The 114155-nt window shown below is 70.2% G+C and carries 99 protein-coding genes and 1 pseudogene (2 of these 100 cut by a window edge); 45 read left to right on the forward strand and 55 right to left on the reverse strand.

The window, feature by feature from the left end; all coding sequences use genetic code 11:
• The 7 genes from ACFX43_RS13180 to sigJ all read right to left on the reverse strand — a co-directional run.
• Positions 1 to 2682 carry the 5' portion of a S8 family serine peptidase gene (locus tag ACFX43_RS13180; RefSeq protein WP_378822076.1) on the reverse strand. Its footprint begins 1686 nt before the window's first position, so only the first 2682 of its 4368 coding nucleotides appear in the window; its start codon is at positions 2680 to 2682; its stop codon lies beyond the left edge, outside the window.
• A 165-nt stretch (positions 2683 to 2847) separates the two neighbouring features.
• Complete coding sequence (locus ACFX43_RS13185) at positions 2848 to 3852, reverse strand: LuxR C-terminal-related transcriptional regulator (RefSeq protein ID WP_378822077.1); 1005 nt, start codon at positions 3850 to 3852, stop codon at positions 2848 to 2850.
• A gap of 278 nt (positions 3853 to 4130) precedes the next feature.
• Positions 4131 to 4895 (reverse strand): D-Ala-D-Ala carboxypeptidase family metallohydrolase, encoded by a 765-nt coding sequence (locus ACFX43_RS13190; RefSeq protein WP_378822078.1) that lies wholly within the window; start codon positions 4893 to 4895, stop codon positions 4131 to 4133.
• A gap of 66 nt (positions 4896 to 4961) precedes the next feature.
• Entirely contained in the window at positions 4962 to 5552 is a 591-nt protein-coding gene (locus tag ACFX43_RS13195; protein ID WP_378822079.1) for a class I SAM-dependent methyltransferase, read from the reverse strand.
• Between the two features lie 119 nt (positions 5553 to 5671).
• Complete coding sequence (locus tag ACFX43_RS13200) at positions 5672 to 6328, reverse strand: VOC family protein (RefSeq protein ID WP_160026421.1); 657 nt, start codon at positions 6326 to 6328, stop codon at positions 5672 to 5674.
• Positions 6329 to 6416: 88 nt separating this feature from the next.
• Entirely contained in the window at positions 6417 to 7178 is a 762-nt protein-coding gene (locus ACFX43_RS13205; protein ID WP_378822080.1) for a hypothetical protein, read from the reverse strand.
• A gap of 36 nt (positions 7179 to 7214) precedes the next feature.
• Positions 7215 to 8105, reverse strand: a complete 891-nt coding sequence (sigJ, locus tag ACFX43_RS13210; RefSeq protein ID WP_378822081.1) for an RNA polymerase sigma factor SigJ — start codon at positions 8103 to 8105, stop codon at positions 7215 to 7217.
• A gap of 134 nt (positions 8106 to 8239) precedes the next feature.
• Here sigJ and ACFX43_RS13215 point away from each other — a divergent pair, with 134 nt between their 5' ends.
• The 5 genes from ACFX43_RS13215 to ACFX43_RS13235 all read left to right on the forward strand — a co-directional run bounded on the left by ACFX43_RS13215 (position 8240) and on the right by ACFX43_RS13235 (position 12481).
• Entirely contained in the window at positions 8240 to 8830 is a 591-nt protein-coding gene (locus tag ACFX43_RS13215) for an NADPH-dependent FMN reductase (RefSeq protein ID WP_378822082.1), read from the forward strand.
• Positions 8827 to 9258 carry a YybH family protein gene (locus ACFX43_RS13220; protein WP_378822083.1) on the forward strand — a complete coding sequence of 144 codons (432 nt, stop codon included), beginning with the start codon at positions 8827 to 8829 and terminating at the stop codon, positions 9256 to 9258. Before ACFX43_RS13215 ends, ACFX43_RS13220 begins: the two co-directional genes overlap by 4 nt.
• Positions 9259 to 9420: 162 nt before the next feature.
• Positions 9421 to 10683: an MFS transporter gene (locus tag ACFX43_RS13225; protein WP_378822084.1), complete on the forward strand. Its 1263-nt coding sequence runs from the start codon at positions 9421 to 9423 to the stop codon at positions 10681 to 10683.
• Positions 10684 to 10742: 59 nt separating this feature from the next.
• Positions 10743 to 11699, forward strand: coding sequence for a Ppx/GppA family phosphatase (locus ACFX43_RS13230; RefSeq protein ID WP_378822085.1), 957 nt, complete (start codon positions 10743 to 10745; stop codon positions 11697 to 11699).
• 11 nt (positions 11700 to 11710) lie between these two features.
• A complete protein-coding gene (locus tag ACFX43_RS13235) occupies positions 11711 to 12481 on the forward strand; it encodes a sugar phosphate isomerase/epimerase family protein (RefSeq protein ID WP_378822086.1) in 771 nt (256 codons plus the stop codon).
• Between the two features lie 20 nt (positions 12482 to 12501).
• Here the strand turns inward: ACFX43_RS13235 and ACFX43_RS13240 are convergent, their stop codons facing one another.
• Positions 12502 to 13707 carry an MFS transporter gene (locus ACFX43_RS13240; protein ID WP_378822087.1) on the reverse strand — a complete coding sequence of 402 codons (1206 nt, stop codon included), beginning with the start codon at positions 13705 to 13707 and terminating at the stop codon, positions 12502 to 12504.
• 74 nt (positions 13708 to 13781) lie between these two features.
• On the opposite strand from ACFX43_RS13240, the gene ACFX43_RS13245 reads away from it, so the two are divergent.
• The 10 genes from ACFX43_RS13245 (at position 13782) to ACFX43_RS13290 (ending at position 25582) form a co-directional block, all read left to right on the forward strand.
• Entirely contained in the window at positions 13782 to 14984 is a 1203-nt protein-coding gene (locus ACFX43_RS13245; RefSeq protein ID WP_378822088.1) for a heparan-alpha-glucosaminide N-acetyltransferase domain-containing protein, read from the forward strand.
• Positions 14985 to 14993: 9 nt separating this feature from the next.
• The gene (locus tag ACFX43_RS13250) at positions 14994 to 15590 is read left to right on the forward strand and encodes a TetR family transcriptional regulator (RefSeq protein ID WP_378822089.1); all 597 of its coding nucleotides are present in this window, start codon (positions 14994 to 14996) and stop codon (positions 15588 to 15590) included.
• Between the two features lie 44 nt (positions 15591 to 15634).
• Entirely contained in the window at positions 15635 to 16348 is a 714-nt protein-coding gene (ccmA, locus tag ACFX43_RS13255) for a heme ABC exporter ATP-binding protein CcmA (RefSeq protein WP_378822090.1), read from the forward strand.
• Positions 16345 to 17082 (forward strand): ABC transporter permease, encoded by a 738-nt coding sequence (locus ACFX43_RS13260; protein WP_378822091.1) that lies wholly within the window; start codon positions 16345 to 16347, stop codon positions 17080 to 17082. The genes ccmA and ACFX43_RS13260 overlap by 4 nt, the downstream gene beginning before the upstream one ends.
• A gap of 213 nt (positions 17083 to 17295) precedes the next feature.
• Positions 17296 to 19335, forward strand: coding sequence for a molybdopterin oxidoreductase family protein (locus ACFX43_RS13265; RefSeq protein WP_378822092.1), 2040 nt, complete (start codon positions 17296 to 17298; stop codon positions 19333 to 19335).
• Positions 19332 to 20777, forward strand: coding sequence for an FAD-dependent oxidoreductase (locus tag ACFX43_RS13270; RefSeq protein ID WP_378822093.1), 1446 nt, complete (start codon positions 19332 to 19334; stop codon positions 20775 to 20777). Before ACFX43_RS13265 ends, ACFX43_RS13270 begins: the two co-directional genes overlap by 4 nt.
• A complete protein-coding gene (gene nirB / locus ACFX43_RS13275; RefSeq protein WP_378822094.1) occupies positions 20774 to 23401 on the forward strand; it encodes a nitrite reductase large subunit NirB in 2628 nt (875 codons plus the stop codon). The genes ACFX43_RS13270 and nirB overlap by 4 nt, the downstream gene beginning before the upstream one ends.
• Entirely contained in the window at positions 23398 to 23754 is a 357-nt protein-coding gene (gene nirD, locus ACFX43_RS13280; RefSeq protein ID WP_378822095.1) for a nitrite reductase small subunit NirD, read from the forward strand. Before nirB ends, nirD begins: the two co-directional genes overlap by 4 nt.
• Before the next feature lie 41 nt (positions 23755 to 23795).
• Entirely contained in the window at positions 23796 to 24911 is a 1116-nt protein-coding gene (locus ACFX43_RS13285) for a uroporphyrinogen-III synthase (RefSeq protein ID WP_378822096.1), read from the forward strand.
• A complete protein-coding gene (locus ACFX43_RS13290; RefSeq protein WP_378822097.1) occupies positions 24908 to 25582 on the forward strand; it encodes a sirohydrochlorin chelatase in 675 nt (224 codons plus the stop codon). The genes ACFX43_RS13285 and ACFX43_RS13290 overlap by 4 nt, the downstream gene beginning before the upstream one ends.
• Positions 25583 to 25600: 18 nt before the next feature.
• Here the strand turns inward: ACFX43_RS13290 and argJ are convergent, their stop codons facing one another.
• Both argJ and ACFX43_RS13300 read right to left on the reverse strand, forming a co-directional pair.
• Positions 25601 to 26749, reverse strand: coding sequence for a bifunctional glutamate N-acetyltransferase/amino-acid acetyltransferase ArgJ (argJ, locus tag ACFX43_RS13295; RefSeq protein ID WP_378822098.1), 1149 nt, complete (start codon positions 26747 to 26749; stop codon positions 25601 to 25603).
• 25 nt (positions 26750 to 26774) lie between these two features.
• Positions 26775 to 27236 carry a hypothetical protein gene (locus ACFX43_RS13300; protein WP_378822099.1) on the reverse strand — a complete coding sequence of 154 codons (462 nt, stop codon included), beginning with the start codon at positions 27234 to 27236 and terminating at the stop codon, positions 26775 to 26777.
• A gap of 332 nt (positions 27237 to 27568) precedes the next feature.
• Here ACFX43_RS13300 and ACFX43_RS13305 point away from each other — a divergent pair, with 332 nt between their 5' ends.
• Positions 27569 to 29410 carry a phosphoenolpyruvate carboxykinase (GTP) gene (locus ACFX43_RS13305; RefSeq protein WP_378822100.1) on the forward strand — a complete coding sequence of 614 codons (1842 nt, stop codon included), beginning with the start codon at positions 27569 to 27571 and terminating at the stop codon, positions 29408 to 29410.
• 69 nt (positions 29411 to 29479) lie between these two features.
• On the opposite strand, the pseudogene eno reads toward ACFX43_RS13305, so the two are convergent.
• Positions 29480 to 30718 (reverse strand): annotated as a pseudogene (eno, locus tag ACFX43_RS13310) (phosphopyruvate hydratase); the annotation flags it as partial.
• A gap of 224 nt (positions 30719 to 30942) precedes the next feature.
• Between eno and ACFX43_RS13315 the strand changes: the two are divergent.
• Positions 30943 to 33288, forward strand: coding sequence for an esterase-like activity of phytase family protein (locus tag ACFX43_RS13315; protein WP_378822101.1), 2346 nt, complete (start codon positions 30943 to 30945; stop codon positions 33286 to 33288).
• 64 nt (positions 33289 to 33352) lie between these two features.
• On the opposite strand, the gene ACFX43_RS13320 is transcribed toward ACFX43_RS13315, so the two are convergent.
• Positions 33353 to 33706, reverse strand: coding sequence for a winged helix-turn-helix transcriptional regulator (locus ACFX43_RS13320; protein WP_378822102.1), 354 nt, complete (start codon positions 33704 to 33706; stop codon positions 33353 to 33355).
• Between the two features lie 93 nt (positions 33707 to 33799).
• Here ACFX43_RS13320 and ACFX43_RS13325 point away from each other — a divergent pair, with 93 nt between their 5' ends.
• Both ACFX43_RS13325 and ACFX43_RS13330 read left to right on the forward strand, forming a co-directional pair.
• Positions 33800 to 34423, forward strand: a complete 624-nt coding sequence (locus ACFX43_RS13325) for a malonic semialdehyde reductase (protein WP_378822103.1) — start codon at positions 33800 to 33802, stop codon at positions 34421 to 34423.
• Between the two features lie 100 nt (positions 34424 to 34523).
• Positions 34524 to 35993 (forward strand): MFS transporter, encoded by a 1470-nt coding sequence (locus tag ACFX43_RS13330; protein ID WP_378822104.1) that lies wholly within the window; start codon positions 34524 to 34526, stop codon positions 35991 to 35993.
• A 46-nt stretch (positions 35994 to 36039) separates the two neighbouring features.
• Here the strand turns inward: ACFX43_RS13330 and ACFX43_RS13335 are convergent, their stop codons facing one another.
• The 4 genes from ACFX43_RS13335 to ACFX43_RS13350 form a co-directional block, all read right to left on the reverse strand.
• Positions 36040 to 36468: a MazG nucleotide pyrophosphohydrolase domain-containing protein gene (locus tag ACFX43_RS13335; protein ID WP_378822105.1), complete on the reverse strand. Its 429-nt coding sequence runs from the start codon at positions 36466 to 36468 to the stop codon at positions 36040 to 36042.
• Positions 36465 to 37046: an NUDIX hydrolase family protein gene (locus tag ACFX43_RS13340; protein WP_378822106.1), complete on the reverse strand. Its 582-nt coding sequence runs from the start codon at positions 37044 to 37046 to the stop codon at positions 36465 to 36467. Before ACFX43_RS13340 ends, ACFX43_RS13335 begins: the two co-directional genes overlap by 4 nt.
• Before the next feature lie 60 nt (positions 37047 to 37106).
• On the reverse strand, positions 37107 to 37502 hold the full coding sequence (locus ACFX43_RS13345) for a hypothetical protein (protein ID WP_378822107.1): 396 nt from the start codon (positions 37500 to 37502) through the stop codon (positions 37107 to 37109).
• A gap of 88 nt (positions 37503 to 37590) precedes the next feature.
• Positions 37591 to 38634: an alpha/beta fold hydrolase gene (locus ACFX43_RS13350; protein ID WP_378822108.1), complete on the reverse strand. Its 1044-nt coding sequence runs from the start codon at positions 38632 to 38634 to the stop codon at positions 37591 to 37593.
• 43 nt (positions 38635 to 38677) lie between these two features.
• Between ACFX43_RS13350 and ACFX43_RS13355 the strand changes: the two genes are divergently transcribed.
• Positions 38678 to 39055: a hypothetical protein gene (locus tag ACFX43_RS13355; RefSeq protein WP_378822109.1), complete on the forward strand. Its 378-nt coding sequence runs from the start codon at positions 38678 to 38680 to the stop codon at positions 39053 to 39055.
• Positions 39056 to 39065: 10 nt separating this feature from the next.
• Here ACFX43_RS13355 and ACFX43_RS13360 read toward each other — a convergent pair whose 3' ends face one another.
• Genes ACFX43_RS13360 through mfd form a run of 3 tightly spaced genes read right to left on the reverse strand, consistent with a single transcriptional unit; the run spans position 39066 to position 43648 of the window.
• A complete protein-coding gene (locus ACFX43_RS13360; RefSeq protein WP_378822110.1) occupies positions 39066 to 39518 on the reverse strand; it encodes a hypothetical protein in 453 nt (150 codons plus the stop codon).
• Positions 39478 to 40095, reverse strand: a complete 618-nt coding sequence (locus ACFX43_RS13365) for a MarR family transcriptional regulator (protein ID WP_378822111.1) — start codon at positions 40093 to 40095, stop codon at positions 39478 to 39480. Before ACFX43_RS13365 ends, ACFX43_RS13360 begins: the two co-directional genes overlap by 41 nt.
• Positions 40096 to 40135: 40 nt before the next feature.
• Positions 40136 to 43648 carry a transcription-repair coupling factor gene (gene mfd / locus ACFX43_RS13370; RefSeq protein ID WP_378840870.1) on the reverse strand — a complete coding sequence of 1171 codons (3513 nt, stop codon included), beginning with the start codon at positions 43646 to 43648 and terminating at the stop codon, positions 40136 to 40138.
• A gap of 187 nt (positions 43649 to 43835) precedes the next feature.
• Here mfd and ACFX43_RS13375 point away from each other — a divergent pair, with 187 nt between their 5' ends.
• Positions 43836 to 44846, forward strand: coding sequence for an aldo/keto reductase (locus tag ACFX43_RS13375; protein ID WP_378822119.1), 1011 nt, complete (start codon positions 43836 to 43838; stop codon positions 44844 to 44846).
• Here the strand turns inward: ACFX43_RS13375 and ACFX43_RS13380 are convergent.
• Both ACFX43_RS13380 and ACFX43_RS13385 read right to left on the reverse strand, forming a co-directional pair.
• Complete coding sequence (locus ACFX43_RS13380; RefSeq protein WP_378822149.1) at positions 44803 to 45246, reverse strand: MerR family transcriptional regulator; 444 nt, start codon at positions 45244 to 45246, stop codon at positions 44803 to 44805. The genes ACFX43_RS13375 and ACFX43_RS13380 overlap by 44 nt on opposite strands.
• Before the next feature lie 42 nt (positions 45247 to 45288).
• On the reverse strand, positions 45289 to 46044 hold the full coding sequence (locus ACFX43_RS13385; protein WP_378822212.1) for an SDR family NAD(P)-dependent oxidoreductase: 756 nt from the start codon (positions 46042 to 46044) through the stop codon (positions 45289 to 45291).
• Positions 46045 to 46111: 67 nt separating this feature from the next.
• Here ACFX43_RS13385 and ACFX43_RS13390 point away from each other — a divergent pair, with 67 nt between their 5' ends.
• Both ACFX43_RS13390 and ACFX43_RS13395 read left to right on the forward strand, forming a co-directional pair.
• Entirely contained in the window at positions 46112 to 46699 is a 588-nt protein-coding gene (locus tag ACFX43_RS13390) for a TetR/AcrR family transcriptional regulator (protein WP_378822224.1), read from the forward strand.
• A complete protein-coding gene (locus ACFX43_RS13395) occupies positions 46696 to 47595 on the forward strand; it encodes a M15 family metallopeptidase (RefSeq protein WP_378840876.1) in 900 nt (299 codons plus the stop codon). The genes ACFX43_RS13390 and ACFX43_RS13395 overlap by 4 nt, the downstream gene beginning before the upstream one ends.
• Positions 47596 to 47669: 74 nt before the next feature.
• Here ACFX43_RS13395 and ACFX43_RS13400 read toward each other — a convergent pair whose 3' ends face one another.
• Together ACFX43_RS13400 and ACFX43_RS13405 are read right to left on the reverse strand one after the other, a co-directional pair.
• Positions 47670 to 48452, reverse strand: coding sequence for a siderophore-interacting protein (locus ACFX43_RS13400; RefSeq protein ID WP_378822227.1), 783 nt, complete (start codon positions 48450 to 48452; stop codon positions 47670 to 47672).
• Positions 48453 to 48488: 36 nt separating this feature from the next.
• Complete coding sequence (locus ACFX43_RS13405) at positions 48489 to 49193, reverse strand: hypothetical protein (protein ID WP_378822230.1); 705 nt, start codon at positions 49191 to 49193, stop codon at positions 48489 to 48491.
• 308 nt (positions 49194 to 49501) lie between these two features.
• On the opposite strand from ACFX43_RS13405, the gene ACFX43_RS13410 reads away from it, so the two are divergent.
• Genes ACFX43_RS13410 through ACFX43_RS13420 form a run of 3 tightly spaced genes read left to right on the forward strand, consistent with a single transcriptional unit; the run spans position 49502 to position 53347 of the window.
• On the forward strand, positions 49502 to 50923 hold the full coding sequence (locus ACFX43_RS13410) for a polysaccharide biosynthesis tyrosine autokinase (protein WP_378822236.1): 1422 nt from the start codon (positions 49502 to 49504) through the stop codon (positions 50921 to 50923).
• 2 nt (positions 50924 to 50925) lie between these two features.
• A complete protein-coding gene (locus ACFX43_RS13415; protein ID WP_378822245.1) occupies positions 50926 to 52311 on the forward strand; it encodes an O-antigen ligase family protein in 1386 nt (461 codons plus the stop codon).
• A complete protein-coding gene (locus ACFX43_RS13420; protein ID WP_378822257.1) occupies positions 52304 to 53347 on the forward strand; it encodes an acyltransferase family protein in 1044 nt (347 codons plus the stop codon). Before ACFX43_RS13415 ends, ACFX43_RS13420 begins: the two co-directional genes overlap by 8 nt.
• Here the strand turns inward: ACFX43_RS13420 and ACFX43_RS13425 are convergent.
• The 5 genes from ACFX43_RS13425 to ACFX43_RS13445 all read right to left on the reverse strand — a co-directional run bounded on the left by ACFX43_RS13425 (position 53323) and on the right by ACFX43_RS13445 (position 59615).
• On the reverse strand, positions 53323 to 54234 hold the full coding sequence (locus tag ACFX43_RS13425) for a glycosyltransferase family 2 protein (RefSeq protein ID WP_378822263.1): 912 nt from the start codon (positions 54232 to 54234) through the stop codon (positions 53323 to 53325). The two genes, ACFX43_RS13420 and ACFX43_RS13425, sit on opposite strands and share 25 nt — an antisense overlap.
• A 22-nt stretch (positions 54235 to 54256) precedes the next feature.
• Positions 54257 to 55900 (reverse strand): hypothetical protein, encoded by a 1644-nt coding sequence (locus ACFX43_RS13430; RefSeq protein ID WP_378822265.1) that lies wholly within the window; start codon positions 55898 to 55900, stop codon positions 54257 to 54259.
• Between the two features lie 12 nt (positions 55901 to 55912).
• Entirely contained in the window at positions 55913 to 56533 is a 621-nt protein-coding gene (locus tag ACFX43_RS13435) for a hypothetical protein (protein ID WP_378822266.1), read from the reverse strand.
• A 119-nt stretch (positions 56534 to 56652) separates the two neighbouring features.
• On the reverse strand, positions 56653 to 58950 hold the full coding sequence (locus ACFX43_RS13440; RefSeq protein WP_378822269.1) for a hypothetical protein: 2298 nt from the start codon (positions 58948 to 58950) through the stop codon (positions 56653 to 56655).
• Between the two features lie 299 nt (positions 58951 to 59249).
• Positions 59250 to 59615, reverse strand: a complete 366-nt coding sequence (locus tag ACFX43_RS13445; protein ID WP_378822272.1) for an Imm53 family immunity protein — start codon at positions 59613 to 59615, stop codon at positions 59250 to 59252.
• A gap of 405 nt (positions 59616 to 60020) precedes the next feature.
• On the opposite strand from ACFX43_RS13445, the gene ACFX43_RS13450 reads away from it, so the two are divergent.
• Positions 60021 to 61178 carry a right-handed parallel beta-helix repeat-containing protein gene (locus tag ACFX43_RS13450; protein WP_378822275.1) on the forward strand — a complete coding sequence of 386 codons (1158 nt, stop codon included), beginning with the start codon at positions 60021 to 60023 and terminating at the stop codon, positions 61176 to 61178.
• Here ACFX43_RS13450 and ACFX43_RS13455 read toward each other — a convergent pair.
• Together ACFX43_RS13455 and ACFX43_RS13460 are read right to left on the reverse strand one after the other, a co-directional pair.
• Positions 61165 to 62649 carry a lipopolysaccharide biosynthesis protein gene (locus tag ACFX43_RS13455; RefSeq protein ID WP_378822280.1) on the reverse strand — a complete coding sequence of 495 codons (1485 nt, stop codon included), beginning with the start codon at positions 62647 to 62649 and terminating at the stop codon, positions 61165 to 61167. The two genes, ACFX43_RS13450 and ACFX43_RS13455, sit on opposite strands and share 14 nt — an antisense overlap.
• Before the next feature lie 79 nt (positions 62650 to 62728).
• Positions 62729 to 63850 (reverse strand): glycosyltransferase family 4 protein, encoded by a 1122-nt coding sequence (locus ACFX43_RS13460; RefSeq protein ID WP_378822292.1) that lies wholly within the window; start codon positions 63848 to 63850, stop codon positions 62729 to 62731.
• A gap of 158 nt (positions 63851 to 64008) precedes the next feature.
• On the opposite strand from ACFX43_RS13460, the gene ACFX43_RS13465 reads away from it, so the two are divergent.
• The 3 genes from ACFX43_RS13465 to ACFX43_RS13475 all read left to right on the forward strand — a co-directional run bounded on the left by ACFX43_RS13465 (position 64009) and on the right by ACFX43_RS13475 (position 68042).
• Positions 64009 to 64764, forward strand: a complete 756-nt coding sequence (locus ACFX43_RS13465; protein WP_378822298.1) for a CDP-alcohol phosphatidyltransferase family protein — start codon at positions 64009 to 64011, stop codon at positions 64762 to 64764.
• The gene (locus ACFX43_RS13470) at positions 64761 to 66671 is read left to right on the forward strand and encodes a glycosyltransferase (RefSeq protein ID WP_378822305.1); all 1911 of its coding nucleotides are present in this window, start codon (positions 64761 to 64763) and stop codon (positions 66669 to 66671) included. Before ACFX43_RS13465 ends, ACFX43_RS13470 begins: the two co-directional genes overlap by 4 nt.
• Positions 66672 to 66863: 192 nt before the next feature.
• Entirely contained in the window at positions 66864 to 68042 is a 1179-nt protein-coding gene (locus ACFX43_RS13475; protein ID WP_378822309.1) for a Cmx/CmrA family chloramphenicol efflux MFS transporter, read from the forward strand.
• A gap of 105 nt (positions 68043 to 68147) precedes the next feature.
• Here ACFX43_RS13475 and ACFX43_RS13480 read toward each other — a convergent pair whose 3' ends face one another.
• Complete coding sequence (locus ACFX43_RS13480; RefSeq protein ID WP_378822317.1) at positions 68148 to 69422, reverse strand: DUF222 domain-containing protein; 1275 nt, start codon at positions 69420 to 69422, stop codon at positions 68148 to 68150.
• A 412-nt stretch (positions 69423 to 69834) separates the two neighbouring features.
• On the opposite strand from ACFX43_RS13480, the gene ACFX43_RS13485 reads away from it, so the two are divergent.
• Entirely contained in the window at positions 69835 to 71031 is a 1197-nt protein-coding gene (locus tag ACFX43_RS13485; RefSeq protein ID WP_378822323.1) for an MFS transporter, read from the forward strand.
• Positions 71032 to 71037: 6 nt separating this feature from the next.
• Here ACFX43_RS13485 and ACFX43_RS13490 read toward each other — a convergent pair whose 3' ends face one another.
• Both ACFX43_RS13490 and ACFX43_RS13495 read right to left on the reverse strand, forming a co-directional pair.
• Positions 71038 to 72153 (reverse strand): DUF1972 domain-containing protein, encoded by a 1116-nt coding sequence (locus tag ACFX43_RS13490; RefSeq protein ID WP_378822330.1) that lies wholly within the window; start codon positions 72151 to 72153, stop codon positions 71038 to 71040.
• 116 nt (positions 72154 to 72269) lie between these two features.
• Entirely contained in the window at positions 72270 to 73568 is a 1299-nt protein-coding gene (locus tag ACFX43_RS13495) for a glycosyltransferase family 4 protein (RefSeq protein ID WP_378822336.1), read from the reverse strand.
• Between the two features lie 152 nt (positions 73569 to 73720).
• Between ACFX43_RS13495 and ACFX43_RS13500 the strand changes: the two genes are divergently transcribed.
• Positions 73721 to 75115 carry an AMP-binding protein gene (locus ACFX43_RS13500; RefSeq protein WP_378822345.1) on the forward strand — a complete coding sequence of 465 codons (1395 nt, stop codon included), beginning with the start codon at positions 73721 to 73723 and terminating at the stop codon, positions 75113 to 75115.
• A 50-nt stretch (positions 75116 to 75165) separates the two neighbouring features.
• On the opposite strand, the gene ACFX43_RS13505 is transcribed toward ACFX43_RS13500, so the two are convergent.
• The 4 genes from ACFX43_RS13505 to ACFX43_RS13520 are packed head-to-tail and all read right to left on the reverse strand — an operon-like array spanning position 75166 to position 78471.
• Complete coding sequence (locus ACFX43_RS13505; RefSeq protein ID WP_378822350.1) at positions 75166 to 75432, reverse strand: acyl carrier protein; 267 nt, start codon at positions 75430 to 75432, stop codon at positions 75166 to 75168.
• 33 nt (positions 75433 to 75465) lie between these two features.
• Complete coding sequence (locus ACFX43_RS13510) at positions 75466 to 76668, reverse strand: pyridoxal-dependent decarboxylase, exosortase A system-associated (protein ID WP_378822361.1); 1203 nt, start codon at positions 76666 to 76668, stop codon at positions 75466 to 75468.
• Position 76669: 1 nt separating this feature from the next.
• Positions 76670 to 77536: a hypothetical protein gene (locus ACFX43_RS13515; protein WP_378822367.1), complete on the reverse strand. Its 867-nt coding sequence runs from the start codon at positions 77534 to 77536 to the stop codon at positions 76670 to 76672.
• On the reverse strand, positions 77533 to 78471 hold the full coding sequence (locus ACFX43_RS13520; RefSeq protein ID WP_378822372.1) for a glycosyltransferase: 939 nt from the start codon (positions 78469 to 78471) through the stop codon (positions 77533 to 77535). The genes ACFX43_RS13515 and ACFX43_RS13520 overlap by 4 nt, the downstream gene beginning before the upstream one ends.
• Positions 78472 to 78594: 123 nt before the next feature.
• Here ACFX43_RS13520 and ACFX43_RS13525 point away from each other — a divergent pair, with 123 nt between their 5' ends.
• The 3 genes from ACFX43_RS13525 (at position 78595) to ACFX43_RS13535 (ending at position 82182) form a co-directional block, all read left to right on the forward strand.
• Positions 78595 to 79260, forward strand: coding sequence for a polysaccharide deacetylase family protein (locus ACFX43_RS13525; RefSeq protein WP_378822378.1), 666 nt, complete (start codon positions 78595 to 78597; stop codon positions 79258 to 79260).
• A gap of 124 nt (positions 79261 to 79384) precedes the next feature.
• Positions 79385 to 80446: a hypothetical protein gene (locus tag ACFX43_RS13530; protein ID WP_378822385.1), complete on the forward strand. Its 1062-nt coding sequence runs from the start codon at positions 79385 to 79387 to the stop codon at positions 80444 to 80446.
• Positions 80447 to 80574: 128 nt separating this feature from the next.
• Positions 80575 to 82182 carry a DUF4082 domain-containing protein gene (locus ACFX43_RS13535; protein WP_378822393.1) on the forward strand — a complete coding sequence of 536 codons (1608 nt, stop codon included), beginning with the start codon at positions 80575 to 80577 and terminating at the stop codon, positions 82180 to 82182.
• Between the two features lie 28 nt (positions 82183 to 82210).
• Here ACFX43_RS13535 and ACFX43_RS13540 read toward each other — a convergent pair whose 3' ends face one another.
• Positions 82211 to 83539 carry an O-antigen ligase family protein gene (locus tag ACFX43_RS13540; RefSeq protein WP_378822399.1) on the reverse strand — a complete coding sequence of 443 codons (1329 nt, stop codon included), beginning with the start codon at positions 83537 to 83539 and terminating at the stop codon, positions 82211 to 82213.
• An 11-nt stretch (positions 83540 to 83550) separates the two neighbouring features.
• Positions 83551 to 84288, reverse strand: coding sequence for a hypothetical protein (locus ACFX43_RS13545; RefSeq protein WP_378822406.1), 738 nt, complete (start codon positions 84286 to 84288; stop codon positions 83551 to 83553).
• 121 nt (positions 84289 to 84409) lie between these two features.
• On the opposite strand from ACFX43_RS13545, the gene ACFX43_RS13550 reads away from it, so the two are divergent.
• The 3 genes from ACFX43_RS13550 to ACFX43_RS13560 are packed head-to-tail and all read left to right on the forward strand — an operon-like array spanning position 84410 to position 88101.
• Entirely contained in the window at positions 84410 to 85084 is a 675-nt protein-coding gene (locus tag ACFX43_RS13550) for a hypothetical protein (protein WP_378822410.1), read from the forward strand.
• Complete coding sequence (locus ACFX43_RS13555) at positions 85077 to 86546, forward strand: oligosaccharide flippase family protein (protein ID WP_378822415.1); 1470 nt, start codon at positions 85077 to 85079, stop codon at positions 86544 to 86546. Before ACFX43_RS13550 ends, ACFX43_RS13555 begins: the two co-directional genes overlap by 8 nt.
• Positions 86539 to 88101: a hypothetical protein gene (locus ACFX43_RS13560; protein ID WP_378822423.1), complete on the forward strand. Its 1563-nt coding sequence runs from the start codon at positions 86539 to 86541 to the stop codon at positions 88099 to 88101. The genes ACFX43_RS13555 and ACFX43_RS13560 overlap by 8 nt, the downstream gene beginning before the upstream one ends.
• 121 nt (positions 88102 to 88222) lie before the next feature.
• Here the strand turns inward: ACFX43_RS13560 and ACFX43_RS13565 are convergent, their stop codons facing one another.
• The 11 genes from ACFX43_RS13565 to ACFX43_RS13615 all read right to left on the reverse strand — a co-directional run bounded on the left by ACFX43_RS13565 (position 88223) and on the right by ACFX43_RS13615 (position 102089).
• A complete protein-coding gene (locus ACFX43_RS13565; RefSeq protein ID WP_378822429.1) occupies positions 88223 to 88747 on the reverse strand; it encodes a hypothetical protein in 525 nt (174 codons plus the stop codon).
• A 612-nt stretch (positions 88748 to 89359) separates the two neighbouring features.
• Positions 89360 to 90547: a glycosyltransferase gene (locus tag ACFX43_RS13570; protein ID WP_378822439.1), complete on the reverse strand. Its 1188-nt coding sequence runs from the start codon at positions 90545 to 90547 to the stop codon at positions 89360 to 89362.
• On the reverse strand, positions 90540 to 91649 hold the full coding sequence (locus ACFX43_RS13575) for a DegT/DnrJ/EryC1/StrS family aminotransferase (protein WP_378822442.1): 1110 nt from the start codon (positions 91647 to 91649) through the stop codon (positions 90540 to 90542). The genes ACFX43_RS13570 and ACFX43_RS13575 overlap by 8 nt, the downstream gene beginning before the upstream one ends.
• Positions 91646 to 92299, reverse strand: a complete 654-nt coding sequence (locus ACFX43_RS13580; RefSeq protein ID WP_378822448.1) for an acetyltransferase — start codon at positions 92297 to 92299, stop codon at positions 91646 to 91648. The genes ACFX43_RS13575 and ACFX43_RS13580 overlap by 4 nt, the downstream gene beginning before the upstream one ends.
• Positions 92296 to 93429, reverse strand: coding sequence for a DegT/DnrJ/EryC1/StrS family aminotransferase (locus ACFX43_RS13585; RefSeq protein ID WP_378822452.1), 1134 nt, complete (start codon positions 93427 to 93429; stop codon positions 92296 to 92298). Before ACFX43_RS13585 ends, ACFX43_RS13580 begins: the two co-directional genes overlap by 4 nt.
• The gene (locus ACFX43_RS13590) at positions 93426 to 94442 is read right to left on the reverse strand and encodes an NAD-dependent epimerase/dehydratase family protein (protein ID WP_378822458.1); all 1017 of its coding nucleotides are present in this window, start codon (positions 94440 to 94442) and stop codon (positions 93426 to 93428) included. The genes ACFX43_RS13585 and ACFX43_RS13590 overlap by 4 nt, the downstream gene beginning before the upstream one ends.
• Positions 94439 to 95509 (reverse strand): Gfo/Idh/MocA family protein, encoded by a 1071-nt coding sequence (locus ACFX43_RS13595; RefSeq protein ID WP_378822467.1) that lies wholly within the window; start codon positions 95507 to 95509, stop codon positions 94439 to 94441. Before ACFX43_RS13595 ends, ACFX43_RS13590 begins: the two co-directional genes overlap by 4 nt.
• Positions 95510 to 95590: 81 nt before the next feature.
• A complete protein-coding gene (locus tag ACFX43_RS13600) occupies positions 95591 to 100345 on the reverse strand; it encodes a DUF4082 domain-containing protein (protein ID WP_378822474.1) in 4755 nt (1584 codons plus the stop codon).
• A 19-nt stretch (positions 100346 to 100364) separates the two neighbouring features.
• The gene (locus ACFX43_RS13605; protein WP_378822485.1) at positions 100365 to 101198 is read right to left on the reverse strand and encodes a glycosyltransferase; all 834 of its coding nucleotides are present in this window, start codon (positions 101196 to 101198) and stop codon (positions 100365 to 100367) included.
• On the reverse strand, positions 101195 to 101803 hold the full coding sequence (locus tag ACFX43_RS13610; RefSeq protein ID WP_378822496.1) for a serine O-acetyltransferase: 609 nt from the start codon (positions 101801 to 101803) through the stop codon (positions 101195 to 101197). Before ACFX43_RS13610 ends, ACFX43_RS13605 begins: the two co-directional genes overlap by 4 nt.
• 10 nt (positions 101804 to 101813) lie before the next feature.
• Positions 101814 to 102089, reverse strand: a complete 276-nt coding sequence (locus tag ACFX43_RS13615; RefSeq protein ID WP_378822504.1) for an acyl carrier protein — start codon at positions 102087 to 102089, stop codon at positions 101814 to 101816.
• A 182-nt stretch (positions 102090 to 102271) separates the two neighbouring features.
• On the opposite strand from ACFX43_RS13615, the gene asnB reads away from it, so the two are divergent.
• From asnB to ACFX43_RS13635, 4 genes are read left to right on the forward strand one after another with little or no spacing between them, the layout of a single operon-like run.
• Positions 102272 to 104290, forward strand: coding sequence for an asparagine synthase (glutamine-hydrolyzing) (asnB, locus tag ACFX43_RS13620; RefSeq protein ID WP_378822518.1), 2019 nt, complete (start codon positions 102272 to 102274; stop codon positions 104288 to 104290).
• Positions 104287 to 105306: an NAD(+) synthase gene (gene nadE / locus ACFX43_RS13625; RefSeq protein WP_378822528.1), complete on the forward strand. Its 1020-nt coding sequence runs from the start codon at positions 104287 to 104289 to the stop codon at positions 105304 to 105306. Before asnB ends, nadE begins: the two co-directional genes overlap by 4 nt.
• A 16-nt stretch (positions 105307 to 105322) precedes the next feature.
• Positions 105323 to 105964: an SRPBCC family protein gene (locus ACFX43_RS13630; protein ID WP_378822539.1), complete on the forward strand. Its 642-nt coding sequence runs from the start codon at positions 105323 to 105325 to the stop codon at positions 105962 to 105964.
• A 4-nt stretch (positions 105965 to 105968) separates the two neighbouring features.
• Complete coding sequence (locus ACFX43_RS13635; RefSeq protein ID WP_378822550.1) at positions 105969 to 106304, forward strand: ArsR/SmtB family transcription factor; 336 nt, start codon at positions 105969 to 105971, stop codon at positions 106302 to 106304.
• Positions 106305 to 106633: 329 nt separating this feature from the next.
• Here the strand turns inward: ACFX43_RS13635 and ACFX43_RS13640 are convergent, their stop codons facing one another.
• The 5 genes from ACFX43_RS13640 to ACFX43_RS13660 all read right to left on the reverse strand — a co-directional run bounded on the left by ACFX43_RS13640 (position 106634) and on the right by ACFX43_RS13660 (position 111585).
• On the reverse strand, positions 106634 to 107908 hold the full coding sequence (locus ACFX43_RS13640; protein ID WP_378822557.1) for a DUF222 domain-containing protein: 1275 nt from the start codon (positions 107906 to 107908) through the stop codon (positions 106634 to 106636).
• 397 nt (positions 107909 to 108305) lie between these two features.
• Positions 108306 to 108707: a VOC family protein gene (locus tag ACFX43_RS13645; protein WP_378822565.1), complete on the reverse strand. Its 402-nt coding sequence runs from the start codon at positions 108705 to 108707 to the stop codon at positions 108306 to 108308.
• Complete coding sequence (locus ACFX43_RS13650; protein WP_378822573.1) at positions 108700 to 109107, reverse strand: holo-ACP synthase; 408 nt, start codon at positions 109105 to 109107, stop codon at positions 108700 to 108702. The genes ACFX43_RS13645 and ACFX43_RS13650 overlap by 8 nt, the downstream gene beginning before the upstream one ends.
• A 28-nt stretch (positions 109108 to 109135) precedes the next feature.
• A complete protein-coding gene (locus ACFX43_RS13655) occupies positions 109136 to 110011 on the reverse strand; it encodes an SGNH/GDSL hydrolase family protein (protein WP_378822590.1) in 876 nt (291 codons plus the stop codon).
• Between the two features lie 2 nt (positions 110012 to 110013).
• Complete coding sequence (locus ACFX43_RS13660; protein WP_378822598.1) at positions 110014 to 111585, reverse strand: class I adenylate-forming enzyme family protein; 1572 nt, start codon at positions 111583 to 111585, stop codon at positions 110014 to 110016.
• A gap of 164 nt (positions 111586 to 111749) precedes the next feature.
• Here ACFX43_RS13660 and ACFX43_RS13665 point away from each other — a divergent pair, with 164 nt between their 5' ends.
• The 3 genes in view from ACFX43_RS13665 to ACFX43_RS13675 are tightly spaced (at most 4 nt apart) and all read left to right on the forward strand, a layout consistent with a single transcriptional unit that may run on beyond the window.
• Entirely contained in the window at positions 111750 to 112412 is a 663-nt protein-coding gene (locus tag ACFX43_RS13665) for a hypothetical protein (RefSeq protein ID WP_378822602.1), read from the forward strand.
• A 4-nt stretch (positions 112413 to 112416) separates the two neighbouring features.
• Positions 112417 to 113658: an MFS transporter gene (locus ACFX43_RS13670; RefSeq protein ID WP_378822606.1), complete on the forward strand. Its 1242-nt coding sequence runs from the start codon at positions 112417 to 112419 to the stop codon at positions 113656 to 113658.
• Positions 113655 to 114155, forward strand: partial view of a hypothetical protein gene (locus ACFX43_RS13675; RefSeq protein WP_378822610.1) — the beginning only. The gene runs 531 nt beyond the window's last position; the window shows 501 of its 1032 coding nt (coding positions 1-501); the start codon lies at positions 113655 to 113657; its stop codon lies off the right edge, out of view. Before ACFX43_RS13670 ends, ACFX43_RS13675 begins: the two co-directional genes overlap by 4 nt.

Below are 114155 nucleotides of genomic sequence, written 5' to 3' on the forward strand. Positions count from 1 at the left end.
CCAGAACCCGCCGGGCACGGCCGGGTCTGCCGCCGGAAGGCCCACGCCCGCCGCGACGGGCATCGAGCGCACCCGCGTCCAGGTCTCGCCGCCGTCGCTCGTCCAGAACGGGCTGATGCCGTCCTGGACGACGTGGATCGCCGTGCCGGCACGATCCGGCGAGGTCACCGTGAGCCCGCCGGTGAAGATCGGGCCCACCTGCTCCCAGTCGCCACGCTTGTCGGTCCCGAGCGACACGAGCGACCCGGTCCCGCCGAGTCGCCGTCCCTCGGCCGTGGTGCCGGTCGCGTCGATCCGGTGGACGCCTGCCTCCCGCACCTCGAGGTCGGCGGCGTACCAACCGGGCCGGCCGGCCTGCGGCGACAGCGTCACGGTCGTGCGCCGGCCAGAGGGAGCCACGACGTCAGCGACCGGACGGTCCAGTGCCGCGGGGGCCCGCACGACGACGCGCGTGGCGTTGTCGGCGACATCCGGTGTCGCTCGTACGACGAGCGGGCGCACCAGCAGGGCGTACGGCACGCGTACGCTCGCGGCACCCTTACCGGTACCGGTGGCGACGAGCTCGCCCGACACCTCGCCGGACTGGTTGCGGTGTTCGGGCATGAGGGTGAGCTTCACCTCGGCCCGGGCGCCCGGCTTGAGAGTGAGCGACCTGGCCGACAGGTCGATGCGGCCGTCGCTGGCCTCGGACGACTCGGCGCGCAGCTTCAGCCTCTGCGTCGTCCTGCCCGAGTTGGTCAGGGTGACGGTGGCCGTGCGCGAGCGGACGTCGCCCACCGTGTCGGCAAGGCCCAGCGAGAGCGCGTCGGGCGAAGCGGTGACGTCCTGCTCCACCGCCCGGTCGACCGCGAGCGCTCCGGCGCCCTGTGTGAACGGGCTGACGTCGGCGTCGGTGCTGTCGAGCTCCCGTGCCGACCCGATCAGGCGGGCGCGGATCTGCAGGGCCGACTCGTCGGGGTGCGCCTGGCGTACCAGTGCCGCGGCACCCGCGACGTGCGGTGCCGCCATCGACGTGCCGGACAGCCGGTACGCGTTGCCCTCGATGCCCTGCCAGGCGGGGATGTCCGAGCGGATCTCGACGCCGGGGGCGACGATCTCGGGCTTGACGGTCGTGCCGGCCGGGCCGCGCGAGCTGAACGAGGCGATCAGGTCGGTGGCGTCCTTGCCTGTGATCGTCGCGGTGACCTCACCGTCGAGCACCGCCTGGCGGATGGTGCCGTAGTCGCCGCTGTAGAGCGACATCATCACGAGCGTCGTGCGGCGCTGGTCCCAGCCGGCCTGTGCCGCGAGATCGCCGCCGCTGCTGGCGTCGGTCTCGAAACCGCCCATCGGGGTGTCGATCGGTCCGTCGCCGGCGCCGGCCTCGGCGCCGGCCTCGGCGTTGGTGGGCTGGTAGACGAGCGCGCCGACGGCGCCGTGCTGCTCGGCGAGCTCGGAGAGGTACATGTCGTAGCCCGTGACGGCCTGCGCCGTCGGGCTCTGATAGACGACGACCGCGCCGGTCACGTCGCCGACGCGCTCGTAGTCCTCAGGAGTGCCGGAGCCCACGTCGATCACGCGCGCGGTGACGGGCTTCGGGCCGGGATTCGCGGACAGCGGGTAACGGTGCATCGATCCGGCCGGCACCGTGGCACCGCGGAGGGCGATCGACGGCGTACGGATGCCGGTGGTCGAGGCGCCGACCGCGATCACGTGGGGAGCGATCGCGGGCGAGCCGACGGTCTCCTCGTACGGGCCGGAGTTGCCCGCGGCGGCGACCACCACGGTGCCCGCCTCGACCGCGGCCGTCGCGGCGCGGGCGAGCGGGTCGTCGTCCTCCACCGGGCCGCCCAGGCTCATGTTGACGACGTCGGCGGGGTGCGCGCCGGTCGGGTCGACCGCGGCCTCGAAGCCGGCGAGGACGTCGGACATCATGCCCGAGCCGTTGGCGTCGAGCACTCGCCAGGCGGTGATCGACGCGTCGGGTGCCATACCAGTCGTCGTCTCGGCTCCCGTTCCGGCGACGATGCCGGCGACATGGGTGCCGTGGTAGTGCTCGTCCATCGGGTCGTCGTCATCGGAGACGAAGTCGTAGCCACCGACGACCTTGTGCCCCTCGCCGAAACCGCCGCCCAGGTCGGCGATCCCGTAGTCGACGCCCGTATCGATGACGGCCACGGTCATGCCCTCGCCGCGTAGCGCGGTGCCGTCGGCGTCCTTCTCCTCCCAGGCCGCGGGGGCGCCGGTGGACGGGACGGAGTCGACGGTCAGCGCATGCATCTGCACATCGCGGGTGACGTGCGCGACGCCGTCCGCGGCGGAGAGCTCGTCGAGGCTGCGCTCGGGCACCTCCGCGACGATCGCGTTAATCAGCCCCGTGACGCTCCGGCTCTCGCCGACCGGGATGCCGTCCGCCCGGAGACGGTCGACGGTCGCCTCTTGCTCGGTGGCGATGTCGCTCGCGGCCGCGCTGTAGGTGGCCGACAGTGCGTGCTGGGCGCCGATGTCGCCGGTCGCGGATCGCGACTCGGCGATCCGGTCGGCGCCGATGCGCTCTACGGCACCGGGACTGTCGAACTCGATGATGACGGCGATGGGCTCGCCGGTCTCGGCCGATGCGCTCAGGGGCACGAGGACCGAGCCGGCGAGCACCGCGGGCACCGCCAGTGCGACGGCGATGCCGCGACGGGGAGTGGGGGACATGGGTGACCTTCCGATGAACGTTCTGAGATCCGCGCATGACGGTTCAGCGCCCATGAAAGCGGCCCGGTGTTTCGTCCGCACGCGTGCGCGAGTCCGGCAGTGGCCAACTGGCCGCAGGCGGCCATCACGCACGTCGCGGGCCGTCAGGTCGACCCTCGGCGGCGGTCAGACCCAGCCTCGCCGGGATGCCTGTACCCCGGCCTGGAACCGGTTCGCGGCTCCGAGCCGCCGCAGGAGCAGCTGGCTGCGCCGGCGCACCGTCCGGGTCGAGACGTGCAGCTCGCGGGCGATCACCTCGTCCTTCGCTCCGGAAGCGAAGAACGCGAGCAGCGCTCGCTCCTCCGCCGTCGGGCCCCGCCGCTCGACCGGAACCGGGCCGCGCTGCACGGGCTCGTCGCGCGGCACGTCGGCGGCCTGCTCCCAATGCGCCTCGAACACCTCGCACAACAGCGCGACGAGCGGTTGGGAATCGGTGAGGATCGCCTCGGGCCGCAGGCCGTCGAGGCGCGTCGACACCAGCGCCGCTCGCCGGTCGGCGATCGCGAGCTTGACCGGCAGCTCGCTCGTGAGTCGCGCCTGCTCGCCTGCCTCGACGGCGCGGCGCACCTCGTCCCACGCGCCTGGCCGATCCAGCGCAGCCGAGGCGTAGACGGCCCGCCAGCGTACGCCGCGCGCGATGACCACGGGCTCGAGCGGGTTGAGCGGCGCGAGCACGTACGGCGGCCGGTCGAACGCCATGAACTCTTCGACCGCTTGGTGCTCCAGCCTGTTGTACGCCGCGCCCACGGCGTCGGCCCCCACCAGCACGCCGACGCTCGAGCCTGGGCGCTCCACCCCTCCACGATTCTCGTAGACCTCGGCCAGCAGCGGGATCGCGGCGCGGAGCCGGGTGAGGCCGTCCTCCGCGCGCTCCGCGACCGCGCGCAACGAGACCCGCGGGTCGACGGCGGCGAACCGACCGTCACCCGCCGACCGGTTGATGAGCCCGGCGGCGCGGAGCTCGCCCAGAGTGCGCGTGGCCTCGTCCAGGCTGATTCCCAGGGTGTGTGCGACCTGGTCGCCCTCGACGGCTCCGGCGGCGAGGACCACGCCATAGACCGCCTCGGCCTCCGCGTCCAGGCCGGCGATCGCGAGCCCTCCCTCGGCGGAGAGGCGAGGATGCGCGCTCACCGCCCCACCCGGATCGCGGGGCGGGCACGGCTGCCACGGAAGGGCGCGCCTGGCCGCGGCGCGGAGATGCGGAGTTCGAGCTGCACAGCTCAACGATGCCACGCCGCGCGATCGGAAGGGCGGTGCCCAGAATCGCCTGCTCTCCACGGCGCCGGCCTCGACACGGTGACGACCGACCTCGCCCTGACGAAGCTGAACCACAACCCACACGCCGAGTCGGCTCGTCATAACGAGCCGACTCGGCGGGGGTTTCGCTCAGCTTGAGCCGACTCGACGGGTCAGAAGCACTGCGAGGCGCTGTGGAAGACGCTCGACTGGATGCCGAGGTGGATGTGGTCGCTGTGGTCGGGGTAGCCCGGCCCGAGCACCTGCGGGAACGACTGGCGTGAGGCACGCGCGATGCCGCACATGGTCGTCGCGCTGCTGCCGGGCACGAGATCCATGGCCCGGCCGTAGAGGTGGTTGCTGTTGGAGGCGCCGCCGACGGCGTCGTTGCACGCCTTCGAGCGGTAGGCCGAGGTGACCCGCAGCGGGTTGTCGCCGAGCCGGTGCCGGATCGCCTCGGCGCGCCACATCGCCTGCATCAGGTTGGCCTTGACCTGCGTGATCGTCACTCCGGAGATCGGCGTCGGCCAGCCTCCGTAGCAGACGTCGTCGACCTCGCTCCAGGAGAAGTGGACCGGGGTGCAGTCGTCGTCTTGGAGTGCGTAGATCTTGTTGAACGTGTTGGACCCGGCGACGCCGTCGGCGGAGAGCCCGTAGGCGGCCTGGAAGTTGCGGACCGCGGTCGTCGTCGCCGGGCCGTAGGACCCGTCGATGGAGAAGATCGTGCCGGAGGCCGCCCATCCGGCGACCCGGATCTGCAGCTGGGTGACCGCGTTGCCGGACGACCCCTGCTGCAGGGTGCCGCTCCAGGTGTAGCAGGCGTCGGCGTGAGCCGGCGTGGCCGTGACGCTGACCGCGGCGAGGGAGGCCGCGACCGTGAGAAGGAGGGTGCCGATGACCGTGCCGAGCCGACGCCCGAGACGTGGGAATTGGTGCATGGTGAAACTCCTTTCCTTGGGGGGAGTCTCAATGGTCACGCTTTTTCCACGGCCGCGTGCGGTGATTCAGAAACGCTTCCACCAGAGGTTCACCGCGTAGTCGACATACGTCCCCTGGTGTTCTTCCAGGATCGCGGCCGCGGTGGCGGCGTCGAACTCGATGCGTACGACCGCCTCCAGGTCCGCGCGCGAGCCGAAGGACCAGTCCATGTCGACGGGGAGGCGCGTCCAGCCGTGCATGGACCAGAACCGCTCCTGCTCCTCGGGCGGCGGAACCTTCGGGTAGCCGCGGCGGAACCACGCGCCGAAGCTCGACCGGGAGCCGTCGTTGTCGATCACCATCGCCACGCCACCGCGGCGCATCACCCGGTCGAGCTCGCCGAGCCCCGGCTCCGAGCCCGGGCCGAAGAAGTAGGACCAGCGGGCGTGCATGACGTCGACCGACGCCGGCGGCAGCGGGAGCCGCTGGGCGATGCCGTTGTGGACGCTTACGTTCGCGAGTCGTTTCGTACGCCGCCGGGCCAACGTCACGAGGTCCGGATGGGGCTCGATGCCGGTGACGGTGCGGGCGGCCTCGGCGAACTTCGGCAGGTAGAACCCAGTGCCGCAGCCCAGGTCGAGGACGTCGCGTCCGGCCCACGGCGCGGTCTCGGCCATCGCGGCCCAGAGCCGGCCGTGCGGGTCGAGCGCACGGTTCTCGATCTCGTACGTCGCGGTGTGGTTCCAGATGTTGGGGGACGGGATCGCTCCCGTCGCCCCCGGCAGGTCGAGCCTGCTCAGATCCGGACCTCGCCGCGGGGCGTGACGAACTGCGCGGCCAGGAGACCGGGGGTGCCGTGCTCGGCGACCCAGTCGATGTGGACGTTCTCGGCGGGCTTGCCGGTCCAGGGATCGACACGTTCCTTCAGCTCGTCGCCGAGATAGTCCTTGACCCGCTCGGGGTCGCCGGAGATCTCCAGGCACGTGAGGGTGATGTCGGAACCGGCGTTGCCGGGGTGGAGGTCGGGGGTCTCCCACTTGATGAAGTAAGGCAGCTGCGGGTCGGCGATCAGGCCGTTGATGCCGATCTGCTGCCAGTGGAGCTCACGGCCGTCGGGGAGGTGACGGTTGCCGGGAACCGCCTTGCGGCCGAGCCGCTCCTCGATCGGGGTCATGTCGTCGACGCCGATCACGAAGCCGATCCAACCGCCACCGAGAGCGGAGCGGGCCTTGACGGCCTGCCCGAACGGGGCCTTGTCGCTGGCCGGGTGCTCGAGTGCCTCGACGACCTCGAGGTAGAGGCCGCCGCGCATCGGGAGGATGTAGTTGCGGGTGCCGAAGCGGGGGTGGACGCCGCCGTCGACGAACTCCTGGCCGAGCAGCTCACCGAGCTGCTTGGCGGTCTGTACCAAGCCATCGGGTCCTGCAGCGTACGAAACATGGTCCAGGCGCATGTAACGATTCTGAACTCTCGCTGAGAGAGAGACCAATCCAGGGTCACTATCTCTTGATGTCGAGATACACCCGGGGGTTCAGCACCGCTCAGCGCGGGCTGGCGGGATGGAGCGCCAGCGCGGACCTCGACCGGACGTGCGCCTCGCAGTGACGGACGAGCTCGGCGTACGCCGCCTTGCCCATCAGCTCGGTCAGCTCGGCCTGGTTGGTGAGGTAGACGGGCTCGACGGCGACGTGTGCCTCGGTGTTGCCGGAGCAGTACCAGTCCAGGTCGTGGCCGCCCGGACCCCAGCCGCGCCGGTCGTACTCGGTGATCGTCACCTCGGTGTAGGTCGTCCCGTCGGTCAGCTCGACATCGCGGAACGTACGCCGGATCGGCAGCTGCCAGCACACGTCCGGCTTCGTCTCGAAGTGCTCCCGGCCCTCGGCCGCGGCCAGGATGTGAAGCGCGCACCCCGATCCGCCGGCGAAGTCCGGCCGGTTGGCCAGGACGCACGACTCCTGCCCACGAAAATCCGTTACGCGGGTCTTTCGCTCACCTTCGTCGTCGAGCTCGACCCAGTCGTCGCTCTTCACCTCGCGCCCCGGGTGCTGCTCCCACAGATCCGGGGTCAACTTCCGGACGAACTCAGCCGTCCGGGACTCGTCGTCCTCGTCCGCGAAGTGCGCCCCCAGCGTGCAGCACCCCACGTCCGGCGAGCTCTTGAACATCCCCGGGCAGCCGTTGCCGAAGATGCAGGAGTACGCCGACGTCAACCAGGTCAGGTCGCAGCGCATCCGCTCGTCCGGGTCGTCGGGGTTCACGAACTCCACCCACGCACGCGGGAAATCCAGGGGTACCTCAGGCACCTGCCAAGCCTACGCGGTCGATCGACGTCCGACGGTTCACCGAGCGCTCCACGGACGCAGCTTCTCGGGGTTCCGGACGGCCCAGATGCGGGTGATGCGGCCGTCGGCGACGTCGAAGGCGTAGACGGAGACGGTGGCGCCGTCCAGCTCTCCGACCAGGCCGGGCTGGCCGTTGACCGTGCACTCGCGCAGAGTCACGGCCGGGCCGCGGGCGGCGATCTCCATCCAGGCGCCGGCGATCTGCTCGGCGCCGCTGATCGGTTCGAGGAAGGCCAGGGCCAGGCCGCCGCCGTCGGCGGTGGCGACCGCCTCGGGGTCGAGGAGCCCGACGAGGGCCTCGATGTCGCGCGTCTCCCAGGCCTGCTTGAAGCCCTGGACCAGGTCGGCGCGCTCGGTGGTGGACGGGTCCCGTGAGGTGTCGATGCGGCGGCGTGCGCTGGAGGCGAGCTGGCGGCATGCCGCCGGGGTGCGGCCGACGACGTCGGCGATCTCGGCGAACGTGTAGCGGAAGATGTCGTGCAGGACGAACGAGACCCGCTCGGCGGGGGTCATCGAGTCCAGCACCACCAGGAAGGCCATGCTGATCGACTCGTCGAGGGTGACCCGGTCGGCGGGGTCGGCCGGCGCAGATCCGGTGCCGTCGAGCCAGCCACCGGGCACCGGCTCCGGGATCCAGTCGCCCACATAGCGCTCCCGCCGGGCCCGCGCGGAGCCGAGCAGATCCAGGCAGATCCGGCTGGCGACCGTCGTCATCCAGGCGCCGGGCGAGGCGATCGCCTCCCGTTGCTGCTCGGACAGGGCGTACCAGCGGGTGTAGGTCTCCTGCGCCACGTCCTCGGCCTCGGCGAGCGAGCCGAGCAGGCGGTAGGCGAGGTTGATCAGCTGGCGGCGCTCGCTGATCACCTCGGCGAGTTGCGGGTCGGTCATGGCGGCTCCTTCGTCTGCAGGTCTACAACCGATCCGACGAAACAGCGACCCGATCTGTGAGACCGCCTGACATTCCGTACGTCTCCTTCGTCGGAGGGGCAGCACAGCCACCACGAAACACAAGGAGTCCGGAAATGATCAGCGTCGGCATCATCCTCGGCAGCACCCGCCCCAACCGCAACGGCCCACAGGTCGCCCGGTGGGTCCATGACCTGGCGTCGCGCCGCGAGGACGCGACCTTCGAGCTGATCGATCTGCTCGATCACCCGCTCCCGCATCTGGAGGAGCCCGTGCCGCCGATGTTCGGGCCGTCGGCCAACCAGCACACCCGCGACTGGGCCGCGCGGATCGCACCGTTCGACGGATTCGTGATCGTGACGCCGGAGTACAACGGCGGTATGCCCGGGGTCTTGAAGAACGCCATCGACCACGCCTGTGCGGAGTGGACGGACAAGGCGGTCGGCTTCGTCTCCTACGGAGTCAGCGGCGGCGCTCGGGCGGTCGCACAGCTGCGTACGGTCTGTGGGGCGCTGGGCATGGCCGACGTGAGCCGGCCGGTGGAGCTCTCGTTGTTCACCGACTTCGAGAACCACACCACCTTCGTGCCCGGGGAGCGGCACGCGGCCGCGCTGGCCACCATGCTGGATCAGGTCGTCTCGTGGAGCACCGCGCTCGCGCCGCTGCGCGAGGGCAGCCTGGTCGGGGCCGAGGCAGGTCGGTCATGAGTGCGCACGAGGAGGCCGCGATCCGGCTGCAGATCGAGAAGGTCGTCGAAGGCCTGCGGGCCAAGGACCTCGACACCCTGCGAGAGCCGTACGCAGCCGATGTCGTCTCCTTCGACGTCGAACCGCCGCTCCAGCACGTCGGGATCGAGGCGAAGCTCGCCAACTGGACGCGGGTCTTCGAGGTCTTCGAGACCGTTGACTACGAGCTGCGGGACCTGACGCTCAGCATCGGCGGCGACGTCGCGTTCGGGTACGCCTTCGGTCGGCTCAGCGGGACGATGAAGACCGGGGTCGCCACGGCCGGCATGTGGGTGCGGGTCACCTACGGTCTACGCAAGATCGACGGCACCTGGAGGATCGCCCACGACCAGGTGTCGGTGCCGTTGGACATCCTCAGCGGCACCGGGATGGTCGATCTCGAGCCCTGACCGGCGCCCACCTCGGCGATTCCGGGTGGCCGGGGTGGGCGGCGTATTCTTGTGGGTACGGAGCCACCGCTCCGTATCCATTGTGTGTATCACCTCGCGCTGGCCCCGCCGGCGGACCAAGGCGGCACAGAGCCGCGGTTCGCAGCGGGAGGTTCGAAAGAGATGTCAGTGCAGGGCGAGCAGAGTCTGGTGCGCGCCGTCGGAGGGACGTACTTCCCACTCGCGCTGGTCGCGCGGATGCCGTACGCGATGATGGTCGTCGGTGTGCTGACGCTGGTCGTCGCCGGCCGCGACTCGCTGGCGCTCGGTGGTCTGAACTCCGCGATGGTGGGGATCGGAGCCGCGACGTGCGGCCCGCTCCTCGGCGCCGCGGTCGACCGGTTCGGCCAGCGGCGCGTGCTGCTGGTGGTCGGCGCCGCGAGCAGCGCGATGCTGGCCGCGATGGCCTGGGTCGTCTACAGCCCGCTGCCCGACGCGGCCGTGCTGGCGGTGGCCTTCCTGGTTGGTGCGACCGCACCGCAGATCGCACCGCTGTCGCGGTCGCGGCTGATGGCGATCATCTCCGCGTGCATCGTCCCGGGACGTCGCGTGCGGGTGATCAACTCGACCATGGCCTACGAGTCGGCGGCCGACGAGATCGTCTTCATCGTCGGTCCCGTCGTCGCGGGCGTGCTCGCCGTGACGATCGACCCCTGGGCGCCGGTCGTCGCCGCCGCGGTGCTCACCCTGATCTTCGTCTCCGCCTTCGCCCTTCACCCGAGCGCCGCGACCGCACAGGCCTCTTCCGGCCGTACGCCGGCTGCCGGCTCCGTGCGTGAGCTCGCTCGTCCGCGCCTGGTCGTCATCGTGGTCGGCATCCTCGGTGTCGGGCTCTTCTTCGGCTCGATGCTCACCTCGCTGACCGCGTTCATGGCCGACCACGGGCGCCCGGAGGAGGCCGGCCTGGTCTACGCCGCGATGGGCGTCGGCTCGGCCGCGCTGGCGCTGGGTGTCGCCGTCTTCCCGGTCGGCTTCACCTCGGCCGCGCGCTGGCTGGTCTTCGGCGGGCTGATGCTGGCCGGCGCCCTCGCGCTGCCCGGGGTGTCCTCGGTGACCGGGATGGTCGTCGCGCTGCTCGTCATCGGTCTCGGGATCGGGCCGACGCTGGTCACCCAGTACGGACTCGGTGCCCGCCGCAGCCCGGTCGGCCGGTCGGCCACCGTGATGACCATGCTCGGCTCCGCGGTGATCCTCGGCCAGTCCCTCGCCTCCGCCGTCACCGGCGGCGTCGCCGAACGCTGGGGCACCGAGGCGGCCCTGGCGCTGCCGGCCGCCGCCGCTCTCGTGGTTGTGCTCGCCGGGCTGGTCAACGCCCGGATCGGGGAGCAGGCTGTGCCCGCTGCGGCTCCGAGCCGTGAGCGTGCGGCGGCCACCGCCGACCGCTGATTTCGGTCGGAGAGCAACCTTTGGAACACCGCCTGTGCGCGGCGAAGTAGCGTAGACCCATGCGTCTGGGCGTACTCGACATCGGATCGAACACGGGACACCTGCTCGTGGTCGACGCCCACGGCGGGGCGGCCCCGCTACCGGCGTACTCGTTCAAGCAACCCTTGCGGCTGGCTGAGCACCTCGACGAGGCCGGCGATGTGACCGAGGCTGGGATCGAGGCGCTGACCGCCTTCACCCGTGAGTCGGTGGCGGTGGGGGAGGAGAAGGGCGTCTCGGAGATGCTGGCGTTCGCGACCTCGGCGGTGCGCGATGCCGGCAACTCGCAGCAGGTGCTCGACCGCGTACATGCCGAGACCGGGGTCGAGATCGAGGTCCTTCCCGGCGACGACGAGGCGCGGCTGACCTTCTTGGCCGTACGCCGCTGGTTCGGCTGGTCCGCCGGACGCCTCGCCGTCTTCGACATCGGCGGTGGTTCGCTGGAGATCGCGGCCGGGCTGGACGAGCAGCCGTACGTCGCCTGGTCGCTGCCGCTGGGTGCCGGCCGGCTCGCGCGCAGCTATTTCGGTGACCGCCCGACGGAGGAGGAGACACGGGAGCTGCGCCGGACGATCCGCGCCTCGATCGCCGAGGACGCGGGCAAGATACTGCGCGACGGCCGGCCGGACATGGCGGTGGCGACCTCGAAGACGTTCCGCTCGCTGGCACGCATCTGCGGTGCGGCGCCGAGCGGTGAGGGGCTGCGCGTGCGCCGCCAGCTGCCGTTGGCCGAGTTGCGCGACTGGATCCCGAAGCTGCTGGAGATGTCGCTCGAGGAGCTCTCCGAGCTGCCCGGGGTCAGCCCGTCACGGGCCCATCAGATCGTGCCCGGTGCGCTGGTCGCCGAGGCGTGCCTCGACATCTTCGACCTGCCTGCTTTCGAGATCTGCCCCTGGGCGCTGCGCGAGGGCCTGATCCTCGACCGCCTCGACCACCTGTCCTTCATCGGCAGCTCCAACCTTGGAACGTCCGAGTAGGAGGCCCCGCGATGATCTCGCTGTCGACGTCCTCTACCTATCCCGAGTCGACCGCCCACGGCTTCGCCTATGCGGCCGAGGTGGGATACGACGGGGTCGAGGTGATGGTCGGCATCGACGCGCTGTCGCAGCAGACCCATGCGGTCAAGCAGCTCGCCGAGCACCACGGCCTACCCATCGTCGCGATCCACGCGCCGACCCTGCTGTTCACCCAGCAGGTCTGGGGCTTCGAGCCCTGGGGCAAGCTCGAGCGGTCGGCCGAGATGGCCGTCGAGGTCGGTGCGGGAGTGGTGGTCGTACATCCGCCGTTCCGCTGGCAGCGCGAGTACGCGGCCGGGTTCGTGGACGGGATCGCCACGCTGGAGCGCTCGACCGGGCTGCGGTTCGCGGTGGAGAACATGTACCCGTGGCGGGCGGCCAAGCGCGCCACGCAGATGTACCTGCCCCACTGGGACCCCTCGACCGAGGATTACGCCAACACCACCATCGATCTCTCCCACGCCGCGATCGCCGGCGACGACGTGATCGAGATGGCGAAGCGGCTCGGGTCGCGGCTGCGGCACATCCACCTCACCGACGGCACCGGCTCGGCGAAGGACGAGCATCTCGTGCCCGGGCGGGGCCACATGGGCGCCGACCGCTTCCTGCGCCATCTGGCTGCCACGGGGTTCGACGGCGAGATCGTCCTCGAGATCAGCACCCGACGCGCCCACTCCCGCGCCGAGCGCGTCTCCGCCCTCCGCGAGTCGCTCGAGTTCGCGCGCAAGCACTTCGAGGCCTGACCTCGCCGGTCAGCCACCCGTCAGTCGTGGGCGGCGAGCCAGGACCAAGTGAGCGAGGTCAGGGCGAGGAGGAGGACGGCGGTGGCGACGCCCCACCAGCCGACGACGTACGCATAGCCGAGCAGCCAGCCGAAGAGGCTGGAGCCGCCGTAGTAGAAGAGGTTGTAGAGGGCGCTGGCCTGGGCCTTTCCGACCTGCGCGCGGGCGCCGACCCAGCCCGAAGCGACGCCGTGGGCGCCGAAGAAGCCGGTGGTGAGGACGAACAGGCCGGTCAGGACCATCGCGAGGTTGTCGGGGAAGGTCATCACGACGCCGACGATCGTGATGACGACGCAGGTCAACATGACCTTTCGCCGCCCGTGGGTGGCGGCCATCCGGCCCGCGACCGACGAGGAGACGGTGCCGCCGAGATAGGCGAAGAAGATCTGGCTCGAGATCGCCACCGGCAGCCCGAAGGGCTCGCGCTCGAGACGGAAACCCAGATAGTTGTACGTCGCCACGAACCCGCCCATCAGCAGTGCTGCCTGCCCGTAGAGGACGAGCATGCCCGGGTCGCGGAGGTTGGCGAGCACCCCCTCGCGTACGGACGTGGTCGGCCTGCCGACCGGGCGGACCCAGCCCTGGGCACGCGGGATCAGGGTGATGGCGACGATCGCGGCGATCGCCGAGAGGACGCCGCCGGCGGTGACGCCCAGGCGCCAGCCGCCGAGGTCGGCGAACGGCCCGGTGATCACCCGGCCGAGGAGGCCGCCGACCGTGGTGCCGGAGATGTAGATGGCCGCCGCGAGGCTGACGTGGCGTACGTGGATCTCCTCGGCCAGGTAGGCGACCGCGAGGGCGGGTACGCCGCCGAGGGCGAGGCCTTCGAGGCTGCGCAGGACGAGGAGCGTGGTGAAGCCGGGGGCGAGCGGGGTGAGCAGGCCGAGGACGAGCGAGATCGAGAGCGCGATCTTCATCGCCGGCGCCCGGCCGATGCGGTCGGCGACCCACGACCAGCCGAGGACGCTGACCGCGAGGCCGAGGGTCGCGGTGGAGACGGTGAGCGCGGCCGAGGCCTCGTTGACCTCGAGCGCGTGCGCGACGGTGGGGAGGATGCCCTGGGTGGAGTACATCTGCCCGAAGGTCGCGATCCCGGCGGCGAAGAGGCCGATCAGGATCCGGCGGTAGCCGCTGCTGCCGGCATCGTGCCCGACCCACGGGCGGGTCAGGGAGGCATCGACGGACATCGTTCTCACGGTAAAGCAGGTGCAGTGGGTGGGTGAAGCCGCGGCCTACGTGAGATATCTCTACTCTGGGGGCGATGTCAGTGCTGACGGATCGGCTCTCCGATCGACTCTCGACGCGTCTCGTCGGTGTCGACGTGGCGCGGTGCCTGGCGTTGCTGGGGATGATGGCGACGCACGTTCTCGACCCGGTCGACGCCTCCGGGGAGCTGACCAGGATCCAGGCTGTCGCCGGTGGCCGGTCCGCGGCGCTCTTCGCGGTGCTCGCCGGGGTCAGCCTGGCGCTGATGACCGGACGTCAGGAGCCGGTGCGGGGTCAGGTGCTCGCGTCCCGGTCGCTGGGGCTGGTCGCGCGGGCCGTGCTGATCGCCGCGCTCGGGCTGGTGCTCGGGTCGCTCGGCACCAACATCGCGATCATCCTGACCTACTACGGGGTGCTGTTCCTGCTCGCCATCCCGTTCCTCGGGCTGCGGGCGCGGTGGCTGTGGCTGCTCGGTGTGCTCTGGGTCGTCATCGGTCCGCTGTTGTCGCAGGTCATCCGGCCGATGTTGCCTCCGCGGGAGTTCTCCAGCCCGGAGCCGTCCCAGCTGCTGGAGCCGGGCCGGCTGCTCGCCGAGCTGCTCTTCACCGGCTACTACCCGGCCGTCCCGTGGCTGGCCTACGTGCTGATCGGGATGGCGATCGGCCGCATCGACCTGCGCAACCGGCTCGTGGTCTCGATGCTCTGGACCGGCGGCGTGATCATCTCCGTCTCGGCCACCTGGCTGTCGGGGAGGTTGACCCGGCTGCCGTCGGTGGCCGAGGTGCTGCTGCGTACCTATCCGGAGCTGGACATCGACGGGGCGCTGACCGCGATGAGCCACGGCCTCTACGGGCAGACGCCGGTCGACGGTGGCTGGCAGTGGCTGCTGGTCGTCGCGCCCCACTCGTCCACGCCGTTCGATCTGGCGCAGACGATCGGCACCTCGATGTTCGTCATCGGCGCCTGCCAGATGATCGCGCTGCGGGTGCCGGACCGGTGGCGCGCCGCGATGGCGGTGCTGTTCGGCGCCGGCACGATGACCCTCACCCTCTACACGCTGCACGTGGTGATGAAGACCGATGCCGTCTGGCCGCCGGAGACGCCCGACACGTACGTCTTCCATGTGCTCGTCGTGATGACGATCGGCGCGCTCGTCACCGCGTGGGGCCGTCCGGGTCCGCTCGAATGGCTCGTCGGCCGTCCCGCGGCCTGGTTGCGCCGAACAGAGCCTCGCCCCGAGCTGCCGTCGTCGGGTTAGCGTGCTTCCATGAGCACGAAGGCACCGCGGCGAGGGCGCAGGCCCGGCTCGCCGGACACACGGGCGGCGATCCTGACGGCGGCTCGGCAGCGCTTCGCGCAGCAGGGGTACGCCGCGACCTCCGTCCGCGGGATCGCGACCGCCGCCGGGGTCGACTCTGCGTTGGTGCACCACTACTTCGGCACCAAGGAGGACCTCTTCGTCGCCTCGTTGGAGCTGCGGGTCGATCCACGAGATGTCGTGCCCGTGGTCGCCGCCGGGGGCCGCGACGGTGTGGGGGAGCGGCTCGTACGTCTCCTCCTGAGCATCTGGGACGACGAGGAGTCCCGGCTCCCGCTGATGGCGTTGATGCGCAGCGCTTTCGAGCCGGAAGGAAAGGCTCTGGTGCCTGATGCCTTCGGCCGGCTGATCCTGGCTCCGGTCAGTGAGGCACTCGAGCTCGATGAACCCGAGCGGCGGATCACGTTGGTGGCCTCGCAGCTGGTCGGGCTCGTCGCGCTGCGCTACATCGCCCGGATCGAGCCGCTCGCCTCGGCTCCGGTGGACACGCTGGTCGCGACGTACGCGCCGGTGGTCCAGGGCTATCTGACCGGGCCTTTGCCGTAGTCCTCTTGCGTGCGGCGCCCCGTCGTGCCACATTTCATCATGTGATGAATAACGTGGTGGAGGCATCCGGTCTCCGAGTCGTGCGCGGGAAGCTTGAGGTCATCCATGGCCTCGACTTCTCCATCCGGTCAGGTGAGGTCACCGGGCTGCTCGGGCCGTCCGGGTGCGGCAAGACGACGCTGATGCGGGCCCTGGTCGGTGTGCAGGCGAAGGTCACCGGGACCCTCACCGTCCTCGGTCGTCCGGCTGGATCGGCCGCGCTGCGCCCGCGGATCGGGTACGTCACCCAGGCGGACAGCGTCTACGCCGACCTGACGGTGACTGAGAACCTGAGGTTCTTCACCCGGGTGCTCGGTGCGCCGATGTCGTCGGTCTCCGAAGCCATCGAGACGGTCGACCTCGTCGACTACAAGGACCAGGTCGTACGCGATCTCTCCGGTGGTCAGCGCTCGCGGGTCGGGCTCGCCGCGGCGCTGCTCGGTTCGCCGGACCTGCTGGTGCTCGACGAGCCGACGGTCGGGCTCGACCCGGTGCTCCGCGAGCAGCTCTGGGGCACCTTCCGGGACCTGGCCGCCGCAGGTGCGGCGGTCATCGTCTCCAGCCACGTGATGGACGAGGCCGATCGCTGCGACCGGCTGCTGCTGATGCGCGACGGTGCCTTCCTCGCCGACGGCAGCCCTGCCGAGATCAAGCAGAAGGCGAGCGCCGACGACATCGAGCACGCCTTCCTGACCCTGGTGAAGGCGGCAGCACGATGAGTCTTCGACGAACCCTGGCTGTGACCGGGCGGGTCCTCGCCCAGATCCGGCGCGACCACCGCACCCTGGTGATGCTGGTGGTCCTCCCGACGCTGCTGATGACCCTGCTGTGGTGGATGTACGAGGAGACGCCCGCGCCGATCTTCGACCGGATCGGTCCGGCCCTGCTGGCGATCTTTCCGTTCATCGTGATGTTCCTGGTCACCTCGGTGACCACGTTGCGCGAACGCTCTTCGGGAACGCTCGAGAGGCTGCTGGCGATGCCGCTGGGCAAGGGCGACTTCCTGCTCGGCTATGCGCTGGCGTTCGGGCTGCTCGCCGCGGTCCAGTCGGGCGTGGCCGTCGGAGTCAGCGTGGGTCTGCTCGGGCTGGAGATCAGTGGCTCGGTCGCCCTGCTCGTGGTCGTCGCGATCGTCGACGCCGTCCTGGGCACCGCGCTCGGGCTGCTCGTCTCGGCCTTCGCCACCACCGAGTTCCAGGCCGTGCAGTTCATGCCGGCGATCGTCGTCCCGCAGATCCTGCTCTGCGGCCTGCTCGTACCGCGCGAGTCGCTGCCCCCGGTCCTGGAGGCCATCTCCGACGTCCTGCCGCTCTCGTACGCCGTCGACGCGATGACCCACCTGGTCATCTCCACCGACACCGGCGAGGTCTGGACCGATCTCGCCGTCGTCGCCGGGTTCGTCGTGGCCGGCCTCGCCCTCGGCTCGGCGACCCTGCGGCGGCGTACCCCCTGACCGCCGAGACGTCACTTCTGCAGGCCGAGACGTCACTTCCGTCGGTCGAGTCGGCACCGAGATGCCAGCTCGGGCGACGCGGGTGACGCCTCGGCGGTCTGTGAGGTGGTGAGCGGAAGTTGACGGAAGGGGTACGGAGGGCGGATCGGCGCGAAACCTTGACACCGGAGAGTAGAGGTCGCCAGTCCCCGACCCGAAACGGTGTGAGTACGCGTGACCGACACCCACTGTCCTTACTGCAGCTTGCAGTGCGGGATGACCCTTTCACGCAAAGGGCCCCGTCTGGAGGTCAGTGAGAGAGCGTTCCCGGTGAACGAGGGTGCGCTGTGCCGCAAGGGGTGGACGGCGACGGGGCTGCGCGGGAGCCGTGAGCGGCTCACGACCCCGATGGTGCGCGACCGGGCGACGGGGGAGTGGAGCGCGGCGACCTGGGACGAGGCCCTCGACCTGGTCGCCTCGAAGCTCGCCGATCTGCGGGAGACCCACGGCGCCGACGCCAACGCAGTCTTCGGCGGCGGCGGGCTGACCAACGAGAAGGCGTACCAGCTCGGGAAGTTCGCCCGGGTCGCCCTCGGCACCTCCCAGATCGACTACAACGGCCGCTGGTGCATGTCCTCGGCGGCCTCGGCCGGCAACCAGGCCTTCGGCGTCGACCGCGGACTCCCGTTCCCGCTGGCCGACATCGAGAAGACCGACGTCTGTGTGCTCGTCGGCTCCAACCTCGCCGAGACGATGCCGCCGGCGGCCCGCCACCTCGACCGGCTCCGCGAGAACGGCGGCAAGGTCGTCGTCATCGACCCGCGGCTGACCCCCACCGGCGAACGCGCCGACCTCTTCCTCCAGCCGGTCCCCGGCACCGACCTGCCCCTCGCGCTCGGCGTCCTTCACCTGCTCGACGCGGCCGGCGCGGTCGACGAGGACTACATCGCGGAGCGGACCACGGGCTTCGAGGACGTACGCCGCTCCGTGGCCGCCTGGTGGCCGGAGATGGTCGAGCGGGTCAGTGGGGTCGAGGCCGCGCAGCTGCGCGAGCTCGCCGACCTGCTCGCCGGCGCGGGGAAGGTGATGGTCCTGACCGCGCGCGGCGCCGAGCAGCACGCCCAGGGCACCGCCACCGTCCTGGCCTGGCTCAACGTCGCGCTGGCCCTCGGCATGCCCGGGAAGGCGTACGCCGGCTACGGCTGCCTGACCGGACAGGGCAACGGCCAGGGTGGCCGCGAGCACGGCCAGAAGGCCGACCAGCTTCCCGGCTACCGGATGATCGACGACCCCGCCGCCCGGGCCCACGTCGCCGCGGTCTGGGGCATCGACCCCGAGACCATCCCCGGCAAGGGCCGCTCCGCCTACGAGCTCCTCGACGCGCTCGGCACCCCCGAGGGTCCGAAGAGCCTCATCGTCTTCGGCTCCAACATCGTCGTCTCCGCCCCCAACGCCACCCACATCACGTCGCGACTGGCAGACCTGGACCTGCTGGTCGTCGCCGACATGGTGATGAGCGAGACCGCCGCGCTGGCTGACGTGGTCCTGCCGGTGACCCAGTGGGCCGAGGAGACCGGCACCATGACCAACCTCGAGGGCCGGGTGATCCTGCGCAACCAGGCGATCAGCGCCCCCGACGGGGTCAAGAACGACCTCGACATCATCACCGGACTCGCCACCCGTCTCGGTGCCGCCTCGACCTGGTCGACCGATCCCGAGGAGATCTTCACCGAGCTCCGCGCGGCCTCGAAGGGCGGCAAGGCCGACTACAGCGGCATCACCTACGACCGCATCCGCGAGGAGGACGGCGTCTTCTGGCCGTGCCCGGAGAAGAGCGAAGGCACCCCGCGCCTCTTCGCCGACTCCTTCTTCCACGCCGACGGCCGCGCCCGCTTCATCGACGTCGCCCACCGTGGCCCGGCCGAGCAGCCGACCGCCGACTACCCGCTCCACCTGACCACCGGCCGGGTGCTCGCGCAGTACCAGTCCGGTGCCCAGACCCGGCGGATCAAGGACCTTCCCGACGAGGGCGCATTCGTCGAGCTCCACCCGCTGCTGGCCGACCGGGTCGGTGCCCACGACGGCGACCCGGTCGTCGTACGCACCCCGCGCGGCGAGATGAAGGCGCCTGCGCGGATCGTCACCACCATCCGCCCGGACACGGTCTTCGTACCGTTCCACTGGGTCGGCGCCAACAAGCTCACCAACGACGCCCTCGACCCGTCGAGCCGGATGCCGGAGTTCAAGGTCTGCGCCGCGGCGGTGAGCGCATGAGCGAGCCCGTGAGCGAGAAGCGGATCGTCGTCATCGGTGGCGGCATGGCCGCGGCGCGGCTCGTCGAGGGACTGGTCGCGCGCGGCCTCGGCCCGCAGACGACGGTGCTCGCGGAGGAGCAGCACGCTCCGTACAACCGGATCCTTCTCTCCGCCGTGCTCGAGGGCACCCACCGTCCAGGGGCACTCGCGCTGCGCGAGAAGCAGTGGTACGCCGACAGGGGAGTCGACCTCCGCCTGAACAGCCTCGTCGTGGACATCCACCGTGACCGCCACGAGGTCGAGCTCGCCGACCGGACGACGGTTCCCTACGACGCCGTCGTGCTGGCCACCGGGGCCATCCCGACCCTGCCGCCGATCCGTGGCGTGGTGCGCATGGACGGCTCGCTGGACCCGCGGGTGCAGGCGTTCCGCAGCCTCGACGACTGCGCCCGGCTGCTTGACACCCTCCACGACCACCCGCGCAGTGCGGTGATCGTCGGCGGTGGCCTGCTCGGTCTCCAGGTCGCCCGCGCCCTGGCGGTCCGTGGCATCGAGACCGAGATCGTCGAGGGCCGCGACCACCTGCTCAGCAGCCAGGTCGACGCGTCGGCCGGCAAGGTGCTCAAGCGGTCGATGGCCAAGCTCGGCACCCAGGTCTACCTCGGCGCCCGTGCGACCAGGCTGACCGACGAGGGGCTCAAGCTCGACAACGGCTACACCCTCGAGACCGATCTGGTGGTGCTCACCGCCGGCGGCCGGCCGCGCGCCAACCTCGCCCGCCGCGCCGAGCTCACGGTCAACCGGGGCATCGTCGTCGACGACCAGCTGCGCAGCGTCGACGACCCGGACGTGTACGCGATCGGCGACTGCGCCGAGCACAACGGCAATGTGACCGGCTTCGTCTCGCCCGCGTGGGAGCAGGCCGGCGTCCTCGCCGACGTCCTGGCCGGCGGCCCCGCGACCTATCAGGGCCACCGCGTCGTCGCCCGGCTGCGCGCCACCGACCTCGACGTCTGCGTCCTCGGCGAGCCCGAGAACGAGACCGGCGAGGTCGTCGAGATAGCCAACCCGGTCAAGGGCACCCACCGCAAGCTGGTCGTACGCGACGGCCGCATCGTCGCGGGAGCCCTCGTCGGTGACCTGAGCCGGGTCGGCCTGATCACCCAGGCATTCGACCGGCAGACGGTTCTCGGCGAGCACGAGGCCGGCCAGCTGCTGCTGCCCGAGCCCTCCAACAGCCCGCGTCCGGAGCTCCCCGACGACGCGGAGGTGTGCGCCTGCGCCGGTGTCAGCGCCGGCCGGATCCGGGCGTGCCGGTCCCTCGAGGACGTACGCGACACCACCCGCGCCACCACCGGATGCGGTGGCTGCGCGCCGACCGTACGTCAGCTCCTGGCCACCCGGCCCAGCGGCACTCAGCTCAATGCAACGCAGCTCAGTCTGGAAGGAACTACGTCATGAGCCCTCACCTCCGCAAGAAGGTCGTCGTCGTCGGCCACGGCATGGTCGGTCACCGCTTCGTGACCGCCGCGATCGAGCGCGGTCTCACCGAGACCCACGACATCGTGGTCTTCGGTGAGGAGCCGCGCCCGGCGTACGACCGGGTCGCCCTCACCAGCTTCTTCGAGGTCGGCGCCGAGGCACTCTCCTTCCTGCCCTCCGGCGTCTACGAGGACCCGCGGGTCACCCTGCGCACCAGCACGAGCGTCGTCGAGATCGACACCGCCGCCCAGACCGTGATGCTCGCCGACGGCGAGGAGATGGCGTACGACGAGCTGGTGCTCGCCACCGGAGCGGCGCCGTTCGTGCCGCCGGTGCCGGGTTCGGAGCTCGGGAACGTCTTCGTCTACCGCACGATCGAGGACCTCGAGGCGATCCGCGAGGCCGCGAAGACCGCGAAGACCGGAGCCGTGATCGGCGGTGGCCTGCTCGGGCTGGAGGCCGCCAACGCGCTGCACCAGCTCGGCGTCAAGACCCACGTGGTCGAGCTCGCGCCGCGGCTGATGGCCGTGCAGGTCGACGACGCCGGCGGCAACACGCTCAAGCGCCACATCGAGAAGCTCGGTCTCAGCGTGCACACCGGCGTGATGACGGAGTCGATCTCACCGGACTCCGTGGCCGAGATCTCCGTCGTGGACGAGGACGAGAGCGGCGTGCTCGACGGCAAGGTCAGCGCGCTGAAGTTCAAGGACGTCGAGGAGCCGCTGCCGGTCGACATGATCGTCTTCTCGGCCGGCATCCGGCCGCGTGACGCGCTCGCCCGCGGCGCCGGCCTGGACCTGGCCGAGCGCGGCGGCGTACTGGTCGACGAGCAGTGCCGGTCCTCCGACCCGCATGTGTGGGCGGTCGGCGAGTGCGCCGCGCCCGGCGGCAGGATGTACGGCCTGGTGGCTCCCGGTTACGACATGGCCGAGGTCGTCGCCGACGCGCTGCTCGGTGGCGCCGGCACGTTCACCGGCGCAGACATGTCGACCAAGCTCAAGCTGCTCGGTGTCGACGTCGCGAGCTTCGGTGACGCGCACGGCACCACCCCCGAGTGCCTCGAGCTCACCTACTCCGACGCCGTCGCCGGTGTCTACAAGAAGCTGGTGATCAGCGAGGACGGCACCCGCCTGCTCGGCGGCGTGCTGGTCGGCGACGCCTCGGCGTACGGCCTGCTGCGGCCCATGGTCGCCTCGGGCATGGTGCTTCCGGAGAACCCGGAGGAGCTGATCCTCCCCCAGTCCAGTGGCGGTGGGGGAGGAATTCAGCTCCCGCCCGAGGCGCAGATCTGCTCCTGCAACAACGTCACCCGCGGTGACATCGAGGCGGCCGTCGACAACGGCTGCGAGAGCGCGGCGGACGTCACCAAGGAGACCAAGGCCGGCTCGACCTGTGGATCCTGCAAGGTGCAGGTGAAGAAGATCGTCGAGGACTACTTCACCGCCCAGGGCAAGACCGTCGACACGAGCCTGTGCGAGCACTTCAAGATGACCCGCGCCGAGCTCTTCGACGTGGTCCTGATCCACGGCTACAAGACCTTCGACCAGATCATCGAGGCACATGGCAGCGGCCGCGGCTGCGACCTGTGCAAGCCCGCCGTCGCGAGCATCCTGGCGAGCCAGCTCAACGGGCACGTGCTGGCCAAGGAGAACCGCAAGCTCCAGGACACCAACGACGCCTACCTGGCCAACCTCCAGAAGAACGGCTCCTACTCGGTCGTCCCGCGCATCCCCGGCGGCGAGATCACGCCCGAGGGCCTGATCGTGATCGGCGAGGTGGCCAAGGACTTCGGCCTCTACACCAAGATCACCGGTGGCCAGCGCATCGACATGTTCGGTGCCCGGATGGAGGACCTCCCCGCGATCTGGAAGCGCCTGGTCGACGCCGGGTTCGAGTCGGGCCACGCGTACGGGAAGTCCCTGCGGACCGTGAAGTCCTGCGTCGGCTCGACCTGGTGCCGCTACGGCGTCCAGGACTCCGTCGGCCTCGCGATCATGCTGGAGACCCGCTACCGCGGGCTGCGCTCGCCGCACAAGCTCAAGGGTGGCGTCTCCGGGTGCGCCCGCGAGTGCGCGGAGGCCCGCGGCAAGGACTTCGGTGTCATCGCCACCGAGAAGGGCTGGAACCTGTACGTCGGGGGCAACGGTGGCGCCATCCCGGCCCACGCCCAGCTGCTCGCCGGTGACCTGAGCACCGAGGAGCTGGTCAGCTACCTCGACCGCTTCCTCATGTACTACGTACGCACCGCCGACCGCCTCCAGCGCACCTCGACCTGGATCGACTCCCTCGACGGCGGCCTGGACCGGGTGCGCGAGGTCGTGATCGACGACGTCCTCGGCCTGGGCACCGAGCTCGAGGCCGCGATGGCGCGCCACACCGAGACGTACTTCGACGAGTGGAAGGCCACGCTCGAGGACCCGGAGAAGCTGCGCCGGTTCGTCTCCTTCGTCAACGCCCCCGACATCCCGGACCCTAACATCTCCTTCGGGTCCACCCGCGGCCAGATCGTCCCGGAGGTGGGCGACGAGCCCGCAGTGGTCGGCCCGGTCTCGCTCGGTGCCTCTATCCCTGTCGGAATGCCCACCTTGGAGGAGACGCGATGACCGAGACCCAGACTCAGACCCAGCCCGTGACGTACATCGCCGTCTGTCGCCTCGACGACATCGACCCGGAGACGGGCATCGCCGCGCTGGTGCGCGGGGAGGCGGTCGCCGTCTTCCGGACCCTCGACGACCGAGTCTTCGCGCTGTCGAACTTCGACCCGTACGGCCACGCCTCGGTACTCGCCCGCGGGATCGTCGGGACGCGTGGTGAGGTGCCGTTCGTGGCCTCGCCGCTGCTCAAGCAGCCGTTCTCGCTGGAGAGCGGTCAGTGCCTCGACGATCCGTCGGTGTCGGTCGCGACCTACGAGGTCGACGTCGTCGACGGAGAGATCCGGGTCGGCGCCCGGCGATGACGAACGCGGCACAAATGATCCAGGGGACCTACGATTCCGATGTGGACAGTGGCGCGTTGAGCGGCTTCCGCGTCGGCGTGACCGCGGCGCGGAAGGCCGAGGAGCAGATCAACCTGCTCGAGAGGCGGGGAGCACACGTGGTGTGGGCGCCCGCGCTCTCCGTCGACCCCAACCGGGTCGACGCCGGCGCGCTGCGTGCCGTGACCGAGCAGATCATCGGCCAGAAGATCGACATGTTCCTGGCGACGACCGGTATCGGGACCCGCACCTGGTTCGACGCCGCGGAGGAGTGGGGACTGCTCGACCGGCTCCTGGAGACCCTCGGCGGCGCCGAGATCCTGGCCCGCGGACCGAAGTCGGTCGGTGCGATCCGGCGGCGCGGGCTGCGAGAGCTGTGGGCGCCGGAGTCGGAGGAGTTCGACGACGTCCTGGAGCATCTGCGCGGCCGCGACCTGACCGGCAAGCGGATCGTGGTGCAGGAGCACGGGCAGTCGCTGTCGATGGTCGTGCACGCGCTGACCCGGCAGGGCGCCGAGGTCATCAACGTGGTCGTCTACCGGGTCGAGTCGGCCGCCGACCCCGAGCCGATGTTCCGGCTGGTCGAGGCGTTGGCCGACGGCGAGCTGGACGCGGTCACCTTCACCTCCGCTCCCGCGGTGGCCGCGTTCATGCAGGCAGCCGGGTCGGTGGGCCTGCGCGACGAGGTCGTGGCGGCGTTCCAGGCCGATGTGGTCGCGGCCTGCGTCGGTCCGGTGACCGCCGCCGCCTTCGAGATGTGGGGCGTACCCACCATGATCCCCGACCGCTCCCGCACCGCGGCCATGGTCAAGATGCTCGAGACCGAGCTGCCGCTGCGGCGCGAGGGCCTGCTCATCGAGCTCGCCGGCGGTCATCAGCTGCTGCTCCACGGCGACGCGGTGATCCTCGACGGCGCCGAGGTGAAGCTCTCGCCGGCGCCCGCCGCCGTCCTCGGCGCCCTCGTCGCCAACCCCGGCATCGTCGTCTCCCGGCAGGCCCTGCTCGCCATGCTCCCCTCCGGCACCGCCGGCTCCGAGCACGCGGTCGAGATGGCGGTCGCCCGGCTCCGCTCGGCGCTCGGCACCAAGACCATCCAGACCGTCGTGAAGCGTGGCTACCGGCTGGCGGTGGGCTCATGAGGCTCGTCGTCGTCGCCCACGGCACCCGGCAGCTGCTCGGCAACGCGGTCGCCTCGATCATCGCCAAGCGCGCCGGTCGCGTGCTGGGGATGGAGTCGAAGGCTGCGTACGTCGAGCTCTGCGAGCCGCTGCTCACCGACGTCCTGGCCGACGCTCAGCCGTCGGTCGTGGTCCCGCTGCTGCTCTCGACCGGCTACCACATCAAGGTCGACCTGCCGCAGGCCGCCGAAGGGCTGCCGGTGGCGATGGGTCGCGCGCTCGGGCCGGATCCGCTGCTCGCCTCCGCGCAGGTCTCCCGGCTGGTCGCCGTAGGTGCGGTTCCCGGCCAGCCAGTCGTCCTGGTCGCCGCCGGCTCCAACGACCCGTCTGCCCGAGCCGACATCGCGACGGCCGGTCTGATGCTGGAGAAGGCCTGGGGTGGTCCGGTCAGGGTCGCCACCGTCTCCGGCTCCGGCGCCCCGCCCATCGACCAGGTCGTACGCCCCGGCGACGCCGTCTCTCCCTACCTGCTCGCTCCCGGCTTCTTCTCCGACCTGGTCCGAACCCGCTCCGAGGCCGTCGGCGCGGAGATCGTCGCCGACGTCATCGGCCCGCATCCCGACGTGATCGAGCTGGTCGTACGCCGCGCCGCGGCCCTCCTCGCGGAGGAGCGCTCCGCGCAGGCCGGCTGACCGCTGGTCGAGGGTGGCTCAGGTCGTGTAGTCGGCGTTGATACGGATGTAGCCGTCGGTGAGGTCGCAGCCGTAGACCGTGAACTCACCGCCGGCGATGCCGAGGTCGACCTCGATCGAGACTTCATCGCCGATGAGATAAGTCGACAAATCTGCCAATAGATTTGCCGAGACCTGAGCTGGGTAGGTCTCGGTGCCGCCGAAGGCGATGCGTACGTGCTCGGGGGAGATGTCGGTCTCCTCGCGGAGCTTGCCGATGGCCATCGCGACGCGGCCCCAGTTGGGGTCGGCGCCGTGGACGGCGGTCTTGACCAGCGGTGAGTTGACGATGGCCTTGCCGACCCGCTTGGCCTGGGCGTCGTCGCGGGCGCCGCTGACCGAGACCGTGATCAGCTTGGAGGCGCCCTCACCGTCGGAGGCGATCTTCTTCACCAGTGCCAGCGCCGCGTCGTAGAGCGCGGCCTCGAACTCACCCAGGTCGACGGCGCCGGCCGTGCCGGAGGCGAAGATCGCGGCGGTGTCGGAGGTCGAGGTGTCGGTGTCGATCGAGACGGCGTTGTAGGTGCGGTCGACGACCCGGCGGAAGGCCGCGTCGAGCTCGTCCGCGGGCACCGCGGCGTCGGTGAAGAAGTAGGTCAGCATCGTGGCCATGTCGGGCTCGAGCATCCCGACACCCTTCGCGATCCCGGTGATCGTCGCGTCGCCGACGGTCCGGGTCTCGATCTTGGCGATCGTGTCGGTCGTCATGATCGCCGCCGCGGCGGCGTCGAAGTCGGCGTCGCCGGCGGTCCCGGCGAGCTTCTCGAGCGCGGGGGTGAGGACGTCCATCGGGTACTGCACGCCGATCACGCCCGTCGAGGCGACCAGCAGCTCCTCGGGGCGGACGCCGACGACCTCGGCCGCCAGGCGGCGTACCTCCAGGGCGTTGGCCTCGCCAGTCGGCCCGGTCGCGACGTTGGCGTTCTTCGAGATGGTGACCATCCCGCGGAACGCGGAGAGGTCGGAGGCTCGGGAGAGCAGCACCGAGGCCCCGGCGAAGCGGGATCGGGTGAAGACCGCGGCGCTCGTGACCGGGCCCGAGGGAGCGGCGACGACGGCGAAGTCGTCAGCGCCCTCCTTGAGACCGAGGTTGGCGGTGACTCCGACGAATCCGGCTGGTTGAGGCATGCGGACAGCCTAGAAGGGCTGCGCCCTATGTCCGCAACCACGCGAACGCGGCGGCTTCCAGGATCATCCAGGACCGAAGTACGCGGCCCACGAACGTGATCGCGACGAAGAGCATCAGGTTGGCCTTGAGCGTGCCGTAGACCACCGCCAGGATCGCCAGCGGCGGAAGCCCGCTGAGCGCGGCCACCGCGAGCAGCCCGCCGGCATAGGCGGGCCGGCCCTGCGTACGCCGCTCCCACTTCTCCATCCGCTTCTGCCACTTCTCGCAAGACATCTTCTTGCGGACGAAGGGGAGGGCGGTGGTGCCGTGGCCGGCGTAGTACCAGACGACCTTGGAGCTGGTCTGGCCGATTCCCGCCACCAGGGCGAGTACGAGGGCGGAGAAGGTCAGGTTCGAGGCGGCCACCGCGAGGTAGGTCTCGAAGTTGATGACGGGGAAGAGTCCTCCGGCGAAGGAGGCGGCGAAGGTCCCGAGAATGAGGTCCATCAGGCGACCTCTGGACCGCTCAGGAATTGAAACAATTCAACGTCTGTGTGTTGGGGGATCACTCGCGAAACCTTAGATGTAATCCGTGTCACCATGCGACATCGGCGTCACATCCACATTACGGACCGCGCGCCGAAATGAGGCGTTTCTCACTTAAACATGGGGGTCACAAGGGTCTCAGGACCGGCTATCGGAACATCGCCTGCAGTTGGATCGATCAATTGTCCAGGCCCGTGATCGATGACCCACTCTGGTGCACGGTACCCCGGTTGGAGGCCTCTTCAACTGGGGTAACGTGCCTGCAATCGGCGAAACTTTTGAAGGGTGTCGGAATGGTTGACGTGGACAAGGTCCTCGATGAGGCGGGGCTGACGAATCCTCATGTGCGGGAGTATGTCTCCTACTGGGCAGGGGTGACCGGAGCCGAGCAGATCGAGGTTGTCAGCGCAGCCGACGACGAGCGGCTCCTCCAGGAGTCCCTGGCAGCGGGCGAGCTCCTCCCGGTGACGGGCGGCCGCTACTACAGCCGTTCCTACATCAAGGACACCGCGCGCTCCGAGGAGCGCACCGTGGTCGCCACCTCCAACCCGGAGGACAAGGGCGTCTACAACAACTGGAAGCCGGCTGACGAGACCGTCAAGACGCTCACCGAGCGGATGACCGGCGCCTCGGCCGGCAAGACGATGTACGTCATCCCCTACCTGATGGCTCCGGCCGGCTCGCCGCTCGAGGCGTACGCCGCGGGTGTCGAGCTCACCGACAGCCGCCCGGTCGTGCAGCAGATGATCCGGATGGCCCGCGTCGGCATCGACTACATCAACAACCTCGCGGACCCGAACTCCTTCGTCCGTGCGGTGCACGTGACCGGCGACCTGCCCAACCTCGGGCAGGGGACCGACAAGGACCAGCGTCTCTTCGCGACGGTCGCCGACCAGCGTACGATCCTCCACTTCGGCTCCTCCTACGGCGGCAACGCGCTGCTGGGCAAGATCGCCCACGGCCTGCGCCAGGCCTGCTACGACGGCCGCGCCTCCGGCAAGTTCCTGGCCGAGCAGTTCCTGCTGCTGGGCATCAAGGACAAGGAGACCGGCGAGGAGTTCCACGTCGTCGGTGGCTTCCCGTCCGCCTCCGGCAAGACCAACCTCTCGATGACGCTCTCGCCCGACGCCCTCGGTGAGCGTTACGAGGTCACCTTCTACGGCGACGACATCGCCTGGATCTGGGTCGGCGAGGACGGCAAGCTCTACGCCTTCAACCCGGAGAACGGCGTCTTCGGCGTCGCCAAGGACACCAACGAGAAGACCAACCCGGGCGCCGTCCAGGCGGTCCTGCCGGGCTCGGGCGCGATCTTCACCAACGTCGCCTACAACGAGAAGACCCAGGAGGTCTGGTGGGAGGGGCTCACCAAGCACCACCCGGACGACCTCGACGGCTGGATCGACTGGAAGGGCGAGCGCCTCGCCGACCGGCTCGACTCGGAGCTCCGGGAGCCGTGGGCACACCCCAACTCCCGGTTCACCACGCCGATCTCGCAGGTGCCCAACGCCGCCCCCGACTTCGACAGCCCGGCCGGCGTGCCGGTCGACGCGATCATCTTCGGTGGCCGCACCCGTGACCGCGAGCCGCTGATCCGCGCGATCACCGATGTCGCCGAGGGCGTCTACGACGGCCTCACCCTCGGTGCCGAGGCGACCGCCGCGGCCGACGGCCTCGAGGGCGTGCTGCGCTACGACCCGATGTCGATGCGTCCGTTCCTCGCCTACGAGGAGGGCGACTACGCCCGCCACTGGCTGAAGATCATCGGCGAGGCCACCGACAAGCCGGTCTTCGCCCACGTCAACTGGTTCCAGCGTGACTCCGAGGACGGTCACTTCCTGTGGCCCGGCTACCGCGAGAACGTGCGCGCGCTGCTGTGGCTGCTGCAGTTCAAGAAGGGTGAGGTCAAGGGCCAGCAGAGCCCCGTCGGCGTCATTCCGACCGAGGACGAGCTCGACCTGCGCGGCCTGGACCTGCCGCAGAGGGACCTCGACCGGATCCTCTCCCTCGACCTGAACCGCTGGAAGCAGGAGATGGGCTTCCGCGAGGAGCACCTCAAGCAGTTCAAGCTGCCGGAGGAGATCTGGGAGGCGCACCGGCGCGTCGCTGCTGCCATCGACGAGGCCGCTCAGGCCTGATCGAGACCACAGCCGGGGGCGGCGTACGGAATTCTTTCCGTACGCCGCCCACGTTGTTTCCGTATGCGTCCGTTTCNCCTCGCCGAGCTCGTCCTCGATGCGGAGGAGCTGGTTGTACTTCGCGACGCGCTCGGAGCGGGCCGGGGCGCCGGTCTTGATCTGGCCGGAGCCGACGGCGACGGCGAGGTCGGCGATGGTGGTGTCCTCGGTCTCGCCGGAGCGGTGGGACATCATCGTCTTGAAGCCGGCGCGGTGAGCCATGTCGACGGCGTCGAGGGTCTCGGTGAGCGTGCCGATCTGGTTGACCTTGACCAGCAGCGCGTTGCCCTGACCACCCTCGATGCCGCGGGCGAGGCGCTCGACGTTGGTGACGAACAGGTCGTCGCCGACGAGCTGGGTCTTGGAGCCGATGGCGTCGGTGATCGCCTTCCAGCCGTCCCAGTCCTCCTCGTCGAGGGGGTCCTCGATGGAGACGATCGGGTAGGCCGAGACGAGCTCCGCGTAGTAGGCGGTCATCTCCTCGGCGGTCTTCTTCGCGCCCTCGAAGAGGTAGGCACCGTCCTGGTAGAACTCCGAGGCGGCAACGTCGAGCGCGAGGACGACGTCCTTGCCGAGCTCGTAGCCGGCCTTGCCGATCGCCTCGGCGATCAGGTCGAGGGCGGCGCGGTTGGACTCGAGGTTGGGCGCGAAGCCGCCCTCGTCGCCGAGCCCGGTGGCCAGGCCCTTCTCCTTCAGCACGGACTTGAGCGCGTGGTAGACCTCGGCGCCGATGCGCAGCGCCTCGGCGAAGGTCGGCGCGCCGATCGGCGCGATCATGAACTCCTGGATGTCCACGTTGGAGTCCGCGTGCGAGCCACCGTTGAGGATGTTGAGCATCGGGACCGGGAGCACGTGGGCGTTGGGGCCACCGACGTAGCGGAACAGGGAGAGACCCGCCGAGTCGGCGGCGGCCTTGGCGACCGCGAGCGAGACGCCGAGGATCGCGTTGGCGCCGGCCTTGGCCTTGTTGGGGGTCGCGTCGGCCTCGATCATCGCCTGGTCGATGGCGCGCTGGTCGTCGGCGTCGAAGCCCTCGATCGCGGGTGCGAGGGTCTCCACGACGGCGGTCACGGCGTTCTGCACACCCTTGCCGCCGTAGCGCTCGCCACCGTCGCGCAGCTCGACGGCCTCGAAGGCTCCGGTCGAGGCGCCACTGGGGACCTGGGCGCGGGCGAAGGTGCCGTCGTCGAGGACGACCTCAACTTCGACAGTCGGGTTGCCTCGCGAATCGAGGATCTCGCGGGCGCCTACGGCGTCGATCGATGCCACTGAACTACTCCTGGGTCAGGGACGGGACGGGTGTCGTCCGTCAGCCTATTACCCGGCCGGATGGGCCTGGCGATTGGAACGTTAACCGGTCGGTAGGCCCGCTCCGACCCGCGCCCACCTGGTGTTCATGTCGAGGTCGGCACCTCGTCACCACGTCGATGCCTCCGGGTGCGGTGCCGCCCGGATCGTTCCTCCGGCAACAATTCCCCGAGAGGAACCCTCACATGCTTCTCCGCAAGAACCGCCTCGCACTCGCCGGGGTCGGCGTCCTGGCCATCGGGGGCCTGGGCGTCTCGCTGATGACCGTCCTCGGTGGCACCGCCACCGCCGATCCGGGCCGGCACCGCGAGTTCAGCCGGCTCGCGACCTATCCGGTCTTCCAGAACGTGCCTGCCGGGGTCGACCCGGCCGATGCGACCGTCGCCGAGATCTCCGCCGTCTCCGAGGACGGCAGGACACTGGCCTACACCGACGCGGCCGGCGGCCGGATCGGCTTCCTGGACATCTCCGACCCCTCCTCGCCGAAGGGCATCGGCAGCCACGACGTCGCCGGCGCGAAGGGCGGCTCGCCGACGTCGGTGTCGATCGTGGGCGACTACGCGCTCGTCGTCGTCGACGAGTCGACCTACCCCGGCCTCGAGGACACCGAGTGGGAGGACGAGGAGCCTGCCGTCGGCACCCGTGCCGGGCGGATCGACGTGATCTCGCTGGCCGCCCCGCACGAGGAGGTGGCCTCGTACGACCTGGGCGGTCAGCCCGACTCGATCGCGGTCAGCCCCGACGGGACGTACGCCGCGATCGCGATGGAGAACCAGCGCAACGAGGCCGCCACCCCTGCCGGCGGCGAGGAGGGTGACCTGCCCCAGGCGCCGGCCGGATCGGTCAAGATCGTCGGCCTCGACGGCGGTCCGGCCGAGTGGCGGATCACCGACGTGGCGCTGCCCGCCTCGCTGTTGAAGGGGCTCGACACCCCGGAGGACGCCGAGCCGGAGTACGTCGACATCAACGCCGACAACCAGCTCGCGCTCACGCTGCAGGAGAACAACGGCGTCGCGATCATCGACCTTCCGTCCGCGACCGTCGAGACGGCGTGGAGCGCCGGGAACGCGGTCGTCTCCGGTGTGGACGCGACCAAGAACGGGCTGTTCGACCCGGTCGACACCATCGACGCGCCGCGCGAGCCCGACTCGATCCAGTGGGTCGGCAAGGGCCTGGTCGCCACCGCCAACGAGGGTGACTGGAAGGGCGGCACCCGTGGCTGGACCGTCTTCCGCGCCGCGACCGGCGAGGTGGTCTGGGACGCCGGATCCACCTTCGAGGACCTCGCCACGAAGTACGGCCTGCACAACAACGACCGCGCCGCCAAGAAGGGCGCGGAGCCCGAGGGGCTCGCCTTCGAGACCTTCGGCGGTGTCCCGTACGCCTTCGTGGGCTCCGAGCGCAGCAACTTCGTGGCCGTCTACGACATGCGTACGCCTTCGTCTCCGAGGTTCACGCAGGCGCTGCCCGCGACCAACGGGCCCGAGGGGCTGCTGCCGATCCCGTCGCGCAACCTGCTGGCGATCTCCTCGGAGGAGGACTCGGCCGAGGATCTGGTGCGGGCGTCGGTCTCGCTCTACGGCTTCGGTCGGAAGTCGTCGTCCTTCCCCACCGTCGAGTCGGCCTCCCGGAACGGCAAGCCGATCGGCTGGGGTGCGCTCGGTGCGCTCTCGAAGGTGCCCGGCGAGCCCGACAAGCTCTACGCCGCCAGCGACGCGGCCTACGCCACCGGCCGGATCTACACCCTCTCGGTGAACCGCTCCCCCGCCGTGATCCGCGACGTCCTCGAGGTCACCGGCTCCGCGGGCGAGGTGGCCGAGAGACTCGACATCGAGGGCCTGGCCGCCCGTCGTGGCGGCGGCTTCTGGGTGGCCAGCGAGGGCGCGACCGGTGCCGGGAACGCGCTGCTCCGCCTCGACCGCGACGGCCGGATCATCGAGACGGTGCCGCTGCCCACCGAGATCGCTGAGAAGGTCGGCAAGTGGGGCCTCGAGGGCGTCACGGTGACCGGGAAGCGCCGCTCGGAGAAGGTGTACGTCGCGCTCCAACGCCCGCTGTGGGCCGACTCGACCACGAAGAAGCCCGGCGTGGACGGCGCGAGCACCGCCCGGATCGGTCGCTACACCCCGGCGACGGGCGAGTGGGAGTGGTTCGGCTACGGCCTGGAGTCGACCTCGGTGGCCGGTGACTGGCTCGGCCTGTCCGAGATCACCGCCGTCGACGAGGACACCCTCGCCGTCATCGAGCGCGACAAGCAGAACGGCACCACCGCCGCGATCAAGCGGGTCTACACGATCGAGGTGCCCCGCCGCGGGGTCACCGGGCTCAGCCCCGTGACCCCGCTGCGCAAGCGCCTGGCGTACGACCTGCTGCCTGCGCTGCAGGCCACCAACGGATGGACCCAGGAGAAGCTCGAGGGCTTCACGATCGGCGCCGACGGTCGCGCCTACGCGGTCACCGACAACGACGGTCTCGAGGACGCCACCGGAGAGACGGTCTTCCTCGACCTCGGTCGGGCAGCCAAGCACTGAGGATCGCCATCAAGTCGGCCCGTCACCGTCTCGGTGGCGGGCCGACCTGATTTCACCGGACCGGTCAGTCCTCGGAGCAGTCGCCGGCCGGGAGATGCGTGCCGGCCCACTCGGTGAGCGCGCCGAGGGTCGGCGCGAGCGCGGCACCGGATCCGGTGAGCGCGTAGCGAACAGCCACCGGCGGGCCGGGGTCGACCTCGCGGGCGAGCAGGCCCAGGCCAGCCAGCTCGCTGAGCCGCTCGGAGAGCATCGAATCGCTGATGCCGGCCACCGCTCGCTTGAGGTCAGCGAAGCCGAGCGGGCCCTGGGTCAGGCTGCCGAGGATCACGCCGTTCCAACGTTTGCCGAGGAAGTCGAAGGCCCGCACCAGCGCTGCATTGCACACCTGCGGATCGTGTGCGGGCTTCGTCGCGGGCATGCAACCCAGCCTACAGGAGTTGCCTGAATACTGAGGAACTACTATTTTCGAAGTAACCGGAATATCCCTAGTAACCACGGAGTTCAGAGCGACATGACCGAGACCACTGCACTCGAGCCGACTTTCCTCGAGAAGCTGGACAACCGCGGCCGCGAGATCGTCTTCACCGGTGCGCGCACCTCCAACACCTTCGCCGACACCCCTGTCACCGACGACGAGCTCGCCGACATCTGGGAGCTCACCCGCTGGACTCCGACGATGGCCAACACCCAGCCGCTGCGGATCGTGTTCGTGCGCACGGCCGAGGGCAAGGAGCGCCTGCTCCCGCACATCGCCGAGGGCAACGTCGAGAAGACCAAGGCCGCCCCGGCCACCGCGATCGTCGCCTACGACAACAACTGGCACGAGGAGATCCCGAACGTCTTCCCGATCCGCCCGGAGATGAAGGACTACTTCGAGGCCGACGAGACCGCCCGCCACGGCGCCGGCGGCTGGTCCGCGGGCCTGCAGGCCGGCGCCTTCATCCTCGCCGTCCGCGCCGCCGGTCTCGCCGCCGGCCCGATCGCGGGCTACGACACCGCGGGCGTCGACAAGGAGTTCTTCCCCGAGGGCGACTGGACCACCAAGATGATCGTCAACATCGGCCACCCGGGCGAGAACCCGTGGTTCGACCGGCTCCCCCGCGTGGAGACCGAGGCCGCGGTGAAGTGGGCCTGACCTGCTGAGCTGTTCGTTCGAGGCGCTCGCCTGCCGTCACAGCAGGCGAGCGCCTTTGATTTTCGCCGGAATACAGTTAGCCAAGCTAAACTTTGCCTCGATGTCCGTGACCCACACCAGCCCTCGCCTCACCTTCGCGATCGTCGCCATCGGCGTCTGCTCCTACTCGTTGCTGCAGTCGGTCTCCGTGCCGACGATGCCGCTGATCCAGACCGAGCTGGAGACCGACCAGGCGACAGGGTCATGGATCCTGACCGCGTTCCTGCTCTCGGCCTCGGTCGCGACCCCGATCATCGGCAGGATGGGCGACTCGTTCGGCAAGCGCCGGATGTACGTGTGGAGCCTGGCCGCCCTCACCGCCGGCGCTCTCCTCGCCGCCGCGGCCCCCAGCATCGAGGTCATGATCGGCGCGCGGGTCCTGCAAGGGCTGGGTGGCGGAACCCTGCCGCTCGCCTTCGCGATCCTGCGTGACGAGCTACCCAAGGAGCGCGTCGCCGGTGCGATCGCGGTGACCTCTTCGCTGCTCTCGATGGGCTTCGCGGCCGGGATCGTGCTGGCAGGTCCGGTCGCCGAGACGCTCGGCTTCCGGGCGCTGTTCCTGTTGCCCGCGCTCGTCGCGGCCGGCGCCGCGATCGCCGCGCTATGGCTGGTGCCCGAGTCCCCCGTGCTCACCCGGGAGCCGATCCCGCTGCTCCCCGCCGTACTCCTCGCCGGCTGGCTGGTCGCGCTCCTCCTCGGCGTCAGCCGGGCTCCGTCGTGGGGCTGGACCTCGCCCGCCACCATCGGCCTGCTCGGTGCCGCCGTCGTGCTCCTGGCCACCTGGATCCGGGTCGAGTGGACCGTACGACAGCCGTTGGTCGACCTGCGCCTGATGGGCCGCCGCGGCGTATGGACCGCCAACCTGGTCGCCCTGCTGATCGGCATCGCGATGTACGCCTCCTTCGGCTTCATCCCGCAGCTGACCCAGACCCCGCCGTCGGCCGGCTACGGGTTCGGCGCGTCGGTCACCGTTGCCGGCTACCTGATGCTCCCGACGGCCATCACCTCGTTCCTGTGCGGTCTGGTCAGCGCCCGGCTCGCCGAGCTCATCGGGATGCGCCGCATCCTGGTCATCGGCGGGCTGCTCACCGCGGTCTCCCTGGCCATGGTCGCCTTCGTCCACGACGAGCCGTGGCAGATGTGCGTCGCCGCCGGGCTCTCCGGGTTCGGCACGGGCCTGGTCTTCGCCAACCTCGCCAACGCCGTTGTGGCCGCGGTGCCGCCGGAGCACACCGGCGTGGCCACCGGGATGAACGCCAACATCCGCACCGTCGGCGGCACCATCGGAACCGCGGTCATGACCTCCCTGGTCACCGCCCAGACCCTGCCGTCGGGCTACCCAACCGAGCAGGGGTACGTCAACGGCTTCGGCTTCCTCACCGTCGTCGCCCTGGGTGCGGCCCTCGCAGCCATGCTCATCCCCCTGGCTCCGCGAAAGGTCGCCCCCGCCGGCCGAGAAGTCACGTACGCGAACCGAGGCGTCGCTCCCGTCGGCCGAGACGGCAGTGAGCTGCCGTGTCGGCCGACGTAAGTGCCGTTTCGGCCGACGTAACTGACGTCTCGGCCGACGTTTGTGCCTATTCGGCGGGGTGGGCGCGTTCGGCGGCTTTGGCGGCCGACCAGAGCTTCTCGACCTCTTCGAGGGTGTAGCGGCGGCCGGAGGCGGCCTCGGGGCCGAAGACGTGCGGGTTGCGGCGCTTCATCTTGGCGGTGAGGCCGGCGATGACGTCGTCCATGGTGAACTCGCCGGCCTCCTCCGCGATGGCGGCGTGGAAGTAGACCTGGAGCAGGAGATCGCCGAGCTCCTCCTTGAGGTGCTCGGGGTCCGCCTCGTCGATGGCCTCGAGGACCTCGTCGGACTCCTCGCGCAGGTACTGCGCGAGCGACGCGTGGGTCTGCGACGACTTCCACACGCACCGTTCACGCATCAGCCGCATCAGGTCGAGGAACTCGACGAGCCCCTCCCCCGATGCGTACGTCCTGCCCTCGTCGTCGGCTGGGCTCAACCCAGCGCCCCGAACGCGCTCAGGCACTGCCGCAGCAGTGCGCCGCGACCACCCTCCATGTCGCCGACGACCTCGTCGGAGGCGGCCTCGGCCGGGGTCATCCAGGACAGCTCCAGGGCGTCCTGGCGCGGCTCGCACTCGCCGGTCACGGGGATGACGTAGACCAGCGAGACCGCGTGCTGGCGCGGGTCCTGGTAGCGCTCGCCGGGCCACGGGAAGTATTCGGCGACGGTCACCGGCACCGTGGTCAGCGGCAGGGTCGGGAAGGCGACCGGGCCGAGGTCCTTCTCCAGGTTGCGCATCAGCGCGTCGCGGATCCGCTCACCGTGCAGGACCCGGCCGGAGACCAGCGACCGGGTGATCGTCCCGGTCGTTGGCGAGCCGCGCAGCAGCAGCCCGACCTCGGTGACCCGGCCGTCGGGGTCGACACGTACCGGGACCGCCTCCACGTAGAGGATGGGCACGCGCCCGCGGGTCTCGCCCAGCTCCTCCTCGGAGAGCCACCCGGGCTCGGTGTCCCACTCGTTGCCGAAGGGCTCCTCAGGGAAGGACTGCTCGCCGAAAGCCTCCATCGTCATGCGTCGATCCTGCCAGACGCAGGCGTACGCCACGGAGCAACGGCGCCGCAGTGTGGACTCTCACCGACGCAGGGCCAGGAAGCTGTCGGCCTTGAACGCCCTCTCGACCATCCACCAGGAGAAGCCGTCGTAGTAGGGACGCGCCTCGTCGCGGTCGAGGATGCGCGGCTGGGTGGCGGCGTGGTCGCGGCCCTTCCAGGTGATCGTGCACTCGCCGGCCGCCAGCACGTTGCGGACCCAGTTGGTGCCGGCACCCCACGGGAGCGTGATCACGAACTCGTCCTCGGTGTGCAGCAGCGCGACCGGAAGGCTCAGGTCGCGTCCGGTCTTGCGGCCGCGGTGGTGCACCACGGCCCAGAGCGGGAACAGGCGGCGCCCGGCCAGGGTCCGCATCATCGGGGCGGTCGCCTTCGCCATCCGCCAGGAGTCGTTGCTGGGAGTGATCGTCGTCGTCATGCTCCCACTGTGCCCAGGGTCGCGGGGTCGCCGCTTCCCGGACAGTGGGCAGCCGGACTGACGGGTTCCCGTCAGTGTTCGTGCTCCCTCAGGCCGCGCCGTTGCGGATCGCCCAGGCGGTGGCCTCGGCGCGGCTGCGTACGCCGAGCTTGCGGTAGAGGTTGGCGGCGTGGCGCTCGACGGTGTGCTCGGTGATGCCGAGGTCTCGGGCGATCGAGGCGTTCGTACGCCCTGTGGCGATCAGCCGCAGCACCTCGTGCTCGCGCGTGGTCAGTGCCGTTGTGGCCCGACCCGAGGCGGGCGCGGACCCGCGGTGCACCTCACCGGTCAGGAACCAGCGACTCACCATGGCGAGGTCACGGGCGCCGCCCTCGACGAACAGCGTCGGGGTGCTGCCCTCGAGCTCGACCAGCGTTCCGTGGCGTACGCCGTCGGCCAGGCGACGGGACACCTCGACCGGGATCTGGCTGGCTCCCTGCCGGTGCAGCACGAGCGTCGGCGCCACCACCTGGTCGAGGAGGTCGCTGACGTCCATCCGGGCGGCCTCCGCGAACCAGTCGCGGGCGACCGCGGGCGTCGCGGCGGTGCGGAACGCCTCGGCGACCCGGCCGGCGTTCTCGCCCGACCCCCACCCCAGCCAGGCGGTCGCGGCGGCGTCGGCGAAGAGGTCCCAGTCCTGCTCGACCAGCGACAGCAGCGCCTGTGTCTGCGCCGGGCTCATCGCCTCGCGCATCCGCGCCGCTCCTCCGAACAGGAGCATCCGGTCGACGCGTTGCGGGTTGGCCGCTGCGTACGCCACTGCCGTCGTGACCGCGTGGTAGTAGCCGAGCAGGTTGACCCGGTCCGCACCGACCGCCTCGATGACCGCCTCCAGGTCGCGCAGGTGTGCATCGAGGCCGAGGTCGCCGGCCCGGCGGTCCGAGGCGCCGGTGCCGCGGCCGTCGTAGAGCACGAGCGTCAGGTCCTGGCTGAGCCTTTCATAGGCCATCCGCAGCGCGGGCACCCGCCACTGCGCCCGGATGTTGCTGAGCGAGGGCATCCAGATCGTCACCGGCCCGCTCCCGACGGCCTGGTAGGCGATCGCGATGTCGTCGCTGGTCTGCGCGTAGCGCACCTCTGGCTCGCCGGTCACGCGGCCATTCTTGCGCGTGGGAGGGGTGAGTAGCGTCGTTGTCATGAACCGAGTCCTCCTCATCGGGCTGGCGCCCGAGGCAGTCGACCTCTCCGACGCACCGATCGACCTCGCTACGTTGAAGGAACGGATCGCCGTCGGCAACGCCGAGGTCGCCGACGCCGGCTACGACGCGCTCTCCTGCGAGATCGGCACCGGCGTCGACGACGCCGTCGCGCAGGTGCGCGACGCCCTCGGACAGAAGACCTGGGACATCGTCATGATCGGCGGAGGCGTCCGGGCCGTACCGGCCCACACCGAGCTCTTCGAGGCCATCGTCAACCTGGTCCACGAGCTCGCGCCCGAGGCTCGCTTCGCCTTCAACGCCGGCCCCGACACGACCCTGGCGGCGCTGCGCCGCGCGGCCGGCGCTCGGACCTGAGTCAGCTGACTCAGGTGTCGAGGCGCGCCAGGGCGGCGGCGTAGAGCGTCTGCGCTGCCTCCGCGGCCGCGTCCGCGGCGGCGTGCGTGACCGGCTTGCCGAGGTAGTTGTTGGCGTTGCGGTCCAGCCGCATCACGTCGTAGTGGGCGGCCGCGTCGCGCGGCGGCGGGGTGTCGAAGATCGCGGCGAGGAACCTGCCGACCTTCACATGGCCACCTGCGCCGTACGTCGTCTTGTAGCCATAGCCCGCAAGGACCGCCTCGCCTACGTCGTGTGCGGCCTTGTAGGCGAGGTTGTAGCGGTTCTCGGTCCGGGTGACGTTGGGTACATCGGCGAGGGCCGACTCCGCGCCGGCGAGGAAGGCGCGGGCCTTCTTCTCATCCGGGCTCACGGCGCGCAGGGCGCCGGAGCGTACGAGCGCGTCAACCGCCTTCTGCTGCGCCGGGGTCAGCGGCAGGGGCATCCGGTCCTCCTCCATAGATCTCGATCACCGGGCTGGCCCGGACCTCCTCGAGGAACCCGGTCTGCTCCTCGGCCTCCTCAGGACTCATGATCGTCGGGTTCACGATGCGCCCGACGCTGTCGGAGACCTCCCGGCAGACCCGGTAGACCGCCCGCGCGTCGGGGCTGCCGATCACCATCAGGTCGATGTCGTTCGGCGGTGGCCCCGGCTCGCCCTTCGCCCTGGCCGCGAACGAGCCGAAGAGGAACGCCCGCTCGATCCCGTCGAGGTCCTCGAGGGCCTCCCGGAGCAGCACGACCGGCCCGGTGACCGTCAGCAGGATCTCCCGCGTCGGCGCCAGCAGCGGGCTCTGCTCGTTTCCCCTGATGAGCCGGGTCCTTCCGACTCGGCGGTCGACGAGAAGACCCGCCTCGAGCAGCCGCGCGACCTCGCGATGGACCGTCGGATAGGGCAGTCCGGCCCTCTCGGCGAGGTCGGTCATGCTCATCTCCTCGGCTGGGAGCAACAGCTCCGAGAGCAGCAGCGCCTGCGCCTCCGACCGGAACAGAGGCGCGAGCACCGGAGCCTGACTTCTCACAAAATGGATAATAACCTCCATTTTGTGGATATGAAACCCCTCAGGTGAGCGGGTCGATGATGGCGTCGATGACGACCCTGGCCCAGTCGAGGAGGTCCGGGCCGTCGAGGGGCTTGGCGGGGAAGCCGGAGGAGACCGGGCGCGGGACCATGATGGTGTCCAGCTGCGGCTTGACCAGGGACTTCGGGTACATCCGGTTGAGCCGGACGACACGGGAGTCGGGCAGCGAGACCGGGTGGAAGCGTACGTTCTTGCCGGCCAGGGTGACCTCGGAGACCCCGGCCTGGCGGGCGCGGGCACGGAAGCGGGCGACCTGGAGCAGCGAGGAGACCTCCGCGGGCGGCTTGCCGTAGCGGTCGAGGAGCTCGTCGGCGACCGACTCCACATCCTCGTCGGAGCGGACCTCGGCCAGGCGCTTGTAGATCTCCAGCCGCAACCGCTCAGAAGGGATGTAGTCGTGGGGCAGGTGGGCGTCGACAGGGAGCTCGATGCGTACCTCGTTGAACTCCTCGGCGGCACCGTCCGGGCCGGCCTTGAACTCGGCGACGGCCTCGCCGACCAGCCGCACGTAGAGGTCGAAGCCGACGTCGGCGATGTGGCCGGACTGCTCGCCGCCGAGCAGGTTGCCGGCGCCGCGGATCTCGAGGTCCTTCATCGCGATCGCCATGCCGCCACCGAGGTCGGAGTGTTGCGCCAGCGTGGCCAGGCGCTCGTGGGCGGTCTCGGTGAGCGGCTTCTCGCCGGGGTAGAGGAAGTAGGCGTAGGCGCGCTCACGCGAACGGCCGACACGTCCGCGGAGCTGGTGGAGCTGCGACAACCCCAAGGTGTCGGCGCGCTCGATGATCATCGTGTTGGCGTTGGAGACGTCGAGGCCCGACTCGACCAGCGTGGTGCACACCAGCACGTCGAACTCCTTCTCCCAGAAGTCGACCATCACCTGCTCGAGCTGCTTCTCGTTCATCTGGCCGTGGGCGACCGCGACCCGCGCCTCGGGCACCAGCTCGCGGATCCGCGCGGCCGCCTTCTCGATCGAGTTGACCCGGTTGTGGATGTAGAAGACCTGTCCCTCGCGGAGCAGCTCACGCCGCACCGAGGCGACGATCTGGCGGTCCTCATAGGCCCCGACGTACGTCAGGACCGGGTGTCGCTCCTCGGGCGGTGTGGTGATCGTGGACATCTCCCGGATGCCGGTGATCGACATCTCCAGGGTGCGCGGGATAGGCGTCGCCGACATGGACAGGAAGTCGACCGAGGTGCGCAGGCGCTTCATCGCCTCCTTGTGCTCGACACCGAAGCGCTGCTCCTCGTCGACGACGATCATGCCGAGGTCCTTGAACCGGATGTCCTTGTTGAACAGGCGGTGGGTGCCGACCACGATGTCGATGGTGCCGTCGGCGAGACCGGCCATGACCTCGGCGGCCTCCTTGTCGGTCTGGAACCGGGACAGCCCGCGTACGTTGACCGGGAAGCCCGACATCCGCTCCATGAACGTCGACAGGTGCTGGGAGACCAGCAGCGTCGTCGGCACCAGCACTGCGACCTGCTTGCCGTCCTGGACCGCCTTGAACGCCGCCCGCACCGCGATCTCGGTCTTGCCGTAGCCGACGTCACCGCAGACCAGCCGGTCCATCGGCACCGGCCGCATCATGTCCTGCTTGACCTCGTCGATGACGGCCAGCTGGTCGGCGGTCTCCTGGAACGGGAAGGCGTCCTCGAGCTCGCGCTGCCAGGGGTTGTCGGGGCCGAACTGGAAGCCCTTGGTCGCCTGTCGCGCGGCGTAGAGCTTGATCAGCTCGGCGGCGATCTCGCGGACCGCCTTGCGTGCGCGGGCCTTGCGCTTCTGCCAGTCGGCGCCGCCGAGCCGGTCGAGGCTGGGCTGCTCGCCGCCGACGTACCTGGTGACCTGGTCGAGGGCGTCTGCCGGGACGTAGAGCCGGTCGGCGGGTCCGCCGCGCTTGGAGGCGCCGTACTCCAGGACGAGGTATTCGCGGGTCGCGCCCTGCACCTCGCGCTGCTTCATCTCGATGAACTGCCCGACACCGTGCTGCTCGTGGACCACGTAGTCGCCGGGCTTGAGCTCGAGCGGGTCGATCTGCTTCTTGCGTCGCGCGGGCATCTTGACCATGTCGCGCGTGGAGGACTTCTGGCCCGAGATGTCCTCACCGGTGAGTACGACCAGCTGGTTGCCCTCGTCGATGAAGCCGTGGTTGAGACGGGCGTGGACGACGGTGACCGTCTTGTGGACCGGCTTGGCGGTCTCTTCGTCACCCTCTGCCAGGCGGGCCGGGACGTCACGCTCACCCAGGGCTTCGACCGTACGCTGCGCCGTGCCGTGCGCGGGCTGGACGACGACCACGCGGTAGCTGTCGTCGCGCCAGCTCTCGATGTCGGCCAGCGCGGCAGCGGTGTCGCCGCGGTAGGCCTTCGCGGGCTGCCAGTCGATCTTGCGAGTGGCGACGCCGACGACGTCGGGGTCTGTCTCAGCCGCCTGGTCGTCGAGGCCGAACGGGCTGACCGACCACCACGGCTTGCCCAGGGCGATGGCGTGGGCGCGTACGTCGGCCAGGTCCTTGTAGGAGGCCGCGGAGAGGTCGATCGGGGCGACTCCCCCGCTGGCCGCGGCGGCCCAGGAGGCGCCGAGGAACTCCTCGGCGGTGGCGACCAGGTCGTGGGCGCGGCTGCGGATCCGCTCGGGGTCGAGCAGCAGGACGTGGCTGTCCTCCGGGATCAGGTCGAGCAGCAGCTCCATGTCGTCGACGAGCGCGGGCGCCAGCGACTCCATGCCGTCGACCGCGATCCCGGCGGCGATCTTGTCGGTGAGCTCGATCAGGGTGGGGTGGGCCTCCCCCAGCTTTCGGGCCCGGTCCCGGACCTCCGGGGTGAGCAGGAGCTCGCGGCACGGCGGGGCCCACAGCCGCTCGGTCTCGCCGCCGTGCTCGGCAGGGATGGCACGCTGGTCGGCGACCGCGAAGTGGCGGATCGAGTCGACCTCGTCGCCCCAGAACTCCACGCGTACGGGGTGCTCCTCGGTCGGCGGGAAGACGTCCACGATTCCGCCGCGGACAGCGAACTCACCGCGCTTCTCGACCAGGTCGACGCGGGCGTAGGCCGCGTCGGCCAGCTTCTGGACGACGACGTCCAAGGTCGCCTCCTGACCGGTGATCAGCTCGACCGGCTCGAGGTCGCCGAGGCCCTTGACCTGCGGCTGCAGCACGCTGCGGACCGGGGCGACGACCACCTTCAGCGGGCCGTGGGCACCGTCGGCGTCGGGGTGGCGGAGGCGGCGGAGCACGGCGAGCCGACGTCCCACGGTGTCCGACCGCGGGGAGAGTCGCTCGTGCGGCAGCGTCTCCCAGCTCGGGTAGTAGGCCACCGAGTCAGGTGGGAGCAGGTCCGTCAGGTCGCTGACCAGATCCTCGGCCTCACGAGAGGTCGCGGTGACCGCGAGGACGGTGCGCTCCTGGCGTACGAGACCGGTGACCACGAACGGGCGCAGCGCCTCCGGCCCGGTGACGTCGAGCGCCAGCATCCGGCCGCCCTTGGCCTCCGCCATCACCTCGCTCAGGGCAGCATCGCGCAGGACGAGATCGGCGAGCGGGGCGAGGATCACGGGTGACTCCAAAGGGATGCGGCATGCACGAGAGCCCCCGGTCAGAAAACAGGGGGTGCTGGCTCCAGTCTAGGAGACATGCGTAAAGACGTTTGACTTCGAGCGCGCACGAACCCGGAGCGTGGATCGCATGAGATACACGACCATCGGATCAGGCGCCGGGTCACGGCGCGTCAGCAAGCTCGCGCTCGGCGTGATGCGGTTCGGGACGGACACGGACGTGGAGACGTCGTACGCGATCCTCGACCGCTTCGTCGAGGCCGGCGGCACCTTCGTCGACACCTCCAACAACTACGCCTACTGGGCCAATGGCACCCAGGGCGGCGAGAGCGAGACCGTGCTCGGGCAGTGGCGCCGGGACCGTGGGATCGGCGAGGAGCTCGTCATCTCGACCAAGGTCGGCGCACGCCCCACCGACGTCGTCGAGCGCGTCGAGAACGGGTGGGTGAACCAGCGCAACCGCACCTGGGAAGGGCTGGCACCACAGAACGTACGCGAGCAGGCCGACCGGTCCCGCGAACGCCTCGGCGTCGAGCGGCTCGACCTCTACTACGCGCACGTGCCGGACATGAACGGCGTGCCGCTGGAGGAGTACGCCGCGGGCTTCGCCGCCCTGGTGAAGGACGGTGTCATCGGCCAGTTCGGGCTGAGCAACCACTGGTCCTGGCAGATCGAGCGGGCGCGGGCGGTCAACCCGGAGGAGGCCCGGCCGAGCGTGCTGCAGTATCACCACACCTATCTGCGGATGCGCACGGACATCCCCAACCCGCGGCTCTCGGTCGACGGCGAGATCGGCGTGGCCGACGCCTCCCTGCTCGCCTACCTGCGGGCAACGCCGGGGCTGACGCTGGTGGCCTACACGCCGCTGCTCACCGGGGCCTACACGAATCCTTCGAAGCCGCTCGATCCTGCCTACGACCACCCGGGGACGACCGCACGGCTCGCGGTGCTCGACGAGGTCGCGGCCGAGACCGGCGCGACTCGCAACCAGGTCGTGCTGGCCTGGATGCTCGGCGACGCGCTTCCGGTGATCCCGCTGGTCGGGGCCTCATCCGTGGCCCAGCTCGAGGAGAGCCTGGCGGCGGTGGACCTGGAGCTCAGCGAGGAGCAGAGGGCTCGGCTCGACGCTGCTGGGCGATGAGCTCGGCGTCGGGGTCGGTCTCGCCGACCGCCGCGGCGTAGTAGGAGACCTTGAACTCGATCGCGTCGAGATGGGCAGCCGTCTCCTCCAGCTGCGCGCGCACCCGGTCGCGGTGTGCGCGCAGCAGCGCGAGGCGGGCCTCCTCGTTGCCGGAGCCGTCGCGGACCATCTCGGCATAGCGCCGGATCTCCCGGATCGGCATCCCGGTCGAGCGCAGCCGAGTGATCAGCGTGATCCAGCCGAGGTCGCCCTCGGTGTAGGCGCGGTGGCCCGACCCGTTGCGGCCGACCCCGAGCATCAGCCCGTCACGCTCGTAGTAGCGCAGCGTGTGCGCCGTCAGGCCGGTCCGCTCGGCCACCTCGGCGATGCTGAGCCCGTTGCTGTGCGCCTGCGTCGTCATGCCTCCAGTGTCCAGGTTGGAGTGCACTCGAAGTCAAGCAACTCAGAGCGCCGATCCGCCCGTCACATCGAGCGTCTCGCCTGTCACCCATCGCGCCTGGGGCGAGGCAAGGAAACCGACCGCGTCGGCGACGTCCTCCGGCGTGCCGATCCGGCCGAACACCGACAGTGCGTCGGCCTGCGCCCGCGGCCCGGGCAGGTTGATCCAGTCGGCGTTGATGTCGGTCTCGATCACGCCGGGAAGAACCGCGTTGACCGTCGCACCGCGTGCGGCGAGCGGCGCGGCCAGGGAGCGGGTGAGGTTGTTGATGCCGGCCTTGGAGGCTGCGTACGCCAGGTGGGTCGGCGCCGCCACCCGGGTGTAGCCGGTCGACACGTTGATCACCCGGCCACCCTCGCGCAGGTGCGGAGCGACCGCCTGGGTCAGGAACATCGGCGCGATCAGGTTGACCTCGAGCACGCGGCGCGCGGTGGCCGGGTCGAGCTCGTGGAGCTCCTGGTTGCCGTTGATGCCCGCGTTGTTGACCAGGATGTCGAGGCCGCCATCTTCGGTCAGCGCGGCCGCGGTCCACGCCTCCGCGATCTCGGCCGCCGCCTTCGCGCCGTCCTCACCGAGGTCCGCCCCAATGAGGACTGCCCGAGCTCCGGCCGCCTCGACGAGCCGCGCGGTCTCCTCGGCGGCTGCGCGGTTCGAGGCGTAGTGGACGCCGACCAGGCCGACGCCGTCGGCGGCCAGACGTACGGCGATGGCGCGGCCGATCCCGCGCGAGGCTCCGGTGACGAGTGCGTTGCGAGTCATCTCGGTCTCATTTCTGTAGTGGTCGCTAAATAACGATCTGGGAGTTAATGTAGGGATCACTATGGAAATGCGCAAGCCCTCCCGCGGACGTCCGCGCTCCTTCGACGAGGACGCGGTGCTCGACGCCGTGATGCGGGCGTTCTGGGAGCACGGGTACGAAGGCACGAGCGTCGCGACGCTCGAGGCCGCGACCGGGCTGAAGGCACCCAGCCTCTACGGGGCGTTCGGCTCCAAGGAGTTGCTCTACCAGACCGCCCTCGAGCGCTATGCGAGCGAGCACGGCAACGTGCTCCGGCCCGACGGGCCGGCTCGCGAGGCCATCTCGGAGTTCCTGTACGAGGCGGCCGACCGGTTCAGCGAGAGCGGCCTGCCGCCGGGCTGCATGGTCTCGACGGCCGCGCTGGCACTGGGCACCGCCCAGCGCGGCGTCGCCACCCGCCCCGCGAAGATGCGCTCCGAGACGCTCGCCGGGATCGAGCATCGGCTGCGGACCGCGATCACCGAGGGCGAGCTTCCGGCCGGGACCGACGCCGCCGCCCTGGCGCGGCTCTTCGGCGCGGTGATCCAGGGCATGTCGGTGCAGGCGATCGACGGCGCCACCCGGCAGGAGCTGCGCGGGCTCGCCACGGCCGCGATGGCTGCGTGGCCGCGATGACGTGGGGCGGATCGGCGCGGACCCGGACGTACGTCGCCGGGGCGGCGGTCCTTCTGCTCGCACTCAGCGCGTGCGGCGAAGCGTCCGGGGCCGACCCGGCGCCGACGACGAGTGCCGCGGCTCCCTCGACCTCGGCGGAGGCTTCACCAAGCGACGTACCTTCGTCGTCCTCTCCGGCTGTCGCCGAGCCAGGAACGGTGCCGCCGCCGTGGCTCGGCACCCGGGTGCTGAAGGAGGACGCGGAAGGCTACGGGATCGCCGGGCCGACGCCGAAGGAGCTGCGCAACCGGGCGTGGACGCTGCCGGACATGATGCCGATGCTGCCCGGTGACGGCTTCACGGCTGAGGTCGACATCGCGCCGGACGACGTGATCGCGCGCTCGACCTGGGTGCCGGGGTGTCCGGTCTCGCGGCGGGAGCTGGCCTGGGTGCGGATGACGTTCTGGGGCTTCGACGGCGCCCGCCACACCGGCGAGATGCTGATCAACGCCCGGGTCGCCGAGGACGTCGTCGGGGTCTTCCGACGGCTCTACGAGGCGAGGTTCCCGATCGAGCAGATGGACATCACCACGAAGGCTGCCCTGGATGCGCCGCCGACCGGCGACGGCAACGGCACCGGCGGCTTCGTCTGCCGCCCCTCGGTCGGCCAGACCTCGTTCTCCCAGCACGCCTACGGCCTGGCGATCGACCTGAACACCTTCCAGAATCCGTACGTCAAGGGCGACCGCGTCATCCCCGAGCTCGCCCGCTGGTATCTGGATCGGACCCGGAGGGCGCCCGGGATGATCCACGACGGTGACGTCGTGGTCCAGGCCTTCGCCGACATCGGCTGGGAGTGGGGCGGCGACTGGAACTCGCTGAAGGACTACCAGCACTTCAGCGAGAACGGCACCTGAGGCCCGCGCCGAGTCGGCTCGTCTTAACGCGCCGACTCGGCGCTGAATCTTGTCAGTTTGAGCCGACTCGGCGGTCAGGCGGACTCGGCCTCGGCGAGCTGGCGCTTCCAGTCGCGGAAGGTCTCCTCGGTGCGGCCGCGGCGCCAGTAGCCGGAGATGGAGACGTCGGCCTTCGGGACGCCGCGCTCCTTGAGGAGATAAGGGCGGATGCCGTGCATGGTGACCGCGGCCTCGCCGTGGACGAAGGCGTGGACGCGGCCGTCGAGCCACTTCAGGTCACGGATGGCGGTGACCAGCGGCTGCTCGTGACCCTCGGCGTCCTCGGCGGCGTGGTGGGTGTGACCGCCGGTGACCAGCCAGGTCACCTCGACGCCGTCGGGGTGGTCCAGGGGCTGCTCGTGGCCGAGGGCCGGGACGTCGATGACGGCGTAACCGCGGGCGTCGGCGGGCAGTGCGGCCAGCGCGGCGCGGATGGCGGGCAGGGCGGTCTCGTCGCCGGCGATCAGGTGCCAGTCGGCCTCGGGGTCGGGCGAGTACGCACCGCCGGGGCCGCGTGCCGCGAGGGTGTCGCCGGGCTTGGCCGCGGCGGCCCAGGGGCCGGCGTACCCCTCGGTGCCGTGGACGACGAAGTCGATGTCGAGGGTGCCGTCATCGACCGAGGGGTTGAGAGCGGTGTAGGTGCGCACCACCGCGCCGTCGTCCTGAGGAAAGACGAGCTTCACGTAGCGGTCGGTGAAGACGCTCGACGAGAAGGCGCTCAGGTCCTCGGAGCGGAAGCTCACCCGGATCATCGTCGGACTGAGCCGCTCGGTGGCGGTGACGACGAGGATGGTCTCGGGCTTGTCGGGACGGGTCATGTAGGCAACCCTAACTTGCCTTCAAACACGCCGCGGTCAACCCGCCGACCGGGTGGAGTGCACGGACCGGGGCTGAGTCGCGTCGGCCGGAGGCGCCGGGGAGGGGATGTCGGGAGCGGGGCGCTGGGGCTTGGCGACCAGCGACAGGCTCGGCTCGAGCACCCGCAGCAGCGACTCGACATGGCCACGGGCCTCGGTCACCAGCCGCCGGGCTTCGCGCGGGGTCCGCTTCCGTAGGTCGAGCAGGTCGTCGTCGGCCGGCCGCCGGACCCGCCGCCGAGCCTTCTGCAGCGGCGCGAGCTGGACGAGCGTACGCACCCGGGCGGCCGCATCCGCCTCCGAACCCGCGGGGCCACCCAGGGCCGTCCGCCCCAGCAGGTCTCCGAGCGCGGCGATCTCGACGAGCGTGAAGGTGCGCTTGACCGCCGAGGGAACCAGCCGGGCGACCTCGCTGCGGTGGGAGCGTTCGGCAGTGATGATCAGGTCGGCGCTCTCGATGTCGTCGACGTCGAGCGGGTAGGCCTGGTGCCTGGTCAGCCGGACCCCGGCGAGGGCGACCTCGGAGGCGATCATCGGGTCCATGTCATAGCCCTCGAGCGCCTCGCTGCCGGCCGAGATCACCGTGATGCCGTGGCGCGCGAGCCCACCGATCTGGCCAACGCCCTCACGGAGCATCGCCTCGATCGCCGGCGAGCGTCGTACGTTCCCGGTGCAGACGACCAGGATCGTCGCGGTGTCCATCCCTGCCTACCTTCGAAACAGTTGCCTGCCGGTTCTCGAGCGTGGACCTCACATCCACGCGGCCAACCCCCCGAACGTGACGGACAGACATTACGCAGTCGGCGTACGCCTCCAGAAACCGACGGCAGATCAATCCCCCATTTGGGTGAACGAGCGGGGCACCCGGCCCTGTCATCCCCAAAACGGGGTGAGGATGTGCGATGGCCCCGTGGCCCGGCCTTGGCGGCGCCACCTATTGCCTCGGGCTCCGCTTCGGCGGGTGAGTCCCGGACAAGCAGCCTGGCAAAGACATCGGATGGAGTGACCTGTTGGACCTGCGCGACTATGTCGCTGCCCTGCGAAAGCGCTGGTACATCGTCGCGGTGCTCGCGATCATCGGCGCCGGCGCGGCCTTCGCGCAGGCGCACGCGAGCCCGCCGCAGTACCGCGCGCAGAGCACCGTCTTCGTCTCGATCGCGCGTGGCGCGACGACCCAGGAGCTGGTCCAGGGCTCGACGTTCACCCAGGACATCGTCCAGTCGTACGCGAAGCTGGCCACGATGCCGGTGGTGCTCGACCAGGTCATCTACGACCTCGACCTCGACACGACCCCCAAGGCGCTGGCTGAGGAGATCACCGCCGAGAACCCGCTCGACACGGTGATCATCGAGATCGACGCGGTGGCCACGACGAGCACGGGCGCCTCCGACCTCGCCAACTCGGTCGCCGACGAGCTCACCACCACGATCACGAACCTCTCCCCCAGCTCCAACAAGAAGTCCGCGGTCGAGGTGACCGTGGTCGCCCGCGCCGACCCGCCCCAGGAGGCGTTCGCGCCGCGTACGCGACTGGCCGCCCTGGTCGGTTTCGCCGGCGGCTTCGGCCTCGGCGTCGCGATCGCCGTCGTCCGCGCCCTCCTGGACACCCGGGTCAGGACCGCGGCCGAGCTCGAGCAGCTCACCGACGTGGGGCTCCTCGGGGCGATCCCCCGGCGCCGGGGTCAGCGACGCTCGCGCGGCGCGGTGACTGCCATCGACCCGCACAACGTCGCTGCTGAGGCCTATCGGAGACTGCAGACCAATCTGCAGTTCCTCGACGCCTCCTCGAGGGTCCGCTCGATGGTCGTGACCTCCTCGATCGGCGGCGAGGGCAAGTCGACCACCTCGATCAACCTGGCCCTGGCGATCGCGGAGCAGGGTCAGCGCGTGCTGCTGGTCGACGCCGACATGCGCCGCCCGGCGGTCGCCGACTACTGCGGCTTGGAGGGAGCGGCCGGGCTGACGACGGTGCTGATCGGGAAGGCCGAGCTCGACGACGTCGTCCAGGTCTGGGGCGACGCCAACCTGCACGTGCTCACCATGGGTGAGATCCCGCCCAACCCCGCGCAGCTGATCGGCTCGCCGCGGATGGCCGACCTGCTGAAGGAGGCGCTGGACGCCTACGACGTGGTCATCCTCGACTCCCCGCCGCTGCTCCCGGTGGCCGACGGCGCGATCCTGTCCCGGCTGACCGACGGTGCCCTGGTGGTCGCCAACTGCCGTACGATCCACCGCCCGCAGGTGCTGGAGGCCATCGACAGCCTCGAGGCCGTCGACGCCCGCTGTCTCGGCATCGTCGCCAACCAGGTCCGTGACACCGCCGCGCACACCTACTACGGCCAGCCGGAGCAGGGCTGGTTCGCCCGCCTCCTCTCCGGTTTCGTACGCCCCCGGGAACCGCGCCAGCAGGGCTACCCGGCCGCCGGGAGCTGAGCATGGCCGTCGCGACGGCGGTCCGGGTCCGCACCGGTCGCACCGGGCGTACCCAGCGCGCCGAGCGCACCGGCTGGGAGGTGCTGACCGCTCTCCTGGCCGGCGCCGCGGCGTTCCTCGCCGGGACCGACTTCGATCTCGTCCGTGGCCTGACCGTGGGCGGGCTGATGGGTGCGGCGCTGGCGCCGGTCTGGATCCGGGAGGCGAGCCGCTACCGCGGTGCGGCCCTGGGCGGCGTACTCCTTCTCGCCTGCCTCTTCTCCGCGCTGGCGCTCGCCACCTGGCGCTCGGCGACCCATCCGCCGACCGAAGCCGGCGTGCTGTTCGAGCTGGTTCCGGTCGTCTCGACCGCGATGTGCGTCGGGGCGCTGCTGTGGGCGCAGCAGGTGCTGTCGCCGGGGGTCGTGGTGTGCCTCTACGCCGTCGGCTCGTTCATGACCGCGACGATGAACTCCCGGTTCGCCGAAGACCCGTGGCGGTTCGGGTTCTCGATGCCCGCGACGATGCTGCTCCTGGGAGCCTGCCTGCTCATCCGGCGGCGGCCCCGCAAGAGGCTCCTCGCAGACATGACCGCCCTCGGGATCCTCACCGCGGTCACCGCGCTCTCCGGGGCAAGGTCGATGAGCGCGTTCCTGATCATGACCGCCGTCCTGCTGCTGTGGCAGCACCGGCCGAGGACGGCCAAACGGACGACCTCGGCGCTGCTCTCACTGGTGCTGGTGGGCGCGCTGGGGTTCGGGCTCTACCGAGCGCTGGAGGGCGCTGCGCTGGACGGCTACCTCGGCCAGTCTGCCCAGGAGCGCACCGAGGAGCAGACCCAGGCGGCCGGCTCCCTCATCCTCGGAGGTCGGCCCGAGATCGGGGCCACTGTCGCCCTGATGCTCCACGAGCCGCTCGGCTACGGCGCCGGCGTCATGGCCACGCCGACCGACATGCAGGCCGCCAAGCAGGGCATGTCTCGTCTGGGCTATGACCCGGACAACGGCTACGTCGAGCACTACATGTTCGGCAGCCGGATCGAGGTGCACTCGCTGATCGGCGACCTGTGGATCTGGTTCGGGCTCGCCGGGCTGGTGCTGTCTGGGTGGCTGCTGTGGCTCGCCACCATCTATCTGGGCCGCAGCATGGCCCACCGCACCGGCACCGCGCTCGGCATCTTCCTCGCCCTCCAGCTCGGCTGGAACCTCTTCTTCGGACCGATCATCAGCTCTTTGCCGCCGCTCGCGCTGGCGCTCGGGGTGTTCCTGCTGCAGCGCAAGGAAGCCGCTGCCTCGCCGTCCCCAGCGGTTCCGGTGTCACCGAAGCCGCTGGCGCCACGGCGACGCCAGGGCCGTCGGAGCCAGCGCACCCGCCGCCGCTACCTCGCCGGGGGTCCGCAGCGTGCGTGAATCCTGGATCGACTCCGCGCGCGGCCTGGCGATCGTCCTGGTGGTGCTCTTCCACGCGGTGATCAACCTCGACCCGGTCGGCCTCGCCGGCCCCTGGTCGCGGCTGGCCTACACCCTCGACACCTTCCGGATGCCGCTGTTCTTCTTCCTCTCCGGGCTCCTCGCGCCCGCGCTGCTCGCCCGCCCGCTGAGGGTCGTGCTGCGCACTCGCTGCCTGAACCTGATCTACCTCTACGTCCTGTGGTGCCTGCTCCTCGGCGCTTTCCGCGCGCTGCTGCCGCACTCCCCACCCGGTGGGTTCGCGGCGGTTGCCCGGGTCTTGGTCGAGCCCAACGTCTACCTCTGGTTCCTCTACACGCTGTGCCTGTTCACGCTCGTCGGCTGGCTGACGCGGCGCCTGCCCGCATGGCTCGTCGTCGGCGCCGCGCTGATCGTCTCCGCGGTCTTCGCCGCCGGGCTGGTCTCCACCGGCGACATCCCGTGGGACAAGACGTTCCGCTACTGGTTCTTCTTCGTGCTGGCCTCCCGCGCCGCACCCGCGGTGCGCTCGGTCGTGCCGCGGATGCGGCTGGTTCACGTGGTCGGGGCGGGAGTGGCGTACCTGGTGGTGCTGGGGTTCTTCCTCTACATCGCCGACGACCGGATCATCTTCGTGCGGCCGATGCTCGGGCTGCTCGCGGTCGCCGCGGGATGCGGGCTCGGGGTGATCATCGCCCAGGTCCCCGCGCTCGGGTTCGTACGCCATCTCGGCACCCGCACGCTGCCGATCTACGTCGTCCACGCCTTCCCGATCACCGCCGCCGCGGCCCTGCTCACCGGGCACGACCCTTCGACAAGCTCAGGACATCGCATCGACTGGCCCCCGGGAACCGGGCTGGTGGCGGCGCCGCTGCTGACGCTCGTCGCGATCCTGCTCGCGCTGGCGCTCGACCGGCTGATCACCGGCCGGATCCGCGGCGTCTTCGACTTCCCGATCGCACGCTGGACCGCCAAGGGCCCGACCGGCGTGGGTCAGCGGGCGTACTCGGTCACGTAGGAGCCCCAGGCGCCGCGGAGCATACCGACGCCGCGGAGGAGGGTGCGGGTGCCGCGGGCGTGGTGGGTCAGCGAGCCGGTGAGTCGGCCGAGGACGAGGCGGGAGGATCCGCCCAGAACGCGGACGAGGCCGCGGGCGGTGGCGCGGAGCCGGGCCACCGGACGGCGGCTGGAGGGGGCGAGGTAGACCTGCACGCGGGAGTCCGAGTTGCCGATGCGGGAGGCGCGGGCGCGCACCCACTCCGGTGTCGCGCGGTCGGCGGGGACCAGGTCATGGACAGGGGCCTCGTCGCACCACACGATCCGACCACCGGCGGCAGAGAGGCTGCGGGTGAAGACGGTGTCGGAGCCGCCGGAGAGGCCGAAGCCGAGGTCGAAACGGAGCGGGCCGACCCGGCTCATGTCGAGCAGCAGGTTGTTGGTCGCTGCGGTGGTGACGATGGTGCCGGTGACATGCCGCAGCCTCTGGAAGAAGCCGCCCGCCGCAATCCACGGGTCCGGCTCGGCGGTGAACGAGGAGAGCACCGGCCCGACGACGGCAGCGGCGCCCGTCTCCTCCCAGCAGGCGAGCAGGGTCAGCAGCCACTTCTCCGAGGGCTGCTCGTCGTCGTCGATGAAGACCACGACCGCCTCATGCCCGGCTTCGTCCAGTGCCCGGTTGCGGGCGGCGGCGATGCCGGGGGTCGGCTCATGCGCATACCGCACACGTACGTCACCGTCCGCCGCCTCAGCCACAGCACCAGAGGCGCTGGGCTGCTCGTCGTTGTCGACGACGAGCAGCCGCGCGCCGGGAACCAGGTCGAGCTGGGCCCGGAGCATGCCGATCGCCTCGGCCAACCCCTCGGGGCGCCGGTAGGTGAGCATGCAGACCCAGACCGGCTGAGCCATCGGACCCGTCATCCCTGCGACATCATCTGATCGTGACCGTCACCCAGTCAGAGCGGGAGATGTTGCCGAGCGGGTCCACTGCCTCGATCTTGTACTTCTGCGCCGAGCCGCTGGCGCGGCCGGTGTCGGTGAAGGTCATCGCGGTGTGCTTCCAGAACGGGGCCGAGACCTTCACGGTCTTGATCGGCGTGGAGTCGAGCGAGCCGCGGTAGAGCTTGTAGGTGACGGTCGCGTTGTCCTTGTCGGGGTTGCCCGGCCACTTCAGCGTGGCCTTGCCCGCCGACGGCGAGGAGCCGGTCAGCGCCCACTTGGCGCCCTTGAGCGTCGGACCGACCTTGTTGGGAGCGATGTCCTTGACGGCGAACCGCACCAGGCCCTGCTGGGCGACGCCGTTGACCTTGAGGAACTCACCGCCGTACAGCACGTAGCTGCCGTTGGCGGTCACGGTCCAGGTCGACTGCTTGGCGCTGGTGTAGGTGCCGTTGGTCCACTTGGGATACCACTCCAGGAACTCCGGACGCGGGGTGCCGGGGTGGTCGGGGTAGCCGTACTTGTCGTCGGCGATGTTGGTGCCGCGTACGTCCTGAGTGGTCGCGGTGGCGTGGTACCACGCCCGCGGATTGGTCTCCGGGAAGCCACCGGAGGTGTCGCAGCCGTGCTTGTGGCTGGCCTGGTAGACGGTCTCGGCGGTCGGCCAGACGGCGTAGGTGTCGCCGTGGCAGTCCTCGAGCCAGGTCAGCTTGCCGGTGGCCCAGTCGGCCTTGAAGGAGCCCTCGGAGTTGCCGCCGCTGCCGTAGTCGTAGCCGGTGCCGTAGAAGCTGGTGCCGTCGGACTCGAGCGACAAGATCGCCGCCTCGGTGCCGCCGTTGCGAATCTCGTCGTTGACCGGCAGCGCCAGCGAGCTGCCCGAAGAGACCTCGAGCCGGGCCAGACCGTAGCCCGGCTTCGAGGAGCCGTTGACGCTGGTGAACGCCCCGCCGATCACGATCTTGGTGCCGTCGGAGGAGACCACGATGTCATTGACGTTGCCGCCGGCGAGCTTGGGGTTCATCGGCAGCAGGCCGGTGCCGGTGTCGCTGGGCTTGACGGCGGCCACCTTCGTACGTGCCGTGTTGTCGGCGGAGGTGAACACGCCGCCGTAGAAGACCGCGGTGGACGTGGCCGCGACCGCGTTGGTGGTCGAGTTGAAGATCGGCCGGAAGCTCGTCAGCTTGCCGGTCGCGAGGTCGATCGCAGCGCCCCGGTAGCGGTTGACGCCGTCGACCTGGGTGAAGCCGCCCGCGACGTAGAGCAGCTTCTTGTCGGGGGAGAGCGCCATGTCCTTCACCTGGCCGTTGAACTTCGGCGCGAAGGTGGTGACCAGCTTCCCGGTCGAGAGCCGGTAGGCCAGCATGTTGGACCGGGCGGTCTCGCTGGTGCCGGCCGCGGCGCCCGCCGGGCGGGCGGAGGTGAAGTTGCCGCCGACGTAGACGATGTCGCCGACGATCACCTGCTTCCAGGCGACGCCGTTGATCTGCACGGTGGGAAGTACGTCGGCAGCGACCGTCTTCGGCAGGTCGGGATCGGTCGGCGCGGTGTCCGCGGATGCGGAGGTCGTCGCCAGGGTCAGGCTCGTCGTTGCCGCGAGCAACAGAACAGCCAGGATCGGCTTCATCACATCTCTCATCGTGGGGGAGGGTTATCGCTGGGGACGGCCCTTGAAGACCACCACGTCGGCGCCGTTGCCCAGATCGAGCTCGACGCGTACGGGGCGGGCTTCCTCGGGGATCTGGAAGACGTAGACGCCCTTGGCGGATTCGCCGTCCGCGACCGAGGCCGGGAACGGCACCTCGCCGTCGGAGGCGACGCTCACCGCAGGGGTGCGCTCAGGCCCGTAGTAGGCGTTGACCACACCGAGCGCCAGGTCGAGCTTCTTCCCGGTCTGGTTATTCACCTTCACGGTGATCGCGAGCGCTGGTCCGCCGATCTCGCCGGGCAGGCTCGCCGTGGCCTGGACCGAGTCGATGCGGGCCAGCCGGGCCGTCACGCCCGGGGACGTGGTCGCCACGGCCTTCAGCCCGAGCGCGCGGCTGCCGTCCGACGACTCCCCCTCGTCGTCCGCTGAGTCGGAGGACGAGGTGGACTCCTTCTCCGACGGGGTCGCCGTCGAGGAGGGGGCGGCGGCCACCGTCGAGTCCGACCCGGCATTCGCCGGGCCGGACGGGTTTCGCACGATGAGCACGACCGCGACGCTCACGAGGACGACGGCAGCGACAGCCGCCGCGACGTACATCCTCGAACGCGGGACTTGACTGAGCATGGGGGATCTTCCGCGGGCGGGTCGGACAAGGACATCGATTCAAAGACGTTGGATTAAAGCCCAAGCCGGACGCCCGTGGGGGGATCCACGCAAGCGCTCCCCAAGATCGGGTATGCCTCCTACGGCTCGATGACCTTCAAGTCGTCGTAGCCGACCCCGACCGGCGTGGTGCCGATCGTCGAGGCGCCGAAGCTGCGCAGCATCACCCCACCGGCGATCTGGTTGGCCACGGTCGAGTCGGAGAGCTCGTACGTCCAGCCCGACGGCTCCGCGGAGCCGGCCGGCCACACCTTGGTGCGCACGGTCGCCGGCGCGGTGCCGGTGACCTGGAGGCGTACCTTCAGGCGGTCGCCGGGCGCGACGCTCAGGCCCGGGACGGCGTTGGCGCCGACGACCGGGGTGCCGCTGCGTACGAGATGGACGCCGACGGTGCCGTCGGGGTTGAACCGGAGCCGTGAGGCGTAGTGGTTGGTGCCGGAGACGCGGGCGCCGAGGATCGACCACACGTAGCCCGCGTCGGGCAGCCGCGAGACCCCGACGCTGACGGTGGCGTCGACGTCGGTCGCCGAGACCTCGCCGAGACGCGACTCGGTGGTCCCACCGGGCGTGACCGCCTGCCAGCCGCGACCCTCGGAGACCGAGAAGTTGCCGGCAGTGCCGGTCGTGCGGGTCCAGGCGCCGCCGGTGTCGGCCGTGCCCCAGCCGCTCGTCTCGGTACGCCCGAAGGTGTCCGCGGCGAGGACGCCCTCGGCGGGCGGCGCCGGCTCGCCGGCGACGTCGACGGTGACCCACTCGGTGGGCGACTGGTTGCCGAAGGCGTCCTCGGCGACGACGCGGTAGCTCTGGGTGGTGCCCGGAGGCGCCGCGGTGTCGAGGTAGCTCTGCGTGGTCTGCTTCCAGAACGCCGCGGTGACGGCCTTCGTGTGGATCGGAGCGCCGTCGGCCGAGGCCCGGTAGACCTTGTAGGTCACGGTCGCGTTGTCCTTGTCGGCGTTGCCGGGCCAGGTCAGCCGGACCTGACCGTCGGCCGGCGAGGTGGCGGTGAGCCCGAACTCCGCGCCGGACAGGGCGGGACCGACGTCGTTGGGGGCGATGTCCTTGACCGCGAAGCGGACCAGGCCCTGCTGGGCGACCCCGTCGACCTTGAGGAACTCGCCACCGTAGACGACGTAGTCGTCGTTGGCCGTCACCGTCCAGGGCGCCTGGTTGGCACCGGTGAAGGTGCCGGGGGTCCACTTCGGGTACCACTCCAGGAACTCCGGGCGCGGGGTCCCGGGGTGGTCGGGGTAGCCGTAGATGTCGCGGGTGTTGGTGCCGCGTACGTCCTGGGTGACGGCCGTGGAGTGCTGGAAGCTGCGCGGGCTGGTCTCCGGGAAGCCGCCGGAGTTGCCGCAGTAGTGCTTGTGGCTGGCCTGGTAGACGACGTCGGCGGTCGGCCAGATCGAGTAGGTGTCGCCGTGGCAGTCCTCGAGCCAGGTCAGCCTGCCCGTGGCCCAGTCGGCCTTGAAGGTGCCCTCGGAGTTGCCGCCGCTGCCGTAGTGGTAGCCGCTGCCGTAGAAGCTGGTGCCGTCGCTCTCCAGGGAGAGGACCGCGGAGTTGGTGCCGGCGTCACGGAACTCGGAGTTGACCGGCAGCGCCATCGAGGCGCCGGTCGCGACCTTGATCCGGGCCAGGCCGTAGCCCGGGTTGGAGGAGCCGTTGACCCGGGTGAAGTTGCCGCCGATCACGATGTCGGCGCCGTCGGGCGAGACCACGACGTCCTGCACCGACCCGTTGGAGACGGTCGGGTTCATCGGGAGCAACTGCGTGCCGGTATCGCTGGGCCGGACGGCGGCCAGCTTGGTACGCGCGGTGTTGTCGGCGGAGGTGAACACGCCGCCATAGAAGACCGCGTCGGCGGTGGCCGCGACGGCGTTGGTGGTCGAGTTGAAGATCGGCCGGAAGCTGGTCAGCGCCCCGGTGGCGAGGTTGATCGCGGCGCCGCGGTAGCGGTTCACCCCGTTGACCTGGGTGAAGCTGCCGGCGACGTAGAGCAGGGACTTGTCGGGCGAGAGCGCCATGTCCTTGACCTGGCCGTTGAAGCTCGGCGCGAAGCCGGGGATCAGCTCGCCGGTCGAGAGCCGGTAGGCCAGCATGTTGGACCGCGGCGTCTCATCGGTGCCCGCCGCCGCGCCTGCTGGGCGGGCCGAGCTGAAGTTGCCGCCGACGTAGACCGTGTCGCCGACGATCACCTGCTTCCAGGCGACCCCGTCGATCTGCACCGTCGGCAGTACGTCCGCCGAGACCGTCTCCGGCAATTCGGGGTCGACCGGAGCCGTGTCCGCCGTCGCCCCTCCCGACATGATCAGGCTGCTCACCCCGAGAACAGCTGCGACCGCCCCGGCCGCCAGCAGACGCCATTCGTGAATCCGCGTCATCATCCATCCCTGCACAAGGCGGCCACCTCGGCCGCGACACGCGAGTGTCGCGTACGCCCGCCGTGATCCGCGCACTAGTTGTGGCTTCGTTCCTCAGAATTGGTGATTTCTTGCCACCCACCGACCTTTGCGTGTGCAAGAACCACGGCCAGCCCCGCCTGCCCGACGCACTCACCTGCCGGTGCCAAGTCTTCAAATAACTCGGCCGCTACGACACAGCAACGCCACTCCAGTCCCGTTACCAGTCCCCGAACGACTACCAGACCAGCTACGCCGCAACACTGCCAGCCAAGGCGCGATCAACCACCGTGTCCAAGATCCGAGGGCAAAGCCCGTCCCGCGATGAAATCTTCGAAGGCTTGATCGATTTCGGAAGCGGCCCCTGGGCTGCCCGATGCAATGAATCGCTCTCCATCACTCATCGCGCCAATCCACCCCCTACGCGGCAGTTCAATTGTGGAGAATTCGAGCAAGGAGCCGTGCGCCTCGGTGTCGACAAGATCAATCGTCACGCTCCACCCCGGATTGTCGATGGTCTCGATCTTGACGCCGAACTCGTGCTCCCACTCGCCGTCGCATTGATCGGCATACCATCCGATTATGAATCTGAAGCCGGCCGACTCATCACGGGAACCCGAGCGGCTTCTCCCAATCTTCGGGGCCACGTGCATCTCCTCCGTTCGGCGCATTGATATGAGGAGTCTCGATAATGGCGTTCGGACCAGCGAATCTTGCTTTTCCGGTCCCGAGCCGGTTTAGCGAAACCAGACGCTAGCCCCCACGGGCATCACTACATCTGGTGAATCCGCTTTCCGTTACCAGTCTGTGGCAATCGGTGCTGCAATTCAGCACGCTCCAGGGACGTCACCTACACACCGTTCAGCAGCCCCTTCGACTAGCGCCTCGACTCAGGTGACGGGCCGCTTCGACGATCGAGACGACCGCGCCGCCGCCACCACAAACTCGCCGGTCACGTGCTCCATCCCCTGAATCGGGTATGTATGGGGACGCAAGCATCCAACGCTCGCAAACTGCGCGGCTCAGGGGCAGACTCCCACACGATCAGTTGGATGCAGAGTCCACAGGAAGGCGTACGTCTCTTGGCTGTCCCGTCCCGGGTCCTCCTCCTCGGTATCTCCACGGTCGCCACCGTGGTCGCGCTGGGCTCGACCTACGCGCTGACCTCGGGCCCCGCCGAGGAGCCCACGCCGCGTGCGGAGAGGAACTACGGCGATCTGCCACCCGACGACTTCGGCGGGCCGGTGACACTGACGCCGTCCCCCTCCCCGTCGGTCTCTCCCTCTGCGTCCTCGACGCGCTCGGCCAAGCCCTCGGACGGTGCGGAGCCGAAGAAGCGGCCCACGGACTCGGGGAAGCCGAACCGCTCCGGCGATCGGCCGGGTGAGCAGGGACCGCGCGAGGGTGAACCGCTGAGCTCACCACCACCGGCGGGCGGCGCTCCGGGGCCGGGCGACACCGGCGTACCTCCCAAGAAGAAGCTGCGCGTCCACCGCGGTGACCTGATCATCAGGACTCCCGGGAGGGTGGTCGACGGCCTCGAGGTTCACGGCAAGGTGAGCGTCGAGGCGCCGAACGTGACGATCCGCAACACCAAGGTGATCGTGCCGACCGGCTCGGAGACCGCCGGGATCTCCAACAACAACGACAACGGTCACGGAATGCTGGTCAGCAACGTCGAGGTGATGGCCGCGAACGCCGCGCCGGGCGTCAACGGCGTGGTCGGTCACGACTTCACGCTGGAGGACTCCGAGATCCATCACGTCACCGACCAGGTGCACATCACCGGCAGCAACGTGACCGTGCGCGACAACTGGTTTCACGACAACTACCACTTCGAGAGCGACCCCTACCAGGGCGGCGGCGCCTCCCACGACGACTCGATCCAGATCATCGGCGGCGGCAACATCACGATCGCGAGCAATCGCTTCACCGGCGCCTACAACGCCGGCGTACAGATCACCCAGAGCATCCGCGACGTCAACGGGGTCACTATCCGCGACAACCTCCTCGGTGGAGGCGGCTGCACCGTCAACATCGCCGAGAAGGGCCGAGGCCCGGTCCGCGGCATGGTGATCCGCGACAACCGGTTCCTCAGCGACCAGCGCATCGACGGCTGCGCGATCATCCACCCGTCCTCCACGAAGGTCAGCCACTCCGGCAACGTCTGGGACGACACCGGCCGTCCGGTGGCCCTCAGCCGCGGCTGACCTTCTGGGCCAGCGCGCCCCTCACGGTCACCACCAGCGACATCACATCGCGGCGGATCGGCGGGACGAGCAGAAGAAGTGCGTACGCCGCGGCCCCGGCCACCACGCAGATCGGCACCGTCACCGCGGGGTGCTGCCCGTGGAGGGCTTGAGCGGTGGCGTACGCAGCGGCGGCGACCGCCCCTGCGACCAGCAGGATGCGGGCGGCGCCGAGGTAGAGCGGGCCGACCCGGAGCCGGGTGCGTCGGGAGATCCACCACAGCGACAGCGGCCACTCCAGGAGGTGGGCGGTCGCGTAGCCGACCGCGACGCCGGTGATCCCGTACTGCACCCCGACGAGCACGCAGAGGACCTTCAGCGCCGAGGCGACCAGGGTGTAGTGACGCAGCTCCGTGGTCAGCCCGTGGGCGAGATAGACCCAGTAGCCGACGTAGGCGAGCGTCTGGAACAGGCCCGCGCAGGCGAGCAGTGCGAAGACGCCGGCGACGTCCCAGCCGGGGCCGAGGAAGAGGGCGCAGACCGGGGCCGCGGCGCCGGCGACCAGCCCCAGCCCCGCGCCGAGGCTGTAGCCGAGCGCGATCTGGCCGCGCTGGACGAACCGCTGGGTCAGCGCGGGGTTGTCGCGGATCCGGCTCAGCACCGGCAGCGCCACGGTCGTGGTGGGGCCGCGCAGCTGGACCAGCGGGTTCATCAGCAGCTGCCAGGCGCGGTTGTAGGAACCGAGCTGGTCGGCGCCCAGTCGGGTGCCGATGAGCACGGAGTCGATGTTGCTGGCGGCGTAGTTGATCAGCTGGGTGCCCGCGAGCGACCAGCCGAAACGCAGGAACCCGCCCATCTCGACACCGCGCCGTGGACGGCCCGGGAGCCAGCCGGCGAACGCACCGATGGCCACCAGGCCGACAGCGGCCTGGACCAGCTGCTGGATGACGAGGGCCCAGTAGCCGGCGCCGTTGGCGGCTGCGTATGCCGCGATCCCGAGGGCAAGGAGCGGCGCCAGGATCGTGGCGGCGGCGAGCCGGGTGAAGAGCAGCCGACGGGTGAGGTCGGCGCGATACTGCGCGGCCATGCCGTTGAGGACGAAGATCCCCGCCATCGCGGCGGTCAAGGTCGTCAGGGCCGGCTCGCCGTAGAGGACTGCGACGAGCGGGGCGGCCGCGATGACTACGAGCGCGAGGCCGACGCCCAGGGCGGTGTTGAGCCACCACAGGTTCGACTGCTGCGCCCGGGTGAGCACCTTGGCCTGGATCGCGGCGGTCGAGAGCCCGAAGTCGCGGAAGATCTCGGCGACCGCGACGACCGCCAGCACCATCGCGACCAGGCCGTAGTCGCGCGGCGTGAGCAGTCGGGACAGCACGGCGACCGAGGCGATCTGGACCAGGATGCGTACGCCCTGGCCGCCGAGCACCACCATCCCGCCGCGGGCGGCGCTCCTGCCGAGACCGCGCCGCTCCGTGTCCTCCCCCACGCTCACGCCGCCACCTCCGTAGCGCCAGCGCCAGGATACGGACGCGGCGACGTGTTGGACCAACGGTTCGCTCGCTGGCGCTCGCTCACCCGAGGACCTCGGCGGCGATCTCGTCGCGGTAGCGCTCGGCACCGAAGCGCTCCTCGGCGTCCTTGCGACCGGCGGAGGCGAGATCGGCAGCGAAGGTGGGGTCGGTGGCGAGCCGCTGGATCGCGTCGGCGAGGTCGTTCGCGTCGCCGGGGGTCACGAGGAGGCCGGTCCCCCCGTCGGTCACGATCTCGGCCAGGCCCTGCACGCGGCTCGCGATCAGGGGCCGCTCGGCGAGCAGCGCCTCGACCGCGACGTTGCCGAAGGGCTCGACGCGAGAGGGCACGAGCACGACGTCGGCCTGCTCGAGCTCGGTCGCGGGCTCGGCGACGTAGCCGAGGAACTCGACGTTGCCGGCGAGGTCGCTGTCGGAGGCACGAGAGCGGAGCTCCTGCTCGAACCACTCATAGCCCGCGAACACCGACCCGCACACCCGCAGCCGCGCGTCGATCCCTCGCCGACGCACCTCGGCGAGCGCTTCGAGGGCGACGTCGGTCCCCTTGCGCGGCGAGAGCCTCCCGACCAGCACCAGCCGCAGCGCCTCGTTCGGCGTCCGGCTGCGCGCCGCAGCCACCGACTCCGGCCCCGGCACCCCGTTGTAGACGACGGTCGTACGCCGCTCCAGCACCTTCACCGTGTGCGTGAGGACGTCGCGGGATGCCCGCGAGTTGGCCACCACGCGGGTGGCCAGCAGGAGCGGAGCGGTCAGGGCGAGGCGTACGGCCTTCGGCTGGTCGTCCTCGGCCTCGTGCACGTGGCAGACCACAGGGACGCGGGCCGCCCGCGCGACGACGATCCACCACGGGATCGTCACGGTGTTGACCAGCATCCGGCTCGGCCGGACCCGCCGCCACAGCCGCGCCGCACGGACCCAGAAGACCATCAGCGCCGCGGCCAGCCGGACCAGTCCGGTGGGGCTGAGGTAGGCCTTGCGCAGCACCGGGAACGCCATCACCTCGACGCTCGCACCGGCGGCCTCGAGCAGCGGAAGGAGCGGTCCGCGCTCGGGTACGACGACGGTGACCCGCTGTCCCGCCTGGTGCAGCCCACGCACCGTCTCGACCAGCTGAAGATCGGAACCGTAGACGTCCGGCGACGGGTGGGCGACCAACAAACGCATGATGGGCAACGGTATGTCACCGGGACGGCCCGGGCCGAAGGTCCTGGCAAAGTCCTACCCAGATCTGGGGAGCGGACCGGCTTCGTGACCTGCAGCGGTCAAGGGTCATCTAAGGTCCGCATGTCCAACCCCCACGTATGAGCGAAGCAGGATCGAGCATGGCCGCGACCGGCGCCGAACGCGCCCCGAGCGGGTTCCGTGCACATCTGGAGGCGCTGGCTCGGGCACAGAAGCCCTCGCTCAACACCGCGGCCTACTCGCGGCTCGTCAACCGGCCCGCCGGCCGCATCGTCGCCGCGGCCGCGCACACCCTCGGCGCGAGCCCCAACCAGGTGACCGCCCTGAGCGCGACGCTCTCGGCAGCCGGGCTGGCGGTGCTCGCGCTGGTCGAGCCGCGCTGGTGGACCGGGATCCTGGTCGCGGTGCTGCTGGCCGCGGGCTACGTGCTCGACTCCTCCGACGGGCAGCTCGCCCGGCTCCGTGGTGGCGGGTCGCGCTCGGGCGAGTGGCTCGACCACACCATCGACTGCTTCAAGACCGCCAGCCTGCATCTGGCGGTGCTCGCGTCCTGGTACCGCTTCGGTCCGGCCACCGACGGCTGGCTGCTGGTGCCGCTGGGCTTCGAGGTGGTCGCCGTGGTGACGTACTTCGGGCTGATCCTGATGCCGACGCTGCGCCCCGCGTCCTCCGGGGCGCCGGCGGCGGTCCATGAGAACCCGCTGCGCAAGTGGGCGCTGCTGCCGATGGACTACGGCGCGCAGTGCTGGATGTTCGTGCTGCTCGGCTTCGGGGTGGTCTTCTCCTGGGTCTACGCCCTGGTCTTCGTCTGCAACGCCGCCGCGCTGGCGATCGCGCTGCGCAAGTGGTGGCATGAGCTGCGCGTGCTCGACAGCTCCGTCGAGGTCTCGTCGTGAGCGAGCTCTCCCGGGTGGCCGTGGTGGTGGTCAGCTACGGCGATCCCGCGCTGCTGGAGCGGCACACGACCCAGGTCGCCGCCGCTCTCCGGCCCGCCAGGATCGTCGTCGTCGACAACCATTCGACGGACGCCAATCGCGACGCGGTCCGGCAGCTCTGCGACCGCGAGGGCTGGACCGGCGTCTTCCCCGGCACCAACACCGGCTTCGGCGCCGGCTGCAACCTGGGCGCCGCGGCTGCCCTGGCCGACGGCGCCGAGGTGCTGCTCTTCCTCAACCCGGATGCCACGATCGACGCCGAGTCGGCCGTACGCCTCATGGCCGCCGTCGAGGCCGAGCCGCTCCTGCTCGCCGGGCCGACGGTGCTCGGGGCGGGTGGCGAGGTCGCCTCCGCTGGTCTCGACCTCGACCTGGAGACCGGCGCGATGCGTCCCTGGCGGCGCCGCGCCGAACACCCTGACACGGAGACGCTGCCGTGGGTCACCGGTGCCTGCTTCGCGGTCACGCGTGAGCTGTGGCAGCGGCTGTCCGGCTTCGACGAGCGCTACTTCCTCTACTGGGAAGACGTCGACCTGTGTGCCCGGGTCCAGGCGCTCGGTGGCCGGGTCGCGGTCATCGACGGTGCCACCGCGATCCACTCCGGCGGCGGCACCCAGCGCGCGGAGGGTTCCCGCGCCAAGTCGGCGGCCTACTACTACTTCAACGTCCGCAACCGTGCCCTCTTCGCGCGGACCTGGCTCAGCCAGGAGCGGCAGCGGGCCTGGCGTCGCGGGGCCGTCGGGGCTGCGTACGAGATCCTGATGCGAGGTGGCCGCCGACAGCTCCTGCACCCGGTACGACCGCTCTCGGCAGTCGTGCGAGGGCTGCGCGACGGGCGACGCGACCGGCCGGTCCGGGTCCTGGAGTCGGCCCGGGAGCTGCGCGCGACGACCAACCCCTACATCGTCCAGCTCGTCGAGACCCTGGGGCGTCGCGACGACACCGAGGTCGTGTTGTTCGGCTTCGCCCGGGCGATCGCGGGCCGCTACGACGTCTTCCACGTGCACTGGCCCGAGCTGCTGGTGACGTCGGCACGTACGCCGCTGCGCCGGCTCGCCCGCCGCCTGCTCACCACCGCGTTCGTGGCGCGGCTTCGACTGACCCGGACCCCGGTCGTACGCACCTGGCACAACCTCGTCCGTCCCGACGGCCTGAGCCCCTGGGACCACCGGCTCCTCGACGCCCTCGAGCGCTGCACCAGGCACGTCATCCGGCTCACCGACCAGACCGCTCCCCCGCTCGACGTACCGACCTCGACGATCGTCCACGCCCATTACCGCGACTGGTTCGAGCCAGTTATCGAAGCGTTGGCCGAGTCCGCGGGGCCCGTCGAGACCGTCGAGAGCCGGGTCCTCTACTTCGGCCTGATCAAGCCCTACAAAGGCGTCGAGCAGCTCCTGGAGGCGGTCGCCGACAGCCCCGAGGCGGACCTGGACGTACGCCTGGTCGGCTCCCCCTCCGACCCCGCCCTCGCCGACCATGTCCGTGCCGCAGCAGCCGCCGACACACGGATCAGCGCCGACCTGACCTACGCCGACGACGCCACCCTGGCCGCCGAGATCGCCGCCGCCACGTTGGTGGTGCTCCCCTACAAGGCGATGCACAACTCCGGCGCCCTCCTGCTGGCCCTCTCCCTCGACACCCCGGTCCTGGCCCCCGACAACGAGGTCAACCGTCGCCTGGCCGAGGAGGTCGGCGAAGGCTGGCTCCACCTCTTCGAAGGCACCCTCACCATCGAAGACCTGGAGCGTGCGTTGAAGGCAGTGACCGCCACCCCGCCTCACGGGCGACCCGATCTGTCGGCGCGGGAGTGGCCTGAGTCGGCGGCGCTGCATGCTGCGGCGTTCCGGGCGGCGCTGCTGCCCTGAAGTGCTTGGGTTAGCATCTGGGGCATGTCGAGTCCCGAATCAGACAGGTCAGGGGCTGCCGGTCACACCGCCAGCCCCGTGAACGACTGAGCACGCCGGCCCGCGATCTGCGCGGGTCCGTTCGGCATCCTCCGGGCCCCTGGCCGTGGTGACCAGAAGACCATCTTCTGACCACTCACCTCGGAGTACTCGATGCCCTTCGCCCTCTACATGCTTGCCCTGGCGGTCTTCGTCATGGGCACCTCGGAGTTCATGCTCGCGGGCTTGCTGCCCGCGATCGCCACCGATCTCGACGTCACCGTCGGTACCGCGGGTCTGCTGACCTCCGCGTTCGCCATCGGAATGGTCATCGGCGCGCCGCTGATGGCTGCCTTCGCCCGCCGCTGGCCCCCGCGGGAGGCGCTGCTCGTCTGTCTGCTTCTGTTCGCCGCATGCCATGTGATCGCCGCGGTCACGCCCGTCTTCTCCCTCCTTCTCACCGCCCGCGTGCTCAGCGCCCTCGCCAACGCAGGCTTCCTCGCGGTCGCTCTGGCTACGGCAACCACGCTCGTGTCCGAAGACCGAAAGGGGCGCGCCCTTGCAATCCTGCTGTCAGGCACGACGATCGCCACGGTCGCCGGCGTTCCTGCAGGAGCGTTGCTCGGCGCCGCGGCCGGCTGGCGCACGACGTTCTGGGCCATCTCGCTGCTGTGCGTGCCTGCCGCGATCGGAATCGTGCGGGGCGTCGCGGACAGGCGGAGCCGGGCCGATGCAAGCACCGGTTCGCCGAGTCTCCGCGCCGAGCTAGGCCAACTGCGCTCGCACCGACTCCTCCTCGCGATGATCCTCGGGGCGCTGGTCAACGGTGGCACCTTCGCGGCCTTCACCTTCCTGGCACCGGTAGTGACCGATACGGCAGGGTTGCCGGAAGCATGGATCTCCGTGGTGCTTGTGATGTTCGGGGTCGGATCATTCCTCGGCGTCACGCTCGCAGGGCGACTGTCGGACAACAACCCGGGACTCGTGCTAGCGATCGGCGGCCCGTTGCTGCTGCTGGGATGGATCGCGCTAGCCCTGGTCGCGTCGGTCCCGGCGCTCCTGGTCGTCCTAGTCCTCTTCCAGGGGATGTTGTCATTCGGCGTGGGCAGCACCCTGATCGCGCGGGTGCTCTACGCCGCGTCGGGCGCACCGACGATGGGCGGTTCTTACGCGACGGCTGCACTCAACATCGGAGCCGCAGCAGGCCCCGTTCTCGGCGCGCTCGGACTCGCCACCGGAGTGGGCGAACTCGCGCCCGTGTGGGTCGCGGCCGGCCTCACAGCACTGACTCTCATCGTCATGCTCTTGTCGAAGACTCAGCTGAGGGCGGTCTCTGTGAAGACCCTCGGGTGATCTAGCCGAACACCGTCCTCACTCCACGCACGCGACTGCGCCTGGTACGCCTGAAGGCGCGCTCTCTCAGGCTCAGGTACGCGGTGTGCGCGGTGGTGCTATTGGTCAGGGACGGCGGGTGAACCGGATGGTGCCATCGGGTAGTCGCTCATGGACGTAGGCCGCGTTGTGCGCCAACCGGTGATGGTGGGGACAGAGCAGGGCACCGTCCTTGAGGTTGGTCTTTCCGCCGGCGGCCCAGGGGTCGAGGTGGTGGGCATCGCACCATTCCGGTGGCATGTCACAGCCTTCGGCCTGGCAGCACTTCTGCTGCAACCGGAGTGCTTTGCGTTGGATGGGTTGGAAGAACCGACTGCCCCGGCCGGCATCGAGCACCTCGCCGTCGCCGCCGAGGACCCAGGGGATGATGGTGGCATTGCACGCCATCCGCCTGGCTTCCGCGGCGGTGATGGTGGCCCCGTTGGTCTCGTCGTAGCCCAGGGTGGCGATGCCGAGGTCTTTGCGGAGCTCCTCGAGGGAGATGACCACGTTGATGGTGGTCGCATCGCCACCGTGGCGGGGCAGTGCGGCTGGGTCGACGGTCTCCAGGAGCCGCGAGAACCCCTGGCCCATGAGCCGCTCCCACGGCGGCAGCTGGGCGCCCTTGGCGACGAGTTGTTGTTTGCGGGGTTGGGCGTAGGCCTCGACCAGCCGCTTGAACCTCATCCCCATCGAGACCGGGAGGACGCCGTCGAACCCGATGGTGCCGTCGTGGTTGTCCCAGACCCGTAGGGCCGTCTTCTGCTGGGCACGTTCCTCCTCCGCCAACAACGCCTTGGCTTCGGCGTCTTCGAACCGGGCCGGGTCGATCTCGGCCAGGATCCGTTTGCCGACGATGCGGAGCTCGTTCGCGGTCAACCGGGTGGCGTAGTTGACTAAGAGCTTCTCCGCCAACACCAGGTCCTCGGCACTGGCGACCGGGTTGGTCTCGATCTTGTCCAGTGCCCGAGTGATCACCCCGGCCTTGTCCTGGGACACGACACCCTCGGCCAGACCGGCGGCGACGAGGTCGTACTTCTCGACACTCGCGGCGAGTTTGATCTGCGAGCGAGCCACGGCCTTGTCGACCAGCAGCTCGGTCCGCATCCACCCCGACGCATCCTTCGCACCGGTCTCTTCGGCGATGTCGCCGGCAGATGCGAGCACCCGCAGTTTCAATGCAGCTTGCTGGGCCTGGAGTTTCTCCAGTCGTTCCAGGAGGTCCTTCTTCTGTCCGGTGCGCCAATAGGCGGGGTCGGTGGCCAGTAGGTCTTGGAGGGCGGTCTCGATGGCCTTCAGGGCAGCGTCGATCGCATCACCTGGGTTGGTGCCCCAGTGGTCGATCGAGCGGCCGAGACTCATCGCCATCCTCCCCTTCAGAGGTGTGCTGTGATGGGTCTGATTCTACGCCGCGGGCCCTTATCTGGCTATCTATTTTCCCAGGTCAAACATCATTTTCGCGATGAGCGAACCGCATCGTTCTTGTGGATGGTAAGTGGCCTGAAGGGCCACCCTTCCGCCCCATCAACCTCACCTTTCCCAGGCAAGAGTCCGCTGCGCCACACCCGGGCCGCCGCCCCGATAGCCAGCCAAATCTCTTCTCGACGGGCGCCGGTGTCAAGGACCGCGAAGCGGCCGGCGAAGCCGGCGGCCGAAGGCCGTCCTTGACTCCGGGGATCGTCGAGAAGACCATCAGAGAACGGGTCGGCGGCCCACCCCAACCCCGAAGAAGCATTCCGCGACAGATGCCGAATGTCTTTACTAACCTGATCAAGTGCCCCCAGCCCCAGACCCCAAACGCCCACCGGTCTGGATCTCCATAGCCTCGTTCGTGAGCAGCTTCGACAGGTTCGTGGTGAGCCCGATCCTGGTCCTGGTCGCGGCGACGTTCGAGGTCTCAGTGGGGCAGGCGGTGGCGATCGCGAGCGGCTACTACCTGGCGTACGGCCTCTGTCAGCCGTTGTGGGGCGCGCTCTCGGACCGGTTCGGCCGGGTGCGGCTGATGCAGGGTGCGCTCGTCGGGGCGGGGATCGCCGGACTCGTCTCAGCGGCGGCCCCGAACCTGATCACCCTGGTGGTCGTGCGAGTCGTCGCGGGAGCGTTCTTCGGGGCGATCGTGCCGACCTCACTGACGTACGTCGGGGACACCGTCTCCGCGACCCACCGGCAGCGCGCGCTCTCGGACCTGATGGCGGCGATGGCGGTCGGGACCGCACTGGCGGCAGCGGCGGCGGGGATCACCGGCCAGCTCGCCGGGTGGCGGGTCGTGTTCGCGGTGCCGGCGGTCGTGGCGCTGATCAGTGCCTGGGGTCTGCGCTCGCTCGCCGAGCCGCCGAGGGCCACGAACAGCGGAATCAAGGCATCGTTCCGGGCAGCGCTGAGCAACCGCTGGGTGATGGTGGTCGGGCTGCTCGTCTTCGTCGAGGGCGGTCTGGTCCTGGGCGTACTCACCCTCCTCGCCCCCGCCCTGCAGGCCCAAGGTGTCGACGCGGCGCGAGCAGGACTGGCGGCGGCTGCGTACGGGATCGCGGTCCTGCTCTCCTCGCAGGTCCTCAAGGCTCTCACCCGACGGCTCCCGCGCTGGGCGCTGATGGCGATCGGAGGCGTCGCCCTGACCGCCGGGTACGCCGCCGCGACCGTGACGGTCTCGGTGCCCACCATCATCGGCATCGTCGTGATGCTCGGGATCACCTGGGCCTTCCTGCACACCTCGCTGCAGACCTGGGCCACCTCGATCGTCCCCGAGGCGCGCGGCACCGTCGTCGCGTGCTTCGCCGCCTCGCTCTTCATCGGCAGCTCCATCGCTGCCGTCATAGCCGGCCCGGCCGCGGACCACAACCAGTGGCACACCCTCTTCACAGCCTGTGCCATCACCGCCGCGGTGCTCACCGTCGCCTGCGTCGTCGCCTACCGCACCTACACCGCCCGAGAGCCCGCACCACCGACCGCGGACATCGCCACCGAGGTCTAGGACGGATCAGCGCAGGCGGGCGCGGATGAGCCGCTCGTACTGGTCGGTGATCCGGCTCCAGGTGAACTCGGCGGAGTGGCGGGCACGGGCGTGGCCGGACAACGACGCCGCGAGCTCGGGCTCGGACAGGAGCCGCTCCAACGCAGAGACGATGTCCGCCTCGTCGGAGAAGTAGAGGGCCGCGGCATCGGCGACCCAGCGGTTGTAGCGGTTGTCGTGGGCGATCACGGCGTTCCCGCAGCCGAGCGCCTCGACCAGGGACGGGTTGGTGCCGCCGACCTGATGGCCGTGGACGTACGCCACGGAGTGGAAGCGCAGGGCCGAGACGATGTCGGTGTCGTAGATCGCCCCGAGGAAGACGACCTCGTCGCTGGCCGCCTCGAGGACGGCGCGCTGGTAGTCGTCGGCGGGGTCGTAGTCACCCAGGACGACCAGCTTCCGGCCCCAGCGGCGGCTGGAGAAGGCCCGGACGACCTCGAGGATGCTGTTCTCGGGCACCGGCCGAGCGACCAGGGTCAGGTAGGAACCCGGCTCCAGCCCATGGTCGAGCACCGCCCACTCGGGGGCGTCGACGATGCTCGGGGCGCCGTAGGCGATCGTGGTGATCTTCTCGGCCGGCACCCGGGTCGCCAGGTGGCGGGCGATCTCGGGGTGGTCGGCGATGAGGTGGTCACCCAGCCAGCAGGCGGCCCGCTCCTGGGTCCACAGGAACGCCTTCTCGAGGCCCGACCAGCGGGCACGCTTCCACTCGATGCCGTCCATGTTGATGATGTTGGGGACGCGGCGGGAGCGCAGCACCGCGTTGAGCGCGCCCGTGTTGTAGCCGAACGTCACGCACACGCTGCCGTCCTGCTCGGCCTCCCGGGCAGCATGCCGCACCGCGCCGACGTCGAACTCGATCGTCCCGCGCGGACCGTCGTGCCGGGCCGGCACGTGGACGCGCTCGATGCCCTTCCACGAGTCGATCCGCAGGTCCGCGTGCGGCTCATCGTCCTGGCAGTAGACGACCACCCGCCAGCCGCGGTCGACCAGGTCGAGTCCGATGTTCTCCACCGCAGTCTCGAAGCCGCCGTGGGCTGCGGGCACGCCACGGGTGCCGAGCATCCGTACAGTTGGGGTCACGTGGGGTTGACTCCTAGTTCTAGGAGCCGATGGCTCCTATATTCAGCACAAGGAGCCATCCAAGAGGATCCGCAGGGACAGCGGTCCCGAAGTCTGGGTCATATACCCGAAATCGGTTACGTCACCGCAGGTCCGCGAGTGAGCACGAACTGCCGAAGCGCGTCCGGGTCGTCCAGATCGACGTACTCGAACCCGTCGACCGCCGCCGGCGCCTCGCCGATCGCGCACATCGAGTCGTAGACCTGCACGTACGCCGCCGACTGCGGGCCCCAGTCGAGCACCTTCGCCGCGCGCTCCCGGGCCCGTAGGGCCAGCTCGACCCGCAGCTCGGGATCGTCCAGCAACGACTCGACCGCGTCGGTGAACGCGGCCACGTCACCGGAGGGAACGAAGAGCGCGGCGTCCTCGGCGGAGACCCGCGTCTCGACCAGGTCGAAGGAGACCGACGGCAGGGCGTACGCCATGTACTCCATCGTCTTGTTCATCGTCGAGACGTCGTTGAGCGGCGTCTTCAGGTCAGGACACAGGCCGATGGTGGCAGCGCTGAGGTGCTGCGCGATCAGCGCCGAGCCGGCCCGGCCGGTGAAGGTGACCACGTCGTCGAGGCCCAGGTCGGTGCAGCGGCGCTTGAGGTCCTCGAGGCAGTCGCCGAAGCCCATCAGCACCGCGTCGACATCGCTGCGCCCGCGCCGGTGGACGAGCTCGTCCATGACCTCCAGCACCGTGTCGACGCCGTCCTGGGGACCCATGATCCCGAGGTAGACCAGGGTGTGGCGGTTCGCGTTGGTCGCCGGGTCATGGGGCCGCACCGGGCGCATCACCGAGGTGTCCGGCCCGCTGCGGACCACGGTCACGTCCTCGGGAGCCATCCCGCCGCGGGTGATCGCGACCTTCCGATAGGACTCGTTGGTCGAGATGACCTGGTCGGCGGTGGCGTACGTCTGCTTCTCGAGCCAGCGCAGCGCAGCCAGCTGGGCGCGGCCCGACAGGGAGGTCGGGGTGCCGAAGCGAGAGAGGAAGAGCTCGGGGTTGAGATCGTGCTGGTCGAAGACGAACCGGACGCCACGGCGCTTCCAGATCCGAGCCAGCAGCCAGTAGGTGTCGGGCGGGTTGCACGCCTGCATGATCGCGAACGGGCGGTCCCGCCAGACCTTGTTGGCCAGCAGCGCCGTACGGATCCAGCAGTAGACGAACTCGAGCAGATAGCCGAGCACGCCGCGGGCCTGCGGCGCGGACCGGTACTTGTAGATGCGTACGCCGGCGAGCTGCTGGCGCCCGGGATCGCCGGGGCCCTTCGGGCAGATCACGCTGACCTCGTAACCGCGCGCGACCAGCGCCTGGCACTCCAGCCAGACACGTCGGTCCAACGGCACGGGGAGGTTCTGGACGATGATCAGCACGTGCGTCTTTGCCACGCCATGTCTCTGCTGGGCTGCGTTGACCATGTGAGAAGCGTTGAGGGTGCTGAGACCGGCTTGTCGGGCATGTGCGGCATATCCCCGAATCCGGGGATCGTGAGTGGCGACGCCGGTGCCGGAGCGGCCAGCGGCTCCTAGCCTCGCATCCTGTGAACCCGCTGGCCGAGCGAATCCGATCCGTACGCACCCGACCCCGGTCGCAGGCCGTGATCGCGGACCGGCGCACCTCGGTCGGTGCGGACGGGCTGGTCGGCGCGGCCGAGGAGCTGCGGCTCGCCCTCGTCGGGGCAGCCGGTGTCCCGCGGCCGCTGGTCGCGGTGTCGCTGCCGCTGTCCACCGACGCGGTCGTCGCTCTCGTGGCCGCGATCCTCGGTGATCTCTCGGTCTGCTTCGTGGACCCGTCGGCGGCCGAGGAGCACCGCCGAACCCTTCTCCAGGCACTGCATCCCGACGTCGTGCTCGACCGGTCGGGGATCCGGGCCGTCGCCTCGTCGTCCTCCCGCTCGTCGCTGGAGGCCGGGTACGTCGCGATGTCCTCCGGCTCCACCGGCGGCGGCCCCAAGGGCGTGCTGTCGTCCTGGGCCGGCATCGACGCCTTCGTCCCGCACGGCGCGGCCGCACTCGATCTCGACACCTCCTCGGTGTGGGCCGAGGTCTCGCACCTCTCCTACGACCTGGCGATGACCAATCTGCTGGTCGCCCTGGCCGCCGGCTCCTCCCTCCACCTGTCCGGATCGCTGGGCGACCGGCTCCGGCCGCTCGGCTTCTGCGCCCGCGTCGAGGCGACGCACCTGCGGCTGGCGCCCCGGTTCATCGACCTCGCCGCCAACGAGCGTGGTGCCGCCTCCCCACGGACCCTGCGCGTCTGGGGCTCCGGCGGCGACCGGCTCTCCGCCGCCGACGCCCAGCGTGTCTTCGACCTCGGCGTCCCGACCGTCGTCAACACGTACGGCACCAGCGAGACGATCGGCTTCGCCAGCGCCGCGCGATTCGATGCCGGCGACGACCTGCCGACGGTCCACGGCGCGCTCGGCATCGGTCGCGGGACGGTCGGCGCGTGGCGTACGTCGATATCGCCTGCCGAGGCTGGCGAGATGCTCGCCATCGAGTCACCTCACCTGCCGGACGGCTACCTCTTCGGCGCCCCGAACGGAGAGTTCCCACGCTGGGACGGAGCGGAGCGCGTGCACACCGGCGACATCGGCGCCAGCCGCGGCGAGGAGCTCTTCTGCCTGGGCCGCGCCGGGCGTCGGGTGAAGCGCAGCGCGAGCTTCGTCGACCTGGACGCGCTCGACGCCGAGGTGAAGCAGGCCTTCGGCCTGGCCACCTTCACCGCCGCCACCCCCGAGGGCGACCTGGTCAGCCTCGTCGAGGGCAACGGCACCCACCTCGACGACCTCCGCCGCCGGCTCCCGACGGTCCTGCGCCCCGACTCGCTCCCGGACGTACTCGTCCCCGTCGCCCAGCTCCCCCGCCTCGGCAACGGCAAGATCGACCAGGCGGCAGCTCAGCTGCTGACCGAGGGCGGGCTCACAGCCAGCTGAGCGGCCGGGGACCACTGGGGCGGCCGCCCCAACTACCCCATCAGCCTCAATTACCCCAGCTGCGCGCGCACGTACGCGGCGAGCGAGCCGACGGACTCGAAGACCTCGGCGTTGATGTCGTCCTCGTCCATCTCGAAGCCGAAGCGGTCCTCGAGGACGGTGATCAGCTCGACCAGGGCGAGCGAGTCGAGCTCGGGCAGGGAGCCGAAGAGCAGGGTGTCTGCGCTCAGCGTGCCGGCGCTGTGGTCGGTGCCGATCACCTCGGTGATCGCCTCGCCGACCCGGTCGAGGGTCGCTTCGGTGGTGTCGATGGTCATGGGTACTCCTTCGGGTTCAACGGGTTCAGGGACTCAGACGAGCACTTCGAGCGGCGCCGGATGGCTGAGGAAGGCGGTGGGGCTGGCGGTGAGGCCGTACGCCCCGGCCTGGTGGACCACGACCAGGTCGCCGACCTCGGCGCGCGGCAGGCTCACCTTGTCGCCGAGCAGGTCCAGGGGCGTACACAGACACCCGACGACCTGCACGGTCTCCACCGCGGCCTCGGCATCACCAGCAGCCGCGGCGACGGAGATCGGGTAGTTGCGACGGATGACCTGGCCGAAGTTGCCCGAGGCGGCGAGCTGATGGTGCATGCCACCGTCGACGATCAGGAAGGTCTTGCCGCGGGAGATCTTGCGGTCGACGACCCTGGTCACATAGACCCCGGCCTCGCCGACGAGATAGCGGCCGAGCTCGATGACGACCTGCGTGGACGGCAGCGAAGGACGTACGCGGGTGGCCAGCAGCTCCTCGAGGCGCGATCCGACCAGCGCGAGGTCGAGGGGCTGGTCCTGGGTGTAGTAGGGGATGCCGAAGCCGCCGCCGATGTTGAGATAGGTCATCGCCGAAGGAAGGTCACCGGACAGCCGCAGGACGAGGTCGACGGTGCGCTCCTGAGCCTCGGCGAGGATCTCGGCGTGCAGGTTCTGGGAGCCGGAGAAGACGTGGAAGCCGGCCACCTCGACGTCGCGGTCGTGCAGCGTCTTGAGCAGCAGCGGCACCGTCTCGGCGTCGACCCCGAACTGCTGGGCCCCTCCGCCCATCCGCATCCCGGAGCCCTTGACCTCGAAGTCCGGGTTGACCCGCACCGCGACCCGCGGCCGGATCCCGAGCCGTTCGGCGGCCTCGACCAGGCGGTCGGCCTCCAGCGGCGACTCGATCTCGACGAGCACCCCGGCCGCGACGGCCTGGGACAGCTCGCCGACCGACTTGCCCGGCCCCGCGAAGCTCACCGCTCCCGGCTCCGTCCCGGTGTCGAGCGCCACCCGCATCTCGGCCCCCGAGGCGACGTCGAGCGCGTCGACGGTACGCGCCAGGTGCTGCACCACCGCGGGCATCGGGTTGGCCTTGACCGCGTAGCTCAGGTGCACGTCACCGGGAAGCGCCTCCCGCAGCGAGGCCACCCGGACGTCGATCGCGGCCCGGTCGTAGGCGAAGAACGGCGTCGAGCCGACCCTCTCCGCCAGCAGCCGCACCGGCACTCCCCCGACGGCTATGCCCCCAACGTTCGGCATCTCACCACTCCAGACATGTCAGCTCGCTGTACAGGTAGTCGACCCGCGCCGGGTCGAGGGCGTCGCTGCGCAGCATCTTCGGCCGCGACCGCGACAGCCGGTAGGAACCGCTCGGTGCCCCGCCCGCGACGCGGTGCTCGACCAGGGTCGCCGCGGCGCCGTGCTGGGTCAGCAGGTGCGAGGCCAGCCGCGGCGCGTGCCGCCGCAGCAGCTCCGGGTTGCTCGCGTAGAGGACCGAGGCGAAGGCGCGTACGCCCTTGCGCGTGTCCTTGCGGGCCACGACGTAGCAATGCTCGGAGCCCGTGCTCAGCGCCACGTGAAGGGCCGCCGCCGCGGCACGGTGGTCGGCATAGAGGTCCCGCTCCTCACCTTGAAGCACCGAGTCCAGTACGTCGGGACGACTGCTCACCCGCACCCCGCGCCGCCCGGACAGCACGGTGCCAGGCGACAGCGCCGGCACCAGCGAGGTGGTCGTGTCCAGGTCGGTGAACTTGAGCTTCCGGTTGAGCGCGATCACGTTGCCCGAGGGCGAGAAGTCGGTGAACTCGTAGCCGGGCTGTTTGAGCAGCGTGGTCAGCAGCCGCAGTCCCTGATGGCGGTGGCTGTCGAGCACGCACCAGGCGCCCAGGTTGCAGACCTGGAGCGTCTCCGCGCCGACCCTCCGCTCGGAGTAGTAGGCGAGATAGGCCCCGACCACCCGCTCCCCCTCGGCGAGGAAGAACCCGTGGTTGGGCTGGGGTACGTCCCACGGCACCCGCAGCGCCCGGGTCCACTCCAGCTCCTGCACCCGCGGGTTGAGCTGCTCGTGCAGGAACGTCGAGACGGCCGGAAGGTCCTCGGCGGTGATCGGAGCGAGCACGGCCTTCATGCGCTCGCCACCCACTCGGGCCCACGCGGGGCGCTCATCCGGCGAGGGCTCACCAGCGTGCGTACGGCACGCCGGGAGGTCTGCTTCCCCAGCAGCGCCCGGCTGCACTCGCGGGCCAGCACCATCAACCAGTACGCAGCACCCTGGACCCGCCCGCGGCGGACCGTGAAGAGCCGCACCCGGTTGGCGACCAGAAGTGCCCACAGCCCTGGCGAGGTGGTGGACTCGCCACCGAGGTGCACAGCGCGGGCCGCGGGCACGAACCGCACCCGGAAGCCCCGGTCGCGAGCGCGCAGGTGGAACTCGGTCTCCTCGGAGTAGAGGAAGTAGGACTCGTCCCAGGGGCCGCACGCGCGCCAGCACTCGGCGCTGATCAGCTGCGTCGACCCCTCGGCCCAGTCGGTGTCCTGACCGCGCTCGTACTCCGCCGGGTCGGCCACGATCTCCCCCGCCCACCGGACCCGGCCGGCGCGGTTGGCGCCGACCACGGCGTCCGCGAAGGCACGCACCAGGCTCGGGGCGCCACGCATCGACTCGATCAGCCGGCCCTCGGCGTCGACCAGCCGAGGCACGGCGACACCGACCCCGGGCACGAGCTCGCGGGCGAGCGCCACGACACAGTCCGGCTCGAGACGTACGTCCGGGTTGAGCACCAGCACCGCGTCGACGTCCGGATCCGCGGCGAACGCGGCCGCGACACCTGCGTTGATCCCGGCGGCGTAGCCGCCGTTGCGACCGGTCTCGACGACGATCGCGTCCGGCGCGAGGCGGCGCGCGGTCGCCACGGTGTCGTCGGCGGAGGCGTTGTCGGCGACCACCAGCCGCCACCCGAGACCGGCGAGCCCACCCGGCAGGGAGCCGACGAGATCGGCCAGCAGGTGAGCGCTGTTGTAGGTCACCACCACGACGGCGATGGTGCGGATCGGGAGCGACACACCTGTGAGTCTTGACGGCGTCCACCCCCGCCGGACCCGCCTTCCGACCGCAGATCCCCCGTATGAGGTAGGCCTTCGCAAAGGTCGGCCGGACACGGCCTCCGGATCCTTAGCGTGGAGGACATGCCCGCCCACGTGACCAACATCTGCTTCCACGGCATCGGCGAGCCCGAGCGCGAGCTGGAGCCGGGCGAGGACCGTTACTGGATCAGCCAGGACGCCTACGAGGACATCCTCGATGCCGTCGCCGGCCGCCCCGAGGTGCGAATCAGCTTCGACGACGGCAACCACTCCGACGTCGCGATCGGACTGCCGGGCCTGCAGGCCCGCGGCCTGAGCGCGACCTTCTTCGTGCTGGCCGGACGGCTGGGGAAGCCGGGGAGCGTCGACCGCCTCGACGTCCGGCTCCTCCGGGTGGCGGGCATGCGCATCGGCACCCACGGCATGGACCACGTCAGCTGGCGCGGCCTCGATGCCGCGGGCGTACGCCGCGAGCTGATCCTGGCCCGCGAGCAGATCACCATGGCGGCCGGGGAGACGGTGGACGAGGCGGCGCTCCCGCTGGGCCGCTACGACCGCGCCACGCTGCGTCACCTGCGCCGCCTGAGCTACGAGCACGTCTACACCAGCGACCGCGCCCAGGCGGTGGCCGGAGCCTGGCTGCAGCCGAGGTTCAGCATCACCGCGGACGACGACGGGGCCAGCGTACGCAGCCACATCCTCACCGGGCAGGGCATCGCCAGGAGGGTGGAACGTCAGGCTGCGGGCCTGGTCAAGAGGCTGCGCTGAACCTCTGCGTCGGCCTGAGAGAAGTAACCAGTTTGAAGGATGCCCCCGACCACGAGGTCGGGCAGTGTCGACACAACAGTGCCGACAAGACAATGGCCATCGAGACGCGAACGGGTGCGAACACATGCCAACCAAGCCAGGCCGGCGCCGGCGGATCGCGATCCTGGGTGGGCTGGCTCTGCTGCTGGTCGCCATGACCTGGTTCCTGTGGCCCAACTCGGGCCAGGTACGCAACGTCGGCTCCGACTCGCTGCCGACGGTCAAGCCACCCGCGAGCGTGTCCCCCTCCCCGACCCCTTCCGCCGACCCGAGCCCGACGGTCTCGTCGACTCCGTCGACACCGACGCCCGCGCCGTCGGCGACCCCGGAGCGTACGCAGCCCTCGACCACCGCCGCGCCCCCTGCCAAGGGCTTCCCCACCCGTGAGTCGGCGGGTCTTCCCGCCGGTTGGAAGCCGAAGCGCACCGCGACCGGAGACTTCTGGATCCGGCATCGCGGAGCGGTCGTGGAGGACCTGCGGATCACCAACGGCGTCATCTACGTCACCGCGCCCGGCGTCACCCTGCGCCGCGTCGAGGCGATCGCCTCGGTCGTGGTCAACGACTACAACGACCAGTGCAACACCGGGCTGCTGATCGAGGACTCCGACTTCATCCGGAGCAGCGCCCCGACGACCGAGGAGGCCTGGCCGGCCGTCTCCGCGGGCGGCTACACGGTGCGCAACGTCGTCATCGACGGGGTGCCCGAGGGGCTGCGTGCCTCCAACAAGGAGCGTTGCGGAGGCATCGGGATCCAGGACTCCTTCATCCGGGTCACCTCGCCGGACGTGTGCAGCGACTGGCACGGCGACGGCCTGCAGGGCTACGGCGGCGGCAAGGTCAAGGTACGCCGGACGGTGATGGTCCTGGACGTCAAGAACGAGTGCCACGGCACCGCCCCGTTCTTCAACCCCGAAGGTCAGGGCAACGACTCGGTCGACATCGACGGCCTGGTCGTGGCGGGCGGCGGCTACCCGTTCCGCAACGGCATGCCGGGGCCGGTCCGCAACCTCTACGTGGTCGACCAGAGCTGGGTCTACAGCCCGCTCGACGTCGACTGCTCGGTGGTCACCGAGTGGAGCGCGGCCGTGGTGACAATGGACTCAGCGGGCCAGCCGGTTCCGATCCGCGACCTACCCTGCGAGTGACGCCTGGGGCTGGAAAACCGGCCATAGATACCGAGTTTTGGGGGTGTCTGTGCCGGACGGATCAAACGTAGTGTCGATGCCTTCGGCGGTATCCCATACGAACAGGTGCATTCATGCCCTCCCACAGCATGCCCCCCAGCACGTATCGACGACGGATCGACCGACCTCCCCACGGTCGCCGCAGGACCACCCGGTGGCGGCGTACCGCCTTCGCCAGCGTCCTGGTCACCCTCATCGCCGGCAGCGGCCTCTGGGCGTTCGGCACGGCGACGGCGCACCCGGAGACGGTCAGCCTTCTCCCCGACGACGCGGTCCCCGCGGTCCTGACGGACCCCGACTCCCGGCCCGTCGAGCTCGGGCTGCGGTTCCGGACCTCGGAGCCGGTCGAGGCGGTCGCGGTCCAGGTGTACCTGGGCCCGGACAACCACGGCCCGCACCAGGCCACCCTGTGGTCGGGACGGGGCCGCGCTCTCGCCCGCGTCCAGCTCGGCGGCGCGGCCGGAGACGGCCTGCGGGTCGCCACGCTCGAGCGGCCGGTACGTCTCGAGCCAGGCCGCTCCTACGTCGTCTCCTACACCGCACCCGGTGGTCACTACTCGACCGACGAGCACTTCTTCGACCGTTCGATCAGTAACGGTCCGCTGTCGGCCGGCACGAACGCGGGTGTCTACACCTACCAGCCGGGCGAGTTCCCCCGCTCGACCTACCGCGCCACCAACTACCAGGTCGACGTCGTCGTGCGGCCGGCCGGCTCTGGCGAGGAGCCGACGACCTCACCGACGCCGTCCGGCAGTGCATCGCCCTCCAGCGCGCCGCCGTCCCAGAGCTCCAGCCCCTCGACGAGCGTCAGCCCGAGCGCGCCGGCGAGCTCGCCGACAGCTCCGTCGACCTCCCCGGGCTCCCCGGCCAGCACTCCGACGACGTCCACCCCATCGCCGACCTCCGCCCCTCCCGCCGGTGGCTTCCCGACCCGCGCCTCGGCCGGGCTGCCGGACGGCTGGCAGCCGAAGCGGTCGGCGACCGGGACGTACACGATCAGTACGCCCGGGGCAGTCGTCGAGGACCTGCGCGTGACGAACGGGACGATCAACGTCACCGCCAAGAACGTGACCCTGCGCCGGGTGCAGGCGGTCGGCTCGGTGATCGTCAACTACGCCAGCGCCACCTGCGCGACCGGTCTCGTCATCGAGGACTCCGAGATCGTCCGTGGCACGGCCCCGACGACGGACGAGGCCTGGCCCGCGGTCACCTCGGGCGGCTACACGGCGCGCAACGTACTCATCGACGAGGTTCCGGAGGGCTTCCGTGCCCAGGGGAAGTCGGCGTGCGGCGGCGTCGCGATCCACGACTCCTACGTACGTGTCGTCTCGCCCGACGTCTGCACCGACTGGCACGGTGACGGCATCCAGGGCTACGGCGGTGGGGCGCTCACCGTCCGGAACACGGTCATCGACTTCGTCGACACCAACAACTGCGGCGGCACCGCCCCGTTCTTCTACCCCGACCAGGACAACACCTCCGTCGACATCGACGGCCTGATCGTGAGCGGCGGCGGCTACCCCTTCCGGCTCGGCACGCCCGGCACGGTGAGGAACCTGTACGTGGTCGACCGGAGCTGGGTCTTCGGGCCGCTCGACGTCAGGTGCAGCCTGGTCACCCAGTGGCAGGCCGCGACCGCGACGCTGAACTCCGCCGGCCAGCCCGTCGTGGTGCGCAACCTGCCCTGCACGACCTGACGGGACGGGCTCGGGCTGACGGGACGGGTCACCCGGGTCGTACGGTCTGCGCGACCTCGCCCCTGGCCTCGGGGCGATCCGGTGGCGCCTTCGCAGATGGTGAGGGTGCGTTCAGCCGGGTGACCGCGCTGGCCAGCCCGAGCACCAGGAAGATCGTGCCCATCGTCATCGGGAAGGCGAACGCGTCGAAGAAGGCCAGCCCGGCGAAGCCGGCGGCGGCGGCGCCGATGAGCGCGACGACGAGGTCACGCGTCTTCGGGTCCTCGCAGGCGCGATAGACCCTGGCGAGCTGGATGAACGTCGCGACGACGAACGCCACGAAGAGGAGCACGCCGATGATCCCGATGCTCACCATCATCTGGAGGTACTGGTTGTCGAAGATGCGGTACTTCGGCAGGAACGTCCCCAGCCCGCGCCCGAAGAACGGGTTGCGGTCGACGAAGAACCAGGCCACCCCGTAGCTGTCGGTGCGCGAGGTGACGCTCGGGTCCTCCTCGGCGCCGACGAACATGCCGGTCACCGAGTTGATGATCCGGGGCGCGACCAGGAACACCAGGCCCAGCCCGCCGACCGCGAGCCCCAGCACCATCGCGCGCTGCTTGCGCGACCAGCCGATCATGCAGACCGCCACCGCGATGGAGGCGCCGAGGTAGGCCGACCGGCTCGAGGATGCGGCGATGATCATGCAGATCAACACCACCGGGGTCCAGCGGACGAGCGGGTTGAGGTTGCGGTGCTGGAAGCCGACGTGGAGCGCGATCGGCACCAGCATCCCCATCAGGGTGCCGTACTCGATCGGGCTCAGGGCGGTCCCCGCGGGACGTACGAGGCCGTTGCGCATCGCCAGCTCGACCGTCGTCATCGGGGTCAGGACGGGGATCGAGATCCGGTCGACGAAGATCTGCCGGGCGAAGAACTGGGCCAGGCCGAGGACCGCGAGGAAGCTGCCGCCCACGACCAGGCGCCACACCAGCACATGGACCCTGGCCATGCTCGGGATGGCGTCGCCGGCGAGCAGCAGCGTGCCCACCCAAGAGACCATCGCGAGGATCGCGACGTCGGCCGGGCTGACCTCGTCGCGGCTGATCGGACGCGACATCGCGATGACATAGGTGACCCCGACGCTGAACAGGAACAGCGCCAGGACCAGCCGCATCGGCTGCGGGGGCCGGTCCACCGGCAGCGGCCGGCCGATGCTCAGCAGCACCCAGATCGCGAAGCTGCCCAGCCCCATCAGCATCGAGACCGAGCCGGCGCTGCCCAGCGGCCGGAAGACCAGCCAGGACGGGATCACGAAGACGGCGAACGTGTAGAGGCTCAGCCACGTCACCGCATCGACACCACGGCGTACGGCCATCGTTCCCTGCCTCAGCCGTGGAGGCGCTGGACGACGTGGTCGTCGCCCCGGTCGCCCCGGTCGTCCCGGTCGTCCTGGTCGTACTGGTCGGGTTCGTCGTCGTACGCGGCGTCCTGCGCGGCCAGGGACGCGGCCCGCTCCTCGCGGGCCAGGCGTCGGCGCAGCACGATCCCGTCGATCGCGTAGACCAGCACCGCGGTCATCGCGAGACCGAGCACGACGGCCATGATCCGCGCCCGCAGCGGACCGCTGCCGTCGATGGCGGCCGTCTCGTCCAGCGCGAGCGGCCGGGAGCGCAGCCGGGCGTTGCCCTTCGCGTTGACCTCGTCCTGGAGACGGCCGAGGGTCTCCGGGATGGAATCGGCGACGAAGTCGAGCGCCTCGATGGCGCTGGCCTCGCTGTCCGCACTGACGTCGATCGCGATCACCGGCCCGCGCGTGGACTCCTCCATCGAGACCGTGACCGCGGCGCCCGGGGTGACCTCCGCGATCGCCTCCTGGGCGGGCGCGCTGGTGTAGTAGGCGACCACGACCCGGGCCGGCAGGTCGAGGCCACCGAGCCCCAGGAACGGGTTGCCGCCGGGGCCGACCGCGTTCTTGGAGGGGAGCATCAGGACCAGGCCCCGGGCGGTGTAGGTCGGCGCCACGAAGGCCGATGCGCTCCAGCCGAGCACTCCGGTCAGCAGGATGCCGACCACCGCGAGATACCAACGTCGCCGGATCGCACCGACGAACTCCGACAACACCATGCGGCCGAACGTACCCAGCCAGGATCGGCGCGTGCCGACCTCGCCGGGCGTCCTACCCGATTTGGGCGATGACCCCGCTGACCTGGGCGGACCCGGCCTCGACAGACCTAGCGTTCCGACCATGGCGCTGTGGGACCTGCTGCGGGCGATGGTCCGACGATGGCCGATCGTGGTGGTCGGCGCGATCCTCACCCTCGCCGCCGCGAACTACGCGAGCCAGGACCGAAGCGTGTACTGGACGCGTACGGACCTGGTCTTCCTGGCTCCGAAGAACGCGCAGTACCCCAACGCGCTGCGCGCGACCTCCGAGGACCTGGTGATCACCGCCGGCGTGGTCGGCAAGCTCGTCGTCGGCACCCGGCAGATTCCGAAGTTCACCGCCACCGATGCTGGGCTGATCGGGATGGGCGTACGCGACGGCTGGACCGTCCGGCTGCCCGACACCGGCGGCCAGTGGGCGCCCAACTACACCGACCAGTGGTTGATCATCGAGGTCGTCGGCTCCGACCCGGAGACCGTGCGCACCCGCAAGGAGCAGCTGGTCGAGGAGATGACGGCCGCGCTCGACCGGGTGCAGGACGAGTACCAGGTCGACAAGGCGTTCCGGATGACGACCAAGGAGGCCCCCGGCTCGACTGTCGTCTATCCCGTCGGCGGGAGCTCGAAGCGGGCGTTCGCCGTCTCCGGGCTGCTCGGCGCCGCGGCCACCCTCTACCTGGTCGTACGCATCGACCCGATCCTGCTTCGGCGCAAGGCGCGCCGGGCCGAGACGCCGCCGGAGACAGACCTTGGCTGAGACCCGCCCACACACCGCCCTCGCCTGGAGCATCGCCAACACGGCGGTGACCAAGCTCGGCACGATGGTCGTCGGCATCCTCGTCGCGCGGCTGCTCGGGCCGGAGAGCTACGGGACGTACGCCGTCGCCTTCCTCGCCCTGATGGCGGTGCTGAGCTTCAACGAGCTCGGCGTGAGCCTCGCGGTGGTGCGCTGGAAGGACGACCCGCGCGAGATCGCGCCGACGGTGACCACGATCTCGGTCGTGGCGAGCCTGCTCATCGCCGCGGGGATGGTGATCGGGGCCGGCCCCTACGCGCGGGCGATGGGTGAGCCGGACGCGGCGGTGCTGGTGGCGATGTTCGCCGTCCCGGTCGTGCTCAGCGGGATCACCGCGACGCCCGCGGCGCTGCTGCAGCGCAACCTGATGCAGGGCAAGCGGATGCTGATCGACCAGATGGCCACGATCGTGGCGGTCCCGGTCATGCTCGGGCTCGCGTTGGCCGGGGCCGGTCCGTACTCCCTGGTCATCGGTCATCTTCTCGGCGTATCCGTCACCACCGTGATGTTCCTGCGGATGTCGCCGCTGCCGTGGCGGATGGGTCTCTCTCGGTCACACGCGGTCACGCTGCTTCGCTTCGGCGCCCCGCTGGCCGTGACCAGCATCCTGGTCTTCGCGGTCGGGTTCGCCGACCAGATCGTCATCGGCAGCATGCTGGGTGCGACCGCACTCGGGTTCTACGTGGTCGCCTTCAACCTCTCCAGCTGGCCGGTCACGATGCTGTCTCGACCGTTGCGGCAGGTCACGCCGGTGATCTTCGCCCGGCTGCAGCGAGACCCGGCCGGGATGCGGCACGCCTTCACCCGCCTCTCCGCGCTGGTCCTGACCGTGACGCTCCCGGGCTGCTCGGCGTTGGCCGCACTGGCACCGGAGGTGATCGGCCTCGTCTACGGCGACGTCTGGCAGGCGGCTGCGGCACCGCTCCTCTGGCTGGGCGCGCTGGCCGTGCTGCGGATCTCCTTCGAGCTCGCCTACGATTTCCTGGTCATCGCCGGCTCGACGCGCAGCCTGATGACGATCCAGATCGTCTGGCTGATCGCCCTGGTGCCGGCGTTGCTTGCGGGGGCGGCGTGGGACGGTGTCGGCGGCGTCGGGCTGGCCACGTTCGCGGTCGGGCTCGTCGTCATCCTGCCGCTGCACCTCTTCTATCTCGCGCGGGCCGGGGTCGGGCTCGGCGGCCTCGCCGCCGGAGCCGCCCTGCCGGCTCTCGGCGCGCTCGCCGTCTGGGCAGCGGCCGTCGGGATGCGCGTCGCGCAGCCGTCGGTCTGGGTGACCTGCGCGGTCACCGGCCTGGTGCTCGCCGCCGTGTGGGCGGTGTTGCTGCGACGCCGACGCGAGGACGTGCGCTGGTTCCGCTCCGGCGCTGGCTCCCCCACCCCCGGTGAGCCTTCCACGACACTGAACGAGGACGTCCATGTCTGACCGTCTCGACGACAACCACGAAACCCTTGAGGAGATGTACGCCGCCGCGGCAGCCGCCGCGAGGCGACGTCCGCAGCGCGCGGCCGCCCTGGCCCAGGCCGCGGCCGAGTTCGCCTGGGGCAACCACACCGGCTGGTTCGCGTACGAGCCGCTCGAGCTGCTGCTCACCGAGCTGGGCCGCTCGCTCCCGTCCGTGCCGGTGCCGACCCGGCCGCGGCGCACGCTGCACGTGGTCACGCAGATGTACCAGAGCGGCGGGCACACTCAGATCATCGCCGGCTGGACCGACCAGCTCGCGGACCGCTCCCACGAGATCGTCGCGACCCGGCAGATGACCTCGCCGGTGCCGGCCAAGATCTCCTCCCGGCTCGGGGACCGGGTCAGCCTGACGATGCTCGACACCACACCCGGGAGCCTGCTCCACCGCGCCGCCCGGCTGCGTGCGCTCGCCTCGACCGCCGACCTGGTGGTCTCCCACTGCCACCCCTTCGACGTGGTCCCCGCGCTCGCCTTCGCCGACCGCCGCGACCTGCCGCCCGTGGTCTACATCGACAACACCGACCACGTCTTCTGGGTCGGGGTGCGGGCCTACGACCGGGTCGTCCACCTGCGCCGCAGCGGCCAGGACCTCGCCCAGCACCGTCGCGGCCTGCCGATGGAACGGTCGATCGTGCGCAACCGGCCGCTGTCCGTCCGCGGCCGGACCAAGCGCCGCGAGACCGCGAAGCCGCAGTGGAACGTACGCGCCTCCGACGTGCTGGTCGTCACCGCGGCCGACTCGAGCAAGTTCCAGGGCGGCGACACCTACCTGGCGGCGGTCGAGGCCGCCGTGGCCGCCGAACCCCGCCTGCAGTGGCGGGTCGCCGGGCCCAACCCGGAGTCGGAGCCGTGGGCCGGGCTGGCGCGGCGTACGTCAGGACGGATCCAGGCCGTCGGCATGCTCACCGACGTGGCTCCGCTCCACCACGCGGCCGACGTCTACCTCGACTCGTTCCCGTTCGCCGGGCTCACCTCGCTGCTCGAGTCCGGCGGCCTCGGCAACCCCGTCGTCACCTTCCGCGGCCACCGACCCGAGTGTGCCGTGTGGGGCTCCGACTCTCCTGGGATCGACCACCTGATGCTGCGTCCGAAGAGCGCCGACCAGCTGCGCGACACCCTCCTCGACCTGGTCCGCCGGCCGCGTGAGCGGGTCTCGCGCGGCAGTGCGACCGCCCAGGCGATCCTCGAGTGCCACACCGGCCCCGGCTGGGTCGCCGACGCCGAGTCGCTCTACCTCACGCCGCAGCGGCTCGGCGACGACCTGCTCGCCCCCGTCCGCGGCCGCGGCCACCTCGACCTGCTCACCGTCTCCGTCCAGGCGACCAACCCGTTCAGCCGCACCGGCGCCGACATCACCGCCGGCCTCCTCGGCGCGATGCCCCTCACCGACCGCATCTCCATGTGGCGCCAGACCCGCCGCGGCGGCGCCGGCCGCGTCCGCGACCTCGCCCCCGAGTGGGCCGCTGCTGCGGTTCGGGCGCGGCTGCGCCGCCGGCCGGCAGGAATACCCGGTTAACCGGGTATTCCTGCACTTCTCTGGCAATGCAACACCGGAGAAGTGCAGGAATTGCCTGAGCGCTGTGACGCGTGTGACTGCGGAGGCTTTCCCCCGCCACTCAGTGCGGCCGGCGGAGACCTCAGGCACTCCTCCACACCTGGGTGGTCACGGCGGACTCGAGGAAGGCACGGATCCGAGCGGCCAGGCGTACCGGATCCTGGAGATCGGCCCACGAGATGCGCATGCACCGCCACCCGGTCGCCTCGGCAATCCGCTCTTGGCGGCGCTTCTCCCGAAGAACCACGTCAGTCGCTGTCTCCCCGATCCGATAAGGCCGCTCGTACTTGACCTTGCCGTCGATCTCGAACCAAACCCCGAACTCTGGAAGCGCGAAGTCGAGTCGCCGAGTCTTCCCCTCGGAGTCCGTCACCTCGTACTGCGGGATCGGCATCGGCAGGCTCTGCAGCCACGCGACGCCGACGAACAACGACTCAGCGAGCGACTCGATGCGTGGGTCAGCAAGTCGCAGCACGACCTGGGTCGACAGCGAGTTCGGCCAATGCTCCATCGAGAGCTCATAGCGTGCCTTCACACGCTCGAGGGTCGTGATCTTCCGATGCAGGAGATCGTTGACGACGCCAAGAGCCGCGACCATGGGAGCCACGGTCGTCACCTCCACGGCCGTTCGCTCCGGCGAGGTCAGTAGAAGACCGTTCTCCGTCACGACATCCGCTTCGAGAAGCTTCCCGCTGTGTTGACGTACGCCCGCCTCGCGCCGGCCGGTGCGATGGTCCGAACGACTCAGGTGCACCTCCGCGAGATCCAGACCCCACAGCGGCCCATCACGGAAGGGAACGGCCGAGACGTGCGATAGGACCACATCGGTCTTCGACTGCCGGTACGCCGCACGGCAGCGGACTGCGTACCGATCCTCCTCCGAAAGCCCCTCCCAGAGACTCCCATCCACGTAGGCGCCGCGCCTAGGCCTCGCGAGTGCTCCCGTACGTAGGGCCTGTGCCAGAGAGCTGTCGCTATGCCCGTTGCCGAGCAGCTCCTTGCGAAGGGCGATCGGAGTGAGCCGAGAATCGTCGAATGAGAGTGTCATGCTCTGCATCCTGCCGACGGCCACCGACATTTTCAGTCGCCCATGTTTCCGCGCGTTGCCCTGCGCACGACTGAGGTGGGCTGACTTCTCTGGCATTCCCTGTACTTCTCTGGCATTGCATTGCCTGAGAAGTACAGGGATACCCGGTTAACCGGGTATCCCTGCACCCCCTCACCCCACGAAGAACGGCCGGTTGCGCGGACGGCTCCACAGCGGCGCGAGAGGAGCCGGGTCGGCGCCGAGGAGGAGCCAGAGGCCGGTGTCGCGGGCGAGGCCGACGACGTAGGGGCCGGTGGTGGTGGCGGCGAGGGGGGCGGTCTCCTCGGGCCGCAGACCGGCGACGAGGAGGAGCTGGTCGGGGGTGGTGGCGGCGACGGCGGCGACGACGCCGGGCCAGCGGAGGGTGGCGGCGGAGAAGGCGAGGCCGTTGCGCTCGAGGCCCTCGGCCTCGCCGACGGTGCCGTCGCGGGAGGGGTCGATGACGCGGATCGAGGAGCTGCCGGCGAGCCGGGCGACGTCGTCGACGAGCAGCCGGATGTCGGCGAGCACCACCTGGCGAGCATGGCCCCGATCCTGCGGGACTCCGCGCAGCGAGCGCCTCACCCGGCGGGCGCGGACGGACTCGCCCCAGAACGTCCGCGCGCCCCGGGCGCGCCGGACGGGCCAGGACGTGGTCGCAGCGCCGTGCTCACCGGCCACGATGCCGCACGTGGTGCGGACGGGAACCAGACCGGCATAGGTGTGGCCGACGCTGCGATGCGCGACGTCGAGGCGGGCGAGGTTGGTGGTCATGCTGTTGTGGGTCAGCGGGATGTCGACGGCGGCGGCGCGGCGGCCGGAGGCGCGCATGCGGAGGCAGTACTCCACGGCGTACGCGTGCCAGGCCAGGTCGGGCGACTCGGAGAGCGGCTCGCGCAGCACCTGCGAACGGGTCACCATGAAGAGCACCTCGTCGAGCGAGTCGACGTCGACCGGGACCGAGGTGGAGCGGCCGAGCGGGACGACCCGGTCACGCATCGCCCCGACGACCTCCCCGCGATGGTCGACCCCGACCGCGCCCAGAACGCCGATCGCCGGGTCGGCGAGGAGGGTCGCGGCGGCGGCCTCGAGCGCCGGCAGCGAGTGCAGGTAGACGTCCTGGTGGACGAAGACGACGACCTCGTTGCGTGCCATCCGGGCGCCGTGGTTCAGCGCCGCACCGGCGCTGGCGAACGCACCCGAGACGTTGTCGACGGGGATCACCTCGGTCTGCCGCGATGCACCCTGGCCGGCCTTGACGGAGGCCGCCAGGCACGACTCCAGCACCGCCGGGTCGTTGTAGACGCAGACGATCGAGACCGGTGTACGCACCTCACCCATGCCTCACCGCCGCAGTGAGCACCTCGGCGACGTACTCCTGCTGCTCCGGGCTCAGGTGCGGGAACATCGGCAGCGACAGGATCTCGCCCGCCGCCCGCTCCGCGACCGGGAAGGAGCCCTCGCCGAACCCCAGCGAGGCGTACGCAGCGGTCAGATGCACCGGGAACGGATAGTGGATCCCGGTCCCGATCCCGGCCTCCAGCAGCGCCGCGAGCACCCGGTCACGGTCGGCGACCCGGACGACAAAGAGGTGCCAGACGTCGACGTTTCCCGGCGCGGACGAAGGCAGCCGAAGACGGGGCACCCCGTCGAGAAGAGCGTGGTAGCGGTCGGCGGCCTGCCGACGCAGCTCGTTCCACTTCTCCAGCCGCGCCAGCTTCGCAGACAGAACGACGGCCTGGACCGTGTCGAGACGGGAGTTCATCCCGACGACCTCGTGGACGTACTTCGTCTCCGAGCCGTGAGCGGCGAGCAGCCGGACCATCCGCGCGATCTCCGGGTCGGAGGTCGTCACCGCGCCGGCGTCGCCGGCCGCGCCGAGGTTCTTGCCGGGGTAGAAGCTGGTCGCCGCGACAGTCGCGAGCGAGCCGCTCGCGCGACCGAGTCGGCGGGCGCCCTGAGACTGAGCCGCGTCCTCGATCACCGGGATCCCCGCCGCGGACGCGAGCGGGAGCAGCTGCTCCACGAACGCGGTCTGCCCGAACAGATGCACCGGCACGATCGCCTGCGTCCGCGGCGTAAGGGAACGCTCGACCGCGGCCGGGTCGATGAGCAGGTGCTCCTCGTCGACGTCCACAGGCACCGGTACGGCCCCGATCCGGCTGGCCGCCTCGGCGGTCGCGATGAAGGTGTTGGCGGGCACGATCACCTCGCCACCGGGCCGCACCCCGACCGCCCGCATCGCCAGCTCGAGCGCGTCGGTCCCGTTGCCGACGCCGACGCAGTGGTCGGCACCAACATAGGCCGCATACGCGTTCTCGAACGAGGTCACCTCCGGCCCGCCCACGAAGGCGGTGCGCTCGAAGACGCGGTCCAGCCCGAGGCGTACCTCGTCCTCTATCTCCGACTGCTGCGACCCGAGGTCGACGAACGGCACCTTCACCAGATCAGCTCCTGACGTGAATTGAGACGGCGGGCGGGCACTCCGGCCCAGGTCTCCCCGGCGGGCAGGTCGCTGAGCAGGACCGCTCCCATGCCGAGGACGGAATCTGCTCCGACGGTCGTGCGCTGACGCACCGAGGAGCTCATCCCGAGGTAGGCGGCCTCACCGATCACGACCTCGCCGCCGAGGGTCACCCCGGCGCAGATGGTCGCGTAGTCGCCGACGATGTCGTCGTGGGTGAGGACCGCGTTGGGCATCGCGACGACATGGCGCCCGACGCGTACGCCGGCGGTCAGCACGACTCCGGCGAGCAGCACGGTCCCGGCACCGAGCTCGCAGCCCGGAGGGACTGAGGCGGCGGGGTGGACGATGGTCGCGTAGCGCTCCGGCGCCACCCCGTAGCCGATCAGCCGGTTGTGGAGACGTCGGCGCGTCGACCCGGCCCCGGCGCAGATGACCAGGTCGTCACCGCAGTCGGTGACGACCTCGACCGGCCCGATGACCTTGACCCCGCCGGTCCCGTCGACCGAGCCGATCACCTGGCCCCAGCACTCGCGGTCGTCGTCGACGGCGACGATCTCGTCGTACTCCGCCGCCGCCGCGACCTCCCCGGCGAGCCCGCTGGCCGCGACGAGAACCAGCGTGGTCATCGACGTCCTCCCCCCTGCCGGAGTACGTCGATGACCCGCGCCTGCTCCGAGTCCGAGATCTGGTGGAAGAGCGGCAGGATGAGCGTGTTGTCGGTGAGGTGCTCGGTGGCCGGGAGGCTGAGTGACGGCGAGGCGTACGCAGGCTGCCGGTGCGACGCCATGATCCCGCGTCGCGCCGAGATGCCGGCCTCGGCCAGGGCGCTCAGCAGCCCCTCCCGGTCCAGCCCGTAGGGGTACCCCACCTCGATCCAGAACGACTGGAAGTTGGAGGTGCCCCACGTCGGGTCGGCCACGGCCCGCAGCCCGCCGATCTCGGCGACCGACTTCGCGTAGACGGCGGCCAGCTCGCGGCGCCGAGCGACGACCTCGGGCAGTCGGTCGAGCTGCACCAGGCCGACCGCGGCCTGCAGGTCGGTCATCCGGAAGTTGAAGCCGACCTCGTCGTAGGACTCCGGCGGCGAGACCAGGCTGGCGTGCCGGTCGGCGGCGGAGACGCTCATCGCGTGCTCGCGCAGCCTGCGCGCCCGCTCGGCCAGGTCGCCGCGCGAGGTGGTCAGCATCCCGCCCTCGCCGGTGGTGAGGATCTTGCGCGGGTGGAAGGACCAGGCAGCGATCTCCGCTCCTGCGCCCACGGGACGACCTCGGTAGGTCGACCCGGCACCGCAGGCGGCGTCCTCGATGACCATGATGTCGAGCGGGTCGCAGACCTCCCGGATCGCGTCCAGGTCGACCGGCACCCCGCCCTGGTCGACCACGATCACCGCGGTCGTCCGCGGCGTGAGCGCCTCTCGGACGGTCGCCGCGGTGAGGTTCCCGGTGACCGGCGAGACGTCCGCGAAGACCGGCCGGGCACCGACGTAGACCGCCGCGTTGGCGGTCGCGATGAACGAGAAGGACGGGACGACGACGTCGTCACCGGGACTCACCCCTGCCACGACCAGCGCCAGGTGGAGCGCCGTCGTGCAGCTCGAGGTGGCGACCGCGTGAGCGGCCTGCTGCGAGGAGGCGAAGCGGCGCTCGAACTCGGCCACGCGCGGCCCCTGGGCGACCCAGCCGGAGCGGAGCACCTCGGCGACCGCCTCGACCTCCTCCTCGCCCAGCCAGGGCTGCATGACGTTGACGCGGCTCACGACATACCCCCGCTCAGGGCACGCCCCGCGGCGATCTCGGAGCGCAGCGGCGCCCACCACTCGACGAGCTGGCGCAGCCCCTCCTCGAGCCCGATCGTCGGGGCCCAGCCCAGGTCATCGCGGGCCGCGGAGATGGAGGCGAGCCGTCGGGTGACCCCGTTGACCGCTCGTTCCGGACCGTGCTCGACGCCGAGCGGCGAGTCCATCGCCCGCAGCAGCGCCTCGGCCAGCTCCAGCAGCGAGGTCTCGGTGCCGGAGGCGATGTTGTAGACGCCCTCGGTCACGTCCGAGGCGGCCGCCAGGATGTTGGCGCGGGCGATGTCGGGGACGCAGACGAAGTCCATCGTCTGGCGCCCGTCGCCGAAGATCAGCGGCGGCTTGCCGTCGGCGATCCGCTCCATCCACCGCACCAGCACCTCGGTGTAGGCGCCGTGGACGTCCATCCGGGGCCCGTAGACGTTGAAGTAGCGCAGCCCGACGTAGTCGAGCCCGTGCATCGCCCGGAAGGAACGCACCAGCCCCTCGTTGTAGGACTTCGCGGCCCCGTAGAGGGTGTCGTTGTTGTTGTGGTGGTGCCCCTCCGGCGTCGGGAACTCCTCGGCGAGCCCGAAGACCGAGGCCGAGGACGCGTAGATCAGCTTGTCCACCCGTGCCTGCACGGCGGCCTCGACCACGTTGAAGGTGCCGTCGACGAGGACCTCGTTGGCCAGCCGGGGCTCCTCGGCACACAGCGTGATCCGGATGGCGGCCTGGTGGAAGACGAGGTCCTTGCCGGCGGTGAGGTCGCCGACCAGGTCCCGGTCACGGATGTCGCCCTCCACCAGCCGTACGCGACCGGTGGCGAGGGCGTCGTCGAGGTTGGCCTTGCGGCCCCGGATCAGGCTGTCGAGCACGTCCACGTGCGCGACCCCCGCGTCGAGGAGCTGGTCCACGATGGTGGAGGCGATCGTGCCCGCACCTCCGGTGACCAGAACGTTCGCACCGTTCAGTTTCGTGAGGTCGGGAGAGGTCATCGGATCAGCTCCAGGGTCGGGGTCTCGGCGGCCACCTCGACGAGGGCGCCACGGGCTCGGAGGCTGGTCTGGGCCGCCTCCAGGACGGAGAGGACACGGAGCCCGGCGGCCCCGTCGGTGCGCGGCGTACGGCCTTGCCGGATCGCCTCGGCGAACTCGCCGACCATCCGGGCGAGCGCCTCGTACTCGGGCAGCGCGGGCGCCCAGGTGTCGCCCAGCCGGTAGGAGATGGTCGCGGCGGCGCGGTCGGCGATGTCCACGCTCTGCTGGACCAGGTCGACGCCGCGGTCGAAGACGCTGAGCCGCTGTTGCGGGTTGAGGTCGTCCCAGACCAACGTACGCCGGCTCCCGCCGATCACCATCTGCCTGATCTTGGTCGGGCTGAGCCAGTTGACGTGGACGTGGGCCATCGCCCCGCCCTCCAGCGGCAGGGTCAGATAGCCGACGCAGGACTTGCCCGCCCTGAGCGGGTCGGCGCCGTGCGCGGCGACCCCGGTGGGGCGCAACCCTCCGGGCAGGATGAAGTCGAGGATGGAGAGGTCGTGCGGGGCCAGGTCCCAGAAGACGTCGACGTCGGGCTGCACCAGCCCGAGGTTGATCCGTACCGAGTCGACGAACAGGATCTCGCCGAGCGACCCGTCCTCGATCAGCTCGCGGATCTTCTGCACGACCGGCGTGTAGCAGTAGGTGTGGTCGGCCATCAGCACGAGATCGTTGGCGCGGGCGGCCTCGACCATGCTCCGCCCGGATTCCACGTCGTCGGCCAGCGGCTTCTCGACGAGCACGTGCTTCCCGGCCCGCAGCGCCCGCTCGACGAGCTGCCGATGCGTGCCCGCCGGCGTCGCGATCGCGACCGCGTCCACGTCCTCGCGCGCGAGCACCTCGTCGAGGTCGGTCGTGGCCAGCACGTCCGTGCCGCCGCCGATCACCTCCCGTGCCCGCGTGAGGTCCAGGTCGACCACCGCGACCAGCGACCAGTCCCGTGCGTTCCGGAAGTTGCGGACCAGGTTGGGCCCCCAGTAACCGGCCCCGACCACTGCCACGCCGAGCGGATCCCCATCAGTCATGACGACCATGAAATCGGCGCGGGCGAGGCTCCGAAGAGCCTCGCCCCACCTATCCCTTCAATTAGGGACCGTTCAGCCGGCCTACGGCGACGCCGGGCGGAACCTCACGTCCACGAAGTAGTTCGTGGAGTTCCAGGATCGGTTCGGGAGCCCCCCTCCGGACCCGTACCGATACCTGCCGTTGGCTCCGCCCGGAGCGGTCAGCGGGCCGACCGTCCGAGACTGGGTCAGGGCGGCGGGCGTCGAGGAGTAGCGCCCGTTCGGGGCGTAGTAGGACACGACGTACGTCGCCCCCGGCGTGAGCGCGACCGGTGTCGGCAACGTGGCCGTCTGCCAGCCGGTCGCGGTCTCGTTGGTGAAGGTCACCTGGGCGATCCGGGTGCCCGCCGAGTTCCACAGCGAGCCGGTGTGGGTGCCGCTGTTGCCGGAGCCCTTGTAGAACCGGATCGCCGTCACCGTGCCGGCCACCGACGTCGAGAACGCGGTGCCGACCTCGATCGGCATGATGTCGAGCGTCGACGCGTTCTGCGGAGTCACCCCGGTGAACAGCGACACCTCGGTCACGACGGCCGGGACAGTCGTGAACGACCACGTCTGCGTGGGCAGGTTCGCCCCGTCGGTCGAGACCACCCCCGAGACCGTCACCGACACGGTCGCCCCGGACGGCAGCGCCGCCGACGGGGTGAAGCGCAGCGTACGTCCGTCGCTGCTCAGCGCGGCCGAACCCGCCACCGAGGACCCGTTGGCAGTTACCGACATGTTCCAGCCGGTCGCGATCGCTGTCGAGAAGGTGATCGACGGGTTCACCGAGGTCGCCACCTCGGTCGTGCCCGCGTCCGGAACCCGCTCGGTGACCGAGATGGTCGGGCCCGCCCGCTCGAAGACGACGTCGGCGAAGTAGTTCGTCGACCCGAACGTGTACTGCGGGAACCCGCCCGCGGCCCCGTAGAGATAGCGACCGTTGTTGCCCGCCGGAGCGGTCAGGTCACCCGAGGAGTACGGCGTCGCGAAGAACTGCGACGTGGTCGCATAGTGCCCCTGCGGAGCCAGGTAGGAGACGATGTACGACACCCCTGCCTGCACCTCGACCGGACTGGACAGCGTGGCCTGCTGCCAGCCGGAGGCGGTCTCGCCGGTGAAGGTCACCTGGGCGAGCCGCTGGCCCGTCGAGCTCCACAGCGACCCGACGTGGGTGCCGCCGTTGCCGGCTCCCTTGTAGAACCGGATCGCCGTCACCCGCCCGTCTCGGGTGGGACTGAACACCGTCCCGACCTCGACCGGAGAGCTGTCGTCCTGGGCCTCGACCGCAGGCACCACGTCACCGAAGAGCGTCTGACTCGACGGTGTCTCCGCGGATCTGGTCCGGAACGTCCAGGTCTGCGTGGGCAGACTCGCCCCCTCGGTCGAGGTGACCCCACTGATCGTGACCGTCACGTCCGCGGATGCGGGCAGCAGAGAGGTCGGGTCGAAGGTGAGCGTCGTCCCGGAGTTGCCGAGCGTCGTCGTCCCCTGGATGGGCTGGCCGCCCGAGGTCGCCGACATCGAGTAGCCGGAACTGATCGCCGAGGAGAACGACGCCACCACGTTGGTCGAGCGCGGCACCTCGACGGCCCCGGGAACCGGGCTGCGCGAGGTCATCGTCAGCGACGGCGCGCCCTTCTCGAAGACGACGTCGACCATGTAGCTCGAGGGCGAGGTCGCCGCCGGGAAGCCGGTGCCATAGGCGTACGCCCCTGCCGTCGAGCTCACCCGCAACGGCGGCTTCGACAGGTCGGCCGAGGCGAAGGCGTTCGGGGTGGCCGAGTAGTAGCCGTTGGTGCGGTAGGAGGCGACGTAGTCGGTGTTCGCCTGGATCTGCACCGGCTCGGTGAAGGTCAGCGTCTGCCAGCCACTGGTCGTCTCGCCGGTGAAGGTGCCCTGGGCGAGCACCGCGCCGTTGGCCGACCACAGGGTGCCCGTGTGCGGGGCGGCGTTGTTGACGCCCTTGTAGAACTTGACCCCGGTGACGGTGCCGGCGACGTCGGCGCGGAACCTGACGCCCAGCGTCAGCTGCGCGTTCTCCGGATCCTGGAGGACCGTAGGCGTGGCGTCCTCGTCATAGATCGAGCACGGGCAGACCCCTGCCGTAGCCGGCGGCTTGGCCGTACGGAACGACCACGTCTTCCCGGTCGAGATCGCCGTCCCACCGCTGTCCTGCCCCGAGAGCGTGGCGGTGTAGGTGACGAACCCGGCGAGGTTGGCCGACGGAGTGAAGGTCACCGTCCTGGTCGTCGAGTCATAGGCCGTCGACCCGGCCACCACGTTGCCGAGGGAGTCGGTCAGGCGCAGCCCGACCGTCGAGGCGACCACCGGCTTGGTGAACCTGGCGCTCACCGTCGTGTTGCGCGGGACCGAGGAGGAGTCGGCCAGCGGCCACTGGTTGGTGGCGGTCAGCGGCGAGTTGTCCGTGGTCGTGAACAGCACGTCCACGAAGTAGTTGGGGTTCTGGTACGAGTTCGCCGGGAACTGCCCGGCACCCGCGTAGACCCCCGCCGGAGCGGCCCCGTAGCCGCCCTCGACCTCGAACGGGTACGCCTCGAACCCCTGCGCCGCGAACGCCCATGGCGCCACCGCGTAGTGCCCGGCCGGAGCCGTGTAGGAGACGGTGTATCTCGCCCCCGCGGCGACCGCGACCGGCTGGCTGAACGTCGCCGACTGCCAGCCGCCGCTCGATTCGTTGGTGAAGGTGACCTGGGCCAGCCGCTCGCCGCTGCTGCTCCACAGGGAGCCCACGTGGGTGCCGGTGTTGCCGGCGCCCTTGAAGAAGCGAACGCCCGCGACGTACCCGTCTGCCTGCGGGGTGAAGCGCAGGCCGAGCTCGGCGGCGCCGCCGTCGTTGGCCGACGGTGTCGCCGGGCTGGTGACGGCGTTCCACGTCGTCGGCACCTCCCGCTGACCGAGGATGCTGCACGGGCAGGTCACGTTGAAGCTGCGGTTGACGGCGGTGCCGATGTTGGCGCTGTCGTCGACGGCGCGGACCCGTATCGGGGTGCTGCCGACCCCGGGCTGGACGTACGTCACCGACCAGGCGGTCGTCCCCGTGGCCGGGTGCCACGAGGTGCCGTCATCGAGGGAGTACTCGACTCCTGCGACCACGCCACCGCCCGTGTCGGTCGCGGTGCCGGTGAGCGTCACCTTGGTGCCGTTGGGCTGTGTCGAGCCGGCAGCCGGCGACGTGATGGCGACCGACGGACCGGTCGTGTCGGTGGTCTTGGTCGCCGCGACCAGACCGCTCATCAGCGTCGTCGGCTGGGCGTCCATGTCGGCCAGCAGGTTCACCTGCGCCTGCTGCATCCGGCGGTCGGCGGTCTCGTCGTGGTACGGGTTGTCGTGCTCGGAGTCGAGGCCCCAGGTCCACTGCACCGATCCCGCGCCGAAGACGAGCGCGCCGCTGGCGGCCCGGTAGAGCGTGAGGGCATGGGTCGTGGTGCCGTCGCCCGTGGTCCGGCCGAAGTCGGTCATGTACTGGTTGTCGATGAACCCGGTGGTCTCCGACATCCGGATCAGGCCGGGTGGTCGGAACCCGTTGTCCTGGTCCTCGTCGGACTCGTAGCCGACCGTGTGTGGCGCCAGCTCGGTCTGGTCGGCGGTCATCCCGGACAGGCCGGTGTTGCGCCACAGTCGCAGCCCACCCTGGGACTTCTTGACCGTCACCGGCAGGTCGGTCAGGTTGGACATGAAGATGGTGCCGGTCAGGGAGTTCTCCGGCTTCCCGCCGCCCAGGCTCTTGGGGGTGTAGCGCGGGTCGCGCCAGGTGCCGGTCGACTCCGGGGCGGGGTCGAGCTTGGCCTGCGCCCAGGACTCCTTATAGGTGACCAGGGTCCGGTAGGGCGTGTTGGTGCCGTCCTTCGAGGCCTCGTAGCGGGTCCGCCAGTAGACCTCGTTACCGCTGAGGAACTGCAGGTTCACGCCCGCGTCGCGGGCGGCCTCGACATTGGCCCGCTGCTGCCCGCTCCAGTACTCGTCGTGCCCGACGCTGAGGAAGGTCTCGTGGTTGGTGAGCAGCCCGCCACGACGGTCGGTGTCGATCCCGGAGATGTAGCTGACGTCGTAGCCGTTGCGCTCGAGGAACCGCACCAGCGGGTACTCGTTGGCGAAGAAGAAGTCGTGGGACGTCCCGCCGGAGCGGGTCGAGAACGGTCGGTTGTAGCTGAGCTTGTAGGCCCGGCCGTTCCCACCGCCGGTGTAGAAGCTGGACCCGCCGTAGTTGTTGTAGGCCTGCCAGGTGGTGTCCGAGGTCTGGAAGACGACGTCGGAAGTGCTGTCGTCGTCACGGACGATGAAGGTGATGTGGCTCGACTCGTTGGTGTCGGCGCGGTCCAGCTTGGCGACGTAGACGCCCGAGACCGCGGTCGCCGGCACGTTCCAGGAGGCCGAGACCGCCCAGTTGCCGCAGTCGGTGATCTCGGTGGCGGTGTCCCGGTAGCAGTTCGGCTGGTTCTGCGGCAGATTCGCCGACGGGGTCACCGAGGTGATCCGGCGGGCACCGTCACCGCCGTAGTAGCCCATCCGGTAGATCGTGACCGTGTACGCCGAGGCGTCGGTGTCGACCTTGAAGTCGATCCGGTTGCCGACGTCGACACTGATGTCGGTCGCGAACCCCTGGATCGAGCTGTCACCGGCGCCGGTGATACCCCATTCACTCGCGGGACTTCCTGGTTTGCTGTTCTCACATGCGATCGCATTGCCCTCCGGCCCGCACGGGTCGGCACTGGCGCTGGACGCAGTGACGAGCGATATGACAGGGGTGACAAGAACAACTCCGAGCAACGCGGCCAGTCCCGTTCGCAGCTTCACAGTCGTGCTCCTTCTCGGATCAGGCTCGCGAGCTCTCGTCGCGCAACCAGGTGGTGTAGTCGCCGGTCCGGACAGCTCTGCGGGAGAGCATCCGGGCGACGAGGGTGACTGTCATGAAGACCGGAACCCGAAGTCCGATCGCCGGCTGACGCAGCCCGAGCTTGAGGAGGTCCGAGATCGAGGTGGATCCGTGCCGAGCACCATGGGCATCGGCTTGAGCGTTCCCGGTCGCGACGCGGATCCTCCGTTTGACCAGGTCTTTCACCGTACGCGGCGGCCGCACGACCACGGTCGCGTCGGTGACGACGCGGCGCTCGGCGGGTGTGAACAGCTCCGAGGCGACCAGGTCGTCGTTCATCAGGCTCACCCCGGCGCCGGCGACCCGGGCCTGGCCCTCGGCGGTGAGGCAGAAGGCCCCGCGGCCGAACAGGCCGCTGCGTACAGCCGGGAGAGCCTGCCACACCCGGTAGTAGGCACGGACCGGCCAGGAGGAGTGCTCGGTCGGGATGCTGCGCCCGGGCGCGACGGCCAGCACCCCGGCCTCGTCGAGCGCGTCGACCAGCCGGAGCAGGTCGGCGCCGGCGAGGCGTACGTCGGCATCGAGATGAAGTCTCGGGTAGGTGACCGCTGCGGCGTTGCCGACCTCGACCGCGCGCGCCTTCGAGGCCTCGGCGATCTCCAGGACGCGCACGCCCGGGACCCTCCGCGCCACCGAGGCGGTGTCGTCGGTGCAGCCGTTGCACACGACCACCACCTCGACGGCCCCCTCGGGGATGCCGTCGAGCAGGGCCGTCAGATTCTCCGACAGCCCCCTGGTCTCGTTGTGCGCCGGCACCACGACGCTCGCGATCATGATGGTCGCTCCCCGCTGGGGACGACGAAGTTGATCATGTTGCTGTTGTCGTAGTCCTTGGCGATGACCCGGCCGGGGTTGCCGCAGACGAGGCTGTGGGGCGGGACGTCCTTGGACAGCACCGTCCCGGCGGAGATCGTGCAGCCGTCGCCGACCGTGATCGCACCCGTGATCACCGCGCCGGGACCGATCCAGACGTCGTCGCCGATCGTGGGCAGGCCCTGGTCGCCGTCGGCGATGCGCTGGCCGATGGTGACGTTCTGGTGGAGGACGCAGTTGCTGCCGACCACGGCCGGGCCGACGATGATCCCCGAGCGGTGCATGAGCAGCAGCCCGGGCCCGATGTCGGCGCGCCGGAAGATGTCGGCGTGGTGGACTCGGATGTTGCGCCGGTTCCAGAACCAGTAGACCCCCAGCGCGAGCACGCCGAGCAGGCGGTTGCGGGTGCGCAGCCGGGTCGCCCAGCGTCCGAAGCGGTAGCAGGCTACGCAGTGCAGCTCGTAGTCGAAGAGCCAGAACCGCAGCCTGGACAGCCGAGACGTACGCGGACCGTCGAGGACGATCGCGTACATCTTGGCCAGGTCGACGTCGAAGTCGCCTGTCACCGGGGCACCGTCAACTAGCAAGGCTCTCTCGTTCCTGGGCCGCTGTCTTCCGGCCGACGTACGACACCAGGTTGGCGACGCCGTCGAGGTTCTCGGGCACGGTCTCGGCCTCGTCCACGGAGATCTCGAACTCCGCCTCGAGGAACTCGATGAGCTCCAGGATCCCGGTCGAATCGATCACGCCCGACTCGACCAGCGACTCCGACGGCCCGGGCAACCGGGTCTCATCACCCAGCAGCAGGCTGTCCAGGATGAAGCCTTCGATCGTGCGCTGTACGTCCGCCATCACATCTCCCTGTTTGTGAACGGTCTACGAATGCCCCTCCGTTCTGTCAGCCGAAGCGGGTCGAGAGCAGAAATCGGGCCCGGAGATGCCGACATTGGGTGATAAACGGGGCGATCCCGATGCCCAGGCATGCCTGTACGAGCAAACCTTCGGGCACCGTCCGGGATCGATCGAGGAGCGCCATGTGCGGGATCTGTGGGGTGCTGAGCAGCACCGAGGCGCCTGACCCTGCCCTCGTGCGGGACATGCTGGGCGCTCTTGCCCACCGTGGCCCCGACGGCAGCGGCTACTACCGCGACGAGCGGGTCGCGCTCGGCCACACCCGGCTGGCGATCGTGGACACGGTGGGCGGCACCCAGCCGATGACCGGCCGCTCGTGCCGTTCCTCGGGCGAGAGCGAGCAGGTCTGGGTCACCTTCAACGGCGAGATCTTCAACCACGTCGAGCTCGCCGCCCAGCTCCGCTCCCGCGGCCACGTCTTCGACACCCGCTCGGACACCGAGGTCATCGTGCACGCCTGGGAGGAGTGGGGGCCGGGCTGCTTCGAGCGGTTCAACGGCCAGTGGGCGCTGGCGATCTGGGACCGCCGGACGGGAACGCTCGTCCTCTCCCGGGACCGCTTCGGCGTCCGACCGCTCTTCTACACGCGCGCCGCCGGGCAGCTGCTCTTCGCCTCCGAGGTCAAGGCCCTGTACGCCTCCCCCGACGTCCCGCGCGAGCTGGACCCGGCCGGGCTGGATCAGGTGCTGACGCTGTGGTCGGCGGTCGCCCCGCGCACCGTCTTCCGGGACATCGCGCAGGTGCCGCCGGGCTCGTACCTGACCTTCAGGGACGGCGTCGAGGTCGAGCGCCGCTACTGGGCGCCCTCGTTCCCACCGGCGGGAGCCGAGGAGCTCACCGACCTGGAGGCCAACGCCGAGGCGCTGCGTACGACGCTGATGGCCGCCACCCGGCTGCGGTTCGAGCGCAGCGACGTGCCGGTGGCCGCGTACCTCTCGGGCGGGATCGACTCCGCGGTCACGGCCGGGGCGATCGCCGGATTCACGTCGGCACCGCTGCACACGTTCTCGCTTCGGTTCGCCGAGGCCGAGTTCGACGAGGGTGGGTTCCAGGCGCTGATGGCCGAGCGGCTCGGCACCGTCCACCACGACGTCGTGGTCAGCGAGCGCGACATCGCCGACGTCTTCCCCCAGGTCGTACGCCACGCCGAGTCGCCGCTCCTGCGGACCGCCCCGGCGCCGATGTTCCTGCTCTCCCGGCTCGTGCGGGAGGCCGGCTTCAAGGTGGTCGTCACCGGCGAGGGCGCCGACGAGGTGCTCGGTGGCTACGACATCTTCCGCGAGGCCAAGATCCGGGACCTGTGGCTGCGGGACCCGGCGGCCGCCGAGGCGGCCGTAGAGCAGCTCTACCCGTGGATGCACCGCTCTCCCAACCAGGCGCCGGCGTTCGCGCGCAGCTTCTTCTCTCGCAACCTCTCGCCCGACGACCTGGCGATGTCACACCGGCCGCGGTGGGACTCCACCGCGGTGCTCGGCTCGATGCTGCGGCCGGAGATCCGGTCGCCCGGCGGCGCGGCCGACAGCGTCGTCGACGCGATGCCCGCCTCGGCCGCCACGTGGGACCCGGTCGCGCGCGCCCAGTGGCTGGAGATGACGACCCTGCTGCCCGGCTACATCCTGGCCTCCCAGGGCGACCGGATGCTGATGGGCAACTCCGTCGAGGGCCGGTTCCCGTTCCTCGACCCGCACGTCGCCGAGCTCGCCGGCCGGGTCCCGGCCGAGCACAAGATCCACGGCATGGACGAGAAGCACCTGCTCAAGCGGGCCTTCGCCGACCTGGTGCCCGAGGAGATCCTGCGCCGCCCCAAGCAGCCCTACCGGGCGCCTGATGCGGCCGCGTTCTTCGCCGGCGGCACCCCGGACTGGGTCTTCGACGTCACCTCCGGCTCCGCCCTGGAGGCCGCCGGGGTCTTCCGGCCGGACCTCGTCCAGCGACTGCTGGAGAAGGCCCGGCGAACAGGCGGACGAGGCCTGGGCAACACCGACAACATGCGCCTGGTCGCCGTCCTGTCCACCCAGCTGCTGCACAGCGAGCTGCTCACCGCACCGACCTCATCGGCCGCACCGCCGGCCCCGCTCACCGTCTTCGACACCACTCTCGAGACCACCGGCCTCGAGCCCACCGGAAGGACCTCAGCATGACCACGACCAGCCCAAGAACGATCCCCGCCGCAGCGTACGGACTGGAGACGCTCCGCTTCGACGAGGAGGCGGAGGCGAACCGGATCGGCGAGGCGATCCGCCACTATCTGGTGACGAACAAGCGCAAGGGCATCGTGCTCGGTGTCTCCGGCGGGATCGACTCCAGCGTGGTCGCCGCGCTGGCGGTCAAGGCGCTCGGCCCGGATCGGGTCTTCGCGCTGCACATGCCCGAGCAGGAGTCCTCCGACGACACGATCGGGTTCAGCACGAAGCTGACCGATGCCCTGGGCATCGACTCGGTGCTCGAGGACATCTCCCCGGTCCTGGTCGGCCTCGGCGCCTACCAGCGGCGGGACGACGCGATCCGGCGGGTCGTGCCGGCGTACGGGCAGGGGTGGAAGTCGAAGATCGTGCTGCCCAGCGTGGTCGACTCAGACGCGTTCCGGCTCTTCTCGGTCGTCGTCGAGGACCCGTCCGGCGCCCAGAGCACGCACCGCCTGACCACCGAGGCCTACCTGGAGATCGTCGCCGCGACGAACTTCAAGCAGCGTGCCCGCAAGGCGCTGGAGTACTTCCACGCCGACCGGCTCAACTACGCCGTCGCCGGCACCCCGAACCGGCTCGAGTACGACCAGGGCTTCTTCGTGAAGCTCGGCGACGGTGCCGCCGACGTGAAGCCGATCGCGCATCTCTACAAGTCGCAGGTCTACGCGATGGCCGCCCACCTCGGCGTACCCGAGGAGATCCAGGCCCGCCCCTCGACCACGGACACCTACTCCCTGGAGCAGTCGCAGGAGGAGTTCTACTTCTCGCTGCCCTACCAGCGGATGGACCTGTGCCTCTACGGGCTCAACCACGACGTCCCGACCGCCGAGGTCGCCGAGGCCACCGGGCTCACCGTCGAGCAGGTCGAGCGCGTCTATCGCGACATCGAGCAGAAGCGGCGTACCACCGCCTACTTCCACGCCGCTCCCGTGCTCGTCGACGAGGTTCCGTTGAATATCAAGACTTCTTGATATACCGTCGGCAGGCATGAACACACCACCCTTCATCCCTGCCGACCACCTCGGCGCCGTGAACCGCGCCCTGACCACCACGACCCGCGGCGGCGAGGAGCTGCGCGTGCTCGTCGTCGAACGCAGCTATGACGCCGAACCCGACGAGGTCTGGGACGCGCTGACCACCAAGGAGCGCATCCCACGCTGGCTGATGCCGGTCACCGGCGACTTCGAGGTCGGCGGCCGCTACCAGCTCGAGGGCAACGCCGGCGGCGAGATCCTCGCCTGCGATCGCCCGAAGCTGCTCTCGATCACCTGGGCCTACGGCGACATGATGTCCTGGGTCGACGCGACCCTGACCGCCTCCGGTGGACGTACGCTGCTCCGCCTCGAGCACTCCGCCCCCGTCCCGCCGGAGCAGTGGAAGGAGTTCGGCCCCAGTGCCGTCGGCATCGGCTGGGAGCAGATGCTGCTCGGCCTGGCGCTCCACCTCTCCGCCCCCGAGGCCGAGAAGATGGACCCGATGTCCCCCGACGCGCTGCCCGCGATGATCGAGCACACCAAGGGCTCCGCCGCCGCCTGGGTCGAGGCGGACATCGCCTTCGGCACCTCCCCCGACCAGGCCCGCGCCGCCGGCGAGCGCTGCGTAGCCGCCTACACCGCGATGCCGGAGTAGCCGCTTGCATGCCTTCGACGTCCTCGGCGACCCCGTACGCCGCCGCATCCTCGAGCTCCTCGCCGACGACGACCTCACCTCCGGCGAGATCGTCGAGACCATCACGGCCGAGTTCGGCATCCGCCAGCCGGCCGTCTCCATGCAGCTCAAGGTCCTGCGCGAACACGGCTTCGCCAACGTACGCCCCGACGGCACCCGCCGCATCTACTCCCTGGACACCGGCCCCATGGCCGAGGTCGACGCCTGGCTCACCCCCTTCCGCCGCTTCTGGACCCAGCACCTCGACGCTCTCGACACCGAGATTCGACGTGGGCGTCGGGAGGGTTCTACGGGGGACTGAAACTGCGTTGGGACCGGGAAGGCGCGCGGAGGTGACCGTGGCTTTGTTTCAATGTTTCGCCGCGGATTCAGCTGGGTACAGGCTTGGGGCCGTGGCTGGCCGTGGCTGGCCGTGCGTGGACGGCTCGGTGCTTCGTGGGTGCCTATGGCAGTGGGCGTGACCTTGTGAACCGTTCACAAGCGAGTCGTCGCCCACTGATCCGGAGAGTTCCCCACGGGCGCGGAGTTTCCCCATCCTCCGGAGCGTGGGGAACCTTCACCGCCGTGGGGAAATGTCCCCACCAGCAGGGAACCGGCGAGCGAGGAGTCGAGACAGTCTCGGCGAGCCGGTTAGGGGCGGCGGGCGAACCGGATCGTGCCATCCGGTAGTCGTTCATGAACGTACGCCGGGTTGTGCGCTAGGCGGTGATGGTGCGGGCACAGCAGCGCCCCGTCCTTCAGGTTGGTCTTCCCGCCGGCAGCCCAGGGTTCGAGGTGGTGGGCGTCGCACCATTCCGGTGGCATGTCGCAGCCTTCGGCTTGGCAGCACTTCTGCTGCAACCGGAGCGCTTTGCGCTGGATCGGCTGGAAGAACCGACTGCCACGACCGGCGTCGAGGACCTCGCTGTCCCCGCCGAGGACCCACGGGATGATGGTGGCGTTGCAGGCCATCCGCCGCGCCTCGGCCGCACTGATCGTGGTGCCGTTGGTCTCGTCGTAACCGAGGGTGGCGATGCCGAGGTCTTTGCGGAGCTCCTCGAGGCTGATCACCACGTTGACGGTGGTCGCATCACCACCGTGCCTAGGCAGCGAGGCCGGGTCGACGGTCTCCAGCAGCCGGGCGAAGCCTTGCCCCATGAGCCGCTCCCACGGCGGAAGCGGGGCACCCTTGCCGACGAGCTGCTGCTTGCGGGGTTGGGCATAGGCCTCGACCAGCCGCTTGAACCTCATCCCCATCGACGTCGGCAGTACACCCTCGAAGCCGACGGTCCCGTCGTGGTTGTCCCACACCCTCAGGACGGTCTTCTGCTGGGCACGTTCCTCTTCGGCGAGGAGGGCTTTGGCTTCGGCGTCCTCGAACCGGGCCGGGTCGATCTCGGCCAGGATTCGCTTCCCCACGATGTGGAGCTCGTTGGCCGTCAGCCGGGTGGCGTAGTCGACCAGCAGCTTCTCGGCGAGAACTAGGTCCTCGGTGTTGGCGACGGGATTGGTCTCGATCTTGTCCAGTGCCTTGGTGATCACCCGGGCCTTGTCCTGGGACACGACACCCTCGGCCAGACCAGCGGCGACGAAGTCGTACGTCGCGACACTCCTCGCGAGCTTGATCTGCGAGCGGGCCACGGCCTTGTCGACCAGCAGCTCAGCGCGCATCCACGCAGAGGCGTCTTTGGCGCCGGTCTCTTCAGCGATATCGCCGGCGGACTCGAGCACCCGCAGCTTCAACGCAGCCTGCTGGGCCTGAAGTTTCTCCAAGCGTTCCAGCAGATCCTTCTTCTGCCCCGTGCGCCAGTAGGCGGGATCTGTTGCCAGCAGGTCTTGGAGGGCGGTCTCGATGGCCTTCAAGGCAGCGTCGATCGCATCACCGGGGTTGGCGCCCCAGTGGTCGATCGAGCGGCCGAGACTCATCGCCATCCTCGCCTTCAGAGGTGTGTTGTGATGGGTCTGATTCTACGCCGCCGAGCCTTCTCTGGCCATTTATTTTCGCAGGTCAAACGCTGTTTTCGCGGTGAGCGAACGACCTAGCATCTGTGGATGGTAAGTGGCCCGAAGGGCCACCTTCACGCCCCAGCAACCTCACCCTTCCCAGGCAAGATTCCGCTGCGCCACACCCGGGCCGCCGCCCCGATAGCCAGCCAAATCTTTTCTCGATCTGGTCCGGAGTCCAGGACCGCGAAGCGGCCGGCGAAGCCGGCGCCCGAAGGGCGTCCTTGACGCCGGTCCAGATCGAGAGACCCTCAAAGAACGGGTCGGCGGCCCAGATCAACCACGAAAGAACGGTCCGCAAGAGACGACCGAGAAGAGATCACTCGATCCGAGCCCGACGCCGATCAGTAGTGATGAGCTCGACATTGATCCCAGCAGCCCGCACGAACGCGATGAGCTCGTCATCGAACATCTCCCCAGGCTGAGGCGGACTGAGCGTACGAGCCCCAGCGACCCCGAGCTCGATGAGAGTCGACTCCAGATCAGGAGCCATGAAGGCCAGGTGATGGAGACCGTACGCATGCGGCCCGGGAGTCACGGGAGTGATGAGCTTGATGGCGATCGAGTCGGGCTTCTCGAGGAAGACCCCGCTGACCCCGTGGCGGGTGTTGACGACCGGGTCCGTGACGCGCCGGTAGCCGAAGAGCCGCTCGAAGGCCTCGGCGGTGCGGAGCAGGTCGCGGACCTGGATGCCGATGTGGTCGAGTCGGAGGTCAGGCATTCTCGCCTCGCATCGGAGCGCCTTCGGTGACGGCAGTGGCGATGGCCATCCGAGGTCCGGGAACGGTGGCCACCCGGACCGCGGTGACGCCGGCCAGAGCCGCGAGATCGGCAGCAGGGCCTTCGAGGGTGACCTCGAGAGACCCGGGAGCATCCTCGAGCACGGTGATCCCGCGCCACGGCAGCGGCCCGGACCATTCGCCGGGACCGAGCGCCTTCCAGACGGCCTCCTTGGCGGCGTACCTCATCGCGAAGGCCGTGGCGGGGGTGGTCGCGGCCATGCACTGGGCGATCTCGGCGTCGGTGAACCAGCGCACCGCGAACCCGGAACCACGCATCGCGAGGAGTCGAGCGAATCGCCTGATGTCGGCGATGTCGATCCCGACCCCCTGCAGGCTCATCGCACGCTCATCGCCCTGTGTCAGCACCTCAGGCGACCGGACTGTGGGTCGCCACCATCTTGAGCAGCTCGGCGGCAACGGCCTCCGAGCCGGCCTCGTTGAGATGACCGCGGTCGAAGGTCAGGTTCTTGTTGAGCACGTAGTAGGTGCTGCCGTCCTGGCTGCGCTCCCCGGTGCCGTCGGCCTCTGCGGCGGCGATGTCGACGAGGCGGCCGGTGGCGCCGTACTTCTCCCGGATCATCGCGTTGTAGCGCTCCCGGGCGATGTTGTCGGCCGGCCCCATCTCGTCGTCGCGACCCAGGGCCGCCTTGACCTTGGACTTCCAGTTGCGGTCGGCGGTGAGCGGCACGGTCGTGTAGAGGAAACGTACGTCGGGATGGGCCGCCTCGACCTCGTCCATCGTCGACACATAGGCGTCGAAGACGGCCTGCACATCGGTGGAGGCGGTGATGTCGACGTAGCAGAGCTTCATCAGCGCGATGTCGATGTCCTTCCCGGCAGGGCTGTCCACCAGCTCCGTGAACGCGGCGAACTTGCTGAGCGGGTCCTCGTTCACCCCGATGTAGGCATGCCGCATCGTCGCGCCCTCCGCATCAGTCATGCTGGCGCCGGAGATCTCCGGACCGGACACATCGGCCATGGCCGGCGCGGGCATCGAGGCATCTGCGTACACCTTCGAGACCCCGTCGAGGATGTTCATCCCGACGGAGTTGTGCCCGAAGAGCACCTTGGTCTGCCCCACGACCTGCAGCTCGGACTCGCTGGGCTCTGCGATCGCGACCTGCTCGTTCATCCCTGGACTCCTCAGCAACCATGCCCCGGCCAGCGCGACCGCGACCACCAGCACTCCTGCCCACACCCCGGCCAGCAGCTTCACCGAACCGGACACCTTCCTCACCGACATCCTCAACCCACCTTGACCCCTTCGAAACCGGCATCATCCGCATCGTCGACGTCGTCGTCCTGTCCCTCGGCCGGCTCCTGGGCCAGCCGCAGACACATCGCACGTACGTCGCGCTTGATGACCTTCCCGTTCGCGTTCAGCGGCAGCGCGTCGACGAAGCGGACGACCTCGGGCACCATGTGCTTCGAGAGCCGCTCGCGACAGTGCGCGATCACGTCGGCGCCGCGCAGCACCGACCCGCGGCGCCGCACCACCACCAGCTCGACCCGCTCACCGGCGGCATCGTCCGGGAGCCCGACCGCGGCGGCCGCCACCACGTCCGGCAGATAGAGCACCGCGGACTCGACGTCCTGGCTCGCGATCCGGTGCCCCCACGACTTGATGAAGTCCTCGACCCGGTCGACCACGTAGATGTAGCCGTCCTCGTCGACCTTCGCCAGATCTCCCGTACGCAGCATCCCGCCGGGCATCTTGCGGGCCGTCGCCTCGGGGTCGTCGAGATAGCCGGGCGAGATGTTCGCGCCGCTGGCCCAGATCTCGCCGACCTCACCGGGGGCGACGTGCACGCCGTCGCGGTCGAGGACCCGCAGGTCCACGCCCGGAATGCCCCGGCCGATCGACCCGGGCCGCCGAGCGACCTCCTCCGGCGGAAGATACGAGAGCCGGGCGGTCGCCTCGGTCGCGCCGTACATCACGAAGACCCGCGCCTGCGGCTGGGCGCACGCCATCTGCTCCACCAGAGCCGGGGCAAGCCGGCCACCGGCCTGCTGGATCGTCCGCAGCGACGGCAGCGCCGTGCTGCCGAAGGTGCTGTTGCGCAGCAGCATCCCGAAGGTCGACGGCACACCGGCGAAGCCGGTGCAGCGTGCGGACGCCATCCGGTCCACCACCGCCTGCGGGAAGACGAACGTGGGCTGGATGACCATCGCGGCACCGGCGCGCAGATGGGTGTGCAGGAGCGAGAGCCCGAAGACGTAGGTGAACGGCAGCACCACCAGCATCCGGTCCTCCGACGTGATGCCGAGGTAGCCGAGGATCGAGGTCGTGTTCGCCTGGATGTTGCGGTGGGTGATCCGCACCGCGCGCGGGTCTCCGGTGGTGCCTGAGGTGAACATGTAGAGCGCGTCCTGGTCCGGGTCGACCTCGACCGCGTCGGACAGCTCGACCGGCGTCGAGCGCTGCTTCGGGACCAGTCGCTCCTTCCGCTCGACCACGACCGGGAGGCTCCGGGGCAGGCTCAGTCTCAGAGCCTCGGCCTGGGCGCGGCCCACCAGCAGCGCGTCGGCGCCGACCCAGCGCGCCCGGGCCACCACCTCCTCGGTCGGCAGCGTGACGGCCAGCGGCACCACGATCAGCCCCATCCGGAGCGCGGCGAGATAGGCCGAGGTCCAGAACAGCCCGTTGGGCGCCATGATCCCGACCGGCGTACCCGGAGTCAGACCGAGCACGGAGAGACGTCCCATGAGCACGGACACGCTGGCGCGTAGCTCTTCGAAGGTGTACTCGCGACCCGCTTCGGCGAGCGCGATCGAATCCTCGGGCGCGTGCTCGAGAAGAAAGTCGGCTGTGTTCAACGTGGCCCGTCCCCCGGGATTCTTGGGCCGGGACCGTTCCCGGCTACGGCAACGTCGCATGCCTCACCTCGACCGGCGGTGGGCCACTCGGCAGGCTGCCTGAAATTGAGTACGCGACCCGCCCATCGGTCCCGACTCGGCTCCGCTACGCGTCGACTGGTCTCGTGAACCTCAAGCGCCTTCTCATGTTCGTGCTGCTCGGCGTGCTCGTCGGCGTCGCGATCTTCTGGATGCCGGGGCGCTTCGCCGACTCCTCGTCCGGCAAGGACGGCGGAGGCTCGACCTCGTCGTCCCAGTCCGGCTCCCCCGGAGCCGACGCGAGCTCGGAGGCGAGCGCCGGGTCCGCGTCCGGCCGGAAGTCGGAGTCGGATCCCGAGCCCGCGACCGAGGCGCTGCCGGAGGCGGCCTCGACGCCGAGCGAGTCGGGCCTGCCCGGCCTCACCCAGAAGCCACGTACGAAGACGGCCGCGCTGATCTCGGAGCCGCTGCCCAAGCAGGCGGTCCGCAAGGGCACGCTGGTGGCCGGCTACCCGGCAGCGCTCGAACCCCCGTCCCGCACCACGGTCGACGTCTCCAGCGTCTCGCCCGCCAAGGGCGCGCTGCAGGTCGCGCTGACCGCGAGCTGCCGGAAACCGTGCGACGTACTGCGTCACTTCCGGACCCGCCTCGCGCAGCACGGCTTCAAGGAGGTCACGACGACGTCGGTCGAGAACACCCCTGCGATGTCGATGCACCGCGGCGACGAGACCGTGAGCGTCACGGTCACCCACACCGGCCGCCGCAACGTCGACTTCACCCTCTACTCCGTCCTCCACACGAAGACCTGAGCCGGTGTACCTGTCTCTCAGCGACCGTCCCACCTCGAGTGCCGAGCCGCGGCAGACCGGCGGGCGGGTCTCCCGGACCGTCGTCACCCTCGGCATCGTCAGCCTGCTGACCGACATCTCCTCGGAGTCGGTCTCGGCGATCCTGCCGCTCTACCTGACCGCGGTGGTCGGTCTCTCGCCGGTGGCGTACGGGCTCATCGACGGGCTCTACCAGGGCGTCTCCTCGCTGGTGCGGATCGCGGCTGGGTGGGCGGCCGACCGCACCGACCGGCCGCAGCCGGTGGCGCTGGCGGGCTACGCGATGAGCGCGGTCGCGCGGCTCGGGCTGATCTTCGCCGGTGGCTTCGGGACGATCTCCGCGGCGATCTCGCTGGACCGGGTCGGCAAGGGCGTACGCACGGCTCCGCGTGACGCGATGATCGCCGCCTCCAGCGACCCGGCGCACCTCGGCCGCAGCTTCGGCGTCCACCGGGCGCTGGACACGATCGGAGCCACGCTCGGGCCGCTCCTGGCGTTCGTGATCCTGTGGCGGATCGCCGACGGCTACGACACCGTGCTGGTCGTCTCGCTCGGCTTCGCGGTGCTCGGGGTGGCGACGATGGCGTGCTTCGTGCCGTTCCGCACCGGCGCCGTCCGCCGGACCGCTCCTCGCCGCAGCGAGCCGCGCCCCAAGGTGCGTTGGCGCACCGTCCTCACGCCCGGTCTCGCGCGGGTGACCGGGGTGTCGGCCGTACTCGCGCTGCTCACCATCGGTGACGGGTTCGTCTACCTGGCGCTGCTGGAGACCGGCGGCTTCGCGGCGCAGTGGTTCCCGGTCCTCTACGTCGGGACCAACCTCGCCTACCTCGCCTTGGCCGTCCCGATGGGCCGGCTCGCGGACCGGGTCGGGCGCGTCAAGGTCCTCGTCCTCGGCCATCTCCCGCTCGCGGCCGCCTACCTGTGCGCCGCGACCGGGTCCGGCGCGCTCTGGACGACGTGCGCCGCGGTGCTCCTCCTCGGCGTCTTCTACGCCGCGACCGACGGCACCCTGGCCGCGGTCGCCGGGCAACTGGTCCCCGAGACCGTACGCGCCAGCGGCATCGCCACCGCCCAGACCGCGGTCGCGCTGGCGCGGCTCGTCGCGGCGACCGGCTTCGGCCTGCTCTGGTACGCCGTCGGCCCCCGGGTCGCGATGCTCGCGGTCTGCGTGGTGCTGCTCGCGGCGATCCCGGCCGGGCTCGCCGTGATGCGGAGGGCAGTGCGATGACGACGTTCTGGGTCAAGCAGCGCACCGCGATCTTCGGCGCGATCGTCGTGCTCGTCACGGCCGGCGTGACGGCGTACGCCCTCTCCGCGATCGCGGAGAACGACCGGCGTACGTCCCGGGCGACCGACGCGACGACCACCTCCCTTACGCAGATCGAGAAGGGGCCCAGGATCCTCTTCCGGCACACCGGGCGCGACGCCGACTACGGCCACGTCGGCGCCGTGGCGCTGGCCGACCCCGGCGGCGCCCGGGCGCTCACCGACCTGAGCTGCGACCGGGTCTACGCGCAGGCGGAATCGATCTCGTGCCTGACGACCGAGCGGGGCGTGGTCAGCCGCTACCGGGCGACCGACCTGTCGACCTCGGCACCCGGGAAGGCCTGGCGGGAGGTCGACGGAACCGACCTGCCGGGGCTACCCAGCCGCACCCGGATCTCACCGGACGGACAGCTGGTCTCCTCGACGGTGTTCGTCAACGGCGACTCCTACATGGTCAGC

This window comes from Nocardioides sp. YIM B13467 (assembly GCF_042788075.1).
In the GTDB taxonomy this organism is placed as follows: Bacteria; Actinomycetota; Actinomycetes; order Propionibacteriales; family Nocardioidaceae; genus Nocardioides.

Excerpts from the sequence above, each read along its gene's own strand:
- ACFX43_RS13475 (WP_378822309.1), top strand. The coding sequence starts at position 66,864 with ATGCCCTTCGCCCTCTACATGCTTGCCCTGGCGGTCTTCGTCATGGGC.
- ACFX43_RS13220 (WP_378822083.1), top strand. The coding sequence starts at position 8,827 with ATGAGTGCGCACGAGGAGGCCGCGATCCGGCTGCAGATCGAGAAGGTC.
- ACFX43_RS13525 (WP_378822378.1), top strand. The coding sequence starts at position 78,595 with ATGCCCGCCCACGTGACCAACATCTGCTTCCACGGCATCGGCGAGCCC.
- ACFX43_RS13595 (WP_378822467.1), bottom strand. The coding sequence starts at position 95,509 with ATGACTGATGGGGATCCGCTCGGCGTGGCAGTGGTCGGGGCCGGTTAC.
- ACFX43_RS13200 (WP_160026421.1), bottom strand. The coding sequence starts at position 6,328 with ATGCGCCTGGACCATGTTTCGTACGCTGCAGGACCCGATGGCTTGGTA.
- sigJ (WP_378822081.1), bottom strand. The coding sequence starts at position 8,105 with ATGACCGACCCGCAACTCGCCGAGGTGATCAGCGAGCGCCGCCAGCTG.
- ACFX43_RS13355 (WP_378822109.1), top strand. The coding sequence starts at position 38,678 with ATGAACCGAGTCCTCCTCATCGGGCTGGCGCCCGAGGCAGTCGACCTC.
- nirD (WP_378822095.1), top strand. The coding sequence starts at position 23,398 with ATGACCGAGACCCAGACTCAGACCCAGCCCGTGACGTACATCGCCGTC.
- argJ (WP_378822098.1), bottom strand. The coding sequence starts at position 26,749 with ATGCCTCAACCAGCCGGATTCGTCGGAGTCACCGCCAACCTCGGTCTC.
- ACFX43_RS13230 (WP_378822085.1), top strand. The coding sequence starts at position 10,743 with ATGCGTCTGGGCGTACTCGACATCGGATCGAACACGGGACACCTGCTC.
- ACFX43_RS13515 (WP_378822367.1), bottom strand. The coding sequence starts at position 77,536 with ATGAAGGCCGTGCTCGCTCCGATCACCGCCGAGGACCTTCCGGCCGTC.
- ACFX43_RS13465 (WP_378822298.1), top strand. The coding sequence starts at position 64,009 with ATGGCCGCGACCGGCGCCGAACGCGCCCCGAGCGGGTTCCGTGCACAT.
- ccmA (WP_378822090.1), top strand. The coding sequence starts at position 15,635 with ATGAATAACGTGGTGGAGGCATCCGGTCTCCGAGTCGTGCGCGGGAAG.
- ACFX43_RS13340 (WP_378822106.1), bottom strand. The coding sequence starts at position 37,046 with ATGACGATGGAGGCTTTCGGCGAGCAGTCCTTCCCTGAGGAGCCCTTC.
- ACFX43_RS13570 (WP_378822439.1), bottom strand. The coding sequence starts at position 90,547 with ATGGGTGAGGTGCGTACACCGGTCTCGATCGTCTGCGTCTACAACGAC.
- ACFX43_RS13195 (WP_378822079.1), bottom strand. The coding sequence starts at position 5,552 with ATGGCCGAGACCGCGCCGTGGGCCGGACGCGACGTCCTCGACCTGGGC.
- ACFX43_RS13260 (WP_378822091.1), top strand. The coding sequence starts at position 16,345 with ATGAGTCTTCGACGAACCCTGGCTGTGACCGGGCGGGTCCTCGCCCAG.
- ACFX43_RS13270 (WP_378822093.1), top strand. The coding sequence starts at position 19,332 with ATGAGCGAGCCCGTGAGCGAGAAGCGGATCGTCGTCATCGGTGGCGGC.
- ACFX43_RS13560 (WP_378822423.1), top strand. The coding sequence starts at position 86,539 with ATGTCTGACCGTCTCGACGACAACCACGAAACCCTTGAGGAGATGTAC.
- ACFX43_RS13225 (WP_378822084.1), top strand. The coding sequence starts at position 9,421 with ATGTCAGTGCAGGGCGAGCAGAGTCTGGTGCGCGCCGTCGGAGGGACG.
- ACFX43_RS13645 (WP_378822565.1), bottom strand. The coding sequence starts at position 108,707 with ATGCCTGACCTCCGACTCGACCACATCGGCATCCAGGTCCGCGACCTG.
- ACFX43_RS13385 (WP_378822212.1), bottom strand. The coding sequence starts at position 46,044 with ATGACTCGCAACGCACTCGTCACCGGAGCCTCGCGCGGGATCGGCCGC.
- ACFX43_RS13330 (WP_378822104.1), top strand. The coding sequence starts at position 34,524 with ATGTCCGTGACCCACACCAGCCCTCGCCTCACCTTCGCGATCGTCGCC.
- ACFX43_RS13540 (WP_378822399.1), bottom strand. The coding sequence starts at position 83,539 with ATGGCCGTACGCCGTGGTGTCGATGCGGTGACGTGGCTGAGCCTCTAC.
- asnB (WP_378822518.1), top strand. The coding sequence starts at position 102,272 with ATGTGCGGGATCTGTGGGGTGCTGAGCAGCACCGAGGCGCCTGACCCT.
- ACFX43_RS13245 (WP_378822088.1), top strand. The coding sequence starts at position 13,782 with ATGTCAGTGCTGACGGATCGGCTCTCCGATCGACTCTCGACGCGTCTC.
- ACFX43_RS13215 (WP_378822082.1), top strand. The coding sequence starts at position 8,240 with ATGATCAGCGTCGGCATCATCCTCGGCAGCACCCGCCCCAACCGCAAC.
- ACFX43_RS13240 (WP_378822087.1), bottom strand. The coding sequence starts at position 13,707 with ATGTCCGTCGATGCCTCCCTGACCCGCCCGTGGGTCGGGCACGATGCC.
- ACFX43_RS13290 (WP_378822097.1), top strand. The coding sequence starts at position 24,908 with ATGAGGCTCGTCGTCGTCGCCCACGGCACCCGGCAGCTGCTCGGCAAC.
- ACFX43_RS13655 (WP_378822590.1), bottom strand. The coding sequence starts at position 110,011 with ATGTCGGTGAGGAAGGTGTCCGGTTCGGTGAAGCTGCTGGCCGGGGTG.
- ACFX43_RS13235 (WP_378822086.1), top strand. The coding sequence starts at position 11,711 with ATGATCTCGCTGTCGACGTCCTCTACCTATCCCGAGTCGACCGCCCAC.
- ACFX43_RS13650 (WP_378822573.1), bottom strand. The coding sequence starts at position 109,107 with ATGAGCCTGCAGGGGGTCGGGATCGACATCGCCGACATCAGGCGATTC.
- ACFX43_RS13250 (WP_378822089.1), top strand. The coding sequence starts at position 14,994 with ATGAGCACGAAGGCACCGCGGCGAGGGCGCAGGCCCGGCTCGCCGGAC.
- ACFX43_RS13390 (WP_378822224.1), top strand. The coding sequence starts at position 46,112 with ATGCGCAAGCCCTCCCGCGGACGTCCGCGCTCCTTCGACGAGGACGCG.
- ACFX43_RS13435 (WP_378822266.1), bottom strand. The coding sequence starts at position 56,533 with ATGCTCAGTCAAGTCCCGCGTTCGAGGATGTACGTCGCGGCGGCTGTC.
- ACFX43_RS13325 (WP_378822103.1), top strand. The coding sequence starts at position 33,800 with ATGACCGAGACCACTGCACTCGAGCCGACTTTCCTCGAGAAGCTGGAC.
- ACFX43_RS13545 (WP_378822406.1), bottom strand. The coding sequence starts at position 84,288 with ATGGTGTTGTCGGAGTTCGTCGGTGCGATCCGGCGACGTTGGTATCTC.
- ACFX43_RS13430 (WP_378822265.1), bottom strand. The coding sequence starts at position 55,900 with ATGAGAGATGTGATGAAGCCGATCCTGGCTGTTCTGTTGCTCGCGGCA.
- ACFX43_RS13400 (WP_378822227.1), bottom strand. The coding sequence starts at position 48,452 with ATGACCCGTCCCGACAAGCCCGAGACCATCCTCGTCGTCACCGCCACC.
- ACFX43_RS13590 (WP_378822458.1), bottom strand. The coding sequence starts at position 94,442 with ATGACCTCTCCCGACCTCACGAAACTGAACGGTGCGAACGTTCTGGTC.
- ACFX43_RS13305 (WP_378822100.1), top strand. The coding sequence starts at position 27,569 with ATGGTTGACGTGGACAAGGTCCTCGATGAGGCGGGGCTGACGAATCCT.
- ACFX43_RS13320 (WP_378822102.1), bottom strand. The coding sequence starts at position 33,706 with ATGCCCGCGACGAAGCCCGCACACGATCCGCAGGTGTGCAATGCAGCG.
- nirB (WP_378822094.1), top strand. The coding sequence starts at position 20,774 with ATGAGCCCTCACCTCCGCAAGAAGGTCGTCGTCGTCGGCCACGGCATG.
- ACFX43_RS13615 (WP_378822504.1), bottom strand. The coding sequence starts at position 102,089 with ATGGCGGACGTACAGCGCACGATCGAAGGCTTCATCCTGGACAGCCTG.
- ACFX43_RS13440 (WP_378822269.1), bottom strand. The coding sequence starts at position 58,950 with ATGACGCGGATTCACGAATGGCGTCTGCTGGCGGCCGGGGCGGTCGCA.
- ACFX43_RS13415 (WP_378822245.1), top strand. The coding sequence starts at position 50,926 with ATGGCCGTCGCGACGGCGGTCCGGGTCCGCACCGGTCGCACCGGGCGT.
- ACFX43_RS13630 (WP_378822539.1), top strand. The coding sequence starts at position 105,323 with ATGAACACACCACCCTTCATCCCTGCCGACCACCTCGGCGCCGTGAAC.
- ACFX43_RS13315 (WP_378822101.1), top strand. The coding sequence starts at position 30,943 with ATGCTTCTCCGCAAGAACCGCCTCGCACTCGCCGGGGTCGGCGTCCTG.
- ACFX43_RS13380 (WP_378822149.1), bottom strand. The coding sequence starts at position 45,246 with ATGACGACGCAGGCGCACAGCAACGGGCTCAGCATCGCCGAGGTGGCC.
- ACFX43_RS13425 (WP_378822263.1), bottom strand. The coding sequence starts at position 54,234 with ATGGCTCAGCCGGTCTGGGTCTGCATGCTCACCTACCGGCGCCCCGAG.
- ACFX43_RS13580 (WP_378822448.1), bottom strand. The coding sequence starts at position 92,299 with ATGACCACGCTGGTTCTCGTCGCGGCCAGCGGGCTCGCCGGGGAGGTC.
- ACFX43_RS13460 (WP_378822292.1), bottom strand. The coding sequence starts at position 63,850 with ATGCGTTTGTTGGTCGCCCACCCGTCGCCGGACGTCTACGGTTCCGAT.
- ACFX43_RS13300 (WP_378822099.1), bottom strand. The coding sequence starts at position 27,236 with ATGGACCTCATTCTCGGGACCTTCGCCGCCTCCTTCGCCGGAGGACTC.
- ACFX43_RS13345 (WP_378822107.1), bottom strand. The coding sequence starts at position 37,502 with ATGACGACGACGATCACTCCCAGCAACGACTCCTGGCGGATGGCGAAG.
- ACFX43_RS13450 (WP_378822275.1), top strand. The coding sequence starts at position 60,021 with ATGCAGAGTCCACAGGAAGGCGTACGTCTCTTGGCTGTCCCGTCCCGG.
- ACFX43_RS13510 (WP_378822361.1), bottom strand. The coding sequence starts at position 76,668 with ATGCCGAACGTTGGGGGCATAGCCGTCGGGGGAGTGCCGGTGCGGCTG.
- ACFX43_RS13530 (WP_378822385.1), top strand. The coding sequence starts at position 79,385 with ATGCCAACCAAGCCAGGCCGGCGCCGGCGGATCGCGATCCTGGGTGGG.
- ACFX43_RS13550 (WP_378822410.1), top strand. The coding sequence starts at position 84,410 with ATGGCGCTGTGGGACCTGCTGCGGGCGATGGTCCGACGATGGCCGATC.
- nadE (WP_378822528.1), top strand. The coding sequence starts at position 104,287 with ATGACCACGACCAGCCCAAGAACGATCCCCGCCGCAGCGTACGGACTG.
- ACFX43_RS13535 (WP_378822393.1), top strand. The coding sequence starts at position 80,575 with ATGCCCCCCAGCACGTATCGACGACGGATCGACCGACCTCCCCACGGT.
- ACFX43_RS13505 (WP_378822350.1), bottom strand. The coding sequence starts at position 75,432 with ATGACCATCGACACCACCGAAGCGACCCTCGACCGGGTCGGCGAGGCG.
- ACFX43_RS13480 (WP_378822317.1), bottom strand. The coding sequence starts at position 69,422 with ATGAGTCTCGGCCGCTCGATCGACCACTGGGGCACCAACCCAGGTGAT.
- ACFX43_RS13395 (WP_378840876.1), top strand. The coding sequence starts at position 46,696 with ATGACGTGGGGCGGATCGGCGCGGACCCGGACGTACGTCGCCGGGGCG.
- mfd (WP_378840870.1), bottom strand. The coding sequence starts at position 43,648 with ATGGCGGAGGCCAAGGGCGGCCGGATGCTGGCGCTCGACGTCACCGGG.
- ACFX43_RS13405 (WP_378822230.1), bottom strand. The coding sequence starts at position 49,193 with ATGGACACCGCGACGATCCTGGTCGTCTGCACCGGGAACGTACGACGC.
- ACFX43_RS13605 (WP_378822485.1), bottom strand. The coding sequence starts at position 101,198 with ATGATCGCGAGCGTCGTGGTGCCGGCGCACAACGAGACCAGGGGGCTG.
- ACFX43_RS13640 (WP_378822557.1), bottom strand. The coding sequence starts at position 107,908 with ATGAGTCTCGGCCGCTCGATCGACCACTGGGGCGCCAACCCCGGTGAT.
- ACFX43_RS13375 (WP_378822119.1), top strand. The coding sequence starts at position 43,836 with ATGAGATACACGACCATCGGATCAGGCGCCGGGTCACGGCGCGTCAGC.
- ACFX43_RS13190 (WP_378822078.1), bottom strand. The coding sequence starts at position 4,895 with ATGCACCAATTCCCACGTCTCGGGCGTCGGCTCGGCACGGTCATCGGC.
- ACFX43_RS13360 (WP_378822110.1), bottom strand. The coding sequence starts at position 39,518 with ATGCCCCTGCCGCTGACCCCGGCGCAGCAGAAGGCGGTTGACGCGCTC.